Source organism: Pseudomonas fortuita, from assembly GCF_026898135.2.
Taxonomy (GTDB): Bacteria; Pseudomonadota; Gammaproteobacteria; order Pseudomonadales; family Pseudomonadaceae; genus Aquipseudomonas; species Aquipseudomonas fortuita.
In genome coordinates this window covers 57,672-169,618 of the sequence record NZ_CP114035.2, presented here as the reverse complement: position 1 = coordinate 169,618, position 111,947 = coordinate 57,672, and the positions used below count along the sequence as shown (strand labels likewise).

At 61.5% G+C, this 111,947-nt stretch carries 105 protein-coding genes, 2 tRNA genes, 4 rRNA genes and 7 pseudogenes (1 of these 118 only partly in view); 58 read left to right on the top strand and 60 right to left on the bottom strand.

The features are described from left to right. Positions 1 to 33: 33 nt before the first annotated feature. From rrf (OZ911_RS00840) to OZ911_RS00805, 8 genes are all read right to left on the bottom strand, one after another. Positions 34 to 149, bottom strand: a 5S ribosomal RNA gene (rrf, locus tag OZ911_RS00840). Positions 150 to 258: 109 nt separating this feature from the next. Further along, positions 259 to 374: ribosomal RNA gene (rrf, locus tag OZ911_RS00835) — 5S ribosomal RNA — on the bottom strand. 134 nt (positions 375 to 508) lie between these two features. Continuing rightward, positions 509 to 3,400: ribosomal RNA gene (locus OZ911_RS00830) — 23S ribosomal RNA — on the bottom strand. A 244-nt stretch (positions 3,401 to 3,644) separates the two neighbouring features. Beyond that, positions 3,645 to 3,720, bottom strand: a tRNA-Ala gene (locus OZ911_RS00825). A 24-nt stretch (positions 3,721 to 3,744) separates the two neighbouring features. After that, positions 3,745 to 3,821, bottom strand: a tRNA-Ile gene (locus OZ911_RS00820). A gap of 85 nt (positions 3,822 to 3,906) precedes the next feature. Further along, positions 3,907 to 5,443 (bottom strand): 16S ribosomal RNA (locus OZ911_RS00815). The 16S, 23S and 5S rRNA genes sit together here with 2 tRNA genes alongside, the layout of an rRNA operon. A gap of 568 nt (positions 5,444 to 6,011) precedes the next feature. Further along, positions 6,012 to 7,232, bottom strand: a complete 1,221-nt coding sequence (locus tag OZ911_RS00810; protein WP_023047264.1) for a CaiB/BaiF CoA transferase family protein — start codon at positions 7,230 to 7,232, stop codon at positions 6,012 to 6,014. 14 nt (positions 7,233 to 7,246) lie between these two features. Next, positions 7,247 to 8,428 carry an acyl-CoA dehydrogenase gene (locus OZ911_RS00805; protein WP_016484311.1) on the bottom strand — a complete coding sequence of 394 codons (1,182 nt, stop codon included), beginning with the start codon at positions 8,426 to 8,428 and terminating at the stop codon, positions 7,247 to 7,249. 161 nt (positions 8,429 to 8,589) lie between these two features. Here OZ911_RS00805 and OZ911_RS00800 point away from each other — a divergent pair, with 161 nt between their 5' ends. The 10 genes from OZ911_RS00800 (at position 8,590) to OZ911_RS00755 (ending at position 18,394) form a co-directional block, all read left to right on the top strand. Then, the gene (locus OZ911_RS00800) at positions 8,590 to 9,489 is read left to right on the top strand and encodes a LysR family transcriptional regulator (RefSeq protein WP_023047263.1); all 900 of its coding nucleotides are present in this window, start codon (positions 8,590 to 8,592) and stop codon (positions 9,487 to 9,489) included. A gap of 436 nt (positions 9,490 to 9,925) precedes the next feature. Further along, positions 9,926 to 11,047, top strand: a complete 1,122-nt coding sequence (locus OZ911_RS00795; protein WP_070086900.1) for a Re/Si-specific NAD(P)(+) transhydrogenase subunit alpha — start codon at positions 9,926 to 9,928, stop codon at positions 11,045 to 11,047. A gap of 11 nt (positions 11,048 to 11,058) precedes the next feature. Further along, the gene (locus OZ911_RS00790; RefSeq protein ID WP_016484308.1) at positions 11,059 to 11,373 is read left to right on the top strand and encodes an NAD(P) transhydrogenase subunit alpha part 2; all 315 of its coding nucleotides are present in this window, start codon (positions 11,059 to 11,061) and stop codon (positions 11,371 to 11,373) included. A 2-nt stretch (positions 11,374 to 11,375) separates the two neighbouring features. Continuing rightward, positions 11,376 to 12,812 carry an NAD(P)(+) transhydrogenase (Re/Si-specific) subunit beta gene (locus tag OZ911_RS00785; protein ID WP_016484307.1) on the top strand — a complete coding sequence of 479 codons (1,437 nt, stop codon included), beginning with the start codon at positions 11,376 to 11,378 and terminating at the stop codon, positions 12,810 to 12,812. Between the two features lie 186 nt (positions 12,813 to 12,998). Next, positions 12,999 to 14,492, top strand: a complete 1,494-nt coding sequence (scpC, locus tag OZ911_RS00780; RefSeq protein ID WP_016484306.1) for a succinyl-CoA:acetate CoA-transferase ScpC — start codon at positions 12,999 to 13,001, stop codon at positions 14,490 to 14,492. Positions 14,493 to 14,865: 373 nt separating this feature from the next. Continuing rightward, positions 14,866 to 15,081: a DUF1127 domain-containing protein gene (locus OZ911_RS00775; RefSeq protein ID WP_016484305.1), complete on the top strand. Its 216-nt coding sequence runs from the start codon at positions 14,866 to 14,868 to the stop codon at positions 15,079 to 15,081. Positions 15,082 to 15,384: 303 nt separating this feature from the next. Further along, positions 15,385 to 15,702 carry a DUF2388 domain-containing protein gene (locus OZ911_RS00770; protein ID WP_016484304.1) on the top strand — a complete coding sequence of 106 codons (318 nt, stop codon included), beginning with the start codon at positions 15,385 to 15,387 and terminating at the stop codon, positions 15,700 to 15,702. Positions 15,703 to 15,790: 88 nt separating this feature from the next. Then, the gene (locus OZ911_RS00765; RefSeq protein ID WP_016484303.1) at positions 15,791 to 16,084 is read left to right on the top strand and encodes a DUF2388 domain-containing protein; all 294 of its coding nucleotides are present in this window, start codon (positions 15,791 to 15,793) and stop codon (positions 16,082 to 16,084) included. 37 nt (positions 16,085 to 16,121) lie between these two features. Further along, the gene (locus OZ911_RS00760) at positions 16,122 to 16,442 is read left to right on the top strand and encodes a DUF2388 domain-containing protein (RefSeq protein ID WP_016484302.1); all 321 of its coding nucleotides are present in this window, start codon (positions 16,122 to 16,124) and stop codon (positions 16,440 to 16,442) included. Continuing rightward, positions 16,439 to 18,394, top strand: a complete 1,956-nt coding sequence (locus OZ911_RS00755) for a DUF7844 domain-containing protein (RefSeq protein ID WP_023047262.1) — start codon at positions 16,439 to 16,441, stop codon at positions 18,392 to 18,394. Before OZ911_RS00760 ends, OZ911_RS00755 begins: the two co-directional genes overlap by 4 nt. Before the next feature lie 127 nt (positions 18,395 to 18,521). Here OZ911_RS00755 and OZ911_RS00750 read toward each other — a convergent pair whose 3' ends face one another. Further along, positions 18,522 to 18,923, bottom strand: a complete 402-nt coding sequence (locus tag OZ911_RS00750; RefSeq protein WP_016484300.1) for a GFA family protein — start codon at positions 18,921 to 18,923, stop codon at positions 18,522 to 18,524. Positions 18,924 to 19,189: 266 nt separating this feature from the next. Between OZ911_RS00750 and OZ911_RS00745 the strand changes: the two genes are divergently transcribed. From OZ911_RS00745 to OZ911_RS00705, 9 genes are all read left to right on the top strand, one after another. Further along, positions 19,190 to 20,497 carry a CitMHS family transporter gene (locus OZ911_RS00745; protein WP_023047261.1) on the top strand — a complete coding sequence of 436 codons (1,308 nt, stop codon included), beginning with the start codon at positions 19,190 to 19,192 and terminating at the stop codon, positions 20,495 to 20,497. A gap of 68 nt (positions 20,498 to 20,565) precedes the next feature. Then, a complete protein-coding gene (locus OZ911_RS00740) occupies positions 20,566 to 21,336 on the top strand; it encodes a TerC family protein (protein WP_016484298.1) in 771 nt (256 codons plus the stop codon). A gap of 276 nt (positions 21,337 to 21,612) precedes the next feature. Next, positions 21,613 to 23,271 (top strand): Na/Pi cotransporter family protein, encoded by a 1,659-nt coding sequence (locus tag OZ911_RS00735; RefSeq protein ID WP_016484297.1) that lies wholly within the window; start codon positions 21,613 to 21,615, stop codon positions 23,269 to 23,271. A gap of 30 nt (positions 23,272 to 23,301) precedes the next feature. Then, positions 23,302 to 24,708 (top strand): M16 family metallopeptidase, encoded by a 1,407-nt coding sequence (locus tag OZ911_RS00730; protein ID WP_023047260.1) that lies wholly within the window; start codon positions 23,302 to 23,304, stop codon positions 24,706 to 24,708. Positions 24,709 to 24,850: 142 nt separating this feature from the next. Next, positions 24,851 to 25,873, top strand: a complete 1,023-nt coding sequence (locus OZ911_RS00725) for a DUF5924 family protein (RefSeq protein ID WP_016484295.1) — start codon at positions 24,851 to 24,853, stop codon at positions 25,871 to 25,873. Positions 25,874 to 25,986: 113 nt separating this feature from the next. Beyond that, positions 25,987 to 27,120: an ABC transporter permease gene (locus OZ911_RS00720; RefSeq protein ID WP_023047259.1), complete on the top strand. Its 1,134-nt coding sequence runs from the start codon at positions 25,987 to 25,989 to the stop codon at positions 27,118 to 27,120. Then, on the top strand, positions 27,117 to 27,908 hold the full coding sequence (locus OZ911_RS00715) for an ABC transporter ATP-binding protein (RefSeq protein ID WP_016484293.1): 792 nt from the start codon (positions 27,117 to 27,119) through the stop codon (positions 27,906 to 27,908). The genes OZ911_RS00720 and OZ911_RS00715 overlap by 4 nt, the downstream gene beginning before the upstream one ends. A 3-nt stretch (positions 27,909 to 27,911) precedes the next feature. Continuing rightward, positions 27,912 to 28,850, top strand: a complete 939-nt coding sequence (locus OZ911_RS00710) for an MlaD family protein (protein WP_016484292.1) — start codon at positions 27,912 to 27,914, stop codon at positions 28,848 to 28,850. Further along, positions 28,847 to 29,482, top strand: a complete 636-nt coding sequence (locus OZ911_RS00705) for an ABC-type transport auxiliary lipoprotein family protein (RefSeq protein WP_023047258.1) — start codon at positions 28,847 to 28,849, stop codon at positions 29,480 to 29,482. The genes OZ911_RS00710 and OZ911_RS00705 overlap by 4 nt, the downstream gene beginning before the upstream one ends. Here the strand turns inward: OZ911_RS00705 and OZ911_RS00700 are convergent. From OZ911_RS00700 to OZ911_RS00675, 6 genes are all read right to left on the bottom strand, one after another. Then, positions 29,464 to 30,693: a spore maturation protein gene (locus tag OZ911_RS00700; RefSeq protein WP_060519857.1), complete on the bottom strand. Its 1,230-nt coding sequence runs from the start codon at positions 30,691 to 30,693 to the stop codon at positions 29,464 to 29,466. The genes OZ911_RS00705 and OZ911_RS00700 overlap by 19 nt on opposite strands. 237 nt (positions 30,694 to 30,930) lie before the next feature. After that, entirely contained in the window at positions 30,931 to 32,259 is a 1,329-nt protein-coding gene (gene gltP / locus OZ911_RS00695) for a glutamate/aspartate:proton symporter GltP (protein ID WP_016484289.1), read from the bottom strand. Between the two features lie 745 nt (positions 32,260 to 33,004). Beyond that, positions 33,005 to 33,475: an inhibitor of vertebrate lysozyme family protein gene (locus tag OZ911_RS00690; protein WP_016484287.1), complete on the bottom strand. Its 471-nt coding sequence runs from the start codon at positions 33,473 to 33,475 to the stop codon at positions 33,005 to 33,007. Positions 33,476 to 33,477: 2 nt separating this feature from the next. Then, positions 33,478 to 33,639, bottom strand: a complete 162-nt coding sequence (locus OZ911_RS00685; protein ID WP_003252966.1) for a DUF1328 domain-containing protein — start codon at positions 33,637 to 33,639, stop codon at positions 33,478 to 33,480. A gap of 43 nt (positions 33,640 to 33,682) precedes the next feature. Next, entirely contained in the window at positions 33,683 to 33,973 is a 291-nt protein-coding gene (locus OZ911_RS00680; protein ID WP_016484286.1) for a hypothetical protein, read from the bottom strand. 174 nt (positions 33,974 to 34,147) lie between these two features. Then, entirely contained in the window at positions 34,148 to 34,969 is an 822-nt protein-coding gene (locus OZ911_RS00675) for a BON domain-containing protein (protein ID WP_023047257.1), read from the bottom strand. Between the two features lie 210 nt (positions 34,970 to 35,179). On the opposite strand from OZ911_RS00675, the gene algB reads away from it, so the two are divergent. Further along, positions 35,180 to 36,526 (top strand): sigma-54-dependent response regulator transcription factor AlgB, encoded by a 1,347-nt coding sequence (gene algB / locus OZ911_RS00670; RefSeq protein WP_016484284.1) that lies wholly within the window; start codon positions 35,180 to 35,182, stop codon positions 36,524 to 36,526. Next, complete coding sequence (locus OZ911_RS00665) at positions 36,523 to 38,304, top strand: KinB sensor domain-containing domain (RefSeq protein ID WP_016484283.1); 1,782 nt, start codon at positions 36,523 to 36,525, stop codon at positions 38,302 to 38,304. Before algB ends, OZ911_RS00665 begins: the two co-directional genes overlap by 4 nt. Before the next feature lie 14 nt (positions 38,305 to 38,318). Here the strand turns inward: OZ911_RS00665 and OZ911_RS00660 are convergent, their stop codons facing one another. The 7 genes and pseudogenes from OZ911_RS00660 to OZ911_RS00630 form a co-directional block, all read right to left on the bottom strand. Then, positions 38,319 to 39,917 carry an EAL domain-containing protein gene (locus OZ911_RS00660; protein WP_016484282.1) on the bottom strand — a complete coding sequence of 533 codons (1,599 nt, stop codon included), beginning with the start codon at positions 39,915 to 39,917 and terminating at the stop codon, positions 38,319 to 38,321. A 204-nt stretch (positions 39,918 to 40,121) separates the two neighbouring features. Beyond that, on the bottom strand, positions 40,122 to 40,910 hold the full coding sequence (locus tag OZ911_RS00655; RefSeq protein ID WP_023047256.1) for an N-acetylmuramoyl-L-alanine amidase: 789 nt from the start codon (positions 40,908 to 40,910) through the stop codon (positions 40,122 to 40,124). A gap of 79 nt (positions 40,911 to 40,989) precedes the next feature. Further along, positions 40,990 to 42,900, bottom strand: a complete 1,911-nt coding sequence (locus OZ911_RS00650; protein ID WP_023047255.1) for a GGDEF domain-containing protein — start codon at positions 42,898 to 42,900, stop codon at positions 40,990 to 40,992. A gap of 27 nt (positions 42,901 to 42,927) precedes the next feature. Continuing rightward, positions 42,928 to 43,760 (bottom strand): annotated as a pseudogene (locus OZ911_RS00645) (endonuclease/exonuclease/phosphatase family protein). Between the two features lie 34 nt (positions 43,761 to 43,794). Continuing rightward, positions 43,795 to 44,427: a thiol:disulfide interchange protein DsbA gene (dsbA, locus tag OZ911_RS00640; RefSeq protein ID WP_023047254.1), complete on the bottom strand. Its 633-nt coding sequence runs from the start codon at positions 44,425 to 44,427 to the stop codon at positions 43,795 to 43,797. Between the two features lie 151 nt (positions 44,428 to 44,578). Next, entirely contained in the window at positions 44,579 to 45,196 is a 618-nt protein-coding gene (locus OZ911_RS00635) for a c-type cytochrome (protein ID WP_016484277.1), read from the bottom strand. A 31-nt stretch (positions 45,197 to 45,227) separates the two neighbouring features. Then, on the bottom strand, positions 45,228 to 45,530 hold the full coding sequence (locus OZ911_RS00630) for a c-type cytochrome (RefSeq protein ID WP_016484276.1): 303 nt from the start codon (positions 45,528 to 45,530) through the stop codon (positions 45,228 to 45,230). A gap of 201 nt (positions 45,531 to 45,731) precedes the next feature. Between OZ911_RS00630 and yihA the strand changes: the two genes are divergently transcribed. Further along, the gene (gene yihA / locus OZ911_RS00625; RefSeq protein ID WP_016484275.1) at positions 45,732 to 46,364 is read left to right on the top strand and encodes a ribosome biogenesis GTP-binding protein YihA/YsxC; all 633 of its coding nucleotides are present in this window, start codon (positions 45,732 to 45,734) and stop codon (positions 46,362 to 46,364) included. A 399-nt stretch (positions 46,365 to 46,763) separates the two neighbouring features. Here the strand turns inward: yihA and polA are convergent, their stop codons facing one another. Beyond that, a complete protein-coding gene (polA, locus tag OZ911_RS00620) occupies positions 46,764 to 49,511 on the bottom strand; it encodes a DNA polymerase I (protein WP_016484274.1) in 2,748 nt (915 codons plus the stop codon). A 75-nt stretch (positions 49,512 to 49,586) separates the two neighbouring features. Between polA and OZ911_RS00615 the strand changes: the two genes are divergently transcribed. Both OZ911_RS00615 and OZ911_RS00610 read left to right on the top strand, forming a co-directional pair. Then, a complete protein-coding gene (locus OZ911_RS00615; RefSeq protein WP_003252997.1) occupies positions 49,587 to 49,874 on the top strand; it encodes a DUF2782 domain-containing protein in 288 nt (95 codons plus the stop codon). A 69-nt stretch (positions 49,875 to 49,943) separates the two neighbouring features. After that, positions 49,944 to 50,894 (top strand): homoserine kinase, encoded by a 951-nt coding sequence (locus tag OZ911_RS00610; protein WP_016484273.1) that lies wholly within the window; start codon positions 49,944 to 49,946, stop codon positions 50,892 to 50,894. A gap of 111 nt (positions 50,895 to 51,005) precedes the next feature. Here the strand turns inward: OZ911_RS00610 and OZ911_RS00605 are convergent, their stop codons facing one another. Beyond that, complete coding sequence (locus tag OZ911_RS00605; protein WP_070086751.1) at positions 51,006 to 51,962, bottom strand: zinc ABC transporter substrate-binding protein; 957 nt, start codon at positions 51,960 to 51,962, stop codon at positions 51,006 to 51,008. Between the two features lie 18 nt (positions 51,963 to 51,980). Between OZ911_RS00605 and zur the strand changes: the two genes are divergently transcribed. The 4 genes from zur (at position 51,981) to OZ911_RS00585 (ending at position 54,846) form a co-directional block, all read left to right on the top strand. Beyond that, positions 51,981 to 52,466: a zinc uptake transcriptional repressor Zur gene (gene zur, locus OZ911_RS00600; RefSeq protein WP_016484271.1), complete on the top strand. Its 486-nt coding sequence runs from the start codon at positions 51,981 to 51,983 to the stop codon at positions 52,464 to 52,466. Beyond that, positions 52,463 to 53,236, top strand: coding sequence for a zinc ABC transporter ATP-binding protein ZnuC (gene znuC, locus OZ911_RS00595; RefSeq protein ID WP_016484270.1), 774 nt, complete (start codon positions 52,463 to 52,465; stop codon positions 53,234 to 53,236). The genes zur and znuC overlap by 4 nt, the downstream gene beginning before the upstream one ends. Continuing rightward, positions 53,229 to 54,011 (top strand): zinc ABC transporter permease subunit ZnuB, encoded by a 783-nt coding sequence (gene znuB, locus OZ911_RS00590; protein ID WP_016484269.1) that lies wholly within the window; start codon positions 53,229 to 53,231, stop codon positions 54,009 to 54,011. The genes znuC and znuB overlap by 8 nt, the downstream gene beginning before the upstream one ends. Positions 54,012 to 54,138: 127 nt before the next feature. Then, positions 54,139 to 54,846 carry a PA5502 family lipoprotein gene (locus OZ911_RS00585; RefSeq protein WP_016484268.1) on the top strand — a complete coding sequence of 236 codons (708 nt, stop codon included), beginning with the start codon at positions 54,139 to 54,141 and terminating at the stop codon, positions 54,844 to 54,846. A 107-nt stretch (positions 54,847 to 54,953) separates the two neighbouring features. Here the strand turns inward: OZ911_RS00585 and katE are convergent, their stop codons facing one another. Then, on the bottom strand, positions 54,954 to 57,098 hold the full coding sequence (katE, locus tag OZ911_RS00580) for a catalase HPII (RefSeq protein WP_023047103.1): 2,145 nt from the start codon (positions 57,096 to 57,098) through the stop codon (positions 54,954 to 54,956). Between the two features lie 227 nt (positions 57,099 to 57,325). Between katE and OZ911_RS00575 the strand changes: the two genes are divergently transcribed. The 3 genes from OZ911_RS00575 (at position 57,326) to OZ911_RS00565 (ending at position 59,839) form a co-directional block, all read left to right on the top strand. Then, positions 57,326 to 58,333: a methionine ABC transporter ATP-binding protein gene (locus OZ911_RS00575; RefSeq protein WP_023047104.1), complete on the top strand. Its 1,008-nt coding sequence runs from the start codon at positions 57,326 to 57,328 to the stop codon at positions 58,331 to 58,333. Then, entirely contained in the window at positions 58,333 to 59,004 is a 672-nt protein-coding gene (locus OZ911_RS00570) for a methionine ABC transporter permease (RefSeq protein ID WP_012269918.1), read from the top strand. Before OZ911_RS00575 ends, OZ911_RS00570 begins: the two co-directional genes overlap by 1 nt. A gap of 64 nt (positions 59,005 to 59,068) precedes the next feature. Continuing rightward, the gene (locus OZ911_RS00565) at positions 59,069 to 59,839 is read left to right on the top strand and encodes a MetQ/NlpA family ABC transporter substrate-binding protein (RefSeq protein ID WP_268968542.1); all 771 of its coding nucleotides are present in this window, start codon (positions 59,069 to 59,071) and stop codon (positions 59,837 to 59,839) included. A gap of 128 nt (positions 59,840 to 59,967) precedes the next feature. Here the strand turns inward: OZ911_RS00565 and OZ911_RS00560 are convergent. Further along, positions 59,968 to 60,048 (bottom strand): annotated as a pseudogene (locus OZ911_RS00560) (SCO family protein); the annotation flags it as partial. A 1-nt stretch (position 60,049) separates the two neighbouring features. Here OZ911_RS00560 and OZ911_RS00555 point away from each other — a divergent pair. After that, positions 60,050 to 60,175: pseudogene (locus OZ911_RS00555) on the top strand (MetQ/NlpA family ABC transporter substrate-binding protein); the annotation flags it as partial. A gap of 128 nt (positions 60,176 to 60,303) precedes the next feature. Here OZ911_RS00555 and OZ911_RS00550 read toward each other — a convergent pair. Then, positions 60,304 to 60,381 (bottom strand): annotated as a pseudogene (locus tag OZ911_RS00550) (SCO family protein); the annotation flags it as partial. 1 nt (position 60,382) lies between these two features. On the opposite strand from OZ911_RS00550, the pseudogene OZ911_RS00545 reads away from it, so the two are divergent. Beyond that, a pseudogene (locus OZ911_RS00545) lies at positions 60,383 to 60,511 on the top strand (MetQ/NlpA family ABC transporter substrate-binding protein); the annotation flags it as partial. Between the two features lie 129 nt (positions 60,512 to 60,640). Here OZ911_RS00545 and OZ911_RS00540 read toward each other — a convergent pair. Further along, a pseudogene (locus OZ911_RS00540) lies at positions 60,641 to 60,718 on the bottom strand (SCO family protein); the annotation flags it as partial. 1 nt (position 60,719) lies between these two features. On the opposite strand from OZ911_RS00540, the pseudogene OZ911_RS00535 reads away from it, so the two are divergent. Continuing rightward, positions 60,720 to 60,848, top strand: a pseudogene (locus OZ911_RS00535) (MetQ/NlpA family ABC transporter substrate-binding protein); the annotation flags it as partial. Positions 60,849 to 60,977: 129 nt separating this feature from the next. Here OZ911_RS00535 and OZ911_RS00530 read toward each other — a convergent pair. From OZ911_RS00530 to OZ911_RS00510, 5 genes are read right to left on the bottom strand one after another with little or no spacing between them, the layout of a single operon-like run. Beyond that, positions 60,978 to 61,610, bottom strand: coding sequence for an SCO family protein (locus tag OZ911_RS00530; RefSeq protein WP_016484264.1), 633 nt, complete (start codon positions 61,608 to 61,610; stop codon positions 60,978 to 60,980). Continuing rightward, entirely contained in the window at positions 61,607 to 62,500 is an 894-nt protein-coding gene (gene cyoE, locus OZ911_RS00525) for a heme o synthase (RefSeq protein WP_016484263.1), read from the bottom strand. The genes OZ911_RS00530 and cyoE overlap by 4 nt, the downstream gene beginning before the upstream one ends. Continuing rightward, entirely contained in the window at positions 62,485 to 63,564 is a 1,080-nt protein-coding gene (locus OZ911_RS00520) for a COX15/CtaA family protein (protein ID WP_016484262.1), read from the bottom strand. The genes cyoE and OZ911_RS00520 overlap by 16 nt, the downstream gene beginning before the upstream one ends. A gap of 9 nt (positions 63,565 to 63,573) precedes the next feature. Next, a complete protein-coding gene (locus OZ911_RS00515; RefSeq protein ID WP_023047106.1) occupies positions 63,574 to 64,155 on the bottom strand; it encodes a PA_0111/PP_0108 family redox-active disulfide protein in 582 nt (193 codons plus the stop codon). Next, on the bottom strand, positions 64,124 to 64,861 hold the full coding sequence (locus OZ911_RS00510; protein ID WP_031311663.1) for an SURF1 family protein: 738 nt from the start codon (positions 64,859 to 64,861) through the stop codon (positions 64,124 to 64,126). Before OZ911_RS00510 ends, OZ911_RS00515 begins: the two co-directional genes overlap by 32 nt. 51 nt (positions 64,862 to 64,912) lie before the next feature. Here OZ911_RS00510 and OZ911_RS00505 point away from each other — a divergent pair, with 51 nt between their 5' ends. Beyond that, positions 64,913 to 65,116: a twin transmembrane helix small protein gene (locus OZ911_RS00505; protein ID WP_016484259.1), complete on the top strand. Its 204-nt coding sequence runs from the start codon at positions 64,913 to 64,915 to the stop codon at positions 65,114 to 65,116. Between the two features lie 29 nt (positions 65,117 to 65,145). Here the strand turns inward: OZ911_RS00505 and OZ911_RS00500 are convergent, their stop codons facing one another. The 4 genes from OZ911_RS00500 to coxB are packed head-to-tail and all read right to left on the bottom strand — an operon-like array spanning position 65,146 to position 69,387. Further along, a complete protein-coding gene (locus tag OZ911_RS00500) occupies positions 65,146 to 66,033 on the bottom strand; it encodes a cytochrome c oxidase subunit 3 (protein WP_016484258.1) in 888 nt (295 codons plus the stop codon). Positions 66,034 to 66,049: 16 nt separating this feature from the next. After that, positions 66,050 to 66,616, bottom strand: coding sequence for a cytochrome c oxidase assembly protein (locus OZ911_RS00495; protein ID WP_016484257.1), 567 nt, complete (start codon positions 66,614 to 66,616; stop codon positions 66,050 to 66,052). 10 nt (positions 66,617 to 66,626) lie between these two features. Next, complete coding sequence (gene ctaD, locus OZ911_RS00490; RefSeq protein WP_016484256.1) at positions 66,627 to 68,216, bottom strand: cytochrome c oxidase subunit I; 1,590 nt, start codon at positions 68,214 to 68,216, stop codon at positions 66,627 to 66,629. A gap of 43 nt (positions 68,217 to 68,259) precedes the next feature. Continuing rightward, complete coding sequence (gene coxB / locus OZ911_RS00485) at positions 68,260 to 69,387, bottom strand: cytochrome c oxidase subunit II (protein WP_023047107.1); 1,128 nt, start codon at positions 69,385 to 69,387, stop codon at positions 68,260 to 68,262. Between the two features lie 369 nt (positions 69,388 to 69,756). Between coxB and OZ911_RS00480 the strand changes: the two genes are divergently transcribed. After that, positions 69,757 to 70,398 (top strand): hypothetical protein, encoded by a 642-nt coding sequence (locus OZ911_RS00480; RefSeq protein WP_016484254.1) that lies wholly within the window; start codon positions 69,757 to 69,759, stop codon positions 70,396 to 70,398. Positions 70,399 to 70,524: 126 nt separating this feature from the next. Here OZ911_RS00480 and OZ911_RS00475 read toward each other — a convergent pair whose 3' ends face one another. From OZ911_RS00475 to prlC, 5 genes are all read right to left on the bottom strand, one after another. Beyond that, positions 70,525 to 72,057: a SulP family inorganic anion transporter gene (locus OZ911_RS00475; RefSeq protein WP_023047108.1), complete on the bottom strand. Its 1,533-nt coding sequence runs from the start codon at positions 72,055 to 72,057 to the stop codon at positions 70,525 to 70,527. Between the two features lie 191 nt (positions 72,058 to 72,248). Continuing rightward, entirely contained in the window at positions 72,249 to 72,968 is a 720-nt protein-coding gene (locus tag OZ911_RS00470) for a carbonic anhydrase (RefSeq protein WP_016484252.1), read from the bottom strand. Between the two features lie 422 nt (positions 72,969 to 73,390). Next, on the bottom strand, positions 73,391 to 74,449 hold the full coding sequence (locus OZ911_RS00465) for a PA0069 family radical SAM protein (protein WP_016484251.1): 1,059 nt from the start codon (positions 74,447 to 74,449) through the stop codon (positions 73,391 to 73,393). A gap of 80 nt (positions 74,450 to 74,529) precedes the next feature. Then, positions 74,530 to 74,811 (bottom strand): YheV family putative zinc ribbon protein, encoded by a 282-nt coding sequence (locus tag OZ911_RS00460; RefSeq protein ID WP_016484250.1) that lies wholly within the window; start codon positions 74,809 to 74,811, stop codon positions 74,530 to 74,532. Next, positions 74,808 to 76,895: an oligopeptidase A gene (gene prlC / locus OZ911_RS00455; RefSeq protein WP_060519840.1), complete on the bottom strand. Its 2,088-nt coding sequence runs from the start codon at positions 76,893 to 76,895 to the stop codon at positions 74,808 to 74,810. The genes OZ911_RS00460 and prlC overlap by 4 nt, the downstream gene beginning before the upstream one ends. 66 nt (positions 76,896 to 76,961) lie before the next feature. On the opposite strand from prlC, the gene OZ911_RS00450 reads away from it, so the two are divergent. Continuing rightward, entirely contained in the window at positions 76,962 to 77,510 is a 549-nt protein-coding gene (locus OZ911_RS00450; RefSeq protein ID WP_016497395.1) for a gamma carbonic anhydrase family protein, read from the top strand. Between the two features lie 20 nt (positions 77,511 to 77,530). Continuing rightward, complete coding sequence (locus OZ911_RS00445; protein ID WP_016484247.1) at positions 77,531 to 78,181, top strand: HAD family hydrolase; 651 nt, start codon at positions 77,531 to 77,533, stop codon at positions 78,179 to 78,181. Positions 78,182 to 78,215: 34 nt separating this feature from the next. On the opposite strand, the gene OZ911_RS00440 is transcribed toward OZ911_RS00445, so the two are convergent. Then, positions 78,216 to 79,289 carry an aminopeptidase gene (locus tag OZ911_RS00440; protein WP_268968541.1) on the bottom strand — a complete coding sequence of 358 codons (1,074 nt, stop codon included), beginning with the start codon at positions 79,287 to 79,289 and terminating at the stop codon, positions 78,216 to 78,218. 84 nt (positions 79,290 to 79,373) lie between these two features. Between OZ911_RS00440 and OZ911_RS00435 the strand changes: the two genes are divergently transcribed. Together OZ911_RS00435 and OZ911_RS00430 are read left to right on the top strand one after the other, a co-directional pair. Further along, a complete protein-coding gene (locus OZ911_RS00435; RefSeq protein WP_016484245.1) occupies positions 79,374 to 79,787 on the top strand; it encodes a PA0061/PA0062 family lipoprotein in 414 nt (137 codons plus the stop codon). 55 nt (positions 79,788 to 79,842) lie between these two features. Continuing rightward, complete coding sequence (locus tag OZ911_RS00430; RefSeq protein WP_016484244.1) at positions 79,843 to 80,256, top strand: PA0061/PA0062 family lipoprotein; 414 nt, start codon at positions 79,843 to 79,845, stop codon at positions 80,254 to 80,256. A gap of 34 nt (positions 80,257 to 80,290) precedes the next feature. On the opposite strand, the gene OZ911_RS00425 is transcribed toward OZ911_RS00430, so the two are convergent. Together OZ911_RS00425 and OZ911_RS00420 are read right to left on the bottom strand one after the other, a co-directional pair. Further along, positions 80,291 to 80,524 (bottom strand): DUF1161 domain-containing protein, encoded by a 234-nt coding sequence (locus OZ911_RS00425; protein ID WP_023047109.1) that lies wholly within the window; start codon positions 80,522 to 80,524, stop codon positions 80,291 to 80,293. A gap of 73 nt (positions 80,525 to 80,597) precedes the next feature. Further along, the gene (locus OZ911_RS00420; RefSeq protein ID WP_016484242.1) at positions 80,598 to 81,023 is read right to left on the bottom strand and encodes an OsmC family protein; all 426 of its coding nucleotides are present in this window, start codon (positions 81,021 to 81,023) and stop codon (positions 80,598 to 80,600) included. A gap of 154 nt (positions 81,024 to 81,177) precedes the next feature. Here OZ911_RS00420 and OZ911_RS00415 point away from each other — a divergent pair, with 154 nt between their 5' ends. Next, positions 81,178 to 82,182, top strand: coding sequence for an LLM class flavin-dependent oxidoreductase (locus OZ911_RS00415; protein ID WP_016484241.1), 1,005 nt, complete (start codon positions 81,178 to 81,180; stop codon positions 82,180 to 82,182). Positions 82,183 to 82,280: 98 nt separating this feature from the next. Here OZ911_RS00415 and OZ911_RS00410 read toward each other — a convergent pair whose 3' ends face one another. Next, a complete protein-coding gene (locus tag OZ911_RS00410; protein ID WP_016484240.1) occupies positions 82,281 to 82,502 on the bottom strand; it encodes a DUF1161 domain-containing protein in 222 nt (73 codons plus the stop codon). Between the two features lie 100 nt (positions 82,503 to 82,602). After that, positions 82,603 to 82,818: a dodecin gene (locus tag OZ911_RS00405; protein WP_012269893.1), complete on the bottom strand. Its 216-nt coding sequence runs from the start codon at positions 82,816 to 82,818 to the stop codon at positions 82,603 to 82,605. Between the two features lie 148 nt (positions 82,819 to 82,966). Here OZ911_RS00405 and OZ911_RS00400 point away from each other — a divergent pair, with 148 nt between their 5' ends. Further along, positions 82,967 to 83,290, top strand: coding sequence for an ElaB/YgaM/YqjD family protein (locus tag OZ911_RS00400; RefSeq protein ID WP_016484239.1), 324 nt, complete (start codon positions 82,967 to 82,969; stop codon positions 83,288 to 83,290). Here the strand turns inward: OZ911_RS00400 and OZ911_RS00395 are convergent. Continuing rightward, a complete protein-coding gene (locus tag OZ911_RS00395) occupies positions 83,287 to 84,183 on the bottom strand; it encodes a LysR family transcriptional regulator (protein WP_060519829.1) in 897 nt (298 codons plus the stop codon). The two genes, OZ911_RS00400 and OZ911_RS00395, sit on opposite strands and share 4 nt — an antisense overlap. Positions 84,184 to 84,293: 110 nt before the next feature. Here OZ911_RS00395 and trpB point away from each other — a divergent pair, with 110 nt between their 5' ends. Both trpB and trpA read left to right on the top strand, forming a co-directional pair. Then, complete coding sequence (gene trpB / locus OZ911_RS00390; RefSeq protein WP_016484237.1) at positions 84,294 to 85,511, top strand: tryptophan synthase subunit beta; 1,218 nt, start codon at positions 84,294 to 84,296, stop codon at positions 85,509 to 85,511. Next, on the top strand, positions 85,508 to 86,317 hold the full coding sequence (trpA, locus tag OZ911_RS00385; protein WP_016484236.1) for a tryptophan synthase subunit alpha: 810 nt from the start codon (positions 85,508 to 85,510) through the stop codon (positions 86,315 to 86,317). Before trpB ends, trpA begins: the two co-directional genes overlap by 4 nt. Positions 86,318 to 86,428: 111 nt before the next feature. On the opposite strand, the gene OZ911_RS00380 is transcribed toward trpA, so the two are convergent. Then, positions 86,429 to 86,761 (bottom strand): DOPA 4,5-dioxygenase family protein, encoded by a 333-nt coding sequence (locus OZ911_RS00380; RefSeq protein ID WP_016484235.1) that lies wholly within the window; start codon positions 86,759 to 86,761, stop codon positions 86,429 to 86,431. A gap of 52 nt (positions 86,762 to 86,813) precedes the next feature. Between OZ911_RS00380 and OZ911_RS00375 the strand changes: the two genes are divergently transcribed. Further along, the gene (locus OZ911_RS00375; RefSeq protein ID WP_023047111.1) at positions 86,814 to 87,368 is read left to right on the top strand and encodes an NAD(P)-dependent oxidoreductase; all 555 of its coding nucleotides are present in this window, start codon (positions 86,814 to 86,816) and stop codon (positions 87,366 to 87,368) included. A gap of 31 nt (positions 87,369 to 87,399) precedes the next feature. On the opposite strand, the gene OZ911_RS00370 is transcribed toward OZ911_RS00375, so the two are convergent. Beyond that, complete coding sequence (locus OZ911_RS00370; RefSeq protein ID WP_023047112.1) at positions 87,400 to 88,299, bottom strand: choline sulfate utilization transcriptional regulator; 900 nt, start codon at positions 88,297 to 88,299, stop codon at positions 87,400 to 87,402. Between the two features lie 108 nt (positions 88,300 to 88,407). On the opposite strand from OZ911_RS00370, the gene betC reads away from it, so the two are divergent. The 3 genes from betC to OZ911_RS00355 all read left to right on the top strand — a co-directional run bounded on the left by betC (position 88,408) and on the right by OZ911_RS00355 (position 92,555). Continuing rightward, on the top strand, positions 88,408 to 89,925 hold the full coding sequence (gene betC / locus OZ911_RS00365) for a choline-sulfatase (protein WP_031311669.1): 1,518 nt from the start codon (positions 88,408 to 88,410) through the stop codon (positions 89,923 to 89,925). 14 nt (positions 89,926 to 89,939) lie between these two features. Continuing rightward, positions 89,940 to 90,863, top strand: coding sequence for a choline ABC transporter substrate-binding protein (gene choX, locus OZ911_RS00360; RefSeq protein ID WP_023047114.1), 924 nt, complete (start codon positions 89,940 to 89,942; stop codon positions 90,861 to 90,863). Positions 90,864 to 90,989: 126 nt separating this feature from the next. After that, positions 90,990 to 92,555, top strand: a complete 1,566-nt coding sequence (locus OZ911_RS00355) for a SulP family inorganic anion transporter (protein WP_023047115.1) — start codon at positions 90,990 to 90,992, stop codon at positions 92,553 to 92,555. Between the two features lie 130 nt (positions 92,556 to 92,685). Here the strand turns inward: OZ911_RS00355 and aroE are convergent, their stop codons facing one another. Then, on the bottom strand, positions 92,686 to 93,510 hold the full coding sequence (gene aroE / locus OZ911_RS00350) for a shikimate dehydrogenase (RefSeq protein ID WP_016484229.1): 825 nt from the start codon (positions 93,508 to 93,510) through the stop codon (positions 92,686 to 92,688). Positions 93,511 to 93,535: 25 nt separating this feature from the next. Beyond that, the gene (gene hemF / locus OZ911_RS00345; RefSeq protein ID WP_016484228.1) at positions 93,536 to 94,447 is read right to left on the bottom strand and encodes an oxygen-dependent coproporphyrinogen oxidase; all 912 of its coding nucleotides are present in this window, start codon (positions 94,445 to 94,447) and stop codon (positions 93,536 to 93,538) included. A gap of 134 nt (positions 94,448 to 94,581) precedes the next feature. On the opposite strand from hemF, the gene OZ911_RS00340 reads away from it, so the two are divergent. Then, a complete protein-coding gene (locus OZ911_RS00340; protein ID WP_023047734.1) occupies positions 94,582 to 95,559 on the top strand; it encodes an NADPH:quinone reductase in 978 nt (325 codons plus the stop codon). A gap of 354 nt (positions 95,560 to 95,913) precedes the next feature. On the opposite strand, the gene OZ911_RS00335 is transcribed toward OZ911_RS00340, so the two are convergent. The 4 genes from OZ911_RS00335 to dprA all read right to left on the bottom strand — a co-directional run bounded on the left by OZ911_RS00335 (position 95,914) and on the right by dprA (position 99,165). Further along, positions 95,914 to 96,222 (bottom strand): hypothetical protein, encoded by a 309-nt coding sequence (locus OZ911_RS00335; RefSeq protein WP_023047733.1) that lies wholly within the window; start codon positions 96,220 to 96,222, stop codon positions 95,914 to 95,916. 484 nt (positions 96,223 to 96,706) lie between these two features. Further along, entirely contained in the window at positions 96,707 to 97,150 is a 444-nt protein-coding gene (locus tag OZ911_RS00330) for a hypothetical protein (protein ID WP_016489943.1), read from the bottom strand. 317 nt (positions 97,151 to 97,467) lie between these two features. Further along, complete coding sequence (gene tsaC / locus OZ911_RS00325; RefSeq protein ID WP_011953122.1) at positions 97,468 to 98,025, bottom strand: L-threonylcarbamoyladenylate synthase type 1 TsaC; 558 nt, start codon at positions 98,023 to 98,025, stop codon at positions 97,468 to 97,470. 42 nt (positions 98,026 to 98,067) lie between these two features. Next, the gene (dprA, locus tag OZ911_RS00320; RefSeq protein ID WP_023047731.1) at positions 98,068 to 99,165 is read right to left on the bottom strand and encodes a DNA-processing protein DprA; all 1,098 of its coding nucleotides are present in this window, start codon (positions 99,163 to 99,165) and stop codon (positions 98,068 to 98,070) included. A gap of 206 nt (positions 99,166 to 99,371) precedes the next feature. On the opposite strand from dprA, the gene def reads away from it, so the two are divergent. The 5 genes from def to OZ911_RS00295 are packed head-to-tail and all read left to right on the top strand — an operon-like array spanning position 99,372 to position 103,895. After that, on the top strand, positions 99,372 to 99,878 hold the full coding sequence (gene def / locus OZ911_RS00315) for a peptide deformylase (protein ID WP_012269876.1): 507 nt from the start codon (positions 99,372 to 99,374) through the stop codon (positions 99,876 to 99,878). A gap of 60 nt (positions 99,879 to 99,938) precedes the next feature. Further along, on the top strand, positions 99,939 to 100,871 hold the full coding sequence (gene fmt / locus OZ911_RS00310; protein WP_060519815.1) for a methionyl-tRNA formyltransferase: 933 nt from the start codon (positions 99,939 to 99,941) through the stop codon (positions 100,869 to 100,871). Beyond that, positions 100,868 to 102,178, top strand: a complete 1,311-nt coding sequence (gene rsmB, locus OZ911_RS00305; protein ID WP_070086802.1) for a 16S rRNA (cytosine(967)-C(5))-methyltransferase RsmB — start codon at positions 100,868 to 100,870, stop codon at positions 102,176 to 102,178. Before fmt ends, rsmB begins: the two co-directional genes overlap by 4 nt. A 23-nt stretch (positions 102,179 to 102,201) precedes the next feature. Next, complete coding sequence (gene trkA, locus OZ911_RS00300; protein ID WP_016489939.1) at positions 102,202 to 103,575, top strand: Trk system potassium transporter TrkA; 1,374 nt, start codon at positions 102,202 to 102,204, stop codon at positions 103,573 to 103,575. An 11-nt stretch (positions 103,576 to 103,586) separates the two neighbouring features. Continuing rightward, positions 103,587 to 103,895 carry a tetratricopeptide repeat protein gene (locus OZ911_RS00295; protein WP_023048056.1) on the top strand — a complete coding sequence of 103 codons (309 nt, stop codon included), beginning with the start codon at positions 103,587 to 103,589 and terminating at the stop codon, positions 103,893 to 103,895. Positions 103,896 to 104,062: 167 nt separating this feature from the next. Here OZ911_RS00295 and OZ911_RS00290 read toward each other — a convergent pair whose 3' ends face one another. The 3 genes from OZ911_RS00290 to OZ911_RS00280 form a co-directional block, all read right to left on the bottom strand. Next, entirely contained in the window at positions 104,063 to 104,950 is an 888-nt protein-coding gene (locus tag OZ911_RS00290; protein WP_016489937.1) for a lysophospholipid acyltransferase, read from the bottom strand. A 123-nt stretch (positions 104,951 to 105,073) separates the two neighbouring features. Beyond that, complete coding sequence (locus OZ911_RS00285; RefSeq protein WP_016489936.1) at positions 105,074 to 105,577, bottom strand: DUF1152 domain-containing protein; 504 nt, start codon at positions 105,575 to 105,577, stop codon at positions 105,074 to 105,076. Positions 105,578 to 105,657: 80 nt separating this feature from the next. Next, positions 105,658 to 106,227 (bottom strand): DNA-3-methyladenine glycosylase I, encoded by a 570-nt coding sequence (locus tag OZ911_RS00280; RefSeq protein ID WP_023048057.1) that lies wholly within the window; start codon positions 106,225 to 106,227, stop codon positions 105,658 to 105,660. An 83-nt stretch (positions 106,228 to 106,310) separates the two neighbouring features. Between OZ911_RS00280 and glyQ the strand changes: the two genes are divergently transcribed. The 4 genes from glyQ to OZ911_RS00260 are packed head-to-tail and all read left to right on the top strand — an operon-like array spanning position 106,311 to position 110,668. After that, positions 106,311 to 107,258, top strand: a complete 948-nt coding sequence (glyQ, locus tag OZ911_RS00275) for a glycine--tRNA ligase subunit alpha (protein ID WP_012269869.1) — start codon at positions 106,311 to 106,313, stop codon at positions 107,256 to 107,258. Further along, on the top strand, positions 107,255 to 109,306 hold the full coding sequence (gene glyS, locus OZ911_RS00270; RefSeq protein ID WP_023048058.1) for a glycine--tRNA ligase subunit beta: 2,052 nt from the start codon (positions 107,255 to 107,257) through the stop codon (positions 109,304 to 109,306). Before glyQ ends, glyS begins: the two co-directional genes overlap by 4 nt. A 3-nt stretch (positions 109,307 to 109,309) precedes the next feature. After that, positions 109,310 to 109,837 carry a D-glycero-beta-D-manno-heptose 1,7-bisphosphate 7-phosphatase gene (gene gmhB / locus OZ911_RS00265; protein ID WP_023048059.1) on the top strand — a complete coding sequence of 176 codons (528 nt, stop codon included), beginning with the start codon at positions 109,310 to 109,312 and terminating at the stop codon, positions 109,835 to 109,837. Positions 109,838 to 109,882: 45 nt separating this feature from the next. Next, positions 109,883 to 110,668, top strand: coding sequence for a lysophospholipid acyltransferase family protein (locus OZ911_RS00260; protein ID WP_016489932.1), 786 nt, complete (start codon positions 109,883 to 109,885; stop codon positions 110,666 to 110,668). A gap of 177 nt (positions 110,669 to 110,845) precedes the next feature. Here OZ911_RS00260 and OZ911_RS00255 read toward each other — a convergent pair whose 3' ends face one another. Further along, a protein-coding gene (locus OZ911_RS00255) for an MFS transporter (protein WP_016489931.1) crosses the window boundary here: on the bottom strand, positions 110,846 to 111,947 show its 3' portion. It continues 518 nt past the right edge of the window; the window shows 1,102 of its 1,620 coding nt (coding positions 519-1,620); its start codon lies beyond the right edge, outside the window; it ends in the stop codon at positions 110,846 to 110,848.

Genomic DNA, 111,947 nt, shown 5'->3' with positions numbered 1-111,947 from the left:
GTCTGCATTGCAGACAGGGGCTTTGGGTTTGAATCTTGACGATGACCTACTCTCACATGGGGAAACCCCACACTACCATCGGCGATGCATCGTTTCACTGCTGAGTTCGGGATGGGATCAGGTGGTTCCAATGCTCTATGGTCGTCAAGAAATTCTGTGTGCTGGCCCGTCACTCGGACGTGCCTGCGAATCTCTGTAGTTCCTACTTAAAGACAAAACCCCTACCTGCATGCGCAGATAGGGGTTTTGCAAAATGAATCTTGACGATGACCTACTCTCACATGGGGAAACCCCACACTACCATCGGCGATGCATCGTTTCACTGCTGAGTTCGGGATGGGATCAGGTGGTTCCAATGCTCTATGGTCGTCAAGAAATTCTGTAGCCAGAATGTCCAGATGGACAGCCCAGCGAATTCGGATATGTGATGTTTGTGGTTTTTTGCGAACTTTCGGTTCGTATCATCTTCACCACCGCAATCTGCGTCAGCAAATTGCTTGGGTGTTATATGGTCAAGCCTCACGGGCAATTAGTATTGGTTAGCTCAACGCCTCACAGCGCTTACACACCCAACCTATCAACGTCGTAGTCTTCGACGGCCCTTTAGGGGATTCAAGATCCCAGTGAGATCTCATCTTGAGGCAAGTTTCCCGCTTAGATGCTTTCAGCGGTTATCTCTTCCGAACATAGCTACCCGGCAATGCCACTGGCGTGACAACCGGAACACCAGAGGTTCGTCCACTCCGGTCCTCTCGTACTAGGAGCAGCCCCTCTCAAATCTCAAACGTCCACGGCAGATAGGGACCGAACTGTCTCACGACGTTCTAAACCCAGCTCGCGTACCACTTTAAATGGCGAACAGCCATACCCTTGGGACCGGCTTCAGCCCCAGGATGTGATGAGCCGACATCGAGGTGCCAAACACCGCCGTCGATATGAACTCTTGGGCGGTATCAGCCTGTTATCCCCGGAGTACCTTTTATCCGTTGAGCGATGGCCCTTCCATACAGAACCACCGGATCACTAAGACCTACTTTCGTACCTGCTCGACGTGTGTGTCTCGCAGTCAAGCGCGCTTTTGCCTTTATACTCTACGACCGATTTCCGACCGGTCTGAGCGCACCTTCGTACTCCTCCGTTACTCTTTGGGAGGAGACCGCCCCAGTCAAACTACCCACCATACACTGTCCTCGATCCGGATAACGGACCTGAGTTAGAACCTCAAAGTTGCCAGGGTGGTATTTCAAGGATGGCTCCATGAGAACTGGCGTCCCCACTTCAAAGCCTCCCACCTATCCTACACAAGCAAATTCAAAGTCCAGTGCAAAGCTATAGTAAAGGTTCACGGGGTCTTTCCGTCTAGCCGCGGATACACTGCATCTTCACAGCGATTTCAATTTCACTGAGTCTCGGGTGGAGACAGCGCCGCCATCGTTACGCCATTCGTGCAGGTCGGAACTTACCCGACAAGGAATTTCGCTACCTTAGGACCGTTATAGTTACGGCCGCCGTTTACCGGGGCTTCGATCAAGAGCTTCGCTTGCGCTAACCCCATCAATTAACCTTCCGGCACCGGGCAGGCGTCACACCCTATACGTCCACTTTCGTGTTTGCAGAGTGCTGTGTTTTTAATAAACAGTCGCAGCGGCCTGGTATCTTCGACCGGCATGGGCTTACGGAGCAAGTCCTTGACCCTCGCCGGCGCACCTTCTCCCGAAGTTACGGTGCCATTTTGCCTAGTTCCTTCACCCGAGTTCTCTCAAGCGCCTTGGTATTCTCTACCTAACCACCTGTGTCGGTTTGGGGTACGGTTCCCAGTTATCTGAAGCTTAGGAGCTTTTCTTGGAAGCATGGTATCAACCACTTCGTCGCCTAATGGCAACTCGTCATCAGCTCTCGGCCTTGAAATCCCGGATTTGCCTAAGATTTCAGCCTACCACCTTAAACCTGGACAACCAACGCCAGGCTGGCCTAACCTTCTCCGTCCCTCCATCGCAATAACTGGAAGTACAGGAATATTAACCTGTTTTCCATCGACTACGCTTTTCAGCCTCGCCTTAGGGACCGACTAACCCTGCGTCGATTAACGTTGCGCAGGAAACCTTGGTCTTTCGGCGTGCGAGTTTTTCACTCGCATTGTCGTTACTCATGTCAGCATTCGCACTTCTGATACCTCCAGCAAGCTTCTCAACTCACCTTCACAGGCTTACAGAACGCTCCTCTACCGCATCACCAAAAGGTGATACCCGTAGCTTCGGTGCATGGTTTGAGCCCCGTTACATCTTCCGCGCAGGCCGACTCGACTAGTGAGCTATTACGCTTTCTTTAAAGGGTGGCTGCTTCTAAGCCAACCTCCTAGCTGTCTAAGCCTTCCCACATCGTTTCCCACTTAACCATGACTTTGGGACCTTAGCTGACGGTCTGGGTTGTTTCCCTTTTCACGACGGACGTTAGCACCCGCCGTGTGTCTCCCATGCTCGGCACTTGTAGGTATTCGGAGTTTGCATCGGTTTGGTAAGTCGGGATGACCCCCTAGCCGAAACAGTGCTCTACCCCCTACAGTGATACATGAGGCGCTACCTAAATAGCTTTCGAGGAGAACCAGCTATCTCCGAGCTTGATTAGCCTTTCACTCCGATCCACAGGTCATCCGCTAACTTTTCAACGGTAGTCGGTTCGGTCCTCCAGTCAGTGTTACCTAACCTTCAACCTGCCCATGGATAGATCGCCCGGTTTCGGGTCTATACCCAGCGACTAAACGCCCTATTAAGACTCGCTTTCGCTACGCCTCCCCTATTCGGTTAAGCTCGCCACTGAATATAAGTCGCTGACCCATTATACAAAAGGTACGCAGTCACCTAACAAGTAGGCTCCCACTGCTTGTACGCATACGGTTTCAGGATCTATTTCACTCCCCTCTCCGGGGTTCTTTTCGCCTTTCCCTCACGGTACTAGTTCACTATCGGTCAGTCAGTAGTATTTAGCCTTGGAGGATGGTCCCCCCATATTCAGACAAAGTTTCTCGTGCTCCGTCCTACTCGATTTCATTGATAAGAGATTTTCGTGTACGGGGCTATCACCCACTATGGCCGCACTTTCCAGAGCGTTCCACTAATCTCAAACCAACTTAAGGGCTGGTCCCCGTTCGCTCGCCACTACTAAGGGAATCTCGGTTGATTTCTTTTCCTCAGGGTACTTAGATGTTTCAGTTCCCCTGGTTCGCCTCTTGCACCTATGTATTCAGTACAAGATAACCAGCTTATGCTGGCTGGGTTCCCCCATTCAGAGATCTCTGGATCACAGTCTGTTTGCCGACTCCCCAAAGCTTTTCGCAGGCTACCACGTCTTTCATCGCCTCTGACTGCCAAGGCATCCACCGTATGCGCTTCTTCACTTGACCATATAACCCCAAGCAATCTGGTTATACTGTGAAGACGACATTCGCCGAAAATTCGCACGTCGCTCTTTCGAGCAGAACTCACAAATTTTACCTTAGCCTGATCCACCAGCAGTGAAACTGGTGTTCAGTCTATTTCTATCACATATCCGAATTTTTAAAGAACGATCTGACAAAAGTCAGAAATCAACATTCATTCACGAATGTTCATTTCTAAGTTCTGACTAGCTACTGCGTACGGCGAAAGTGGTGGAGCCAAGCGGGATCGAACCGCTGACCTCCTGCGTGCAAGGCAGGCGCTCTCCCAGCTGAGCTATGGCCCCGTATTCTACGGCTAAACCATGTAATGGTAGGTCTGGGCAGATTTGAACTGCCGACCTCACCCTTATCAGGGGTGCGCTCTAACCAACTGAGCTACAGACCTATAACAGGGTCGCTTTACAGCATCGTCTTTTACAATGAATCAAGCAATTCGTGTGGGAGCTCATCAGCAGGCTGATGTCGTCGATTAAGGAGGTGATCCAGCCGCAGGTTCCCCTACGGCTACCTTGTTACGACTTCACCCCAGTCATGAATCACACCGTGGTAACCGTCCTCCCGAGGGTTAGACTAGCTACTTCTGGTGCAACCCACTCCCATGGTGTGACGGGCGGTGTGTACAAGGCCCGGGAACGTATTCACCGCGACATTCTGATTCGCGATTACTAGCGATTCCGACTTCACGCAGTCGAGTTGCAGACTGCGATCCGGACTACGATCGGTTTTGTGAGATTAGCTCCACCTCGCGGCTTGGCAACCCTCTGTACCGACCATTGTAGCACGTGTGTAGCCCAGGCCGTAAGGGCCATGATGACTTGACGTCATCCCCACCTTCCTCCGGTTTGTCACCGGCAGTCTCCTTAGAGTGCCCACCATAACGTGCTGGTAACTAAGGACAAGGGTTGCGCTCGTTACGGGACTTAACCCAACATCTCACGACACGAGCTGACGACAGCCATGCAGCACCTGTGTCAGAGTTCCCGAAGGCACCAATCCATCTCTGGAAAGTTCTCTGCATGTCAAGGCCTGGTAAGGTTCTTCGCGTTGCTTCGAATTAAACCACATGCTCCACCGCTTGTGCGGGCCCCCGTCAATTCATTTGAGTTTTAACCTTGCGGCCGTACTCCCCAGGCGGTCAACTTAATGCGTTAGCTGCGCCACTAAAATCTCAAGGATTCCAACGGCTAGTTGACATCGTTTACGGCGTGGACTACCAGGGTATCTAATCCTGTTTGCTCCCCACGCTTTCGCACCTCAGTGTCAGTATCAGTCCAGGTGGTCGCCTTCGCCACTGGTGTTCCTTCCTATATCTACGCATTTCACCGCTACACAGGAAATTCCACCACCCTCTACCGTACTCTAGCTTGCCAGTTTTGGATGCAGTTCCCAGGTTGAGCCCGGGGCTTTCACATCCAACTTAACAAACCACCTACGCGCGCTTTACGCCCAGTAATTCCGATTAACGCTTGCACCCTCTGTATTACCGCGGCTGCTGGCACAGAGTTAGCCGGTGCTTATTCTGTCGGTAACGTCAAAACACTAACGTATTAGGTTAATGCCCTTCCTCCCAACTTAAAGTGCTTTACAATCCGAAGACCTTCTTCACACACGCGGCATGGCTGGATCAGGCTTTCGCCCATTGTCCAATATTCCCCACTGCTGCCTCCCGTAGGAGTCTGGACCGTGTCTCAGTTCCAGTGTGACTGATCATCCTCTCAGACCAGTTACGGATCGTCGCCTTGGTGAGCCATTACCTCACCAACTAGCTAATCCGACCTAGGCTCATCTGATAGCGCAAGGCCCGAAGGTCCCCTGCTTTCTCCCGTAGGACGTATGCGGTATTAGCGTTCCTTTCGAAACGTTGTCCCCCACTACCAGGCAGATTCCTAGGCATTACTCACCCGTCCGCCGCTGAATCGAAGAGCAAGCTCTTCTCATCCGCTCGACTTGCATGTGTTAGGCCTGCCGCCAGCGTTCAATCTGAGCCATGATCAAACTCTTCAGTTCAATACTGCTTGGGTTTTTAAGAAACCCTAAACTTGGCTCAGCAATCTCAAATGACTATGTGATTTCTCGCATGGTCACTTGTGATGCTGATAATCTTTTTGACTATCAGTCCATACTCACAAGCACCCACACGAATTGCTTGATTCGATTTGTTAAAGAGCGTTTGGTTAAGAGCTTTTCGTCTCAACCGAGGCGCGCATTCTACGCTTTCCTCAGAGCCTGTCAAGCGTTTATTTTGAAGTTTTTTGCGAGAAACTCGTTTAGCTTCAAACACTTGGCTCGCTGCGATCTCTCGTAGCGGGAGGCGAATCATACAGCGTTTAGAAGCGCTGTCAACCACCATTTCAACCGCTTGCGATCATTCGATCGTAGCCCTTTCAACGCCACCTTAACTACCTAACTCATTGAATCTCAAGGAGTTTGTCGTTCCGATGTCGCTGGAAGTGGGGCGCATTATAAGGGGATTCGAAAGGGCGTCAACCATTAATTTCAAGAAACCGTAATATCGCTGAAAAGCAAAGCAGGGAGGCCTGGCGGCCTCCCTGCTTTTATATAGCACCCGCCGCTTCTACAGCACGCCGGCCTCCCGCAAGCGCTGCACCTCACCTGCCTCCAGCCCCAGCACTTCCCCCAGTACCGCCTCGGTATGCTCACCCAGCAGCGGCGGCGCCCGTCGGTACTCCACCGGCGTCTCCGACAACCGTATAGGGCTGGCTACCTGCGGCACGCTACCCGCCAATGGATGCGGAATGTTCACCGCCAACCCACGCGCCAGCACCTGTGGGTCCTGAAACATCTGAGCCAGGTCATTGATAGGCCCGCACGGCACCCCAGCAGCCTCCAGCTGGGCAACCCATTCGGCGGTTGTCTTGAATACTGTGGCCTGGCGGATCAGTGGAATCAGCTCGGCCCTGTTGGCCACCCGCTGCTTATTGGTCAGGAAGCGTGGATCGTCCGCCCATTGTGGCTGCCCGGCCACTTCTGCGAATTTGCGGAACTGGCTGTCGTTGCCCACGGTAAGAATGAAGTCGCCATCCGCCGTCGGGAAGTCCTGGTAGGGCACTATATTGGGATGCGCATTGCCCAGGCGCCGAGGCGGTTTGCCCGTGGTCAGGTAATTCATGGCCTGGTTCGCCAGGCAGGCTACCTGTACATCGAGCAACGCCATGTCGACATGCTGGCCCACCCCGGTCTGCGCCCGATGGGCAAGGGCGGCAAGCATGGCCACCGTTGAGTACAGCCCGGTAAGGATGTCGGTAAGCGCCACACCCACTTTGACCGGCCCCGCGCCTTCCTCACCCTCCGGGCGGCCGGTCAGGCTCATCAGCCCACCCAGCCCCTGGATCATGAAGTCATAACCCGCACGCTTGGCATACGGGCCGGTCTGGCCGAAACCGGTAATGGAGCAATAGATAAGCTGCGGGTTGATCGCCTTCAGGCTCTGGTAGTCCAGCCCATAGGCCGCCAAACCACCCACCTTGAAGTTCTCGATGACAATATCGGACTTCGCCGCCAACTCACGCACCAAGCGCTGCCCTTCAGGCCGGGTGAAGTCGATGGTCACCGAACGCTTGTTACGGTTGGCCGACAGGTAGTAAGCCGCCTCGCTGGTGTTTTCACCCTCGGCATCCTTGAGGAAAGGCGGCCCCCACGCGCGGGTATCGTCACCAATGCCCGGGCGCTCCACCTTTATAACGTCAGCGCCCAGGTCAGCGAGAATCTGGCCAGACCATGGGCCGGCCAACACGCGCGAAAGGTCCAGCACCCGCAGATGTGATAGCGCGCCCATGGGCTGGTTCCTTATTAATAGAAGGCCTGGATACCGGTCTGCGCACGCCCCAGGATCAGTGCATGCACGTCGTGAGTACCTTCATAGGTGTTGACCACCTCCAGGTTTACCAGATGACGGGCCACGCCAAACTCATCGGAAATGCCGTTGCCACCCAGCATGTCGCGCGCCATGCGAGCGATATCCAGCGCCTTGCCGCAGGAATTGCGCTTCATGATCGAGGTAATTTCCACAGCAGCGGTACCTTCATCCTTCATGCGCCCCAGGCGCAGGCAGCCTTGCAGCGCCAGGGTGATTTCGGTCTGCATGTCGGCCAGCTTTTTCTGGATCAGCTGGTTGGCAGCCAGGGGGCGGCCGAACTGCTGACGGTCCAAGGTGTACTGACGCGCGGTGTGCCAGCACGCCTCGGCCGCACCCAACGCCCCCCACGAGATGCCGTAACGGGCAGAGTTGAGACAGGTGAACGGGCCTTTGAGGCCGCGCACATCCGGGAAGATGTTCTCTTCTGGCACGAACACATTGTCCATGACAACTTCACCGGTGATCGAGGCACGCAGGCCGACCTTGCCATGAATGGCCGGGGCACTGAGGCCCTGCCAGCCCTTTTCCAGGACAAAGCCGCGGATATCCCCTGCATCGTCCTTGGCCCACACCACGAACACATCAGCGATCGGGCTGTTGGTGATCCACATCTTGCTGCCGGTCAGACGGTAGCCGCCGTCGACCTTCCTGGCACGGGTGATCATCGAGCCAGGGTCGGAGCCGTGGTTGGGCTCGGTCAGACCAAAACAACCGATCCACTCGCCACTGGCCAGCTTGGGCAAGTACTTCTGCTTTTGGGCCTCGGTACCAAATTCATTGATGGGCACCATCACCAGCGACGACTGCACGCTCATCATCGAACGGTAGCCCGAGTCGATACGCTCGACCTCTCGGGCAATCAGCCCATAGCACACGTAGTTCAGGCCACTGCCACCGTACTGTTCGGGAATGGTGGCACCCAGCAGGCCGACTTCACCCATCTCCCGGAAGATCGCCGGGTCGGTCTGCTCGTGGCGGAAAGCCTCGAGCACACGCGGGGCAAGCTTGTCCTGGGCGAACTGATAAGCGCTGTCACGCACCATGCGCTCTTCTTCAGTGAGCTGTTGATCCAGCAGCAGTGGGTCGATCCAGTGGAAGCTTGCTTTACCGGCCATGAGCGAAATCCTCGTAATAGGGGGCAGTTTCTTGTGCGTTTGAGCCTAGGCCCGATCGGCCGCCGGGACAAACGAGGATTGCGCACCAATTAGTGATAATTTGTCACTTCGTAAATCGGCAAAACACCACAAAGACAGCCTTACGAGTGAGGTTGACGTACATGCGCCGCAAGATCCCCAGTACCACCGCTCTGATTTGCTTCGAGGCGGCGGCACGCAACGAGAGCTTTACCAAGGCCGCCCAGGAACTCGCCCTGACACAGGGTGCCGTTTGCCGGCAGATCGGCGGCCTCGAGGCTTTTCTGAATGTGGAACTGTTCCGCCGTTCCCGCCGCGGCGTGAAGCTGACCGAGGCCGGCCTGTCCTACAGTCGTCAGGTTGCCGCTCAACTGGACGCGGTAGAGCGCGACACCCTGTCGGTGATGGGTCAGCAGGGCGCCAGCGTGATCGAGCTGGCCGTAGTGCCTACCTTTGGTACCCAATGGCTGCTTCCGCGCCTCAAGGACTTCCAGCAACGCCACCCAGAGGTGACGGTCAACCTCACCAACCGCACCCGGCCATTCCTGTTCGCCGACACCCCCTTCGATGCCGCAATCTATTTCGGTGATGCCGACTGGTCCGGCACCCAGTCGCACCGGCTGATGGGGGAGAACCCGGTCCCCGTCTGCAGCCCGGCATTGCTGGCCGGGCAGGGCATACTCGAAGCACAGCGCATCGCCCAACTGCCACTGCTGCAGCAAAGCACGCGCCCCTACGCCTGGCGGCAGTGGTTCGGCAGCCTAGGGATGAATGTGCCACGCGACATGACAGGCCCGCGTTATGAACTATTCTCGATGCTCGCCCAGGCGGCCATACATGAAATGGGGGTCGCACTGATCCCACCGTTCCTGATCCAGCGCGAGTTGGGGGAGGGTAGGCTGGTGGTCGCTAACAGGCATGCCCTGATCAGCGACAAGGCCTACTATCTGATGATTCCGGATCGCAAGGTAGAGTCAGCTTCGCTGCGCGCCTTCCGAGACTGGCTGGTGAGCCAGGCCTGGGCCTACACCGCAACAGCTTGATGAAGTGCGACAAATTGACCCTGTAGTCAATTATTTTAAACACCTACAGATATATGTATTTGTCGCATATCCATAAACTGTTATGCCCGCCTGGAAATACCCTTTAACCCTGCTAACCACGCGGCTTTGCGGGTGATTTTGCGACATTCACCGTGCCGTAAGCGTATCAACCCAAATATTTTTGATTTTTTCTCCTAATCTGCCAATAGCCCATGCTTGACGGGCTGGAGCCTTACCGCTGCGACAAGCGGTCACAGGGTGACTTGTAGTTTTAACTTCGTTTCGCTCCATAACCGGTTGAAGGCCCCCGGGTTCGTCTGCAAAATGCTTCGCCCGCCCGGGAATCGGCGGGTCGGCGCTCCACAGCCGCCCCAGCGCACCATCCGAAGTGTGCTGGCTCATACAAAGACAAAAGGTCACCGCAGGAGAAATAGTCGTGCACATTGGTGTTCCTCTCGAGACGCAGACCGGTGAGACAAGGGTCGCTGCGACCCCGGAAACCATCAAGAAACTGATTGGCCAAGGCCATCAGGTCACCGTCCAACGGGGGGCAGGGCTCAACGCCAGCATTCCGGACAGTGCCTATGAGGCCGCAGGCGCTTCCCTAGGGAGCGCAGCCGATGCATACGGCGCCCAATTGGTACTCAAAGTGGTCGCACCCAACGACCAGGAGCTGGCCCTGATCAACAGTGGCAGCCTCCTGGCGGGCATGCTCAACCCCTTCAACAGCGAACTGATCGCCAAGATGGCCGAACGCGGCATCACCGCTTTCGCCCTGGAAGCCGCTCCCCGCACCTCGCGGGCGCAGAGCCTCGACGTGCTGTCGTCACAGGCCAACATCGCGGGTTACAAAGCTGTGTTGCTGGCGGCCCATCACTACCCACGCTTCATGCCCATGCTGATGACCGCTGCAGGCACCGTGAAGGCCGCGCGCGTGCTGATCCTGGGGGCGGGCGTTGCCGGCCTGCAGGCCATCGCCACCGCCAAGCGCCTGGGTGCGGTGATCGAAGCGTCCGACGTACGCCCGGCAGTGAAGGAGCAAATCGAGTCGCTGGGTGCCAAGTTCATCGACGTGCCTTACGAGACCGATGAGGAGCGCGAGTGCGCCGAAGGCGTCGGCGGTTACGCCAGACCGATGCCAGCCAGCTGGATGCAACGCCAGGCCCAAGCCGTGCACGAGCGAGCCAGGCAGGCGGACATCGTCATTACCACCGCACTGATCCCCGGCCGCAAGGCTCCGATCCTGCTCAGTGCCGAGACCGTGGCGCAGATGAAGCCCGGCTCGGTGGTCATCGACCTCGCCGCAGCCCAGGGTGGCAACTGCCCACTCACCGTTGCTGATCAGGTAGTACGGGAGAATGGCGTGACCATCGTCGGCCCGACCAACCTGCCGGCCCAGCTGGGTGCCGATGCCTCGGCGCTGTATGCGCGCAACCTGCTGGACTTCATGAAACTGCTGTTCGACAAGGACGGCGCACTGGTCATCAACCTCGAAGACGACATCGTCGCGGCCTGCCTCATGTGCCGTGATGGTCAAGTCGTCCGCAAGAACGGCTAAGGAGCACGACAATGGAAGACATGCTGATTTCCCATGGCATCTACAACCTGATCATCTTCGTGCTGGCCATCTATGTGGGCTACCACGTGGTGTGGAACGTCACCCCGGCGTTGCACACGCCGCTGATGGCCGTGACCAATGCCATCTCTGCCATCGTAATCGTCGGCGCCATGCTTGCTGCCGCGCTGACTGTGACCCCAGCCGGCAAGCTCATGGGCACTCTCGCCGTAGCCCTGGCTGCGGTCAATGTGTTCGGTGGCTTCCTGGTCACCCGCCGCATGCTTGAGATGTTCAAGAAGAAAGCCAAGAACGAGGGGCAGAAGTAAGCATGAGCATGAATCTGGTAACACTTCTGTACCTGGTCGCTTCGGTGTGCTTCATTCAGGCGCTCAAGGGCCTGTCGCACCCAACCACCTCACGGCGCGGCAACCTGTTCGGCATGATCGGCATGGGCATCGCCATGCTCACCACGGTTGGCCTCATCTATAAGCTGGGCGCCGAGCTGGCCACCGCCGGTATTGGCTATGTCATCGTCGGCCTGCTGGTCGGTGGTACCGCGGGTTCGATCATGGCCAAGCGCGTCGAGATGACCAAGATGCCGGAACTGGTCGCCTTCATGCACAGCATGATCGGCCTGGCTGCGGTGTTCATTGCCATCGCTGCCGTGCTGGAGCCGCAGTCGATGGGCATCGTTGCCGCGATCACCGACCCGATCCCCACCGGTAACCGCCTGGAGCTGTTCCTGGGCGCAGCCATCGGCGCCATTACCTTCTCCGGCTCGGTTATCGCCTTCGGCAAATTGTCGGGCAAGTACAAGTTCCGCCTGTTCCAGGGCGCACCGGTACAGTTCCCCGGCCAGCACAAGCTGAACCTGATCCTGGGTCTGACCACCATCGCCCTGGGCCTGCTGTTCACCTTCACTGGTCATTACAGCGCCTTCACCCTGATGCTGGCCCTGGCCTTCGTCATGGGCGTGCTGATCATCATCCCGATCGGCGGCGCCGACATGCCCGTGGTGGTGTCGATGCTCAACAGCTATTCGGGCTGGGCGGCGGCCGGTATCGGCTTCTCCCTGAACAATTCGATGCTGATCATCGCAGGCTCCCTGGTGGGTTCGTCCGGTGCCATCCTCTCGTACATCATGTGCAAGGCGATGAACCGGTCGTTCTTCAACGTCATCCTTGGGGGCTTTGGCGGCGATACCGATGCCGGCGCGGCGCAAGGCTCGAAAGAGCAGCGCCCCGTGAAGTCCGGTTCGGCCGACGATGCCACCTTCTTGCTCAGCAACGCCGACAGCGTGATCATCGTCCCGGGTTACGGCTTGGCGGTGGCCCGTGCCCAGCACGCGCTGAAGGAGCTGACCGAGAAGCTGACCCACAACGGCGTAACCGTGAAGTACGCCATCCACCCCGTGGCGGGCCGCATGCCCGGGCACATGAACGTGCTGCTGGCCGAGGCCGAAGTACCGTACGATCAGGTGTTCGAGATGGACGACATCAACGCCGAATTCGGCCAGGCCGACGTGGTGCTGGTGCTGGGCGCCAACGACGTGGTCAACCCGGCGGCGAAGAACGACCCCAAATCGCCAATTGCCGGTATGCCAATCCTCGAAGCGTTCAAAGCCAAGACCATCATCGTCAACAAGCGCTCCATGGCCAGCGGCTATGCCGGCCTGGACAACGAACTGTTCTACCTGGACAAGACCATGATGGTGTTTGGTGACGCCAAGAAAGTCATCGAGGACATGGTGAAGGCCGTGGAGTGAAAACCACGGCTGCAAACCAACTGATATAAAGGAAGCCCCGGTCAGATTCTGCCGGGGCTTTCCTTTTATTGATCCGGATCAACGGCTCGACTTCAAGGCTTCTCATACGACCATGGTCGTGGGACGGCAATGGGCGAAATCTCTAGACTGCGCTGCAGTAGTTTCAGTAGCCCGAGATAACAATCCATGTACCGTGATCGTATCCGCTTGTCCTCCCTGCACAGCAAGGTAATGAGTGCGGCTGATGCCGCTGGTCTGATCGAGGACGGCATGACCGTCGGCATGAGCGGTTTCACCCGCGCCGGCGAAGCCAAGGCCGTACCGCATGCCCTGGCCGAACGTGCCAAGCAGTCGCCACTGAAAATCAGCCTGATGACCGGCGCCAGCCTGGGCAACGACCTGGACAAGCAGCTGACCGAGGCCGGTGTGCTGGCTCGCCGCATGCCGTTCCAGGTTGACAGCACCCTGCGCAAGGCCATCAACGACGGCCAGGTGATGTTCATCGACCAGCACCTGTCGGAAACTGTCGAACAACTGCGCAACCAGCAGCTAAAGCTTCCGGACATTGCGGTGATCGAGGCCGTGGCCATCACCGAGCAAGGCCACATCGTGCCAACCACGTCGGTAGGCAACTCGGCCAGTTTCGCGATCTTTGCCAAGCAGGTGATTGTCGAGATCAACCTCTCGCACAACCCCAACCTCGAAGGCCTGCACGATATCTATATCCCGACCTACCGCCCGACCCGCACGCCAATCCCACTGGTCAAGGTCGACGACCGCATCGGCAGCACCGCCATCCCGATCGACCCGGCCAAGATTGTCGGCATTGTCATCAGCAACCAGCCGGACTCCCCGTCCACCGTACTGCCGCCGGATGACGAAACCCAAGGCATCGCCGACCACCTGATCAACTTCCTCAAGCAAGAAGTTGAAGCTGGCCGCATGACTAACAAGCTCGGCCCACTGCAAGCCGGTATTGGCAGCATCGCCAACGCGGTGATGTGCGGCCTGATCGAGTCGCCGTTCGAAGACCTGACCATGTACTCCGAAGTACTGCAGGACTCCACCTTCGACCTGATCGACGCCGGCAAGCTGAGCTTCGCGTCGGGCAGCTCGATCACCTTGTCCGGCCGCCGCAATGCCGACGTTTTCGGCAACCTGGAGCGATACAAGGACAAGCTGGTGCTGCGCCCGCAAGAAATCTCCAACCACCCGGAAGTGGTACGTCGTCTGGGGATCATTGGGATCAACACCGCACTGGAGTTCGATATCTACGGCAACGTCAACTCCACCCACGTGTGCGGCACCCGGATGATGAACGGCATCGGCGGCTCGGGTGACTTCGCCCGCAACGCCCACCTGGCCGTATTCGTCACCAAGTCGATTGCCAAGGGCGGCGCGATTTCCAGCGTGGTGCCGATGGTCAGCCATGTAGACCACACCGAGCATGACGTAGACATCCTGGTCACCGAGCAAGGCCTGGCCGACCTGCGTGGCCTGGCGCCTCGCGAGCGGGCACGGGCGATCATCGACAACTGTGTGCACCCGGACTACCGCGCTGCGCTGAACGATTACTTCGAGCGTGCGTGCCAGCGTGGCGGCCATACCCCGCACATCCTGCGCGAAGCGCTGAGCTGGCACGAAAATCTGGAAGAAACTGGTCGTATGCTGGCTAGCTGACCCAAATACCGGACGGAACAGCAGCCCTGCTTCTGCTGTTCCGGCCTCTTCGCGGGCAAACCCGCAAAAGGGCCATGACAGTCAAATCCTTCTACTCGTACACCCATTCACTGCGACCAAATAAAACTGTACTACTGTACTGGTTGCCTTGCCTCGCTATACCTGTAAACGCCGCTATCCAACGTTAAAACGCACCACCAAAGTGCGGACCGGTACAGTTACGCCATTTTCGAGTGCAACAGTAGGGTTACACAGTTAACTGAGCCATCGTCTTACTACAGAACTGTATCTACTGTTATGGACAGCAGAGGAGGATCATTGGCATCAGTTAAATCACTACCTAATCCCGCCATAAGCGGAAGGATGAAGCATCATGGAACGTACCCTCAGTTCCGGTCTGGTTTTTGAAAGCAACGCCCAGCAATCCAACACCTCGATGCCGCTGCGCGCGCTGTCTACCCTGCTGCTGTGGCAGCGCCGTATGGCCAGCCGCCGTCAACTGGCTCGCCTGGACAGCCGTCTGCTGGCCGACGCCGGTATCAGCGAGTCGCAGCGTTACGAAGAGCTGAGCAAGCCTTTCTGGCGCTAAGCACCGGCTTGCCGGCTTAGGCCGGCACCGCGAATTCCCAAACCCGTTGCAGGTGACTGCGACGGGTTTTTTTATGTCCAGGCCGCGCGGCAGAGCGCTTCAAGGTCAATAGGTACAGTTTTTATAAACACAAAACAAGCCAGCACAGTTTACTGGCGTGCCGTTCATTAACTTCCACAAACAACGGCGCGTGATACGCTTGGCTTAACAGTCTGTTGAAAGCCGCTGTTAAACGTACCGTGACGAGCTGTGTCAGCGTCCGATAAGCACCACCACCCGACCCTAGTCCAGGAGTCCACCATCATGTCCCGTAAATACCTGATTGGCGCCGCCCTGATGCTGAGCCTGGCCGGCACCGCAAACGCCACCAGCTTCGTTGTCACCACCGACGCCGTTGTCGGCGCGGTGGCCGCATCCACCGATGCCACTTCCGACGTCACCTCTTCGTTCAAAGACGACAAGATCGTGCAGGCCGCCCGTGACGACGCCGCCAGCTTCGTTGGCAGCCAGGGCGACATCCGTGGGGCCAAGCTGGAAAGCGCTTTTTTGCACATCCGTTCGCAGATGCCTGACCTGCAAGCCAGCGACGCGCAATTGGCCCAGGCTATCCTGGCGCTCTGACCCCGAATAAGCCGTGCAACTGCGCTGCTCAGCACCTGCCCAGTTACACGCGCTTCTGTCACCCACGTTCCCAGCCGTTGTAGAGCCCATGCGTTATCTGTTGCCACTGCTGTTCTCTGTTGCAGGTATGGCCAGTGCCCATGCCATGGATACCACCACGCAAGGCATGGTCATCACTGGCTATGTCACCAGCCAGGTCACCAGCGCACCGTTCGATCGCAAGCTGGTTCGCCAGGCGCGCGATGATGCTGCTGCCTTCGTTGCCAGCGACGGCCAGATCCGCGGTGTTCGGCTGGAAGCCGCGCTGGAATCATTACGCCACAATTGTTCACAGCACGCCGTCGGCGACCTGGAACTGGCGCAGGCAATTCTCGTCCAATAGCTACATCTGACTCCCTGTATTTTTTCGGAGATGCTCCATGCGTAAACCGCTGATTGCCGCTAGCCTCGGCATGTTGCTGCTGGCCGACCTGGCCCATGCACAGACCTTGGTGGCCACCAGCAACATCATCGTGCGTGCCTTTGGCCGCTCGATCGACTTCACCTCAGACACCACCACCTCGATTCGCGACTCCAAAGTAGTCCGCGAAGCGCACGATGACGCCGCCAGCTTCGTCGCCAGCAATGGCGACATTCGCGGTGTCCAGCTTGAGGCCGCCTTCAACACTCTGCGCGAGCGTGTGCCAGAAGCACGTGGCGCCAGCGACCAGGTACTGGCTGAAGCCATCCTCGCGCTGTGAACCGCATGCGTACCTGGCTGCTCGGCTGCGCCCTGACGCTGCTCGGTACGCCCGCATTGGCCGACCTGCAGCTCCAGCTGCAGGCATCGGGCCTCGACCCACAACAAACCCAAGCCACCCAGGCACTGCTTGACGAGGCCATGGGCAAACTGCCCCCTCGCTTCAAGCAGCAGCTGGACCGCCGCGTGCGGGTGAGCTGGAGCGACACCCTGCCGGCCGATGCCTACGGCCAGGCATCGCTGGTGTCCACCCTTGAGCTCAACCGTCGCCTGCTGCCCAGCCTCACCGACGGCAGCGCCGCAACCGAGCGTACCAATCGCCCACACGGCACAGTGCGTGAAGAACTGCTGGCCACCGTGTTGCATGAGCTCACCCATATCTACGACCGTGCCCGCCTGTGGCCCGCTGCCGAGAATTCGCTGATTGCCCGCTGCAAGCGCCAGCAAGGCACGCTGGGCAAGATCGGCCTGCCAGAAGCGTGCCGCGGCCAAGCCGAGCGCCGCTTCACCCTTAGCGACGACCCGCGCCTGCTCGACCTGGCTGGCTGGCAGCAGTACGTGGGCCGACGCGGCGAGCGCGAACAGCACAACGGCCAGTTCGTGCGCAGCCCCGACAGTTATGAACTGAGCAGCCCCAAGGAGTACATCGCGGTCAACATGGAGTATTTTCTCCTCGACCCGAGCTACGGTTGTCGCCGCCCGGCGCTGAACCAGTATCTGCGCGAGCACTTCGGTTGGGCCCCCCAACAGGACACTTGCGTCAAGGGCCTGCCGTTCATCAACGCTGGCAGCGACTTCGCTCGCCAGCCGTTGGGTGAAATCGATCCCGAGCGGGTCTATGAAGTGGACTACCTGCTGGCCGAAGCCAACCAGAACCTGGTCAGCCGTTGGGGCCACAGCATGCTGCGCCTGGTGATCTGCAAGCCCGGCCGCCCACGCGGGCCGGACTGCCGCCTTGACCTCGACCAGAGCCTGGTGCTGTCGTACCGCGCCTTCGTCAACGATGTGCAGCTGTCCAGCTGGGACGGCCTGGTCGGTGTCTACCCCTCGCGATTGTTCGTACTGCCGCTGGGGCAGGTGATCGATGAGTACACCAAGACCGAACTGCGTAGCCTGGCCTCGGTACCCTTGAGGCTCAGCCGCGAAGAAGTCGAGAGCCTGGTGCGTCAGGCAGCCGAGATGCACTGGAGCTATGACGGCAACTATTGGTTCCTGTCCAACAACTGTGCGGTGGAGTCGTTGAAACTGCTGCGCAGCGGCACCGCCAACCCACGCCTGAACGACCTCGACAGCATCATGCCCAACGGTTTGCTGGCCGTGCTCAAGGGCAGGGGGCTGGCCGATACCAGCGTGCTGGACAACCCGCGCGAGGCATTACGCCTTGGCTACCGCTTCGATTCCTACCGAGACCGCTACCAGGCGATGTTCGAGGTACTGAGGAAGCAGCTGCCGATCAAGCAGGCCCTGGTGGAAGACTGGCTGGCCCTGGATGCCGAGCAACGCCGCCCCTGGTTCGCCAAAGCCGACCTGCGCACCAGCGCTGCGTTGCTGCTGCTGGAACAGGCCAGCCTGCGCCGGCAGTTGCTGCTGGCCCAGGACGAGGTCAAGCAGCGCTACCTGAATGCAGCGGCGCTGAAAGATGGCAGCATCAACAAAGCTGACGCCACCCTCAAGCAGATGCTCGCGAACAGCGGTTTCCTCAGCCGCCCTGCAGAATTGCTCGATGCCAAAGGCTACGGGCTGCCACAACCCGAGGAGCGTAAGCACCTTGAGCAGGTGAGCAGCGAACGCCAGGCACAGCTGTTGCGCTTGAGTACCAGCCTGGACAAAGAGGTGAGGGCATTGCTGGAGCCATCGCGCGCCAAGGAAATTGCCGCCGTCGAGGCCAATGTGAAACAGATCGGTGAGCATTTGCGGGCGCTGCATAAAGCTGCGGGTGGCCTGCAATTGTAAGGAAGGCTGTACCGGCCCTATCGCCGGCAAGCCAGCTCCCACACATTCTGCACAGGCCTTGAGTACTGCGCAGTACCTGTAGAAGCTGGCTTGCCGGCGATAGGGCCTGCAGCACCAGCACAATTGCTTACTGGCTTTCGCCATCCTCTTCTGGCAAAGCTTCATCCAGATGCAACCAGGGCAGCCGGCTACCCACCCAGATATGCCGGGTGGCCCGCACCCGCTCCGGGTGATCCAGCGTCGCCACCGTCACGTCAACCGTCTCAGGGCTGTGCGTAGTCACCAGCGCCACATGCGCCCCGCAATGCCCGCAGAAGTACCGGTTGCAACTGGCCGGCGCCACATAGCAGTTGGGTTCGCCCGCCAGCCACTTGAACCCCGAACCGGGCAGGGTGAGCCAGGTGACCACCAGCCCGCCGCTTACCCGGCGGCAGATCGTACAATGGCAGTGGGCAACGTCTGTCAGGTCACCCTCCAATCGGTAACGCAAGGCGCCGCAATGACAGCCCCCTTCGGTCACATTCTGCATCACCTACCTCTCGTCGCCTTTGCTTCAGCGAAAGCTGGCTGAAAGCTTGCCCTCATAGGATAGCCCCCACTACCGGCACAAGACCGGTCAGCCAGGGCGCCGGTAAATACCGCGCCCGGCCCAATCAACAACAACAATGGTGATTCTGATGTATTCCTGTGCCCGCCTTCCTGCAGTACCTCTCCGCATGCTCCCCGCGCAGCGCCTGACGCGCTGATCCGCCCGAATCGACTTTCCTTTCGCCGCGCCACGCCTGGAGTATTGCCATGCTGACCTTCCTCGGCTTTGCCATGGTCATCACCTTCATGTACCTGATCATGACCAAGCGCCTGTCGGCCTTGATCGCGTTGATTCTGGTACCCATCCTGTTTGCCCTGTTCGGGGGCTTTTCTGCCAAGATCGGCCCCATGATGCTCGAAGGCATCAGCAAGCTCGCACCTACCGGCGTGATGCTGATGTTCGCCATCCTGTACTTCGCCCTGATGATCGACTCTGGCCTGTTCGACCCGGCCGTGCGCAAGATCCTGAAGCTGGTGAAGGGCGACCCGCTCAAAGTCTCTGTCGGCACTGCCGTGCTGGCCTTGGTGGTCTCCCTCGACGGTGACGGCGCCACGACCTACATGATCTGCTGCGCCGCCATGCTGCCCATGTACAGCCGCCTGGGGATGAGCCCGCGGATCATGGCCGGCCTCATCATTCTCGCCGGCGGGGTCATGAACATGACCCCGTGGGGTGGCCCCACTGCCCGCGCCGCCAGCGCCCTGCACGTCGACCCGTCGGACATCTTCGTGCCAATGATCCCGGCCATGCTGTTCGGCGTGCTGGCGATCCTGGCCATTGCCTACATGTACGGCAAACGGGAACGTGCCCGCCTGGGCGAGCTGCACCTGCCGACCGATGACATCGACCACAGCGAAATCACCGTTTCGCAATTTCCGGAAGCACGTCGGCCCAAACTGCTGTACTTCAACGGTGCGCTGACCGCCGCCCTGATGGTCGCGCTGATCGCCGGTGTGCTGCCGCTGCCAGTGCTGTTCATGATCGCCTTCAGCATCGCCATGATCGTCAACTACCCGTGCCTGCAACAGCAGAAGGACCGTATAGCCGCCCACGCTGGCAGCGTGCTGGCCGTGACCGGGCTGATCTTCGCCGCCGGCATCTTCACCGGCATCCTGTCGGGTACCGGCATGGTCGACGCCATGTCCAAGAGCCTGCTGGCAGTCATCCCAGAAGCGCTGGGCCCATACCTGGCGGTAATCACCGCGATCGTGAGCATGCCGTTCACCTTCTTCATGTCCAACGATGCCTTCTACTACGGCGTACTGCCCGTGCTGGCCGAAGCCGCCAGCCACTACGGCATCACCCCAGTGGAAATGGCCCGTGCGTCGATCGTCGGGCAGCCGGTACACCTGCTCAGCCCGCTGGTACCCTCCACGTACCTGCTGGTGGCCCTGGCCGGTATCGAGTTCGGCGATCATCAGCGCTTCACGCTCAAGTGGGCAGTGCTGGTATGCCTGTGCATAATGCTCGCCGCACTGCTGATGGGGATTTTCCCGCTGTTCAGTAGTCTTTAATACTGACGTATCACCTACGCGACGCGTCCCACCGGGGCGCGTCGCCATTACCGCTCGAAGGAAACTACATGGAATGGCTGACCAGCCCGGAAATCTGGGTTGCCTTTTTTACCCTTACCGCGCTTGAGATCGTCCTCGGTATCGACAACATCATCATGATCTCGATCCTGGTCAGCCGCATGCCCAAGCACATGCAGCCGCGCACCCGGATCTTTGGCCTGGCCCTGGCCATGGTTACCCGCATCATGCTGCTGCTGTCGATTACCTGGGTCATGCGCCTTACTGCCGACCTGTTCGTGGTGTTCGGCCAGGGCATCTCCGGACGTGATCTGATCCTGTTCTTCGGTGGCCTGTTCCTGCTGTGGAAAAGCTCGCAAGAGATTTACCACGGCCTGGAAGGCGAGGACGAAAGCCCGGATGAGCCAAAAGGCGCAGGTGGCAAGTTCTTCTACACCATTATCCAGATCGCCATCATCGACATCGTGTTCTCGCTGGACTCGGTAATCACCGCAGTGGGCATGGTTTCCCACGTACCGGTGATGATCGCCGCCATCGTCGTAGCCGTGCTGGTGATGATGCTGTGCGCCGGTGCGATCAGCAATTTCATCGACAAACACCCGTCGCTGAAAATGCTCGCACTGTCGTTCCTGATCGTGGTCGGTACCGTGCTGATCGCCGAGGCTTTCGAGGTGCACGTACCGAAGGGTTATGTCTACTTCGCCATGGCCTTCTCGCTGGCAGTGGAAGCTATCAACATCCGCATGCGCACTGCCTCGGCCCGCAAGAAAGGCACAGAACAGGAGCCGGTGAAACTGCGCAAGGACATCCCGGGTCAATAAAACCAGGGAGTGCAGGAAAACCAAAGGGCCCTTCGTTCGGGGCCCTTTTTCATGCCCGCTTTCTGAACACGATCCCTGTGGGAGCGGGCTTCACCCCGCAAAAAAGCGCGCACAGGCAATCATTCATTTCCATGTGTTTCAAATAAATGACTGCCATGCGAAGCTGGCGACAGCTGCGCAAAACAACTAAAGCTTTGAGTGAGCACCGAAAATTCTTCAAACGCTCACGTTTCTTTTTCTGGGCCCTATGGGCCAGTGCAACAGGGGGCCTTCGCCATGTTGACCCTGCTCAACCTGCTTTCGGCCGTGACGCTGCTGGTCTGGGGCACCCACATCGTGCGTACCGGCATCCTTCGGGTATTCGGTTCGAACCTGCGGCGCATCATCAGCCAGAACATGGACAAGCGTCCGTTGGCTTTCATAGCCGGTATTCTGGTCACCGCCATGGTGCAAAGCAGTAACGCCACCGCCATGTTGGTCACGTCTTTCGTCGGCCAGGGCCTGATGGCCATGACCCCGGCCCTGGCGATCATGCTGGGTGCCGATGTGGGTACCGCGTTGATGGCCCGGGTATTGACCTTCGACCTGTCGTGGCTGTCACCGCTGCTGATTTTCCTGGGCGTTATTTTCTTCCTCTCGCGCAAGCAGACGCGCGCTGGCCAATTAGGTCGGGTAGGTATCGGCCTTGGCCTGATCATTCTGGCACTGGAGCTGATCGTGCAGGCAGCTGCGCCTATCACCCATGCACAAGGCGTAAAAGTGCTGTTTGCTTCGCTGACCGGCGACATCATGCTGGACGCCTTGGTAGGCGCCATGTTCGCCATGATTTCCTATTCCAGCCTGGCCGCCGTGCTGCTCACTGCGACATTGGCCGGCGCCGAAGTCATCAGCCTGCCGGTGGCCATCGGCCTGGTGGTCGGCGCAAACATCGGCAGTGGCTTGCTGGCCTTCATCAGCACCAGCATGCAGAACACCGCCGGGCGCCGGGTAGCTTTGGGCAGCCTGCTGTACAAGCTGTTCGGCCTGGTGCTGATCATCCCGGTGCTGCACCCACTGGTGGAGTGGATGGACTCGCTCAGCTTCAGCCCCCAAGAGCTGGTCATCGGCTTTCACCTGCTCTACAACACGCTGCGCTGCCTGCTGATGCTACCCACAGTCAAACTCATGGGCCGGCTGTGCAACACACTGCTGCCTGAGCGCGAAACCGGTAACGGGCAAGTGCGCCCACGCCATCTGGACGCTTCGGCACTGGAAACGCCCAGCCTGGCCTTGGCCAACGCCGCCCGCGAAACCCTGCGCCTGGGCGATATCGTCGACAGCCTGCTCGAAGCCATGCTCGGCGCCCTGCGCGGAACCCAGACCGCCCTGCCACAGCAGGTTCGCGCCTTGGCCGAAGACGCCGAAGCCCTGTACAGCGCGATCAAACTGTACCTGGCGCAGATGTCCCGCGAAGACCTTAGCGAGCAGGACAACCGCCGCTGGGCGGAGATCATCGAACTGGCAATCAACCTCAAGCTGGCCTGCGACCTGATCGAGCGCATGTTGCGCAAGGTCCAGCAGCAAAAAACCAGCCAGCGCCGGGAGTTTTCCCAGACAGGCCTGGAGGAGCTGACCGGCCTGCAGGAGCAATTACTGGCCAACCTGCGCCTGGGCCTGTCGGTATTTCTCAGCGCCGACCCGGAAAGCGCCCGCTTGCTGCTGCGGGAAAAACGCCGTTTTCGCGCCCAGGAACGGCGCTTGGCGCACGCCCATGTCAGCCGCTTGCAGCGTAAGGTGGTGCAAAGCATCGAGACCAGTTCGCTACACTTGGAACTGATTGCCGACATGAAACGGTTGAACTCTTTGTTCTGCAGCAGTGCCTATGTGGTACTAGGCGGCTCGGACACCGGCGGCCTGATGCTCGACAGCGTACCGGACGAAGCCCGTCTGCCCTGATTCTGCCTACAAAAGGACCCTCGCTCGCCCATGCGTTGCCTGATGTTCGTTTGCCTGCTGATCTGCAGCCTGCCCTCATTGGCCCTCGACCGCTCGCGAGTCGAGGGCTACCTGCTGCCCAATGGCCTGCAGATCATCCTGAAAAACGGCTACGAACGTGACCACGTGGCAATCCGCCTGGTGGTCGGGGTGGGCCTGGACGACTTCGATTGCGAGCAGAAAGAACTGCCGCACCTGCTTGAGCACCTGCTGTTCAGCGGCATTGACGAAACGGGCGAGGGCGGCCTGGAAGAGCGCCTGCAAGCGCTGGGTGGCGAGTGGAACGCCTACACCAGCAGCGCCGACACCACCTTTGTCATCGAAGCCCCGGCGCGCAACCAGCGCAAGGTCCTCGACCTGCTGCTGGCGGTTATCCGCGATACCCGCATCGACGCCAAAGCCCTGACCACTGCCAAGCGCATCATCGAGCGCGAAGATGGCGGCCATTATGGCCACCTGCAGCGCTGGCTCGACCGCCAGGACATCGGCCACCCTGCCAGCGACCAGCTGGCCACCGAGCTGGGCCTGAAATGCCCGGAGCGCTCCAATATCGACGACATGACCCTGGAGCAGGTGCAAGCCTTGCGTGATCGCTGGTACGCCGCCAACAACATGACCCTGATCATGGTCGGTGGCCTTGACCGCCTGTTACCGGCCTATCTTGAGCGCACCTTTGGCGAGCTACCCGCCACTGAACCGGAAGAGCGCCGCAACCTTGAAAGCATCACCCAACAGGCGGAGCAGCGTCGCGACCTGACCCGCGGCTGGCTGGGCGATGGCGTCAAGCTGCACTGGCTGTTCATCGAACCGGTGCTGGACAACGACCACCAGTCCACCCTCGACCTGCTGTCACGCTACCTGGACTGGGCGCTGTACGACCAGCTGCGCCTGCGCAACGGGCTGTCCTACGGACCCACGGTGCAGCGTGAGAGCTTTGGCGACACCGGCCTGCTCAGCCTCAACGCCGACCTGGAGCGCGATGACATCGACAAGGCAGTGAAGGTGATGCAGGCCCTGTTCGAACACCTTCGCAAGGAAGGCCTCGACCCGGACACCTTCGCCCGCATCAAGGACGCCAGCGTGGCCAAGGAAAGCTGGAGCACCCAGGGCAACAGTGCCCTGGCCGACTACTACTGGGGAGCGCTGAACGACTATACCGACGGGCGTTTTGCGAACCCGGTGCGCAAGTTGCGCCAGGTCAGCCTTGAACAGGCCAATGAGGCGCTGAAAGAACTGCTCAAGGAAGATGGCTATGTGCGCATCGAGAAGCCGTTGCTTGGCTATGACGAGCTTTACGGCTTGATCGCCTTGCTTGTGGGGGTGGTCCTGGCAGCAGGGTTGCTGCGCTGGCGGCGGCATGGGCCTGAACGGCCGAGTGGTGCTACACGGCAGCGGTGAATCGGCGGTATCCTTTTGCCAGTACCGCCTCCTTCGCGGGCACGCCCGCTCCCACAGGGACTGCATCGCCGAACCCTGTGGGAGCGGGCATGCCCGCGAAGGGGCCCGGACAGCCAACTCATCCTTTCTGTTGTAGCCCCTAATGCCCCAAATTCCCCATATCGTCCAGCGCATCATCGAACTGCTCAAACGCTACCCCGGCATCATCGCGCTCGGCGGTTTTCTCTCCGGTATAGGCAGCTTCATCCTGGTCGACAGGCAAGCCGGCCTGGCCAGCTGGGTTGCCGTGCTCATGCTGGTCAGTTGGGTCTGGCTGATGCTGGAAAACACCCTCACCGGCTTGTTCGCGCGTACTTTCAACCGCGAAATCCCGCAGCCGCTGTTGCGCTACGCGACGCAGATGATCCACCAGGAAACGCTGTTCTTCGTGCTGCCGTTCTTCTTCATCACCACCACCTGGAACAGCGGCCAGCTGGTGTTCACCGGTTTGCTCGGTGCCGCAGGCCTGATTTCGATCATCGATCCGCTGTACTACAAATGGCTGGCACCACGGCGCTGGCTGTTCCTGGCGCTGCATACCCTGACGCTGTTCGCCGCCCTGCTGACCGCGCTGCCGATCATCCTGCACCTGACCACCGCGCAGAGTTTCAAGCTGGCCCTGATCGCGGCCATGGCGCTGTCTTTCCCCAGCCTGGCCAGCAGCTTCCCGATCAACAACTGGCGCCGCGCCGTGGCGCTGGTGCTGGTCACCCTGTCGGTCGGTGCCGGGGGCTGGCTGCTGCGCTCCTGGGTACCGCCAGCAACCCTGTGGATGACCGAGGTGGCGGTGAGTACCGAAGTGCTGAACCGCCAGCCCGGCGAGTCGCTGGACGAAATTGCCGCCAGCCGCATACGCAGCAGCGGCCTGTACGCCTACACCGCCATCAACGCACCACGCGGCCTGAACGAGCGGATCTACCATGTGTGGCAAAAGGACGGCAAAGAGGTGGACCGCATCGCCCTGGACATCCATGGCGGGCGCAAGGAAGGCTACCGGGCCTGGACCCACAAGCAGAACTTCCCGCCAAACCCGGTGGGCAAGTGGCAGGTGAGGGTGCTGACCGAAGATGGCCAGGTGATTGGGGTACTGCGTTTCAAGGTGGTCGACGACACGCCAGCGCAGTAAATGAAAGGGGCGCTATGCGCCCCCGGGGCATCAACACACAGCACATAATCACCTAACAGCCCATGCCGGCTGCGCTATGATCAGCCCTTAAGCCTTAGCGCCGAGTCAATTGCATGGAGCCTATGACCCCACCCAGCGCCACCCTGGATGCCAGCAGCCAACCGGCCTGCCTGCGCATAACCGGTGACTGGACACTGGCGCACTACGCCAGCCTCAGGCGCGAGAGCGAGCAGCTACGCGCGCACTACACTGCTGACGCCGTCGCCGACCTCAGCCAGCTGGGCCGCCTGGACACCGCCGGGGCCTCGCTGCTGGCCGAGCTGCTCGGCTCAGAACGCCTGTCACACTGTGCCGAGGACCTGCCCGAAGCCAGCCGCGCACTGCTCAAGAACGTCTACTGCTCGGTCCAGGACTACTGCATCCCGGTCAAGGAGCCCGAGCGCAACGTCCTGCTGATGCTGCTGGAACGCATCGGCCGTGCCGTCGGCACACTGTGGCAAGACTCCATGCAGTTGCTCGGTTTCATCGGTGTCATCCTCGAGACCCTGCTACGCCGCGCCCTGACACCGCACCGCTGGCGCCTCACGCCGGTTGTGGCACATATCGAACAGACCGGGCTGGACGCGGCCCCCATCGTCGCCTTGCTGACCTTCCTGGTGGGCGCGGTGGTGGCCTTCCTCGGTGCCACGGTACTGGCCGCATTCGGCGCGACCATTTTCACCGTGGACCTGGTGGCGTTCTCGTTCCTGCGCGAGTTCGCCGTGCTGCTGACCGCCATCCTCATGGCCGGCCGCACCGCCAGCGCTTTCACCGCGCAGATCGGCTCGATGAAGGCCAACGAGGAAATCGACGCCATCCGTACCCTGGGCCTGAACCCGATGGAGCTGCTGGTGGTGCCACGGGTACTGGCACTGCTGATTTCACTGCCCTTGCTCACCTTCATCGCGATGATCTGCGGCATTGTCGGCGGTGCAGTGGTATGCGCCCTGTCGCTGGGCATCTCGCCGGCGATGTTCCTCTCGCTGCTGCAAACCGATATAGGCGTGCAGCACTTCCTGGTGGGCTTGGCCAAGGCGCCGTTCTTCGCCTTCCTGATCGCCGCCATCGGCTGCCTCGAAGGCTTCAAGGTCAGCGGCAGCGCCGAATCGGTGGGCGCACACACCACCTCTGCGGTGGTGCAGTCGATTTTTGTGGTCATCGTCCTGGACGCCGTGGCCGCCCTGTTCTTCATGGAGATGGGCTGGTGAATGCTCGGGAAAAAGTGATCGAAGCCCGCGGCATCTGCAACCGTTTCGGCCGCCAGGTTGTGCATGAAAACCTCGACCTGGACCTTTACCGTGGCGAAATCCTGGCCGTGGTCGGTGGTTCGGGCAGCGGCAAGTCGGTACTGCTGCGCAGCATCATTGGCCTGCGCCGGCCCAATGAAGGGCTGATCAAGGTGTTCGGCCAGGACCTTGCGGGCCTGCGCGAAGAACAGCGCTCACTGGTCGAACGGCGCTTCGGCGTGCTGTTCCAGAAGGGCGCACTGTTCTCTTCGCTGACCGTCACCGAAAACGTGGCCTTGCCGTTGATCGAACACGCCGGGCTGTCCCGCGCCGATGCCGAGCACCTGGCCGGCGTCAAGCTGGCCTTGGCCGGGTTGCCAATCTCGGCCGCCGACAAGTACCCGTCCTCGCTGTCAGGGGGCATGATCAAGCGTGCAGCGCTGGCTCGCGCCTTGGCACTGGACCCGGACATCCTGTTCCTTGACGAGCCCACCGCCGGCCTGGACCCGATCGGCGCCGCCGCATTCGACCAGCTGATCCTGACGCTGCGTGATGCGCTGGGCCTGTCGGTGTTCCTCATCACCCACGACCTCGACACCCTGTACACCATTACCGACCGCATCGCGGTGCTGTCGCAAAAAAAGGTCCTGGTGGCCGGCCCGCTGGCCGAGGTCGAGCAGACCAACGACGCCTGGATTCAAGAATACTTTCACGGCCCACGCGGGCGCGCAGCCGAGCAGGCTGCCACCCGTGCCAGGCAGGAGCGCTGAGCAATGGAAACCCGAGCCCATCATGTCCTTATCGGCCTGGTCACCGTCCTGGTGGTGGCTGGTGCCATGCTGTTCGGCCTATGGCTGACCAAGTCCAGTGTCGATGACGCCTTCAAGGATTACGAAGTGGTGTTCAACGAAGCCGTTTCCGGCCTGTCGCGCGGCAGCCCGGTGCAGTACAACGGTATCAAGGTGGGTGATGTATCTACCCTGCGGCTGGACCCGAAGGACCCGCGTCGGGTACTGGCCCGGGTGCGCCTGAGCGGCGACACCCCAGTGAAAGAAGACACCCAGGCCAAGCTGACCCTGGCCGGCGTGACAGGCAACTCGTTCATCCAGCTGAGCGGCGGCACTCCGCACAGCCCTGAACTGAAGGGCAAGGACGGCAAGCTGCCAGTGATCATTGCCTCGCCGTCGCCGATCTCGCGCCTGCTCAATGACAGCAGCGATCTCGTCACCAACGTCAACCTGCTGCTGCACAACGCCAACCAGATGTTCTCGGAAGACAACATCGGCCACCTCAGCAACACCCTGGCCAACCTCGACAAGACCACCGGCGCCTTTGCCGGGCAGCACGGTGGCATCGCCGAGGCCATCGAACAGCTGGTGCAGGTGGGCAAGCAGGCCAGCGCGACCCTGGCCGAAACCCAGGCGCTGATGCGCAACGCCAACGGCCTGCTCGGCAGCCAAGGCAAACAGGCGATCGGCAGCGCCGAGCAGGCCATGCAGTCACTGGCTGAAAGTACGGCAACCATCAACAACCTGCTCAAGAACAACAGCGAGGCCCTCGGCGACGGCGCACAAGGCCTGAACCAGCTAACCCCAGCCATTCGCGAGCTGCGCGAAACCCTCAACGCGCTCAAAGGCATTTCCCGGCAACTGGAGGCCGACCCGAGCGGCTACCTGCTCGGCCGCGACAACAACAAGGAGTTCCAGCCATGAAACCGTCGTTGCGCCTGCTGGCCCTGGCGGCCTCGCTGAGCCTGGCCAGTGCCTGCTCGATCCTGCCCCAGAGCGAGCCCGTCGACCTCTACCGCCTGCCGGTGAACCAGCCCAGCCGCACAGCGGCGCCGCTGGACTGGTCATTGCGCCTGAACAAGCCGCTGGCCAGTGAGGTGTTGGCTGGCCCGCGCATTGCCGTCATTCCCCAAGGCGATGTGGTCAGCAGTTACAAGGGCGCGCGCTGGAGCGATGCGGCCCCGGTACTGCTACGCAACCGCCTGCTCGATGGTTTCCAGCGTGACGGCCAGGTGCAGCGCTTGAGTGCCGACGACAGCAACCTGCAGGCCGACTACGAGCTGGCTGGCGAGTTGCAGGCGTTTCAGAGTGAGTACCGCCCGGGCGGGGCGGTGGAAGTGGTGATCCGCTACGATGCCCGCCTGGTTCAGGGGCGCAACCAGCGCATCCTGGCCAGCAAGCGCTTCGAGATTCGCCAGCCCCTTGCCGACAAACAGGTGTCAGCGGTGGTCGCCGGCTTTGGTCAGGCCAGCGACCAGCTGGTGGGGCAGGTGGTGAACTGGACGATTGCCCAGGCCAACCAGGATCAGTTGAAGGTTCAGGCGAAGAACCAGTAGCAGACGAAGATCGCCGCGATCACCCCGGACAACTCGGCCAGCAGTGCGCAGCCTACCGCATGGCGCACGCGCTGGATGCCCACGGCGCCAAAGTACACGGCCAGTACGTAGAAGGTGGTTTCGGTGCTGCCCTGAACCGTTGCCGCCACCAAGGCCGGGAAACTGTCCACGCCTTGGGTCTGCATGGTCTCGATCAGCATGGCCCGTGCTGCGCTGCCAGAGAACGGCTTGACCAGCGCGGTGGGCAAGCCCTCGACAAAGCGGGTGTCCAGGCCCATCCAGTTCACCGCATGACGGATACCGTCCAGGGCCAGCTCCAGGGCACCAGAGGCGCGCAGCACACCCACCGCCACCAGCATCGCCACCAGGTAGGGCAGCAGGTTCTTGGCCACATCGAAGCCTTCCTTCGCGCCTTCGACAAAGGCTTCATACACCTTCACCCGCTTCAGGGCACCTATCACCAGGAACAGCATGATCACGCCAAACAGCGTGAGGTTGCCCAGGATAGACGACAGGCTGGCCAGCGCGGCCGCCGACAAAGTGCCGAGAAAGGCCATGAACCCTCCCAGCAGCAAGGCGCCGGGGATGAAGTAGGCAAGTACCACCGGGTCCCACAGGCGCAAACGCTGCATCACTGCCACCGACAGCAGGCCGACCAGGGTCGAGACGCTGGTCGCCAGCAGGATGGGCAGAAACACCATGGTCGGGTCTGGCGCGCCCTGCTGGGCCCGGTACATGAAGATAGTGACTGGCAGCAGCGTCAGCGACGAGGCGTTGAGCACCAGGAACAGGATCTGCGCGTTACTCGCGGTGGTGCTGCTGGGGTTCAGCTCCTGCAGCGCGCGCATGGCCTTGAGCCCAATCGGCGTGGCGGCGTTGTCCAGGCCCAGACCGTTGGCGGCGAAGTTCATGGTTATCAGGCCAAGAGCCGGGTGGCCGGGCGGCACCTCCGGCATCAGGCGGGCAAACAGCGGGCCCAGCACCTTGGCCAGCCATTCGACGATACCGGCCTTTTCGGCGATCTTCAGAAAGCCCAGCCACAGGGTCAGTGTGCCGAACAGCAGCACCATCACCTCGACCGACAGCTTGGCCATGGCGAAGATGCTTTCGACCATTGCCGCGAAGATGCCAGCGTTCCCGCCTACCAGCCATTGGGCCAGGGCGGACACCGCCGCCACCAGGAAAAAGCCAAGCCAAAGGCCGTTGAGCATCCGCGTGTACCCCCTGAAAAATGCCCGAATGATAGCGTATCGCAGCCCCTGACTGGCGATCGCAGGCGAGGGCTGCGCCCTCGTATCGCGACACAAGGCCGCTCCCACAAAGATCGGTGAACGCCCGCCCTTGTGGGAGCGGCCTTGCGTCGCGATAGGGCCGCAACGCGGCCCAAGATCTCACAGACAACAAAAAGCCCCGACAGGTCGGGGCTCTTTATCAAACAGCGGTAAGGCTCAGCGCTTGGCGGTTTCGCCAGCGACTACAGCTTCCTTTTTGTCGGCCATCAGCGAGGCGTAGTACTGCTCGCCTTTGGCCGCATCGTACATGCCTTCCCAGCGCGCGATGACCAGTGCAGCCAAGGCGTTGCCCACCACGTTCAGTGCAGTACGGGCCATGTCCATGATGCGGTCGACACCTGCGATGAAGGCCAGGCCTTCCAGCGGGATGCCTACGCTGCCCAGGGTGGCCAGCAGGACCACGAACGATACGCCCGGCACGCCGGCGATACCTTTGGAGGTGACCATCAGGGTCAGCACCAGCAGCAACTGCTGGCTCCACGACAGGTCGATACCGTACAGCTGGGCAATAAAGATGGCCGCAATGCTCTGGTACAGGGTCGAACCGTCAAGGTTGAAGGAGTAGCCGGTCGGTACCACGAACGAACAGATCGACTTCGGTGCGCCGTACTTCTCCATCTTCTCGATCACACGCGGCAGCACGGTTTCGGAGCTGGAGGTGGAGTAGGCCAGGATCAGCTCATCTTTCATGATGCGCATGATCTTGATCACCGAGAAGCCGAACACGCGGGCTACCAGGCCCAGCACCATGAAGGCGAAGAAGGCGATGGCGAAGTACACCAGCAGCACCAGCTTGGCCAGCGGCAGCAGCGAGCTGAAGCCGAAGTTGGCCACGGTCACGGCGATCAGGGCGAACACGCCGATCGGGGCGTAGTTCATGATCATGTGGGTGACCTTGAACATGGTTTCCGATACAGCCTGGAAGGTGCGTACCAGCGGGTCACGCAGTTCTGCCTGCAGGCTAGAAAGGCCCAGGCCGAACATTACCGAGAAGAAGATGATCGGCAGCATTTCGCCACGCATCAGCGCTGCGAAGATGTTCGATGGAATCAGGTTGAGCAGGGTTTCGATGAACGCGTGCTCATGCTGCACCTCAGCCGCAGTGGCCTGGTACTTGGAGATGTCCACGGTACCCAGGGTGCTCATGTCGATGCCGGCGCCCGGGTGGAACAGGTTGGCGAGCACCAGACCCACGACGATGGCGATGGTGGTCACCACTTCGAAGTAGATGATGGTCTTCAGGCCGATACTGCCCAGTTTCTTCGCGTCGCCAACCCCGGCGATACCCACGATCAGCGACGAGATCACGATCGGGACGACGATCATCTTGATCAGGCGAATGAAGATGTCACCGGCGGGCTGGAGAACGTTGCTGATCCACCATGCCTTTTCCGCGCTGAAGTGGTTCAGCAGCGCGCCGATTGCAACGCCCAGGACCAGACCGATGACGATCTGCCAGGCGAGGCTCAGTTTTGCCTTCTTCATGTCTTTACCCTTTGTTCTAGTGGTCATGGCACCGGACGAAAACGCCCGTGACAAAGCCATAGGCCAGGTCACGGGCAGCAAATCTTCCTTCCGGCGACTTCATGTAAGGACAGCGCAGGCGAGCGACAGGGCGCTCGTGCCAGCGAAAAAGGCGGCAACTATTGCGATGGCAAAGGGGGAAATCTAATGCCGGAAACGCATACCCCATGCCGTTTACGCATATCGATTTGCACTAAAACAGAGCGTCGGCAAGTGCTTGATTTATAACGTTCGGAATCCCGAACAAGTCCAAACCGCCATATTTCGGCAGATTTGACGGTATGCAAAGCACATGAAAGATGGCCTGTTCGACAATCCGAATGGCGGAAATGACACTTGAAGAAGCGCCATCGAGGTCGAAAAAAAGTTGATGTACGGTCGAGACAAAATGTGTCTTGAGGGAAAAAACGCGCAAGGGAAGGGACGTTTCCTACATGGCTCCTCGGAAGTCAGGTCTGCAAGGTGTCCCTGTGACACCGCCGACCTGATACTTCCGATTCCGCCTTTCCTGACCCGGCCCATTGCTGGAGGCACTCCCTGTACCCCTAGGCCACTCCGGTTCTCTAGCAACCAGAACAGCCCGGCCCCCTGGTCATGTGCTGCCCCTCCTCGGGGCGGCGCATCATAGAAGGCTGAACTATAGAAAGGTTCAGCTTCTATTACGTGACAGTCGATAACCTTTCACCGCAATACCGGCAAAAAATGCTCAGTACCAGTTAGGGTCACGTTTGAGCTGCTCCTGCAGCATCGCCTTCATGCCGTCATCGGGTTTGCCCAGCCAGCGATACTGCGCATGGCGAGTGGGCGATTTGTCGCTGGGCAAACCCTCGGGTACCTCCACGAGCATCCCGTAGGCATCATCCTTGTCCCAGCTGAAGGCCACGATCAGCCGCTTGTAGGTACAGTTGTCCTGTTTTTCACACAGGGGGCCGACCAAGTATTTGTCGCCGTCTTCGGTAACGGCAGACATCTGCTGCTGGGCACTACCGGTCAGATTGACTACCCAATCGGGCAGTCGTTCCTCGCCCTTGATCGTGTCCTGCCAGGTATCCCGATACTCCGGGTCCGAGCCGAGCAACTGGTCGACCCGGACCTGGCCGTCATTGGCCGCCATGGCCGCCGCGCTGCCGCCCAGCAACAGGGCGGCGGCAAGGGCCGAACAAAGCTTCCTGCTCATCTTCAACCTCGTCCACGTCCAAAGAAGAAGGAGGCTACGAACAACACCAGGAAGACAATGAACAGGATCTTGGCGATACCCGTCGCAGCGCCCGCTATACCACCGAAGCCCAGTACGGCAGCGACAATGGCGATGATGAGGAAAGTGATAGCCCAGCTCAGCATGGTAGTTCTCCTTTCTTTTTGCGGAATCGATCGGGTCGGCAGGTCAGAAAACCCAGCGGTCCCGGGGTACGACATTTTCCAGGGTGGCCGGTGAGGCAGTGGCCTGGCCCGCTGGCAGGCGGTCAGCCGCCTGGACCAGGGTGTTGGCACGGGTTGCCTGAATTTGCGTCAACAGGGCAGTTTGAGCTGCCACCTGGTCAGCCAGACGCGCTGTCTGCCAGCTGTAATAGAAGAGGCCAGCAGCCAAGGTCAGCAGCAGCGCCATGCCAAGCGTGAGCATCTGGCGCAAAGGCAGTGCGGCGATCTGTGAGCGGTTGACGGATTGGCGGTTCATGCCGGCTCCTCCTGCTGTAATTTTTGTTCAAACCTGAACAGGTAATTGCAGCCTGCATGCCAGCCTTTTGATTTAATTAAAATCCTTATAAATCAATAACTTACATAATCATCGAGTGAACCGCGAGGACGTATCCTGCACGATGTCGCCTGCAGGGTCGTGCGAATTGCACGATCATCCCTCAACCTTGGTCGCCACCTTGAGCAGGTCGGCATCTACCCCGCGTACGCCGATGATCTGCCGGGCGATCTCCACGGCGATGGTTTTCTGCTCAGCGCTGACCACCTCACCCGACAGCCTGACCATCCCCGATTCGCTGGCCACCTTCAGGTTCAGGCCATCGAGGTTGCGGCTGAAGCGGTAGCTGCTCTGGATCTTGTCGATGATCCAGCTGTCACTCGGCTGCGGCCCGGTTGGCGCCCCCACCGGCGTTTCCCGCGCCTTGGCCATGGCGGCGGTATCGAGGCTGATCAGGTTATTGACCAAGTGCACGCCGTCGGTGGTACGCGCCACCACGCCTGCCAGCTCCTTGGCTTCGGCACTGTCGACCCTGCCGCGCAACGTCACCACGCCGTCGCTGCTCTGTACTTCTATAGGTGCTTTTTCGGTGGTGCGGCTCCACAACAGCCGGGCGCGGATCACCGCCGCCAGGGTGGCGTCCTCCAGGCGCTGGGCGTAGGCACGCTGCTCCAGCGGGCGCTCGACCAGTTGGGCATTGACCTGCAACTGGTTCTCAACGTGTTCGATGCCCCGGGTGGCCCGGGCCACATCTTCGGCCAGCTGCCGCTCGACCTCGCTCTCCACCTCACCGGAAAGCCGCGCCTGCTTGCCGTCCACTTCAACCTTTATACGGAATGGGTCGAGCATGCGGTTCAGTGTCAGGGCGGTTTGCAGGGCACCTTCCAGGCGCGCGTCCTGCACCGGGTCGGCCACGGCCGGGGTGAAAATTGGCAGCAGGGTGGCTGCCAAAACGGCAGTACGCAGGGAAAAGGGCATGGCTGTTCCTCCTTCGTAGGCAAAATCTGAAAAACATCGCAACCAATGTGCCAGTGCGTGCCTCTAAGTAAATCATTGGCAAATAGCGGTTTTTACGTATCGTTTGGCCGTTGGCTAGCATGCAAAGGACAGAATCCTTCAGAATTGACCATGCAACTTGCCCGATTTTTCCCACACTAAATAAAGATCTATCCCTAAGGAGCACAGGAAATGGAATCAGCCCAGGACAACCAAGGCCGCATTCTGCTGGTGGATGACGAGTCCGCGATCCTGCGCACCTTCCGCTACTGCCTGGAAGACGAGGGATACAGCGTGGCCACGGCCAACAGCGCCGCCCAGGCCGAAACCTTGCTGCAGCGACAGGTATTCGACCTGTGCTTCCTCGATTTACGCCTCGGTGAAGACAACGGCCTCGATGTGCTGGCGCAGATGCGTATCCAGGCCCCGTGGATGCGCGTGGTGATCGTTACCGCGCACTCGGCGATCGACACTGCGGTAGACGCGATTCAGGCCGGCGCTGCCGACTACCTGGTCAAACCGTGCAGCCCCGACCAGTTGCGCCTGGCCACGGCCAAGCAACTGGAGGTGCGCCAGCTTTCAGCGCGCCTGGAAGCCCTGGAAGGTGAAGTCCGCAAACCCAAGGACGGCCTCGACTCCCATAGCCCCGCCATGATGGCGGTGCTTGAAACCGCCCGCCAGGTCGCCACCACCGACGCCAACATCCTCATCCTGGGCGAGTCCGGCACCGGTAAGGGCGAGCTGGCACGGGCGATCCATGGCTGGAGCAAGCGTGCACGCAAAGCCTGCGTGACCATCAACTGCCCGTCGCTTAACGCCGAGCTGATGGAAAGCGAGCTGTTCGGCCATACCCGTGGCGCCTTCACCGGCGCGAGCGAAAGCACCTTGGGGCGGGTCAGCCAGGCAGATGGTGGCACGCTGTTCCTCGACGAGATCGGCGATTTCCCGCTGACCTTGCAGCCCAAACTGCTGCGCTTCATCCAGGACAAGGAATACGAACGCGTAGGCGACCCGGTCACCCGACGTGCAGATGTGCGTATTCTGGCCGCTACCAACCTGAACCTCGAAGAGATGGTGCGCGAAAGCCGCTTCCGTGAAGACCTGCTGTACCGCCTGAACGTCATCACACTGCACCTGCCACCGCTGCGCGAGCGCAGTGAGGACATCCTCACCCTGGCGGACCGCTTCCTGGCCCGCTTCGTCAAGGAATACTCCCGCCCCGCTCGCGGGTTCAGTGACGAGGCACGCTCGGCCCTGCTCAACTACCGATGGCCTGGCAACATTCGCGAACTGCGCAACGTGGTGGAACGGGCCAGCATCATTTGCCCGCAGGAACGCGTGGAAATCAGCCATCTGGGCATGGGCGAACAACCCGCCAGCAATGCCCCGCGCGTGGGCGCCGCCCTGAGCCTGGATGAGCTGGAGCGCGCCCATATCGGCGCCGTGCTGGCCGCCAGCGACACCCTGGACCAAGCCGCCAAGACCTTGGGCATCGATGCTTCAACCCTGTACCGCAAGCGCAAGCAGTACAACCTATGAAGTGGCCACCCATGAAGCTGCGCACGCGGCTTTTCCTCAGCATCTCGGCGCTGGTGACCGTGGCATTGCTAGGGCTCCTGCTGGGCCTGGTCAGCGTGCTGCAGATGGCCACAGTGCAACAGCAGCTGGTGCGTGAAACCACCCATGCCCTGGAAGTGGGCCTGAAGTTGCGCCAGAACCTGGGCGAACAGCTGACCCTGATCCTGGATGAAGACACCGCCCCGGAAAGCCTGCGGCTGCTACAGGAAAACTTCCAGGCCCTGCTCAATCAAGGGCTGGAGCAAGGCGGTGAACGCACCGGTTTCAGCAAGGCCAGCAGCAATTACCAGGCCTTCCTCCAGGCCTATCGCGACAGCGCCGCACCCGCTCGCAGCATGGGTCTCGATCAGCCGTTGGGGGCCGCATTCAACCAGGTCCGCAGCGACCTGATCGATTCCCACAAGCAGGCATTGGACCTGATTACCCGTAGCGAGGAACGCACCCGTGACCGAGCCTTGCTGGTCAGCGGTGTACTGGGCCTGATGGGCCTGGTGGTGCTGGTACTGGGCTTCATCACCGCGCACAACATCGCCCGGCGTTTCGGCCAGCCGATCGAAGCCTTGGCCAAGGCGGCCGACCAGCTGGGCAAAGGCAATTTCGACGTCACCTTGCCGGTCACTCAGGCGTCCGAGCTCAACCAGCTGACCCGTCGCTTTGGCCTGATGGCCGATGCCTTGCGCAAGCACCAGGCCACCAACGTTGACGAACTGCTGGCTGGTCAGCAACGTCTACAGGCCGTGCTCGACAGCATTGACGACGGTCTGCTGATCATCGACCGCCAAGGCCGCCTCGAGCACCTCAACCCGGTAGCGCAGCGCCAGCTGGGCTGGAACGACAGCCGCGTCGGCAGCAGCCTCGCAGAAGCCTTGCAGCGCCCCGAGCTTGAGCAACAGCTGCGCCAGGTGCTACGCGGAGGCAACCTCGACCGCCCACCTGACGATTTGAACATGGAGGTTGATGAAGAATCACGCCTGCTCACCTACAGCCTGACCCCGGTCAGCCACCCGCAGGGGCCAATCCTGGGTGCGGTGATGGTGCTGCACGATGTGACCGAGCAAAGGGCCTTCGAGCGGGTGCGCAGCGAGTTCGTGCTGCGCGCCTCCCACGAACTGCGTACCCCGGTGACTGGCATGCACATGGCCTTCGGCCTGTTGCGCGAGCGGGTAAAATTCCCGCCCGAGGCGCGCGAGAACGACCTGTTGGAAACCATCGGCGAAGAAATGCAGCGCCTGACCCAGCTGATCAACGACCTGCTGAACTTCTCGCGCTACCAGAGCGGGCTGCAGAAGCTGGACCTGGCCCCATGCTCCCTCGACGAGCTGCTTGAGCGGGCGCGACTGCGGTTTGCGGAGCAGGCAGCGCACAAGCAGATCGAATTGACCATGGAACTGGAAGCGCCGCTGCCGCGCATCCAGGCCGATGCCGCCCAGCTGGACCGCGTGCTGGACAACCTGCTGCACAACGCCGTCCGCCATACTGCCAACGGCGGGCGTATCCGCCTGCATGCCCGGCGGCATGCGGAACGGGTCATCATCAGTGTCGAGGACAACGGCGAGGGCATCGCCTATGGGCAGCAGGGGCGCATCTTCGAACCCTTCGTGCAGGTAGGTCGCAAGAAAGGCGGCGCTGGGCTGGGGCTGGCATTGTGCAAGGAGATCGTCCAGCTGCACGGCGGTCGCATGGGTGTATTTTCCCGACCGGGGCAGGGGACCCAGTTCTACATGGCGTTGCCGGTCTGAATGCGGTAACGCGCCTATACCCGCCGCGGGAGGTGCCCGCGGGTCACCAGCTCGGCAAATTGCCGGGCGTTCAGAGGCCGGGCAAACAGCCAGCCCTGGCCATAGTTGACCCCCTCGCTGTTCAGCAGCACCGCCTGGTCCTCGAACTCGATCCCTTCGGCGATCACCCGCAGGTGCAGGTCATGGGCCATGCGGATGATATGGGGGGCAACGCCGCTGCTGGCGGCATCATGGCCCAGGGCATCGATGAACGCCTTGTCGATTTTCAGGCAGTCCACCGGCAAGGTCTGCAGGTAGGCCAGGCTGCAATAACCCGTACCAAAATCGTCGATCAGCACCTGATGCCCCACGGCGCGCAGCGCCTGCAGGTTGTCACGGGCTACCACCACATCGATCAGGCCACGCTCGGTCACCTCAAAGGCAATCTGGCTGGGCGCCACTCGATGCAAGGCCAACAGGCGGGCCGCCACCCGACCAATACGCGGCACCATCACATCGCATGCCGCCAGGTTTATCGATATGTACAGTTTGGGGTGCGAGCGCAGTAGCTGCCCAAGCTGTTCAAGCACCCGTTGCAGGACAAAATCGGTGATCTGGCGAATCTGCCCGGTGTTCTCCGCCAGCGGAATAAACAAGTCCGGGCTGGTCAGGGTGCCGTCCGGTCGACGCCAGCGCACCAGCGCCTCGGCACCCACGCAACGCCGGCTGTCGAGCTCGATGATTGGCTGATAGAGCACCTGCAGCTCGCCACGGCGCAAGGCATTCTGCAACTCCGAGCTCATCGACCGTCGTTGCAGGATCAACTGGAGTACCAGCCAACCGATGCAGCAGGCCGCCAGCACGCTACCGGGGAACAGCAACCAGAGCATGCCGTTCATCCTCAGCGGCAGGCTCGCCCTCGGGGCTATCAGCACCAGCTGGTAATCCGGCGACTTGGTCGGCATTCGGTAGATCAGCCGATCACTGAGTTCCAGCAATGACTTGTGGCCGTTCGACCATGCGGAGGGCGGTGGCCATACCTGGGGCGGGCCGAGTACCGGAATGGCCCGGGCACCGTTGTCCAGCACCACCACCAGGCTGCCGCCCGGGGGCAGATCGACCACGTCGGTCAGGTGCCCGCGCGAGGTGGAGACCACGAACTTGCCCCGGCCCAGCATGAGTGCAGCCAGGTTCTCGTTGGGTTCGGTGGTGGTGTTCAACCAGTAGCTGTAGGTCGGCCCCTGAATGTCGGGTGCCCGCAGAGGTTCGAACGCCCGCTCATCGCCACGGTTGGAGCAGGCGACATCACCGTCCACATAAGCCGCTTCATAAATGAACCGCGAGCTCAGGCCCACTTGTTGCAACGCCGCCAGCATCGCCGGGCTGCAGCCACGCAAGGGCTGCGCCTGCAACAGGTCGACCCCTTCACGCAACTGGCCAAACACTTGTTCGAGGCGGTCGAGAAATCGCTCGCCCTGGGCGTTCATCTGCTCGCTCTCGCTTTGCTTCATCTGTTGCAGGGCAATGCCAATGCTGGCAGAGAGCAACAGGGCGGCGCTGGCCAGCGCTGCCAAGGAGGCCAGCATCCAGGGACGGTAAAAAATTTGGCGCAGCAGGGTGATGATGGCTGACATCAAAGGCATCCAGTTGATAACTAAGGTATAGCAACTGAATCGAGAATCACCCTCACCGTTTGGCGCTTATCCGCAGTTTACGCAGGCCGTTGCAGGAGCGGCCTTGTCGCGAACGGGCTGCAAAGCCCCCGGGATCTCAGCTTTTGCCTGGTCACCGGGGCCGCTTTGGGGCCCGTTCGCGACACAAGGCCGCTCCTGCAGGGCTCAGCGCATGCGGTTAAGCACCTGCAGCATCGCTGCCGTCTGCGCATCCGGCATGCCGTCGAAGCGCTGAGGGCGGAAGCGCATCTGGAACGCGGCAATCACATGCCGGGTGGCCACATCCAGCACCCCGGTCTGCTCGATTTGATAGCCAAACCGCACCAGCTCCTGCTGGTACCAGCCAATGCCTGGCGGGTTGACGCTGAAGTAGGCCTGCTGCCGCGCCACAGCGTTGGCATCCGGCCAGATACCCAGCCCGGCATCAGCCAGGCGCTTCCACGGGAACAGCGGCCCCGGGTCCAGCTTGCGCAACGGGGCAATATCGCTGTGGCCGATGATGTGCCGCGGCTCGATGTTGTTGCGTTTGACAATGTCCTTGAGCAGCGCGATCAGCGATTGCACCTGCGCTTCGCTGTAAGGGTGCCAGACCCGGCCGTTCGGTGTGTCGGTAAACCCCGGATTGACGATCTCGATCCCAATGGACGAGGAGTTCAGCCAGGTGCGCCCCTGCCACTGGCTGTCACCGGCATGCCAGGCACGGCTGTTCTCATCCACCAGTTGATACACCGTCGCCGGGCCGTCGCCGATCAGGTAATGGCTGCTGACCTCACCATGGGTAAGCAACGCCAGGGAGCGCTCCAGCGAAGCATTGGTGTAATGCAGGACAACGAACTGGATGCGGTTGTCCTGGTTGGCCGAGGGGTGGCTGCGGTCAATGCGCAGGCCCGTCGAGCAACCGGCGATAGACAACAGCAGAAAGGGGATCAGCGTTTTTTTTAGCGTAGAAAGCACGTCAGTGGCCTCAGCGAATCAGCGCTACAGTATAACGTGCTCCCCATGGCCGCGCTTACCGTGGGTCAGTGTTTGCAGGCTAGCCCTGTTCGACCAGGTTGCGGCCCTGCTCCTTGGCCCGGTACAGCGCCGCATCGGCGCGCTTGAGTACCTGGTCGGCGCGCTCCCCGGAGCGAAAAGCAGCCAGGCCGATGGAGGTGGTAATGACCACCCGCTCGCCCTTGAAGTGGAACGGGCAGGCTTCCACCGTGGCCCGCATGACTTCCGCCACTTGGGCAGCGGCAGCCGGCGACCTTTGAGGGAGCAGCAGGACGAATTCCTCACCACCGAAACGGGCGATGAAGTCACGACCCTGCAGGCGCTTGCGTAACTGGTCCGCAACAATCTTCAGTACCTTGTCACCCGCCAGGTGCCCATAACTGTCGTTGATGCGTTTGAAGTGATCCAGGTCGAGGATAGCCATGGCCAGATGGCCGCCGTTCTCTTGCCATTCGACCATTTCGCGCTCTACCCGCTCACTCCAGGCCGCGCGGTTGGGCAGGCCGGTCAGGGGGTCAAGCAGGGCTTTCTGGCGCTGCTCTTCCAGGTGCTCGCGGTAACCGAGCGCTTCGTGCTCCATGTTTGCCACCCGCTCGGACAGGCCTTGCAGGCGCCCCGCCAGCTCTTGCTCGCGGCGATCCCGTTCGTGCTTGTGCTCGTCCATGGTGACCAGCAGGCCTTCCAGGCGGTTTTCCAGGATGTGCTTGAGGCTATCGACGTCAGCGGCGCCCTGCACACTGGTTTGCAACCCATCGACATGCTCACGCAACTGGGTATCCAGCTCGCGAGCGGCAAAGCTGTTGTCGGCGTGGCCGGCGCTGGCCTCGTGCAGGTGGCTCTGGAACCCTTCCAGGCGCTCATTGAGCTGTTGCAGATAAGTTTCGAATTCGTGCTGGCCACTGTCAGTGATCGCCAGCATGAGCACGGCAAGGTCATCCAGCACCGGGATCAGCTCGTACCAGTTCAGGCCACGGGCAACTCGCTCGCGCATTTCCAGCGCCTGAGCCTTGTGCCGTTCGGGCAGGCTCAGGTCATCGAGCAGGCCGATCAGGGTCTTTTCGATGTGCGCCGCAACCTGGCTGTACGGCGGTTCAACCGCGTAGGGCAGGGCATAGGGGCCGTCTTCGCCGAAGGTTTCTTCGAGCGTGGGTGCCGGCTGTGCTTCTGCCAGAGGTTCCCTGACGTCAGCCCCCAGGTCGGGCGCATCATCCTGCGGCAGCTGGGCGGCTGATGTTTCAATTGTTTCAATCAGCGCCGGGCCAGACACCTCCAGATCCGGTTCGGGCAACCCGATCGCTTCGGCGGCCGAAGCGGAAAGCGGTTGCAGCGCATCCACATCGTCACGCTGCGGGGCTTCGGTACTGGCCTGTACAGCCTGGGGCGCCTCAGCAACAGGCATCGGCACAGGCTCGCCTTGTGGGTCGTCCTCACGGCTGCCAAACAACCGTTGCAAAAAGCCGGGCCGGGCTTCGTCCGCCTGTTTGCCAAGGGCCGACAGTGCAAGCCCCTGCAGGCCGCTCAGCTCGCCCAAAAGCGGCGGCAGATCGCGGGACTGGGCAACCCCACCATCGAGTTTTTTTGCCAGCTTTTTCAACGGCCGCGAGATATCGCTGGGCAGCGGTAAGCCTTGCAGCTGGCCGACCAGCGCGGCCAACGCATCGCTGACCTGATTCATGCGGGTTTCCCGGCGCTGTTCGGAGTCCAGCACCGCTTTTTCCAGGCGCGGAATCAACCCGGCGAGGCCAGCATCCATGTTGTCGCTGCGAATAACCTCGCGCATCTCCTTCATGCACGCGTCCACCACCTTGTCACTGCCTTCGGCAGCCAGGGTGCTGCGCACCAGACCACGACGCAGCAGGTCGAGACGGGCGTCCCAGCGGCGTTCGAGCTTTTCTTGCTGCTCGATGCTTTTAAGGTATTTTTCTTTCCAGCGCTCAGCGTCTTCAGTCATGCCGGGGTCCGCAAACGGTGATGGCAATTAGCTCAAGGCCGGCAGCGTATCCACAGTCAATGCATCAGGCAATCGAATCTCGACAGCAACGGGAAGGTGGTCGGAAATTGGCCGCGCCAACACCTCGACACGCTCCAGCGTGAGGCTTGGGCTGAGCAGGATATGGTCCAGGCAACGCTGCGGACGCCAGCTGGGGAAGGTTGCCTCGACTTGCGGGGCAATCAGGCCCAGATCGCGCAACGGCGAGTGCTCCAGCAGGTCGGCGGCATGGGTATTCATGTCGCCCATCAGCACCTGGTGGCGGTAACCGCCAATCAGCTCGCGGATGTAACCCAGTTGCAGGGCGCGGGTCTTGGCTCCTAGCGCCAGGTGCATCATCACCACGATCAGGGCGTCTTCACCTTCACCAAAACGCACCAGGATCGCCCCACGGCCGGCCGGGCCGGGCAACGGGTGATCTTCGAGCAGTTGCGGCTTCAGCCGGCTGAGAACGCCATTGCTGTGCTGGGCAAAACGCCCAAGGTTGCGGTTGAGCTGCTGATACCAATAAGGGAAGGCCCCCAGTTGGGCAAGGTGTTCGACCTGGTTGACGTAGCCCGAGCGCATGCTGCCACCGTCGGCTTCCTGCAAGGCCACCAGGTCGAAGTCGGCCAGCAATTCACCAATCTTCTGCAGGTTGCCGGCACGCCCGTTGTGCGGCAGCAAGTGCTGCCAGCTGCGGGTCAGGTAATGCCGGTAGCGCTCGGTGCTGATGCCGACCTGAATGTTGAAACTGAGCAGCCGCAGTCGACCATCCTCGGGCAGGCCGGAGGCCTGCAGGTGATGCTCGTTGACCTGCGGCTGGTGCAGGCCAATGCCACGCGTGGTTCTGAAGCGGGGCATGGGTTACGCCGCCTACTTGGCGGCGCGCTCCTTGGCGATCAGTTGGTCGGCGACGTCCAGCACCTCTTTCGGCCCGCCTGCGGTACCCAGGTCGAAGCGGTACTTGCCGTTGACGACCATGCTCGGTACGCCGGTGATTTCATACTTCTTCGCCAGTTCCTTGGCCTGGTTGACCTGGCCCTTGATGGCGAACGAGTTGAAGGTGGCCAGGAACTTGTCCTTGTCCACACCTTGGGTGGCGAGGAAGTCAGCCATGTCCTGCGGGTCGGTCAGGCGCTTTTTCTGGTTCTGGATGGCGTCGAACACCGCGGCGTGCACCTTGTGCTCGACGCCCATGGCTTCGAGGGTCAGGAACATCTGGCCATGAGCGTCCCATGGGCCGCCAAACATGGCCGGTACGCGCTTGAAGTTGACATCCTGTGGCAGTTTTTCAACCCAGGGGTTGATGACCGGCTCGAAGTGGTAGCAATGTGGGCAGCCGTACCAGAACAGCTCGACCACTTCGATCTTGCCAGGCACGGAAACCTGAACAGGGTTGCTCAGCTCGAAGTATTCCTTGCCAGCAACAGGCTCGGCGGCCTGGACGGCAGTCATACCCAATACGCTGGCAGCGACCAGCGCGGCGCTGAGAATCAGTTTACGCATGCTTTACTCCTGAGCAGTCATAGGTCGCCACGACCCTACCTGCACTGAGACAGGCCGGGAAGGGATCGAGTTCTGTAGTGTAACGGCTGCGGACTGAAAAAAGGGCGGCCCGGCCGCCCTTTCATCATTGGCCTACAACATTAACCGAAAGTTAATGCAGGCCCTGGATGTAGCTGGCCAACGCCTCGATGTCGTGGTTGCTCAGCTTGCCGGCAATGGTGCGCATGGTCATGGCATCACCATCGTTGGTGCGGTTGCCTTCGCGGAAGTCCGTGAGCTGCTTGGTCACGTACTGCGAGTGCTGGCCGCTCAGGTGCGGGAAGCCGGCCAAAGCAATACCTGCGCCGTTGGGGGAGTGGCAACCGGTGCAGGCAGGCATGCCTTTCTCCAGGTCGCCGCCATTGAACAGCGCACGGCCACGTTCGACCAGCTTGGGATCGGCGGCACCCACGCTGCCTTTCTGGCTGGAGAAATAGGCGGCGATGTCGGCAAGGTCCTGGTCGTTGAACGCGGCCAGCATGCCGGTCATCTCCAGCACCGTGCGCTTGCCCGACTTGATATCGTGCAGTTGTTTTTCAAGGTAACGCTGGCCTTGGCCGGCCAGTTTAGGGAAGTTCGGTGCCAGGCTATTGCCGTCGGGGTTGTGGCAGGCGCCACAGACGGCCGTCTTGGCCTGACCGGCGGCGGCATCGCCCTTGACAGTTTGCGCAGCAGTGGCCGCACCTGCGACACCCAGGGTCAACAGCAGACTCACGACTAGTTTGTTCATCAGCTAATCCAACACGGCTAAGGGTGAAATGTTATGTATCGGGACTGCCGCTCATCCAAAGGATGACCAAACGGTAGTCCTCGGCACTGCAGTCCATGCACAATCCACGCGGCGGCATAGCCTTGAAACCCTGGGTCACGTGCTTCACCAGTACATCCATGCCTTGCGCCAGCCTTGGCTCCCATGCTGCCCGGTCACCCTGTCTGGGTGCCTGTGGCAACTGCCCGGTGTGACAGGCCGCACACGTGCGGTTGTACAACACCTCGGGATCCTGTGTAGCCTGTGCGCTGAAAACCGGCAGGAACATACCGACAGCAAGCAGCCATTTCGCCATGCGGAACGACCTTCAGGGTTGGGGGCCGCGCTGCGTTCTGATGCGCGAGCTATTGTTCGACACCCCATGCCCGTTCTCCTTCGCTGGGAGAATGAGCACACAAAAACTGGGGCATTATATACTTCCGCCATCCAAACGGAAACGACACCGCTTGCCAGGCTCGGGCCTTCAGAGTCAGGCAACACCCACATCGGATATCCCATGCAAGTCAAGAACCCCATCCTCGGCCTCTGCCAGAAAGCCACATTCGCCCTCAGCGCTGCCAAGGTCGAACAATGCCCGGACGACCAGGGTTACGAGGTGGCTTTTGCCGGCCGCTCCAATGCCGGCAAATCCAGCGCCCTCAACACCCTGACCCATGCCAGCCTGGCGCGCACCTCGAAAACCCCCGGGCGCACCCAACTGCTGAATTTCTTCAGTCTGGACGATGAACGGCGTTTGGTCGACCTGCCGGGCTACGGTTATGCAAAAGTGCCGATCCCGCTCAAGCAACACTGGCAAAAACACCTGGAAGCCTACCTGGGCAGCCGTGAGTGCCTGCGCGGCGTGATTCTGATGATGGACGTGCGCCACCCGATGACCGACTTCGACAAAATGATGCTCGACTGGGCCAAGGCCAGCCATATGCCCATGCATATTCTGCTGACCAAGGCCGACAAGCTGACCCACGGCGCGGGCAAGAACACCCTGCTGAAAGTGCAGTCGGAAATCCGCAAGGGCTGGGGCGATGGCGTGACCATCCAGCTGTTTTCGGCACCCAAGCGCCTGGGCGTGGAAGACGCCTACCGCGTGCTGGCGGGCTGGATGGAGCTGGAAGACAAGCCTGCTGTTTGAGGGCCCTATCGCCGGCAAGCCAGCTCCCACAGGTTCAACACAGGCCTCAAGGGAAGTGATACCCCTGTGGGAGCTGGCTTGCCGGCGATGAGGCCGGTACGGTCGACCCAAATTCCGGGCAAAAAAAACCCCGGACTTCGTATGGGGAGGGGGAAGTTCGGGGTCCAAGTCCGGACCGCTAGGGCGGGGTCCAGATATCTGCCAACACTTAACACAACATAGGAGCATCGAAGGGCTTCACCAGCCATTCAGTTACTCTGAGTTCCGCTTCACCGGTTTAGTTCCGAAGCCCTGAAAACTATTTGCGATAGTTTCATGAAACTTCCATACCGACGGCACTGAGCAGTGCCAGGATCCGCGTCACTACGCCGCAGATCCTACACAGCTTTCCGCGCTCAATCAGTGAGCTTCGTCCCAATTCGCACCAATTCCTGCCTCCACCAGCAGCGGCACATCCAGTTGTGCGGCCTGGCTCATGTGCTGGCGAATTTCATCTTTCACCTGCTGCACCAGGTCCTCACGCACCTCCAGGACCAATTCGTCGTGTACCTGCAGGATCACCCGGGCATCCAGCCCGCTCTCGCTCAGCCAGTTATCCACATTGACCATGGCCCGCTTGATGATATCGGCGGCAGTGCCCTGCATCGGCGCGTTGATCGCCGTACGCTCCGCGCCTTTGCGCAGGGCCGGGTTCTTGGCGTTGATGTCTGGCAGGTACAGGCGGCGGCCGAACAGGGTTTCGACAAATCCTTGCTCGGCGGCCTGGGCACGGGTGCGCTCCATGTAGGCCAGCACGCCCGGATAGCGGGCGAAGTAGCGGTCGATGTAGTCCTGCGACTGCTTGCGGTCGACACCGATCTGCTTGGCCAGCCCAAAGGCGCTCATCCCGTAGATAAGGCCGAAGTTGATGGCCTTGGCTTTACGGCGCTGGTCGGTGGTGACGTCTTCCAGGGCCACACCGAACACTTCCGCCGCCGTTGCCCGGTGCACATCGAGGTCGTTGCGGAAGGCGTGCAGCAGGCCTTCGTCCTTGGCCAGATGAGCCATGATGCGCAGTTCGATCTGCGAATAGTCCGCCGCCAGCAGTTTGTAACCCGGGCTGGCAATGAACGCCTGGCGAATACGCCGGCCTTCGGCGGTACGAATCGGGATGTTCTGCAGGTTCGGGTCGCTCGACGACAGCCGGCCGGTGGCTGCCACTGCCTGCTGATAGGAGGTATGGATACGCCCGGTGCGGGGGTTGATCTGGCCCGGCAGCTTGTCGGTGTAGGTGCTCTTGAGCTTGCTCAGGCTGCGGTACTGCATCAGTACCTCAGGCAGTGGATAACCGAGCAAGGCCAGCTCATCGAGCACGGCTTCGGCAGTGGATGGCTGGCCCTTGGCGGTCTTGCTCAGCACCGGCATGCCTAGCTTGTCGTAAAGGATCGCGCCCAGCTGCTTGGGTGAACCGAGGTTGAACTCTTCACCGGCCAGCGCGTAGGCGCGCTGCTCCAGTTCGGCCATCTTCACGCCCAGTTCACCGCTTTGCACATGCAGCAGCGCAGCATCGACCAGCGCTCCCTGGCGTTCGATCTTGGCCAGCACCGGCACCAGCGGCATCTCGATGTCCATCAGCACCGGCTGCAGGCTAGGCGTCTGTGCCAGGCGCGCCTGCAACGCCTGGTGCAGGCGCAGGGTAATGTCGGCGTCTTCGGCAGCGTAGGGGCCGGCCTTGTCCAGGTGGATCTGGTTGAAGGTCAGCTGCTTGGCGCCCTTGCCGGCGATGTCCTCGAAGGCAATGGTGGTGTGGTCGAGGTACTTCTGCGCCAGGCTATCCATGTCATGACGGGTGGCGGTGGAGTTCAGCACGTACGACTCGAGCATGGTGTCGTAGGCCACGCCACGCATTTCGATGGCGGGTGAGCCATTGGCGAGGATGTTGATGTCGTACTTGGCGTTCTGCCCGACCTTGGCCTTGGCCGGGTCTTCCAGCAACGGTTTCAGTGCCAGCAATACGGCCTCACGGTCCAGCTGGGCCGGTGCACCTTCATAGTCGTGGGCCAACGGCACATAAGCCGCCTCATGGGGCGCGACAGCGAAAGACAGGCCAACCAGCTGCGCCTTCTGGGCGTCAAGGCCGGTAGTTTCGGTATCGAAGGCGAACAGCGGCGCCTGGCGCAGCTTTTCCAGCCAGGCTTCAAAACGGGCTTGGTCAAGAATGGTTTCATACTGCGGCTCGACCTTGGCTGCCGGCTCTTCGACCGGCGCAACGTCATCGCCAGCCCTTGCGGCATCACGCTGCACCTCGGCAACCCAGCTCTTGAACTCCATCTCGGTGTACAACGCCAGCAACGCCTCACGATCAGGCTCACCGCAGACCAACGCCTCGACCTCGACATCCAGTGGCACGTCTACCTTGATGGTAGCCAGCTCGTAGGACAGGAACGCCGCATCGCGGTGTTCCTCCAGCTTGGCCGGCAGGGTCTTGGCACCGCGAATGGCCAGTGCCGGCACCTTGTCCAGATTGGCGTACAGGTCGCTGAGGCCGCCGCCAATACCGGTCAGCAGGCCCACAGCGGTTTTTTCGCCAACGCCGGGTACGCCGGGGATGTTGTCGACCTTGTCGCCCATCAGCGCCAGGAAGTCGATGATATGTTCCGGGCCGACGCCAAATTTCTCGTGCACGCCAGCCACGTCCAGCACGCTACCGGTCATGGTGTTGACCAAGGTAATGTGCCCGTCCACCAGCTGCGCCATGTCCTTGTCGCCGGTCGAGATGATCACCGGGCGGCCCTGGGCGGCGCTGCTGCGCGCCAGGGTGCCAATCACGTCATCAGCTTCGACACCCTCGACGCACAGCAGCGGGTAGCCAAGTGCCCGCACGCTGGCATGCAGCGGCTCGACCTGCACCCGCAGGTCGTCAGGCATGCTTGGGCGGTTTGCCTTGTACTCTGCGAACATGGCATCGCGGAATGTGCCGCCCTTGGCGTCGAATACCACCGCGAACAAGCTGTCCGGGTACTGCTTGCGCAGGCTCTTGAGCATGTTCAGCACACCCTTCACCGCACCGGTCGGCATGCCCTTGGACGTGGTCAGCGGCGGCAGCGCGTGGAAGGCGCGGTACAGGTAGGAGGAACCGTCCACCAGGACGAGGGGGGCTTGGCTCATGAGCAGAATCAACCTTTTCGACGGGTCCGGCGCTAGAATAGCCAGAATCATTGACGACAAAGGGACTAGGTTATCATGCGTACACTCAATCGCCTGTTACTGCTCGGCCTGTTGGCAACCACGCCAGTCGTCACCCTGGCGGCGGACGACGCCCCCTCGGCCGATCCCGAGGTGACCATTCGCACGGAAGGCGACAAAACCATCCAGGAGTACCGGCAGAACGGGTTCCTGTATGCGATCAAGATCACGCCGAAAAACGGCAAGCCTTATTTTCTGGTGCGCGCTGATGGCACTGATGCCAATTTCATTCGATCCGACCAGCCGGACATGCTGATTCCGTCCTGGAAGATTTTCGAGTGGTAATCTGACGCGCACCGTTCACATCAACCCGGCACTTCCCGGCGGAAGTGCCCGTATGGGCAAATTTTCATCATGTCAGTCTTCACCCCCGTGACCCGGCCTGAGCTGGAAACCTTTCTGGCACCGTATGAGCTGGGCCGTCTGCTCGACTTCCAGGGCATTGCCGCCGGCACCGAGAACAGCAATTTCTTCGTCAGCCTCGAACAGGGGGAGTTCGTCCTGACGCTGATCGAGCGTGGGCCAAGCGAAGACATGCCGTTCTTCATAGAACTGCTAGACACCCTGCACGACGCTGACATGCCGGTGCCCTATGCCGTTCGTGACCGCGACGGCAACGGCCTGCGCGAGCTGTGTGGCAAGCCGGCGTTGCTGCAGCCACGGCTGTCGGGCAAGCACATCAAGGCGCCCAACAACCAGCACTGCGCCCAGGTCGGCGAGCTGCTGGCGCACATTCACCTGGCCACCCGCGAGCACATCATCGAGCGCAAGACCGACCGTGGCCTGGACTGGATGCTGGCTTCGGGTGCCGAGTTGTTGCCACGCCTGTCCGCCGAGCAAGCCGCACTGCTGCAGCCGGCACTGCAAGAGATCAGCGCGCACAAGGCGCAGATCCTGGCTTTGCCGCGGTCCAACCTGCATGCCGATCTGTTCCGCGACAACGTGATGTTCGAAGGCACCCACCTGACCGGTGTGATCGACTTCTACAACGCCTGCTCCGGGCCGATGCTGTATGACATCGCCATCACCGTGAACGACTGGTGCCTGGACGAGCAGGGCGCAGTGGATGTACCGCGTGCCCAGGCACTGCTGGCAGCCTATGCGGCGCTGCGGCCGTTCACTGCCGCCGAAGCCGAGCTGTGGCCGGAAATGTTGCGCGTGGGCTGCGTGCGGTTCTGGCTGTCGCGCCTGATTGCGGCAGAATCGTTCGCCGGGATGGATGTGATGATCCATGACCCGAGCGAGTTCGAAGTGCGCCTGGCGCAGCGCCAGCAAGTGGCCTTGCACCTGCCATTCGCCCTCTAGACCGCGTCTGCTTCTTCGCGGGCACGCCCGCTCCCACAGGGATAACACAACCCTGAAAGTTATCGTTGTTTCTGTGGGAGCGGGCATGCCCGCGAAGAGGCAGGTACAGGCTTAGAGCTGTTCCAGGCACCCCGCCAGCTCACCACCCAGCTTCTCAAGCAAGCGCTCATACCCTTTGCCATCCACCGGGTCGGTACCGCCGAGTGCATCCAGCTCGGCCAGACGCACCGGCAGCCCGGCAGTCAGGGTCTCGGCCAGGCGCGGTCGCAATGGCGGTTCGCTGAACACGCACGTCTTGCCCACTTCCTGCAGGCGCTTGCGCATGGCCGCTACATGTTGCGCCCCAGGCTGCACCTCGGACGCCACGCTGAACACGCCGGCGTGCTTCAAGCCATACTCAGCTTCGAAATAATCGAACGCTTCGTGGAACACGAAGTACGGCTTGTCGGCAATACCGGCCACCCGCGCCTTGATACGCTCATCCAAAGCATCCAGGCGTTCGTCGAAGGCCTTGAGGTTGTTTTGGTAGCGGGCAGCATTAGCCGGGTCGACCTGGGCCAGGTCAGACGCCATTTTTGCCGCGATTACCCGCGCGTTGACCGACGATAGCCACAAATGAGCATCCAGGCTGCCCGGGCGGTGATCGTGGTCATGATCGTCGTGATCCTCTTCCTCATGGGAATGGCTGTCCTCACCAAAGTGGCGCAGCTTCATGCCGGTCAGCGACTGCACAGCCACCGTCGCCTTGCTACGGCTCGCCAGTACCCGAGGCAGGAAATTCTCCATGTCCGGGCCGATCCAGTACAGCAGGTCGGCATCACCTACCCGCCGCACATCGGAGGGGCGCAATGCATAGTGGTGCGGCGAGGCACCTGGCGGCAGCAATACGTCAGGGCTGCCTACGCCATCCTGCACGGCGGCGGCAATCTGCTGCAGGGGCTTGATACTGGTGAGCACACGCACATCGGCGTGAGCGGAAAATGCGATGAAAGCGACAAACAGAGCTAGGAATCGGGACACGGTGGATACTCGAGTCGTCAGAAACAGGTAACATAATAACGTCTCCATCCAGAACCGTCGCTGCCCATGTCCATCACGCCGCTGGCCAACCGTCCTCACGATCACTCCCATTGCGTACACAGCGCACTGGCTGAAGCCGACGCCTTGTGCACCCGCCAAGGCCTGCGCCTGACCGCGCTACGCCGCCGTGTGCTGGAGCTGGTGTGGCAAAGCCACAAGCCGCTGGGCGCCTATGACATTCTCGCCGTGCTCAGCGAGCAGGACGGCCGCCGTGCCGCCCCGCCCACGGTATACCGCGCGCTGGATTTCCTGCTGGAAAACGGCCTGGTCCACCGCATCGCCTCGCTCAACGCCTTCATCGGCTGCAGCCACCCCGAGCACGTGCACCAGGGCCAGTTCCTTATTTGCCGGGCCTGCCATGTGGCCATCGAGCTGGAGCAGAGCAGCATCAGCGAGGCCATCATCAGCAGCGCCAAAGGCGTGGGCTTTGCGGTCGAGACCCAGACCGTGGAAGTGGTCGGCCTGTGCGGCAGCTGCCGGAGCGCGGCATGAGCGATGCCCTGATCCGTCTTGAGCAGGTCGGCGTCACCTATGGCGGCGAGGCGGTGCTCGACAGCATCGACCTGTCGGTCGCCCCCGGCCAGATCGTCACCCTGATCGGCCCCAACGGGGCGGGCAAGACGACCTTGGTCCGTGCCGTACTCGGGCTGCTCAAGCCGCACCGCGGCAAGGTATGGCGCAAGCCGAAGCTGCGCATTGGCTACATGCCGCAAAAGATTCAGGTCGATGCCACGCTGCCGCTGTCGGTGCTGCGCTTTTTGCGCCTGGTGCCCGGCGTAGACCGTGCAGCAGCCTTGTCGGCGCTACAGGAGGTAGGCGCCGAACAGGTCATCGACAACCCGATCCAGACCATTTCCGGCGGCGAGATGCAACGCGTGCTGCTGGCCCGCGCCCTGCTGCGCGAACCCCAGTTGCTGGTGCTCGACGAGCCGGTGCAGGGCGTGGATGTGGTCGGCCAGACCGAGCTGTACAACCTCATCACCCGCCTGCGTGATCGTCATGGTTGCGGCGTGCTGATGGTGTCCCACGACCTGCACCTGGTAATGAGCGCCACCGACCAGGTGGTATGCCTGAACCGTCACGTGTGCTGCTCGGGTCACCCCGAGCAAGTCAGCGGCGACCCGGCGTTCGTCGAGCTGTTCGGCCAGACCGCGCCAAGCCTGGCCATTTACCACCATCACCACGACCACAGCCACGACCTGCACGGTTCGGTGGTCGCCCCTGGCACCCATGTTCACGGAGAGCACTGCAAGCATGGCTGATTTTCTTCTCTACGCCCTGCTTGCCGGTTTGTCCCTGGCGCTGGTGGCTGGCCCGCTGGGCTCCTTCGTGGTGTGGCGACGCATGGCCTATTTTGGCGACACGCTGTCCCACGCGGCCCTGCTCGGCGTGGCCCTGGGGTTCGCCCTGGATGTCAGCCCGACGCTGGCAGTTACTATCGGCTGCCTGTTGCTGGCGATCCTGCTGGTCACCTTGCAGCAACGCCAACCGCTGGCCTCCGATACCCTGCTCGGCATTCTCGCCCCCAGCACCCTGTCGCTGGGCCTGGTGGTACTGAGTTTCATGCACGACGTGCGCATCGACCTTATGGCCTACCTGTTCGGCGACCTGCTGGCCATCAGCACCACCGACCTGGCCTGGATCCTCGGCGGCAGTGCGCTGGTGTTGCTGCTACTCGCCGCGCTGTGGCGGCCGCTGCTGGCGGTTACCGTGCACGAAGAACTGGCCATGGTCGAAGGCCTGCCGGTGGCCGGCTTGCGCCTGGCATTGATGCTGCTGATTGCGGTGGTGATTGCCGTGGCCATGAAGATCGTCGGTGTGCTGCTGATCACCTCGCTACTGATCATCCCTGCTGCTGCGGCGCAGCGACACGCCCGCTCCCCCGAGCAGATGGCCCTGGGCGCCAGCTTGCTGGGCGTCACCGCCGTCTGCGGTGGCCTGGCCATGTCCTGGTTCAAGGATACCCCCGCTGGCCCGTCGATCGTGGTCTGCGCGGCGGTGCTATTCTTGCTGAGCCTGGCCCTGCCGAAACGCTGAAAGACAGGGCGTGTGCAGGCACGCCTTGCAACCTTTTGCCGGGTAAAGGGTCTGTAAGACCTGTTTTCGAGCGTGCGCACCTGGGTGTAGACTTGCTCGCTTTTTGCGCAAATAGAGAGTCGCAGGAATGAAGCCGTTCGCCTCCCGTTATCTGCTTGTTGCCGCGTTTTCCCTGTTCCTGGGTGCCTGCTCCAGCGCGCCGGTCGAACAGGCCACCGCACCTGCCCAAGCCGATGCCTGGCAGCAGTTGCAACAAAACATCGCCAGCAACGAACTGGCCACCGCCGAAGACCAGCTTGCAGCCCTGCAGGCTCAGTCGCCCGACGACGCACGCCTGGAGCAATACCAGCGTCAGTTGGCCGAAGCCTACCTGCAACGCAGCCAGATCGTCTTGCAAAAGGGCGATGTGAACGCAGCGGCTACCGCCCTGGCCCGCGCCCGAGCTCTGATGCCACAAGCCCCGGCCGTGACCGGGGGCGACCCCCTGACCCAGGCACGCAAGGCCGAGCTGGAAAAAGCGGAGGCTGCCTTGAAAGCCGCCGAATCCAAGCCCCAGGCACGCCTCATTGACCCAACGGCGCCAAGCACGGTGGTGGCCTTGAAGACCACTGACAGCCGTGCCATGCGCCGCCAGCTCGATGACATTGCCGCCGATGTGGTGAGCTATGACTGCGAAGTGGTGTTTCAGGTGCCGCGTACCGACGATGCGCCGTGGCTGAAGACCTTGCTGGAGAAACGCGTGCGCAAGATCGACAGCGGGTTCGAGCTGAAGCAGAAGCATGAAATCCAGCGCTCGCTGCCGGCGCAGGTGGTTCTGGTTCCGCACCAGCATTGAGAATCTGGGGGCGCTGTGCTCCCCATCGCGACACAAGGCCGCCCCTACAGGGAACTGCTATCCCTGTAGGGGCGGCCTTGTGTCGCGATGGGGTGTCGAAGCAGCCCTTAGGCCGGCACAGCCTCCGCGGCAGCTTCACGCTCCCACACCCTATGCCCCTCGACCGCTTTGACGAAAGCGTCCAGCGTCTTCTGGTCATCGCCCAGCAACAGCCCCTTGTCTTCCTTGAGGCCCAGTGCGTCCACCAGCACCTTGCCTTCTTTGGCAAAGCCGATCGCCTTCAGGTGCTTGTAGGCCTCGAGCAGGAAGTGCTTGGCCAACCCACTCGCCCCCAGCGCATCCAGCGCGGCCTTGCCGGCCGGTACCAATACCCCGTCGAACATGATCGAAGGCATGCCCTCCATCGACGCATCCACTGGCAGTGCCTTGCCGTCAGCAGCCTTGACCGGTGCCGAGGTTGGGCCAAGCAGCATGATGCGTGCGCTATGCGCCTCAAGCGCCTTGACCAGCCGGTCGACACTGCCGGCATCCACGCCATCGGCCAGCAGCACGGCTATCTTGCGCCCCTTGATGCCCACAACCCCCGGGTGGTTCATCTGGCTCAGCGCGGGGGACTCGGCCAGTTTGCTGCCCTTCACCTGAACGGTGCCCGCCTTGGGTGCCGGCAACCCCAGGTTGGCGGCCACGGCGGCGGCCAGCTTGAGGTCGATGTTGGCTAGAATTTCGTTCACCTCACGGGAACGAATGGCCTCGCGCTCCACCTTGCCCAGTTCGAAGCTGTAGGCCTTGATGATGTGCTGTTGCTCTGTCGGGCTCATGCTCTGGAAGAACAACCGCGCCTGCGAGAAGTGGTCGCCAAACGACTCGCTGCGCTGGCGAATCTTGTGCGCATCAACGCGTTCCTGGTAGCTCTCGAAGCCGCCATCCTGCGCCGCAGGTGGCGTTTCCTTCGGCCAGCCGCCGTCGATGGAGTTCGGCTCATACGAGGCACGGCCCCTGTGCACGATGTGCTGGTGCAACGCGTCACGCTGGTTGTTGTGGTTGGGCGCCACCGGGCGGTTGATCGGGATCTGGTGGAAATTCGGCCCACCCAGCCGGCTCAGTTGCGTGTCGGTATAGGAGAACAGCCGGCCCTGCAGCAAGGGGTCATTGGTGAAGTCGATACCCGGCACGATATGGCCAGGGCAGAAGGCAACCTGCTCGACCTCGGCAAAGAAATTGTCCGGGTTGCGGTTCAGGACCATCTTGCCCAGCGGGGTAACCGGTACCAGTTCTTCGGGAATGATCTTGGTCGGGTCCAGCAGGTCGAAGTCGAATTTGTGTTCGTCAGCCTCAGGCACAATCTGCACGCCCAGTTCCCATTCCGGGTAGTCACCGGTTTCAATGGCTTCCCACAGGTCACGGCGCTGGAAGTCTGTATCCTTGCCCGCCAGTTTCTGGGCTTCGTCCCACAGCAGCGAATGCACGCCCTGGCTCGGCTTCCAGTGAAACTTGACGAAGCTGGCCACGCCCTCGGCATTGATCAGCCGGAAGGTGTGCACGCCAAAGCCTTCCATCATGCGCAGGCTGCGCGGGATGGCGCGGTCAGACATGGCCCACATGACCATGTGGGCCGATTCCGGTACCAGCGAGACAAAATCCCAGAAAGTGTCATGCGCCGAGCCGCCGGTAGGTATTTCGTTGTGTGGCTCCGGCTTAACCGCGTGAACAAAATCGGGGAACTTGATGGCATCCTGGATGAAAAACACCGGCATGTTGTTGCCAACCAGGTCGAAATTACCCTCGTCGGTATAGAACTTGACTGCAAAGCCCCGCACATCTCGCACCGTGTCGCCAGAACCACGTGGGCCCTGAACCGTGGAAAAGCGCACAAAAACCGGGGTGATCTTTTCCGGATCCTGCAGGAAACCGGCCTTGGTCAGTTCCGCGTGATTGCCATAGCTCTGGAAGAACCCGTGTGCACCGGTACCGCGTGCGTGCACGATGCGCTCGGGGATCCGCTCATGGTCGAAGTGGGTGATCTTCTCGCGCATGATGAAGTCTTCAAGCAGCGAAGGCCCGCGGTCACCCGCCTTCAGGGTGTTCTGATTGTCCGCAATACGTACGCCTTGGTTGGTGCGCAGCGCATGCCCGGTCGCATCACTGCGGTCGGCCTCCAGGCTTTGCAGCTTGGCATTGGTATTGGCCCGGTCAGGGGTCTGGGTGCCGGCGGCTTCACTCTGCTTGGGCGCGTCCGTTTTCTTGCTGGGCATGATCGGCTCTCCTCATCAGTCTTAAGGCTTGCCCGTTCAGGGCTTGTCCAAGTAGTGACTGGAGGGCGTGGCCGAGCGTTCAATCAGGATTACCAGTTGTCGCGATATGCCCGAAGGATTGGTGCATTACGAAATAAATGCTAAGAACAGCTATTGGAAAAGGCTAAAATGCGCGACCCCAGCTAACCGCTGACCCAAATTTCAATGCGCCCCACAAGGTTCGCTACGTGATCGAGTTCCAACAGGTACATAAAACCTACCGCGTTGCCGGTAGGGAAATCCCCGCACTGAATCCGACCAGCCTGACCATCGAAGATGGCCAGGTGTTCGGCCTGATCGGCCATTCCGGCGCCGGCAAAAGCACCATGCTGCGCCTGATCAACCGCCTGGAAGAACCCTCCGGCGGCAAGATCATCGTCGACGGCGAAGACGTCACCGCGTTCAACGCCAGCCAGCTGCGCGGCTTCCGCCAGCAGATCGGGATGATTTTCCAGCACTTCAACCTGCTGGCTTCCAAGACAGTCGCCGACAACGTCGCCCTGCCGCTCACTCTGGCCGGCGAGCTGTCGCGCAGCGAAATCGACAAGCGCGTTACCGAGCTGCTGGCCCGCGTGGGCCTGTCGGACCACGCCAGAAAGTACCCGGCGCAGCTGTCCGGCGGCCAAAAGCAGCGTGTCGGCATCGCCCGCGCCCTGTCCACCAACCCGAAGATCCTGCTGTGCGACGAGGCCACCAGTGCCCTCGACCCGCAAACCACGGCCTCGGTCCTGCAACTGCTGGCCGAAATCAACCGTGAGCTGAAGCTGACCATCGTGCTGATCACCCACGAGATGGACGTGATCCGCCGTGTCTGCGACTGCGTGGCCGTGATGGACGCCGGCCAGATCGTCGAGCAAGGCTCGGTGGCCGATGTGTTCCTGCACCCGCAGCACCCCACCACCAAGCGCTTCGTCCAGGAAGACGAGCAGGTCGACGAAGGCGAGCAACGCGACGACTTTGCCCACGTGCCGGGCCGCATCGTGCGCCTGACCTTCCAGGGCGACGCCACCTACGCCCCACTGCTGGGCACCGTGGCCCGCGAAACCGGTGTGGACTACAGCATCCTCGCCGGGCGTATCGACCGCATCAAGGATGTCCCCTATGGCCAGCTCACCCTCGCCCTGATCGGCGGTGACATGGAAGCGGCGTTCGCCCGCTTCAAGGCAGCTGACGTACATATGGAGGTACTGCGTTGATGGACGCCCTGAATTTCTTTGCCAACGTCGACTGGGCCGAAATCTGGCTGGCCACCATCGACACCATGATCATGCTGTTCGGCTCGCTGTTCTTCACCGTGCTGCTGGGCCTGCCACTGGGTGTGCTGCTGTTCCTCTGCGGGCCGAAGCAAATGTTCGAACAGAAGGGCGTATATGCGCTGCTTTCGCTGGTGGTCAACATCCTGCGCTCGCTGCCGTTCATCATCCTGCTGATCGTGATGATCCCGTTCACCGTGCTGATCACCGGCACCTCGCTGGGCGTTGCCGGCGCCATCCCGCCGCTGGTGGTGGGTGCAACGCCGTTCTTCGCGCGCCTGGTGGAAACCGCCCTGCGTGAAGTGGACCGCGGCATCATCGAAGCTACCCAGTCGATGGGCGCTACCACCCGCCAGATCATCACCAGCGCGCTGCTGCCGGAGGCCCGCCCGGGTATCTTCGCGGCCATTACCGTCACCGCCATCACCCTCGTTTCGTACACCGCCATGGCCGGTGTGGTGGGTGCCGGTGGCCTGGGCGACCTGGCTATCCGCTTCGGTTACCAGCGTTTCCAGACCGACGTGATGGTCGTGACCGTGGTACTGCTGCTGGTACTGGTTCAAGTACTGCAGAGCGTGGGCGACAAACTGGTCGTGCATTTTTCCCGTAAGTAACCCCAATGGGGTCGGCCTGGCCGACCCGTTCGGGGGCCGTCGCGGCCCTCACAAGGAGTGATCAATGAAGAAGCTGCTTGCTGTTGCTGCCGCTGTTGCGGCCTTCTCGGCCCACGCCGATACCCTGACCGTTGCCGCCACCCCGGTGCCGCATGCCGAAATCCTCAACTTCGTCAAACCGCAACTCGACAAAGAAGGCGTTGATCTGAAGGTCAAGGAATTCACCGACTACGTCCAGCCGAACGTACAGGTTGCCGAAAAGCGCCTGGACGCCAACTTCTTCCAGCACCAGCCGTACCTGGATGAGTTCAACAAGGCCAAGGGCACCCAACTGGTCAGCGTGGCCGGCGTGCACATCGAGCCGCTGGGGGTGTATTCGACCAAGATCAAGAAGCTGGACGAGCTGTCCTCCGGCGCCACCGTGGTCATCCCCAACGACGCCACCAACGGCGGCCGCGCCCTGCTGCTGCTGGACAAGGCCGGTGTGATCAAGCTCAAGGACAACAAGAACATCCTGTCCACCGTGAAGGATGTTGCCGAAAACCCGAAAAGCATCAAGTTCCGTGAGCTGGAAGCCGCCACCATCCCGCGTGTGCTGACCCAAGTCGATGCCGCCTTGATCAACACCAACTACGCGCTGGAAGCCAAGCTGAACCCGGAAAAAGACGCCCTGGCCATCGAAGGCAGCGACTCGCCGTACGTGAACATCCTGGTTGCCCGCCCGGACAACAAGGACTCGGAAGACATGAAAAAACTGGCGGCTGCGCTGCACTCGCCAGAGGTGAAGCAGTTCATCATCGAGAAGTACAAGGGCGCTGTGGTTCCGGCGTTCTGATCCAACATCCCCGGGGCCGCTTTGCGGCCCTTTCGCGGCACAAGGCCGCTCCCACCAAGTAAGGCGTACGCCGATCCATGTGGGAGCGGCCTTGCGCCGCGAAAGGCCTGCGCAGCAGGCCCTAAATCTCAATCCCGCTTCACAAGCCCAGGCAACTGCGCCACCAGCTTCTGGTTGTTGAACGGCGCACGAATGAATCCACGCTGACGCCTGGCTGCCCGCCCGGACAACTAGGACTCGGACGACATGAAGAAACTGGCGGCTGCGCTGCACTCGCCAGAGGTGAAGCAGTTCATCATCGAGAAGTACAAGGGCGCTGTTGTTCCGGCGTTCTGATCCAACATCCCCGGGGCCGCTTTGCGGCCCTTTCGCGGCACAAGGCCGCTCCCACCAAGTAAGGCGTACGCCGATCCATGTGGGAGCGGCCTTGTGCCGCGAAAGGCCTGTGCAGCAGGCCCTAAATCTCAATCCCGCTTCACAAGCCCAGGCAACTGCGCCACCAGCTTCTGGTTGTTGAAGGGCGCCCGAATGAACCCACGCTGACTCCTGGTTGCCCGCCCGGACAACAAGGACTCGGAAGACATGAAAAAACTGGCGGCTGCACTGCACTCGCCAGAGGTGAAGCAGTTCATCATCGAGAAGTACAAGGGCGCTGTGGTTCCGGCGTTCTGATCCAACATCCCCGGGGCCGCTTTGCGGCCCTTTCGCGGCACAAGGCCGCTCCCATAAAGTAAGGCGTACGCCGATCCATGTGGGGAGCGGCCTTGCGCCGCGAAAGGCCTGTGCAGCAGGCCCTAAATCTCAATCCCGCTTCACAAGCCCAGGCAACTGCGCCACCAGCTTCTGGTTGTTGAAGGGCGCCCGAATGAACCCACGCTGACTCCTGGTTGCCCGCCCGGACAACAAGGACTCGGAAGACATGAAAAAACTGGCGGCTGCACTGCACTCGCCAGAGGTGAAGCAGTTCATCATCGAGAAGTACAAGGGCGCTGTGGTTCCGGCGTTCTGATCCAACATCCCCGGGGCCGCTTTGCGGCCCTTTCGCGGCACAAGGCCGCTCCCATAAAGTAAGGCGTACGCCGATCCATGTGGGGAGCGGCCTTGCGCCGCGAAAGGCCTGTGCAGCAGGCCCTAAATCTCAATCCCGCTTCACAAGCCCAGGCAACTGCGCCACCAGCTTCTGGTTGTTGAAGGGCGCCCGAATGAACCCACGCTGACGCCCATCCGGCCCGACAACCGCCAGGTTGCCGCTGTGGTCCACGGTGTACCCCGGCTTGCTGGTATCGGCCGGGATGAACGGAATGCTCAAGGCATTGGCCAGCTTCTGGGTATCTTCGATCGACCCCGCCACCCCGACAAAGTCCTTGTCGAAATAGCCCAGGTACTGCTTCAGCTGGTTCGGCGTATCGCGGTTCGGGTCCACGCTCACCAGCACCACCTGCAGCCGGTCGACGGCTTCCTTGGGCAGCTCGCTCTTCACTTGGCGCAACTGGGCCAGAGTGGTCGGGCAGATGTCCGGGCAGTAGGTGTAGCCGAAGAACAACAGCGACCATTTGCCTTTCAGGTCATCCAGCTGCACGGGCTGGCCGTCCTGGTTGGTCATGGTCACGTCGGCCACGCTGCGGCTCTGCGGCAGCAGGATGATGCCGGCATCGATCAGCTCGGCGGGGTTGGCCTGGTCGCGGCCATTGAGCACCTTGTTGACGGTAAGGCCCAGGATCAACGCGACCAGGGCGACGAGGATGAAGACGGTTTTCTGGGTTCGGGTCATAGGTTCAGCAACAAGTAGTGGTCGAGGAGCAACGCGATGAACAGCGCGAACAGGTAGCCAATAGAGTACTTGAAGGTACCGATCGCCGCGTGCGGCCGGCTGCCACGGTACAGCACCCAGGCCCATTGCAGGAAGCGCAGGCCCAACGCCAGGGCAGAGGCCAGGTACAGCAAACCGCTCATGTGGATGGCATACGGCAGCAGGCTCACCGCCAGCAGTATCAGGGTGTACAGCAGGATATGCAGCTTGGTGTAGCGCTCCCCGTGGGTCACCGGCAGCATCGGGATATCGGCCTTGGCGTATTCTTCCTTGCGGTGAATGGCCAGCGCCCAGAAGTGCGGCGGGGTCCAGGCGAAGATGATCAGCACCAGCAGCAAGGGTTCAGCGCTGACATGGCCGCTTACCGCCACCCAGCCGAGCAGCGGCGGGGCGGCGCCGGCCAGGCCGCCAATGACGATGTTCTGTGGCGTGGCCCGTTTGAGAAAGCCGGTGTAGAGCACCGCATAACCCAGCAGCGAAGCCAGGGTCAGCCAGGCAGTGAGGGCGTTGGTGAACACCAGCAGCAGGGCCATGCCCAGCAGCGCCAGCGCCAGAGCGAACAGCAACGCCGGTAGCGGTTCGACCCGGCCTTGGGCCAGCGGCCGCTTGTGGGTACGGGCCATCAGCGCATCGATGCGCCGGTCCACCACATGGTTGACCACCGCCGCAGCGCCAGCGCACAGGCCGATGCCCAGGTTGCCGAACAGCAGCACGCTCCAGCCGACACCCGCCCGCGTGGCCAGGAACATGCCTGCCAGCGAGGTGATCAGCATCAGAACCACCACCTTGGGCTTGGTCAGCTCCAGGTAATCGCGCCAACTGGCCCGCCGTGCGCTCAGAAGCGTCGCCACGAATCGTTCCTCATGTGATGGGAGATGCCCACACCGGCCACCGGCCGCAGGCGCCAGCCTTGGCCGACGCCCACGCGAACCTTGTCGACCACTCGAATGCGGTAGTTCACCAGCACCATGCTCAGCAGCAACAGCGCCCCGCCGGCATTGTGCGCAACAGCTACCGCCAGCGGCAGGTGAAACACCACGTTGCTGATACCCAGGCCCACTTGCAGGGCCAGCGCCAGCATTACCAGCCGCGCCAGGCCGGGGAGGCCACAGCGGTGCAGCTTCCAGCTGAGCATCAGCAGCACGCAAGTCACCAGTAGCGCGCCCAGGCGGTGGCTGATGTGGATGGCCGTGCGGGCATCACTGTCCAGTTGCCCGCCCAGGTAATTGGGGCCGACGTGCTGCGTCAGGTGGAAGCCATTGCTGAAGTCCGCCGCCGGCCACCACTGGCCGTGACAGGTAGGCAGGTCGATGCAGGCGACTGCTGCGTAGTTGGCACTGACCCAGCCCCCCAAAGCGATCTGGCCGATCACCACCAACAAGGCCAGCGCAGCGATCCGCCGCAGGCTCAACGGCAGTTTCGGCAAAGGCGCAAAGGCACGGGACAGGCGCAAGGACAACAGGAACAACAAGCTCAAGGTAGTAAAGCCACCCAGCAAATGCGCCGTGACCACCTGCGGCCACAGCTTCAGGGTAACCGTCCACATGCCGAAGGCTGCCTGGGCCAGCACCACACCCAGCAGCAGCACCGGCAGGCGATACGGTTGGCCATCGCGGGCATGCCGACGCAGCGCCTGGAAGGCGAGCAGGGCAATCACCATGGCCAAGGTACCTGCGAAATACCGATGGACCATCTCGGCCCAGCCCTTGGCCTCTTCCACCGGGTGATCGGGGAAGTGCAGCTCGGCATGGGCGAGCTGGGCCTCGCTCTTGGGTACGCTGATGAAGCCATAGCAACCCGGCCAGTCAGGGCAGCCAAGGCCGGCATGGGTCAGGCGGGTATAGGCACCGAGCAGGACAACCAGCAGTGCCAGCAGGGTGGCGAACACAGCGATGCGGAATCCAGGTCTGGCCATGGCAGGCTCCTAGCCGATGTTGGACAGCTTGAGCAGGTGGCGCAGGTCATCCAGCACATGCTTGCCGTTGGCCTTGCCGTCGTAACGCAGCACCAGGTTGCCGTGGGGGTCGACGATCCACAGTTGCGGGCCAGGCTCGCCCACCTTCTGCAAATAGCGCGGGGCATCCAGCGGGTAGCGTTGCAGCTGCGGGTACTCGCGGCCCAGCAGCGCCTGGTAGTCGGCGCTCAGCGGCTGGGCTGTGGCCAGTGCATGGCTGGCACGGCTGGCGTCGCGGCCCAGGCCCACCTGGATCTGCCGGGCGAGGTACACCAGGCGCTGGCAGTCCTCGGCACAGGCTTCGGGGGCGCTGACCAGCAATTGCCAACGCTCGTCCTCGCCTGACACGCCGATATCAGTACGGCTCTCACCGTTGCCGATCATATCGCCGTGGTAGCTGCGGCCCTCCGGCACCCAGAACTTCAGCTTGTACATGCTGGTGGCCAAAATCATCGGCCCGAGCACTACCAGCAGGATCAGCAAAAGCTGCAAACGCCCGCGGGCTCTGGGTTTGCTACGTTCAGGCACGTCCAGTGGAGTGGCGGTGGCCATGGCGTTTCTCCTTGTTGTGGTGCCAGCCGAAATAGAGGTAAAGCAGAACCAGTGCACCCGCCAGGGCAAACCACTGCACGGCGTAGCCCAGGTGTTTTTCCGGGCCCATGGCGACAACCGGCCAGTCCAGGCGATAGGCCGCCGGGCCGGGCTCCAGGCGCAACTCATGGGCATAGCCTTCGCGGGCTAGCTGCGGCCATAGCTGCGCGGCATCAACGGCGGTGAGCAGGTGCGGCCATTGGCCGCCTTCAGGGTCGGGATGCAGCTGGAACGTGCTGCCGGGCGACACATACACCGAAGCGTCCAGTGCCAAGGCCTGTGGAGGGGTATTGAAATGCACCGGCACGCGGCGGTCTGGCCATGGCAGCCAGCCGCGGTTGATCAGCAGCCACTGGCCACTGGCCTGGTCATGGAAGGGTTGCAGCAGTTCGACACCGGCCTGGCCATCGCGCATGCGGTTGTCCAGCAGCACGCTGTGCTCGGCATCGAAGCGGCCGTACAGGTGCACGCGGCGGAAGGCGTTGTCGTCGTTTGATGCGAGCTGGGCCGTGGCGATCGGCGCTTCGACCCGCCGTTCGGCATAAGTGGCCAGCAGCACGCGCTTTTCCTCGGCCCGGCCGAGTTGCCAGCAGCCAAGCGCGATCAGCCCTGGCAGCAGTGCAAGCACCACCAGGGTCGGAATCCAGCCTGGGCGAAACCGCCTCACGGGCGCCTCGCTATACTTATCCACATCACCGCATCCCCCCGGAGTAGCGCCATGCTCAAGGCCGCGATTGTCCTGATGCTGTTGGCCACGATTGCCAGCCTGTTCAGTGGCCTGGTGTTTCTGGTCAAGGACGACGAAAACTCGACGCGTCTGCTGAAGGCTCTGACCGTGCGGGTGACCCTGGCGGCCCTGACAATTGCCCTGGTCGCCTGGGGTTTGCTCAGCGGTCAGCTGGTTTCACACGCCCCCTTCTGAAACTGCACTCGTTTTGCCGGCGATTGGCCCTACAGCACATACACAAAAATGAACAACCCCACCCACACCACGTCGACGAAGTGCCAATACCAGCTGGCTGCCTCGAAGCCGAAGTGTTTCTCGGGGTTGAAATGCCCGCGCAAGATGCGCACGAACATCACGATCAGGATGATCGTGCCCAAGGTCACGTGGGCACCGTGGAACCCGGTGAGCATGAAGAACGTCGCGCCATAGATCCCCGACCCCAGCGTCAGCCCCAGCTTGGTATAGGCTTCGTGATACTCGAAGGCTTGCAATGCAATGAAGCTGAGCCCCAGCAGGATGGTCAGGGCCATCCAGAATTTCAGCGGACCACGGTGGTCACGGCGCAGGGCGTGGTGGGCGATGGTGATGGTCACACTGGAACTGACCAGCAAGATCGTGTTGATCAGTGGCAGGTGCCACGGGTCGATTACTTCTTTGGGCGGCGGGAACAGTTTCGGATCCGGCGTGTGCAGCAGCGGCCAGGTGAACTCGAAAGTCGGCCACAGCATGTGTGCAACCCCTTTGGCGCCTTCACCTCCCAGCCACGGCCCGGCAAGCACGCGCACGTAGAACAGCGCACCGAAGAAGGCCAGGAAGAACATGACTTCAGAGAAGATGAACCAGCTCATCCCCCAGCGGAACGAGCGGTCCAGCTGCGGGCTGTACAACCCGGCGCGGCTCTCCTTGACCACCGCCCCAAACCAGCCGAACAGCATGTAGGCCAGGAACAAAGCGCCCACGAAGAAAATCAGCGGCCCGTGCGATTCCGGGTGGCCGGCCTTCATGTCGTTGAACCAGGTGCCCAGGCCAAACACCGTGATGAACATGCCGATGGTGGCGATGATGGGCCACTTGCTCTGCGCCGGAACGTAGTAGTGCTGATGACTTGCCATTGCTGTTCTCCTTCCCTTAACGGGCGCCCTGGACGTCCTGGGCCGCAACATGCGCGACCGGCGGGTGGCGAGCGGTGATGTCGAACAAGGTGTAGGCCAGTGTCAGGTGCTTCACGCTGGCCGGCAGGTCGCGGTCGACGATGAAGCGCACCGGCATCTCGATGCGTTCGCCGGGCTGCAGCACCTGCTGGGTAAAACAGAAGCACTCGGTCTTGTGGAAGTACGCCGCGGCCTCGGCCGGGGTGATGCTGGGTATGGCTTGCGCGCTCATCGGCCGATCGGTCGGATTGTGCGCAACGAATATCATCTGGTTCACCGCACCCGGGTTGACCTCCAGCTGGTCGGCAGTGGAATAGAAATCCCAGACCATGTCACTGGCATTGGTCGACATGAACTGCACCCGCACCGAACGCGACGGGTCGCTAACCTGGCTGCCCTCGTATTGCCCACCGGTCTTGCCGTTGATGCCAAAGGCCTTGCACATCACGTCGTAGATCGGCACCAGGGCGAAGCCGAAGGCGAACATCACCACCGTCAGCATCAACAGGCGCGTTACCAGGCGTTTCAGCGACAGGCCGTTCATGACAGGTTTCCTATTTCACTTCCGGTGGGGTCTGGAAGGTGTGGTAAGGCGCAGGGGAGGGGATCGACCACTCCAGGCCCTCGGCGCCATCCCAGGGTTTGGCCGGTGCCGGCGCGCCACCGCGAATGCACTTGATGACAATGAACAGGAAGAAGATTTGCGTGGCGCCGAACATGAAGGCACCGATCGACGACACCATATTGAAGTCGGCGAACTGCAGGTTGTAGTCGGGGATGCGACGCGGCATGCCGGCCAGCCCTACGAAGTGCATCGGGAAGAAGGCCATGTTCATGCCGATGAACGACAGCCAGAAGTGCAACTTGCCGAGGGTTTCGTCGTACATGTGGCCGGTCCATTTCGGTAGCCAGTAGTAAGCCGAGGCAAAGATGCCAAAAATCGCCCCGGGTACCAGCACGTAGTGGAAGTGCGCCACCACGAAGTAGGTGTCGTGGTACTGGAAGTCCGCCGGGGCGATCGCCAGCATCAGCCCGGAGAAACCGCCGATGGTGAACAGGATGACGAAGGCGATGGCGAACAGCATCGGCGTCTCGAAGGTGAGCGAGCCTTCCCACATTGTGCTGACCCAGTTGAACACCTTCACCCCTGTGGGCACGGCAATCAGCATGGTGGCGTACATGAAGAACAGCTCGCCCACTACCGGGATGCCGACCACGAACATGTGGTGGGCCCAGACGATGAACGACAGAAAGGCAATTGCGCCGGTGGCGTACACCATCGAGGTGTAGCCGAACAGCGGCTTGCGCGAGAACGCCGGGATGATCGAGCTGACCGCGCCGAACGCCGGCAGGATCATGATGTACACCTCGGGGTGGCCGAAGAACCAGAACACGTGCTGGAACAGCACCGGGTCACCGCCACCGGCCGCGCTGAAGAAACTGGTGCCGAAGTGAATGTCCATCAGCATCATGGTCACCACGCCGGCCAGCACCGGCATCACCGCGATCAACAGAAAGGCCGTGATCAGCCAGGTCCAGACAAACAGCGGCATCTTCATCAGGGTCATGCCTGGCGCACGCAGATTGAGGATGGTGGCAATCACGTTGATCGCGCCCATGATCGAGCTGATGCCCATCAGGTGGATGGCGAAAATGAAGAAGGTGACGCTGGCGGGTGCATAGGTGGTGGACAGCGGGGCGTAGAAGGTCCAGCCGAAGTTCGGCCCGCCACCCGGGCTGAACAGGGTCGAAACCAGCAGCAGGAACGCCGCCGGCAGCAGCCAGAAGCTGAAGTTGTTCATCCGCGGCAAGGCCATGTCGGGCGCCCCGATCATCAACGGGATCATCCAGTTGGCCAGGCCGACGAAAGCCGGCATCACTGCACCGAACACCATGATCAGGCCATGCATGGTGGTCATCTGGTTGAAGAACGCCGGCTCCACGATCTGCAAGCCTGGCTGGAACAGTTCGGCCCGGATGACCATGGCGAACGAGCCACCCAGCAGGAACATGATGAAGCTGAACCACAGGTACATCGTGCCGATGTCTTTATGGTTGGTGGTCAGCACCCAGCGCATCAGGCCCTTGGCCGGGCCGTGCGCATGGTCATGGCCGTGGGCTTGGTCGTCGATCACTGCACTCATGTCCTGTCTCCTGCAACCCATTGGTTGCCGCGAGTAACCCGGTTCACTTGGCTTCTGCCTGCTTCAGCGCCAGCACGTCCTTCGGCGTGACCATGTCGCCTTTGTTGTTACCCCAGGCATTGCGCTCGTAGGTGACCACAGCAGCGATGTCGACTTCCGACAGTTGCTTGCCAAAGGCGGCCATGGCCGTGCCGGGCTTGCCGTGGAAGACAATGCTCAGGTGGCCTTCCTTCGGCCCGGTGGCAATCTTCGAGCCCTTGAGCGCCGGGAACATCGGCGGCAGGCCCTGGCCTTCGGGCTGGTGACAGGCCACGCAGGTGGTGTGGTAGACCTTGTCGCCACGCGCCACCAGCTCTTCCAGGGTCCATTCCTTGCTGGTCAGCTCCTTGAGCTTGGCGGCTTCAGCCTTGCGCTCGCCCAGCCAGGTGTCGTAGTCGGCCTTGGACTTGACCTCGACCACCACCGGCATGAAGCCGTGGTCCTTGCCGCACAACTCGGTGCACTGGCCACGGTAGATGCCGGGCTTCTCGATACGGGTCCAGGCTTCATTGACGAAGCCGGGGATGGCGTCACGCTTGACCGCAAAAGCCGGCACCCACCAGGAGTGGATGACATCCGCGGCGGTCACCAGGAAGCGCACCTTGGCACCCACCGGCAGCACCAGCGGCTGGTCGACTTCAAGCAGGTAATGCTCGTCCTTGGGGGCCTTGTTGTGAATCTGATCGGCAGGGGTGGCGAGGTTGCTGAAGAACTCCACGTCCTGACCCAGGTATTTGTAGTGCCACTTCCACTGGTAGCCGGTGACCTGGATGTCGATGTCCGACTCGCTGGCGTCGTAGATGTCGATCAGGGTCTTGGTGGCCGGAATGGCCATCACCACCAGAATCAGGAAGGGCACCACGGTCCAGAGGATTTCCACCCAAGTGTGCTCGTGGAAATGCGCAGCCTGCTGGCCAGTGGAGCGGCGGTGGACGACCATCGACCAGAACATCGCGCCAAACACCACGATGCCAATGATCACGCAGATCCAGAAGATGGTCATGTGCAGGTCGAAGACGGCGTTGGAAACTTCCGTCGCCCCCGGGTGCATGTTCACGGTCCAGGCGGCATTGGCCTGACCAAAAACCGACCACAACAGGAGGCCCATCCAGACATGTGGATGTCGCATCATTGCGGGTTCCCCTTCTAATTCTTGTTGTCCCGGAGGCGTGGCCTGCGGCAAGAGGGAACGGCGGTCAAGACTGCCTGGCTTCGACGACCGAGCCCCTGCTAAAAGCAGTCGGGCCTCATCAACGAATCACGTTCAACGGGAGTATAGACAGCGACCAATGGCACGCAATGAAGCGTGTGAAATGAACTTCACGAAATGGCTGAATGGCCTGAAAGCCGCGTGCTTGATGGGGAATGGCGTAATAATGGCACGGCTATATGCCTGATAGCGCACACGTTTGCGCGACTTATAACAAATACGTCTTAGGTATTCTGTATACCGAGCTAATTTAGTGTCTTCCGTTTGAAACGTAATGTCCCTGGAGTTGTCATGAACATCGCTGCTGTACGCGAGCAGGTAAGCCAAGCCCATCAACATGAAGGCCAGACCGGCCAATTGAAAGAGCGTCTCGAGCTGCAACTGCCCCACCTGCATCCCTCGATCCAACTGCCTGAGCAGGACGCCCAGGGTACTTTGGCGCGCTTCGTCAGCGCCTACATCGATCAGGTTCCGGAACTGCTGGAGGCCGCCCACGCGGTCGCCCGCGAAGCCGGGATCGAATCGCAGATCAAACCCGTACTGAAAATTGCCGAAGCCTACTTCCTGCAGCCGCCCAGCGTGATGCAAGGGCATGTCGGCCTGGACTGCTTGCTGGATGAGGCCTACCTGGCGCACCGCCTGGTGGAAGAGGTGAATGACTTGTACATCCGCCACTTCCAGCAGCCATTGATCCCGGTCGACACCACTGTCGCCAACCTGATTGCCCACCAGTTGATTGGCGAAAGCTTTGCCAACCAGCTGGATGAAGTGGTGCACCACTCGGTTGACGAAATGCTCAATGACGAAAGCTTTGCGGTGGAGTCGGTGGAGGCGTACCGCGAGAAGCTGAGCAGCCCGGCAACCGGCGAGGCGTGGAAGCGCTGGCCTTGCCTGTCGCGCCAGCTGGGTGTGGAGCTGGGTCAACCAGCCTGATATTCCAGTAACGGCCTCTTCGCGGGCTCGCCCGCTGCCACAGGTACTGCACAGCATTGAGTGTCTGCGCGGTCCCTGTGGCAGCGGGTTCACCCGCGAAGAGGCCAGTTCAGGCGATAGAAGTTTTCAGGCCCCAACCCCCGCCGTAGTCCGCAACCGCCCCTCGATCCGCCGCTTCAGGCGCCGCTGCTCTATCAGCAACCGTGACCCATTGGCCGAATTGCTGCGGCTCCAGTCCTCCAGCAACTCAAGGCACGAGTGATCGATATAGCTCAGGTTACCCAACGGCACATGCAGCGTAGTGCCCGCCGGTACCGTATCCAGCACCTGGGTCAGCGCCGGCACCTTGAGGAACGTCGCCGCGCCACTGAGGCGCAGTTCCATGTGCCCGGCCTTCTCCAGGCTCACCAGGTTGATCTTCAGCCGCGCCGCCTTGAACGCCAGCTTCAGCAGGGTCAGGGCAAAGCCCAGCAGCACGCCGGTCAGCAGGTCGGTGAAGATGATCGCCAGGGCTGTCGCCGCATAGGTGAACATCGGCATGCGGCCATAACGGCCCAGGCCACGAAACGCCTTGAAATCAACCAACTTCACCCCGGTAAACACCAGCACACCCGCCAGGCTCGCCACCGGAATCTGCTGCAGTACGCTGCTCAACACCACCACGAAGGCCAACAGCCACAGCCCGTGGAAGATTGCCGATGCCCGTGTCTGCGCGCCCGCCTGCACATTGGCCGAACTGCGCACGATCACGCCCGTCATCGGCAGCGCTCCGAGCACGCCACAGAGCATGTTGCCGATACCTTGGGCCGACAGCTCACGGTCGAAGTCCGAACGCTGGCCGCTGTGCATCCGGTCCACCGCCGCAGCCGACAGCAAGGTTTCGGCGCTGGCGATGAAGGCCAGGGCAAAGGCGGCAACCAGCAGGGTAGGGTCGGCCAGTTGCATCAGGTCACCCGGGCGGATCCAGTCGACGGCCTCGGACAGGTCTGCCGGCACCTGCACCCGGTTTACCGGCAAGGCCAGCCACATACTGATGACGGTCATGGCTGCAACACCCAACAGGGCCCCAGGGACGAAGCGCAGCCGCTGGGGCCGCAGGCGCTCCCAGCCCCACATGATAGCGATGGTACCCAGGCCGAGCGCACCCGCCATCCAGCCGGAGCCTGAGCGTTCCTGTGGCAGGGCTGCGGCCACGGTGGACGGGAATTCCAGCAGGTTCTGCAGCCCCGAAGGCTGCGGCGCTGTATCGAACATCACATGTATCTGCGACAACACGATCAGCACGCCGATGCCCGCCAACATGCCGTACACCACCGCTGGCGCAGTGACGCGAAACCAGCAACCCAGACGCAGGCGCCCAGCCAGCAACTGCAGCAGCCCCGCCAGCAACAAGATCGGCCCGAGCATGGCAACGCCATGCTGGCGCACCAGCTCGAACACCAGTACCGCCAAGCCGGCGGCCGGGCCACTGACCTGCAATGGCGAACCGGCGAGGAAACCCACCACAACCCCGCCGATAATGCCGGTAATCAGGCCCTTGGCCGGCGGCATGCCCGATGCAATCGCGATACCCATGCACAATGGCAGGGCCACCAGAAAGACCACCACCGACGCCAGCAACTCACGCGGCAGGGCCGCTTTCAACTGTGTAATGTTCACCGTGTTTCTCCTTTCTTTGTCACACGGTCATTCCTCTGACCGTGGGCACGTTTGCCCCTGACTAGCGCGCAAGCGCGGGCCGCCAGCGGGCTTGCCGGCAGGGCAGTCAGGGAATTCAAGGCAGCCGAAGGCCGCGCCACACCCCAGCAGGGTGCAGCCGGCTATCAAGGTTCTAGCGGTGGATGGGTCGCTTAGTAGCGGCCTCTCGGAGTAGCGCAGGGGACCGGCTCGCCAGCAGCCAGGGGCAGGAAGCTGTCGCTGATGGCGTCGTAGGCTTCGATCTTGCTGGTTTCGATGTCGTAAACCCAGCCATGAATGAACAGCTCACCGGCTGCAAGGCGCGAGGCAACCGAAGGGTGGGTGCGCAGGTGATGCAACTGGGCGATCACGTTTTCCTTGGTCAGCACCTGCATGGTTTCGTGTTCGGTACCGCACGAGCAGTTGTTCTCGACCACGGTACGTGCCACTTCGGCATGGCGCAGCCAGGCAGAAACAGTCGGCATCTTGGTCAGCGATTGCGGGTTGAGTACCGCACGCATGGCGCCACAGTCGGAGTGGCCACAGACGATGATGTGGTGCACTTTCAGCGCAAGCACGGCGTATTCGATGGCGCTGGAAACGCCGCCGTTCATCTGGCCGTAGGGCGGTACCACGTTACCCACGTTACGGGTTACGAACAGGTCGCCGGGCGAGCTCTGGGTGATCAACTCGGGGACGATGCGCGAGTCGGCGCAGGTGATGAACATGGCACGCGGCGTTTGCGCAGTGGCGAGCTTCTTGAACAGCTCTTGCTGCTCGGGGAAGACGTCATGGTGAAAGCGCAGGAAGCCGTCGACGATGTGCTTCAGGGCGGCATCGGCGCCCTCGGCGGGTACATCCGGAACGACCTTGGATGGGTCCTTGACGGGCATGATTCATCCTCTTGACGGTGTGGTGGTAAATCCATTTTACCGGGGAAAGATTATGGCTATGCAGGGTTTTAGATGACACGCACGGGCCATAGATCACAGTCGGTGTGGACTGATTGCCTACGCTAGCGGGGAAAACTTAACTGAAACTTAATTCGGAGGCTCTAGAACGGGTGTTCCAGATGTAAAAGGCGGGAGCTGGATAATAGCAAAAAAACATCAACTGCCAATATGTATTAGCGCAATTATTAACTCGGATTAGTTGTATTGAGGGCTGGCAATAGGCCCCATTTGGGAACCTGAGACCTCCAAGGTACCTGTGGGAGCGGGCATGCCCGCGAAAAGGGCAACTCGGTATATGGCACCGGCTGCGCCGGTGTTCGCGGGCACGCCCGCTCCCACAAAAACCGTGATCTGTTCAAAGATCAAAATAGGGGCATCTGCCCACCGGGCGGGCAGAAGGCAGAGCAATCCAGCGTCTGCGCCTCGCGCCCTTCAAAATCCAGCCGCTTCATGGCTTTGGCAAAGCGCTGAGCCAACAACTCGGCAAATACCCCTTCCCCGCGCATGCGCGCACCAAACCGGCTGTCATACAGCTCGCCGCCCCGGCTCTGGCGGATCAGGCTCAACACATGGGCCGCCCGTTGCGGATAATGGTCCTGCAGCCACTGCTCGAACAGCGGCGCCACCTCCAGTGGCAGGCGCAGCATCATGTAGGCCGCGCTCTGTGCGCCAGCTTCCTTGGCAGCCTCCAGCAAGCGCTCCAGCTCACTGTCGTTGATCATCGGAATCATCGGCGAACACAGCACCCCCACTGGCACACCCGCCTCGCGTAGCACGCGGATGGCCCTCAACCGGGCATTGGGTGACGCCGCCCGCGGTTCCAGTACCCGCTTGAGGTCGTCGTCCAGCGTCGTCAGGCTGATCATCACTCGCGCCAGTCGTTGCCGGGCCATTTCGGCCAGCAGGTCGAGGTCACGCAACACCAGCGAGCCCTTGGTCACGATGGTCACCGGGTGACGAAAACGCAGCAACACTTCGAGCAGGCGCCGTGTCAGCAACTGGTCCCGCTCGATCGGCTGGTACGGGTCGGTATTGGAGCCCAGGTTGATCGGCGCGCACACGTAGCCCGGTTTGCTCAACTGCTGCGCGAGTATCTCGGCGGCATTGGTCTTGGCGATCAGCTTGGTTTCGAAGTCCAGGCCGGGGGAGAGGTCCCAATAGGCATGGGAAGGCCGGGCATAGCAGTAGATGCAGCCATGCTCGCAGCCGCGGTAAGGGTTGATGGAGCGGTCAAAGGGCAGGTCGGGCGATGTATTGCGGGTGATGACCGATTTCGCTGTCTCGCTGCGCACTTCGGTGCCTTGGGTCTGCGGCACTTCCTGATACCAGCCGTCGTCCTCGACCACCGAATGGTTGGGGGCAAAGCGGTTATGCGGATTGTGCGCCGTGCCACGGCCCTTTAATGGTGCTGGAGGATTCATGGCTAACCCCTATACTGTATTTACATACAGTATCGCGACTACCATGAATCCACCAGCGCCTCTGATCCGACAGCCAGTGCTTACTCTGTCGGTTTCTTCAGCTTCGGATTAGGGAAGAACTGCACCGTCTGTACTTTGGCCGGCGCCGCCTTGGGTGCCAGGTGGTTAACCCGGGTACCGAGCTCCTTGGGCACCGACAAGCCCTGCTCGTTGAGGGTGTCGGTGAACCCGCAGGCGACGCACTCGCGGTGCGGTACGTCGTCTTCGCTCCACATCATCAGCTTGTCAGGCTCGCTGCATGCGGGGCATACCGCCCCGGCAATGAAGCGCTTCTTGGTCTTGTTCACAGCTACCTCGCTCACGCCGCAGCGCCTTCGGTAAGGCCGCTGTGCCGCAGCAGCGCATCAATGGAAGGCTCACGGCCACGGAAGTCGACAAACAGCACCATCGGCTCGCGCGAACCGCCACGGGCCAGGATAGCCTCGCGGAAGGCGCGGCCGGTCTCGGCATTCAGCACACCTTCTTCCTCGAAGCGCGAGAAGGCGTCAGCCGACAGCACTTCAGCCCACTTGTAGCTGTAGTAGCCCGCCGCATAACCGCCAGCAAAGATGTGCGCGAAGCTATTGGGGAAGCGGTTGTACGCCGGTGGGCGCATGACCGACACCTCGTCGCGCACGCCTTCGAGCACCTGCAGCACGCTGCGGCCGTCGCCATGGCTGGCGTGTAGCTCGAAGTCGAACAGCGAGAATTCAAGCTGGCGCACCATCATCATGCCCGACTGGAAGTTCTTCGCCGCCAGCATTTTGTCCAGCAGGTCCTGAGGCAAGGCCGCGCCGGTTTCGTAATGGCCGGAGATCAGTGCCAGGCCTTCTGGCTCCCAGCACCAGTTTTCCATGAACTGGCTCGGCAGCTCGACCGCGTCCCAGGCCACGCCGTTGATACCCGAAACACCGGCATGCTCGATGCGGGTCAGCAGGTGGTGCAGGCCGTGGCCGAATTCGTGGAACAGGGTGGTGACTTCATCATGGGTCAGCAGTGCCGGCTTGCCGGGTGCGGCCGGAGTGAAGTTGCACACCAGGTTGGCCACCGGGCTCTGCAGTTCGCCACCGGCAGTACGACGACGGTCGCGGGCGCCATCCATCCAGGCCCCGCCGCGCTTGTTGGCGCGGGCGTAAAGGTCGAAGAAGAAGCGGCCGACATGCTGGCCGTTTTCCTTGATCTCGAACAGGCGTACGTCCGGGTGCCAGCTGTCGAAGCCCTTGAGTTCGGCGATTTCGATGCCGTACAGGCGCTGCACAATGCTGAACAGGCCACCCAGCACCTTATCGATCGGGAAATAGGCACGCAGGGCTTCCTGCGACACGCTGTAGCGCTGCTCGCGCAGCTTCTCGCCAAAGTAGCCGGCGTCCCAGCTGGCCAGTTCAGGGCAGCCTTGCTCAGCGGCGTAGGCCTTGAGCTGCTCCAGGTCCTGGGCTGCAAAAGGCTTGGAACGCTTGGCCAGGTCACGCAGGAAGCTCAGCACCTGGTCGCTGGACTCAGCCATTTTGGTGGCCAGGCTCAGCTCGGCGTAGTTCTTGTAGCCCAGCAGTTCGGCCAGCTCCTGGCGCAGGTCAAGGATTTGCTGCATGACCGGGCCGTTGTCGAACTGGCCGGCATTCGGGCCCTGGTCCGAGGCGCGGGTGCAGTAGGCGGCGTACACCTCTTCGCGCAGGGCGCGGTCGCTGGCGTAGGTCATCACGGCGTAGTAGCTGGGGAATTCCAGGGTAATCAGCCAGCCTTCAAGGCCCTTGGCCTGGGCCGCAGCGGCCATCTGCGCCTTGGCCGAGTCGGTCAGGCCGGCCAGCGCGGCTTCGTCGGTAACGTGCTTGGTCCAGGCCTGGGTAGCGTCGAGCAGCTGGTTGGAGAAGCGGCTGCCCAGCTCGCTGAGCTTGCTTTGCACTTCGGCATAGCGCTGCTGCTTGTCCGCCGGCAGGTCGATACCCGACAGGCGGAAGTCACGCAGCGCATGCTCGAGGATAGTTTTTTGCGCCACGTCGAAACCGGCGGCTTCAGGGCTGTTGATCAACGCCTGGTAGGCGTCGAACAGCGCACGGTTCTGGCCCAGTTCGGTAGAGTAGGCGCTCAGCGCTGGCAGGCACGACTCGTAAGCCTCGCGCAGCTCTGCGCTATTGCACACTGCGTTGAGGTGGCTGACCGGGCTCCAGGCAGCGCCCAGGCGGTCGTTCAGTTCGTCTATCGCCAGCACCAGGCCAGCCCAGGTAGGGGCCTTGCCCTGCTTTTCGAGGATCTCGGCAATGGCTTTACGGTTGTCGGCCAGGATCGCTTCGATCGCCGGCAACACGTGTTCGGCACGGATTTGCGAGAAGGGCGGCAGATCGTGGGATTGCAAAAGCGGGTTGTTCGCAGTCACGGTTTGGATACCTTGGCAGAAGAAACACTGCCCCATCTTAATTACAATCGACGCCGACCGCAGCAGGCAGCCTGCCTATCGGCACAGATGAGAGACGCTATCATGGCCATCCGAAGCTTCCAGCAACACACTCCGAAAGTGGGACTCCGTGCCTTCGTCGACCGTTCGGCGGTGGTGCTGGGCGACGTGGAGATTGGTGAAGACAGCTCGATCTGGCCCATGACCGTGGTGCGCGGCGACATGCACCGCATCCGCATCGGTGCGCGCACCAGCGTGCAGGACGCCAGCGTGCTGCACATCACCCACGCCGGCCCGTTCAACCCGGACGGCTTCCCGCTGATCATCGGTGACGAAGTGACCATTGGCCATAAGGTGATGCTGCATGGCTGCACCCTGGGCAACCGCATCCTGGTCGGCATGGGCAGCACCATCATGGATGGCGCCATCGTTGAAGACGAAGTGATCATCGGTGCAGGCAGCCTGGTACCGCCGGGCAAACGCCTGGTCAGTGGTTACCTGTACATGGGCAGCCCGGTGAAACAGGCCAGGTTGCTGAACGACAAAGAGCGCGCGTTCTTCTCCTACAGCGCCGGCAACTACGTGAAGCTCAAGGACCAGCACCTGGCCGAAGGCTACGACCAACCGGAATAAACCCGACTAACGAGACGAACATGCAACAGCAAAACATCCTCTTCGACCTCGACGGCACCCTGACCGACCCACGCCTGGGCATCACCCGCTCGATCCAGTATGCCCTGGCCAAGCTGGGCATCGACGAGCCGGACCTGACCCGCCTCGAGCACTTCATCGGCCCACCCCTGCTGCAGGCCTTCATGCAGTTCTACAGCTTCGACGAAGCAAAGGCTTGGGACGCGGTGAACTTCTACCGGGAGCGTTTCCGCGTCACCGGCCTTTACGAGAACCTGGTGTTCCAAGGTGTGCCTGAGTTGCTTGAAGCCCTTAACGGGCAGGGCCGCACGCTGTATATCGCCACTTCCAAACCGTGGGAATTCGCCCGCGAAATCGCCCGGCATTTCGCTTTCGACCAACACTTCAAGGTGATCTACGGCAGTGAACTGGACGGCACGCGTACCAACAAGGTCGAGCTGATTCGCCATCTGCTGGATGAAGAAGGACTGGACCCGGCGCAGACCCTGATGATCGGCGACCGCAAACATGACCTGATTGGCGCGCGCAGCAATGGCTTACAGGCGGTGGCGGTGGGGTATGGGTTTGGTAGCCGGGAAGAACTGATGGCAGAAGAGCCGGCCTACCACTTTGCGACCTTGGCCGAGATGCATCAGGCATTCATCAAGGCTTGAGTGCCCTAGGGGGCCGCGTTGCGGCCCCAAAATCTCACAGGCTAACCACCAGACGCTGCAGCGCCGCTTTCCTTTCTTCAATCGGCAACCGCCCCAACTGCTCGACCCGCTGGTAAAACCGAAGCCAGTCCCCACCCACCTCACGAAACACCGCCGCAAACGCCGGCACCCACTGGTCATAAAGCCCGAACGGCAACAACTTGGCATTACTCATCGGCCCATACATCCAGGCGTCATAGCGCTTGTCGCCGCCCCACTGGCCATCACGCATCTGCCGGTACTCACGCCTCAAACGCTCAAACTCGGCCTGCTTGGCCAGCCGCTTGTGTGCATCGTCCAGCGGCCCGGCATAAATCGCCTGCAACCGCTCGCGGCTGGCCAGCACCAGGCGGATGAACTGGTCACGCTGGCGCCCCTGGTTTTCGCCAATGGCAGCCAGCCCTCGCGCCGCACGCCATTGGCGTGTGCCTTCCTGCTCTACGAACGAGGCAAACGATTCGTTGAACTCGGTATCGTCTTGCACATAAAAGCGCTGGTGGGCCAGCTCATGAAAAATTAACGTCGCCAGGCGTTCATCACCCCAACCCACCATCGATGACAAGATCGGGTCGTCGAACCAGCCCAGGGTCGAATAAGCCTCCACGCCACCGACATACACATCCAGGCCGTCTTGGCGCATCAACGCCGCCGCCCCGCGTGCTGCACCTTGCTGGTAGTAACCGCGATAAGCCACGCACCCGGCAATCGGGAAACAGTGCGTCACCGGCTGCAGCGACAGTTCGGGCGTGGCGAACACATTCCACACCACATAAGGCCGGGCTATGTCGGCATACACCCGATAGCTACGGTTATCCGGCAGTTTCAACTGCTCGCTGGCGAAAACCCGCGCCTGTTCAGCGTGCGCAAGACGCGAGCGTAATTGCGGTGACGTGGCCGGGTCGGCCACCACCTGCGCAACAGGCTGACGCGCACGCAGCAACTGAAACTGCCCCTCGGCCAGCTGCCCATAGTAGGCGACGCTGCTGCAACCGTTCAGCAGGATCGCCCCCAGCAGGGGAACCAAACGGGTGAAAACGCGGTCGAGTGCCCCAGGGCCTGAGCGCTGCATAAAAAAAAGTCGAAGCATCCGGGCTGTATGACTCGCTCAAGGCCAATTCGCTCCAAGACTATCTCGCCAAGGGGGAGTTTCGCCATGCGTGCATTGCTGGTCGCCGGTTCACTGTTGCTGATATCCGCCTGTTCCACGTTGCCAGCCCCGGACCCGAACCAGGCCTGGATCGACCTCACCCCCTACGACAACACTTCGCTGGACGCCGTGCAGGTCGATGAACGTGACTGGGCCGACAGCCGCTATTTCGAAGTACAGCCCGGCAGCCACGAGCTGACCGTGCGCTATCAGTTCCCGGTCACTCCCAGCAATATCGGCCCGGTCGACGAGCCGTTGTGGCGCGATTGCCAGGTCAAACTCACCTTCAAGGACTTCGGCGCCGGCCAGCGCTATCAGCTGCACGCTGGCAGTATCGGCTTCCGTCCCTGGATCAAGCTCTACGACGACCAGCAAAAAATGGTCGGCCAAGGCTTACCGGCAGGCTGCCAACGCACCTGAACCGTACAAACGGCGCTATGCTTGTAACGTGTAAATCGCAAGTGGGAGTTTTGCCATGCGCCAGCCCATGATGCTGATCGCCCTCAGTGCACTGGGGGCTTGCGCCAGCCCCTTGCCACCCGTCGACCCCAAACAGGCCTGGGTCGATCTGTACACCATGACCCCTGGCCGGGTGATCATGGCCGACCGCCTCGATGGCAAGCGCCTGGAGGACGGCCGTTACTTCCAGGTAACGCCGGGCAAGCACGAACTGGTGGTGCGCTTTGATTACGAAATCTATTCAGGCGGCATCATGTCTGAACCCAGGGACCGAACCTGCTACCTGACCGTGCGCTTTGACGACTTCAAGGCCGGCGAGCGTTACCGCCTGGAAGCGCGGGCGCCGGTGATGGAACCGCAGGTGCTGCTGTATGACGCGAGCCGCAAGGTACTGGTGAACGAGCCTAGCAACGTGTTCTGCATTCCGTGAGTCGGGGCTGCTTTGCAGCCCCACAATCCCGAATCTACTGATCATTCTTCTGGTAAATGATCTTCTTCGTGCCGCCATCGCAAGTACCGACGACCATGTTCTGGTCCTTGACCTCACTGTTGGGCACGATCTCCAGGGTGTAGGACGGCACACCCTGAGCCTGGATCTTGGCCTCGATCTCAGCCTTGAGCTCCTCGCACGGCTTGACTGCCGCCAACGTGGATGCGGCGACCAGGGAAGCCAACACGGCGATTGCTACGCGAATCATGGAACGGCTCCTGAAAAGGCAGCGTGCTGCCGACGCTGTTTAGACTACAGCAAACCGCTGCCGTTGCGCCGCTTCAGCCCACGAGCGCCGCATCCAGGCTGATTTTGGCGTTCAGCACCTTGGACACCGGGCACCCTTCCTTGGCCTTTTTGGCAATGTCCAGGAACTGCGCCTCGCTGGCCCCAGGCACCTTGGCCCTGAGCACCAGATGCACGGCCGTAATGGCAAAACCGTCAGGCTGCTTGTCGAGTGTCACCTCGGCAGCGGTGTCGATCCGGTCCGCTGTCAGCCCTGCTTCCCCAAGCATCATCGACAACGCCATCGAGAAACAGCCGGCATGCGCCGCGCCAATCAGCTCCTCCGGGTTGGTTCCAGGTGTACCCTCGAAACGGGTGTTGAAGCCATACGGGTTCTGCTTGAGCGCCCCGCTTTCGGTAGAGAGCAGGCCCTTGCCATCTTTCAAGCCACCTTGCCAGATCGCCGATGCTGTCTTTTTCATACTGCCTCCTGGTCATTCGGTTATGTGGTTATGGATTCAGAGGCCAGCGGCTTACGGCAAGTTCAGACCAATCGCACAGCAAACATTGAATCCCCCGAATATGCCCATACAGAGTTACAAAGGCCTCTGGCCAACCACCTTTACGGAGGCTCCCATGACGCAGCTGCGTGACCTGAAAATATCCACCCTCGACCTGGTGCCCGTGCGCGCCGATGCAGGCCCGGCGCAATCGCTGCGCAACTCGCTGGACCTGGCGCAACACGTCGAGCGTTTTGGCTACAACCGCTTCTGGGTGGCCGAGCACCACAACATGGACGGCATCGCCAGTTCAGCGACTTCGGTGCTGATCGGCTACCTGGCCGGGGGTACTTCGACCATTCGCGTGGGCTCGGGCGGGGTGATGCTGCCCAACCACGCACCGCTGGTGATCGCCGAGCAATTCGGCACCCTGGCCAGCTTGTACCCGGGGCGTATCGACCTGGGCCTGGGCCGTGCGCCGGGTTCAGACCAGATGACGGCTTATGCTTTGCGCCGCGACCGTGCTGGCGGCCCGGACGACTTCCCGGACGATGTCGAGGAGCTGTCGCGCTACCTCGGCCCACGTACCGACGATCAAAAAGTGATCGCCGTGCCGGGGCACGACACTGACGTGCCAATGTGGCTGCTGGGTTCCAGCCTGTTCAGCGCCCAGCTGGCAGGCATGCGCGGCATGCCCTATGCCTTCGCTTCGCACTTTGCGCCGCGCTACATGCACGAGGCCATTCGCGTGTACCGCAATCATTTCAAGCCATCGACCACACTGGACAAGCCGTATGTGATGCTGGGCATCCCCATGGTGGTGGCAGAAACCGACGAAAGGGCCGAATACCTGGCCACCTCGGTGTACCAGCGCATCCTGGCGCTGATTCGCGGCCAGAGCCTGATGCAGAAGCCGCCGGTAGAAAGCATGGATGGGCTGTGGTTGCCCCATGAGCGGGATACGGTTGGCAGTTTCCTCGGCCTGGCGATGATCGGCAGCCCGCAGAAGGTAAGGGCCAAGGTGGAGGTGCTGCTGGAGCAGACCGGGGCGGACGAGCTGATCTTTACCTGTGACCTGTATGAGCATGCGGACCGGATCCGGTCCTATGAGCTGTTGGCGCAGGCCCTCAAGACCGCCTGACCTTCTTCGCGGGCTCGCCCGCTCCCACAGGACTGCACGGGTGCCTGACCCTGTGTATTACCTGGGGGAGCGGGCGAGCCCGCGAAAAAGCAAACGCATCAACCGCGACGGTACACAATCTCTTTGGTACCCGCCTCGCAGCTGCCAATCACCTTGCCGGCCGGCTCGCCCTTGTTGACGATCTCCAGCTTGTAGCCAGTAACCCCTTTGGCATCGAGCTTGGCGGCAATCTCCGCCTTCAGTTCCTCGCACGGCTTGCCCGCCGCCAGCGCACCACCGGCCAGTGTCATCAGGCCAAGCGCCAGAATCAGTTTATTCATCGATCGCTTTCCTTGTGCAGATGAAATCAGAAAAGGCGCCGCCAAGGCGCCTCTCTTCTAAATACCCCATCAAGCCGGGATCATCCAGTCCCGCAATGTTTCAGCTATTGGCGATACGGAAGCCCACCTTCAACGTGACCTGGAAGTGCGCCGCCTTGTTGTCGCGGATATGCCCACGGGTATCCACCACTTCGAACCATTCCAGGTGCTTGATGCTCTTGCCGGCTTCAGCCAGGGCATTGTTGATTGCGTCTTCGATACTGGTTGGCGAGGAGCCCACCAGCTCGATCTTCTTGTACGTGTGATGGTCAGTCATGTTCACGCTCCTTGGTAACGGTGAAATTCAGCCTAGCAGCGTAGGCCCGGTTTACCTGCGAGCCGTCCGCCAAGGTGAAAGTTCGATCGCACTTTCGCGCAAGCCAAGGGTCGCAACCTTACAGCCCATACTGCAAAGGAGAGTCAACATGCACCGCAACTCGCTGCGTAAATCATCCCTGGAAAGCATGGAAGCAGAGATCGAGAGCCTTCTGAAAAGCCTGGAAAACCTCAAGCATGACGCATCGGAAGAGTCCCAGAAGTCGGTGAAGGCAATCCGCAGCAATGCCGAAAGCGCGCTGAAACATTCGCGTAGCTTGCTCAGCGATGCCTATGAGGAGGTAAAGACCCGCACTCGCCAGACCGGGATCGCCACCCGTGAGTACGCACAGGAGCACCCGGTTACCACAGCGGGCGTGGCGATTGGCGCCCTGGGTCTGCTGGCGGCCTACCTGCTGACCCGTCGCAACTAAGCCGCCTGCCGTTCCAATTCGCGGCGCAGCCACTGCGCCAACTGCTCGGCGCGCCCATCTGCGGCGCGCCGGGGCACCCACAAGGCCAGCGCTGCGCGGGTAGGGGAAAAGCCCCATGGCGCGCTGAGGCGCCCGGCCCGCAAGTCATCAGCCACCAGTGGTTGTGGCGCGATGGCCACCCCAAGGCCAGCAACCGCAGCCTCCAGCAAATAGTACAAATGCTCGAATGCCTGGCCATACTGCAACCCGGCCGGGTCCAATCCCTGTTGCCCTGCCCATGTCGGCCATGCTTGTGGCCGCGAGGTGGTATGCAACAGGGCCTCGTCCAGCAGGGCTTTGGCGGGCGCATCTCGCAAGCGATCGAAGCCGGCAAAATGCGGGCTAAGTACCGGCCCGATACGCTCCTCAGCCAGCACATGCACCTGCATGTCCGCCGGCCACGGGGGTTCAGCGTACACCAGCAATGCATCGAGCCCTGGACGACGTGGGTCGAGATCACCTTCACCGGCGGACAAGTGCAGGCGCAGCTCAGGCAAATCCGCCTTCAGGCGACCAAGCCTTGGGATAAACCAACGCGCCAGCAGGCTCCCCGAGCAGCCCAGCACAAATGGCGCCTCGCTGACATCGCGGCTGAGTTCAGTACACACGCTGCGCAACCGGTCGAAGGCCTCACCGCTGGCATCGCGCAGACGCACACCGGCATCTGTGAGTTTGATGCCACGCCCGTCCTTGACGAAAAGCGCCACCCCCAGGTGCTCCTCCAGCACCTTGATCTGCCGACTGACAGCGCCATGGGTAACATGCAGCGCTTCAGCCGCCTGGCTGACGCTGTTAAGCCTGGCGGTAGCCTCGAAGGCGCGCAGAGCATTCAGGGGAGGGAGATCGTGGGCCATTTTACCTGTGAGTTTTTCTGACAAGTTTGCGCAATCTTATCGGTTTTCAGCCGGACGTGCCGTGGTTACAGTAAAGCCCATCACTCATTCATTACGCCCTGGAGCGCCCCATGACCCAGTCCCAATACCGCCCCGGCCCCGACGCCAATGGCCTGTTCGGCTCGTTCGGCGGCCGCTACGTGGCCGAAACCCTGATGCCACTGGTGCTGGACCTGGCCCGCGAATATGAAGCGGCCAAGGCAGACCCCAAGTTTCTCGAAGAGCTGGCCTACTTCCAGCGTGACTACATCGGCCGCCCCAACCCGCTGTACTTCGCCGAGCGCCTGACCGAGCACTGTGGCGGTGCAAAGATCTTCTTCAAGCGTGAAGAGCTCAACCACACCGGCGCGCACAAGGTGAACAACTGCATCGGCCAGGTGCTGCTGGCCAAGCGCATGGGCAAAAAGCGCCTGATCGCCGAAACCGGCGCCGGCATGCACGGCGTGGCCACCGCCACCGTCGCTGCCCGCTTCGGCCTGCCGTGCGTGATCTACATGGGCGCTACCGACATCGAGCGCCAGCAGGCCAACGTGTTCCGCATGAAACTGCTGGGCGCCGAAATCGTCCCGGTCACGGCCGGTACCGGCACCCTGAAAGACGCCATGAACGAAGCCCTGCGCGACTGGGTCACCAACGTCGAAGACACCTTCTACCTGATCGGCACTGTCGCTGGCCCTCACCCGTACCCGGCCATGGTCCGCGACTTCCAGTCGATCATCGGCAAAGAAACCCGCGCCCAGCTGCAAGAGAAGGAAGGCCGCCTGCCAGACAGCCTGGTTGCCTGCGTGGGTGGTGGTTCCAACGCCATGGGCCTGTTCCATGAGTTCCTCGAAGAACCAAGCGTACAGATCATCGGCGTCGAAGCCGGTGGCCACGGCGTGCACACCGACAAGCACGCCGCCAGCCTGAACGGCGGCGTGCCGGGTGTACTGCACGGCAACCGCACCTACCTGCTGCAAGACTCGGACGGCCAGATCACTGACGCCCACTCGATTTCTGCAGGCCTGGACTACCCGGGTATCGGCCCTGAACACGCCTACCTGCACGAAGTGAAACGTGTCGAATACGTCAGCATCACCGATGACGAAGCGCTGGATGCGTTCCACGCCAGCTGCCGCCTGGAAGGCATCATTCCAGCTCTGGAAAGCTCCCACGCCTTGGCCGAAGCCATCAAGCGCGCGCCGAAGCTGCCCAAGGACCACCTGATGGTGGTGTGCCTGTCGGGCCGCGGCGACAAAGACATGCAAACCGTCATGAGCCACATGGCCGCCCAGGAGAAACAGGCATGAGCCGTCTTGAACAACGCTTCGCCGAACTTAAGGCCGAAGGCCGTTCGGCACTGGTCACCTTCGTCACCGCGGGTGACCCGGGCTACGACGCCTCGCTGCAGATCCTCAAGGGCCTGCCAGCAGCCGGCGCCGATGTGATCGAACTGGGCATGCCGTTCACCGACCCGATGGCCGACGGCGTGGCCATCCAGCTGGCCACCTTGCGCGCGCTGGAAGCTGGCCAGACCTTGGCCAAAACCCTGCAGATGGTGCGCGAGTTCCGTGTGGATAACCACACCACGCCAATCGTGCTGATGGGCTACTACAACCCGATCCACCGCTTTGGTGTGGACACGTTCGTGGCAGAAGCCAAGGAAGCGGGCGTCGATGGCCTGATCATCGTCGACCTGCCGCCAGAGCACGACGCCGAACTGGCCACCCCGGCCCAGGCTGCAGGCATCGACTTCATTCGCCTGACCACCCCGACCACCGACGATGCGCGCCTGCCGCGCGTGCTGGAGCGCAGCTCCGGGTTCGTCTATTACGTGTCGGTGGCCGGTGTGACCGGTGCCGGCTCAGCGACCACCGAGCACGTGACCGAGGCCATTGCCCGCCTGCGCCGGCATACCGATCTGCCAATCAGCGTGGGTTTCGGCATTCGTACCCCGGAGCAAGCTGCGAACATCGCCCGTCTGGCGGATGGTGTAGTGGTGGGCTCGGCGCTGGTCGACAAGATTGCCCAGGCCAAAAGTGCCGATCAGGCGGTGACTGATGTATTGAGCCTGTGCTCGGCACTGGCTGAAGGCGTGCGCTCAGCTCGCAATTGATCGCGAGGGCTCCGCCCTCGTTCGCGGCACAAGGCCGCTCCTACAGGGTATTGCGATCGCCTTGTAGGAGCGGCCTTGTGCCGCGAAGAGGCCGGCACAGGCAATACACATCTACCCACCAAATATCGACAGCTTCAATGGCCGCACGGCCCCCATCCAGATCGCATGATCCCGGTGGTCCGCCAGTTCATCCCCGGTTTCGGGGTGCATGAATACCACCAAACCCTTGCGGTACAGCGCCAACCAAGGCAAAACCACCCCCACCACTTCAGGCCCGAACGCCAGCTGGCAGCTCCAGTCCGGATGCGGCCCCACCGGCTTTTGATGCATGCGCCCCATGGTCACGGGAAACAGCCGCGTCGCCTCCTCGCACAGCTCCCGCGCCTGCTCCATGGTCGCTGCGTCGTAATAAACGTGGGCGTGGTAACCCTTGATCCTCTGCACGATAACTCCTGATTGCGGTCCAACCATCACCACCTGCAAAGGAAGTGATGCAGTGAAAAACGCCGAAACCCCAGTATTCAAACTGGTCCTGTTCGGGCCTGAAAGCAGCCTGGGCAAAGCCATGATGGCCGAGCTGCTGTCGCGCCAGCACGAAGTCACCGCCGTGGTCGATGACCTCAACCGCCATACCGCACGCCCGGGCCTGCACTTCAAGATAGGCGGGCTGGACGATGCCGACCAGGCAGAGCAGGGCGCGGCAGGCGGCTCGGCGGTAATTGCCCTGTTGTCGGCGCTGGCGCCAGGTGACTTGCCGGGGCAAGCACGCCTGAGCGAGGCGCTGGTGGCGGGGCTTGAGCGTACGACTATACGCCGGCTGTTGCTGGTGGGCGATTTCGCTGTGCTGGATGAGCCGGCCAAGTACAGTGAGGTAGAGCGGGCATATGTGGACCAGGTGGTTGATCGGTTGCAGCGCAGTGCTTTGCACTGGACCTTGATCAATATGCCGCAGGCGTTGCCCGATGAGGGGTGGGCACGCGTGGCGGCGGGGATGGCGGATATGCTGGAACTGGACCTGCACCGGGGCGAGCATCTGAACTTTGTGGTCTAGATCGTCGGGGCTGCTGCGCAGCACCAAAATCTCAAAGGCTGCGCTCATCCTCCAGCCACCCCACAAACCGCTCGATCAGCGCCCCACGCCGCTTGCGCGGCGGCAGCACCGCGTAATAACCGCGCTGCGAGCGCAAACTCCCCTGCAGCGGCCGGCACAGCAACCCTTGCTCCACCAACCCATCCACCAGGTGCCCCCAACCGATCGCCACCCCTTGCCCGGCAATCGCTGCCTGAATCAGCAACGTATAGTTATCGAACCGCAACTGCCCCGCAGGCGGTGGGCTGGCCACGCCAAACCCGCGAAAAACGCCGGCCCAGTCAAACCAGCGGCTGGCCTGCTCGCCCTTCAAATGCAGCAAGGGCAATCGTTGCAAACCCACGGCTGACAAGGGTTTGCCATCGGTCAGCCGGGGGCTGCACACCGGGAACACTTCCTCATCGAACAGCCAGCGGCTTTCACCCTGATGAAAGCGCCCATCACCAAACAGCACCGCCACATCCACGTCCGGGCGCAACATCCCCTGGCTGCGTTCACCGGTCACCAGGCTCACATCCACCTGTGGATAAGCCTCGTGAAAGCGTTGCAGCCTTGGCATCAGCCAGAACGCGGCAAAGGCAAAGTCGGTGGCCACCTGCAGCACTTCGCGCTGACCGCGCCCGCTGGCCTGGGAAATGCCGTCATCCATGGCTTGCAGGCCCTGGTGTACCTGTTCAAACAACAGCTGGCCGGCCTCGGTGAGCTCGATGCCCCGATAAATACGGTCGAATAGGCGCGTGCCCAGCTGGGCTTCCAGGCGTTTCACCTGCTGGCTTACTGCCGGTTGCGTGGTGCCCAGCTCCAGCGCCGCAGCTGTAAACCCCCGCAGGCGGGCCGCGGCTTCGAACACACGCAAGGTATCCAGCGACAGCTCGGCAAGGTGCTCAAACATAAGCTCAGCTAATCCCAGTTATTGCCCGGCATGGGCTTTACCCATGTTATCCGCAGTCGCATCTTGGAAGGAAAGCAAATCGCATAACCCTCAACGATGGAAGCCACCATGACGCGCCCGAATATCCTGTTCATCATGGCCGACCAGATGGCCGCACCCTTGATGCCCATCTACGCCCCTTCGCCCGTCCAGATGCCGCACCTGAGCCGCCTGGCCGAGCAGGCGGTGGTGTTCGATTCAGCCTACTGCAACAGCCCGCTGTGCGCGCCGTCACGCTTCACCCTGGTCAGCGGCCAGCTGCCCAGCCGCATCGGCGCCTACGACAATGCCGCCGATTTCCCCGCCGATATACCGACCTATGCGCACTACCTGCGCCGTCTGGGCTACCGCACTGCGCTGTCAGGCAAGATGCACTTTTGCGGCCCGGACCAGCTGCATGGCTACGAAGAGCGCCTGACCAGCGACATCTACCCGGCCGACTATGGCTGGGCAGTGAACTGGGACGAACCGGATGTGCGCCCAAGCTGGTACCACAATATGTCCTCGGTGCTGCAGGCCGGCCCGTGCGTGCGTACCAACCAGCTGGATTTCGACGAGGAGGTGGTGTTCAAGGCACGCCAGTACCTGTACGACCATGTGCGCGAAAACGACGGTCGGCCGTTCTGCCTGACCGTTTCGATGACTCACCCGCACGATCCGTACACCATTCCAAAACGCTACTGGGACCGGTACGAGGGTGTGGATATCCCCATGCCCCGTGCAGAGTTGAGCCAGACAGAGCTCGACCCGCATTCGCAGCGCCTGCTGAAAGTCTACGACCTGTGGAACAAGCCGCTGCCTGTGGACAAGATCCGCGATGCCCGCCGCGCCTACTTCGGCGCCTGCAGTTACATTGACGACAACATCGGTCAGCTGCTGCAAACCCTGGATGAGTGCAACCTGGCCGACGAAACCCTGATCGTGTTCTCAGGCGACCACGGCGACATGCTTGGCGAGCGTGGCCTCTGGTACAAGATGCACTGGTTCGAGATGTCGGCGCGGGTACCGCTGCTGATCCATGCGCCCAAGCACTTTGCGGCGGCTCGGGTCAGTGCCTCGGTATCGACCTGCGACCTGCTGCCAACCTTGGTAGAACTGGCTGGCGGCATTGTGGATAACAACCTGCACCTGGACGGCCGCTCACTGCTTGGCCACCTCCAAGGGCAGGGCGGCCACGATGAAGTGATCGGCGAATACATGGCCGAAGGCACCGTCGGCCCGCTGATGATGATCCGCCGCGGGCCTTACAAGTTCGTGTACAGCGAAGACGACCCATGTCTACTCTATGACCTGAGCCGCGACCCGCACGAGCGGGAGAACCTCGCCGGCAGCCCGGACCACCAGGCGCTGCTGCAGGCATTTGCCGATGAAGCACGACAGCGTTGGGATATCCCCAGCCTGCGCCAGCAGGTACTCGCCAGCCAGCGGCGCCGCCGCCTGGTGGCCGAGGCGCTGGCTATCGGCACGCTGAAAAGCTGGGACCACCAACCGCTGGTGGACGCCAGCCAACAGTACATGCGCAACCACATCGATCTCGACGACCTCGAGCGCAAGGCACGTTATCCACAGCCCGCACCCCTGGATTGAAAAGAGAGGCCGCCATGCACAAGTTCTCCGCCGCCGTGTTCGCCCTGGCCCTGGGCGCCGCCACGGCCCACGCCGCCGACAGCGACGCGCAATGCAGTACCGTAAAAATGGCCGACCCCGGCTGGAGCGATATCGCCACAACCAATGCCGTGGCGCGGCTGTTACTGGAAAGCCTGGGCTACCAGGTGAAAATCGACAGCCTGGCCGTGCCGATCATCTACGGCGGCCTCAAGGACGGCCGTGTCGACGCCTTCCTCGGCAGCTGGATGCCCGCGCATCAAGGCTTCCATGACAAGTTCATCGCCAACGGCGATGTGCAGCAGCTGTCGCGCAACCTGGAGGGAACCGAGTTCACCCTGGCGGTGCCCGATTACGTGTGGAATGCCGGGGTAAAGGATTTTGCCGACCTGCAGAAGCATGCCGACCAGTTCGACAAGAAGCTGTACGGGATCGGCTCCGGCGCACCGGCCAACCTGTCGCTGAAGGCAATCATCGACAAGAATGAATTCAACCTTGGCCAGTGGAAACTGGTGGAGTCCAGCGAGCAGGCGATGCTGGCCCAGGTCGACCGGGCGGCGAAGAAACAGCAGTTCATCACCTTCCTTGGCTGGACCCCGCACCCGATGAACGTGAAGCTGAAAATGCATTACCTGACCGGTGGGGAAAAGTGGTTCGGCACCAAGGGCGAAGTGTACACGCTGACCCGCAAAGGTTATCCACAAGCGTGCCCGAATGCGGCGAAGCTGCTGGGCAACCTGAAATTTACCCTGGACATGGAAAACGCCATCATGGCCGAGGTTGTGGATAACAAGATCAGCTTTGATGACGCGGCCAGGGCTTGGATTAAAACGCATCCCGAGTTGCTGGAAGGGTGGTTGGCTGGGGTGACTACCAAGGCCGATGGCAATGCCCTGGAGGCCGTGAAAGCCAAACTGTAGTTTCAGACACGACGCGCCCCCTGTGGGAGCGGGTTCACCCGCGAATGCTGCATTGCATGTACCGACGCATTCGCGGGTAAACCCGCCCCACAGGGGACAGTGGACCTTTGGAAATGTGAATATCTCATGCATCGCATCATTCACCTGCTGCCCTTCCTCACCTGGCTCCCGCGCCAATCGGGCCGCAGCCTGCGCCAGGACCTGCTGGTCGGCCTGAGCGGTGCCATCCTCGCCCTGCCACAATCCATCGCCTACGCCCTGATTGCCGGCCTGCCCGCCGAATACGGCCTGTACGCCGCCATCGTGCCGGTGCTGATCGCCTGCCTGTGGGGCTCGTCCTGGCACCTGATCTGCGGCCCCACCGCCGCCATTTCCATCGTGCTCTACGCCAGCATCAGCCCGCTGGCCGTGGCCGGCAGCGCCGATTACATCACCCTGGTACTGTTGCTGACCTTGCTCGGCGGCATCTTCCAGTTGCTGCTCGGGCTTATGCGCTTTGGCGCGCTGGTCAATTTCGTCTCCCACTCGGTAGTGCTCGGCTTCACGCTGGGGGCTGCCATCGTCATTGCCTTGGGCCAATTGCCCAACCTGCTGGGCATGGACCTGCCCAGCCAGGCCACGGCACTGAAAACCGTACAGGACCTGGCCAGCCATGCAGGGGAGGTCGACCTGCCTTCCTTTATTCTGGGCCTGGCCACTGTCGTGATCGGCGTAGCCTTCAAACTGTGGCGCCCACGCTGGCCGAGCCTGTTGATAAGCCTGATGCTGGTCAGCCTGCTGGCTTGGCTGTTGCCGGGCTACTTTGGCCATGTGCAAAGGGTGGCGGCGTTTACCGGGCAACTCCCACCCTTCAGCCCGCTGCCTTTGCTGGATCTGGAACTGATGCTGCGCCTGCTGCCCAGCGCCGTGGCGGTAGGCATGCTGGGGCTGGTCACCAGCCTGTCGATTGCCCGCTCGTTGTCGGCACGTTCAGAACAACTGATCGACCCCGACCAGGAAATCCGCGCACAGGGCCTGTCGAACATCGCCGGTGCATTTTTCTCCGGTTACCTGTCTGCCGGTTCCTTCACCCGCTCAGGCCTGAGTTATGAGGCAGGTGCCCGCTCGCCCATGGCTGGGGTGTTCTCGGCGCTGTGGGTGGCGTTGTTTGCCGTTACCGGCGCCGGCCTGATCGCGCACCTGCCGATACCCGCCATGGCTGGCAGCATTCTGCTGATCTGCTGGGGGTTGGTGGACCATCGGGCGATTCGCGCGCTGTTTCGGGTCAGCCGCTCGGAGTTTCTGGTGATGGCGCTGACGGCGGCGGCGACATTGTTGCTGGAGTTGCAGACGGCCATCTATGCAGGCGTGCTGGCTTCGCTGTTCTTTTACCTCAAGCGCACGTCACGGCCACGGGTGCAGCTAAGCCGGGAAGGGGACGCGGATGTGTTGCGGGTGGGCGGGTCGATTTTCTTTGGTGCGGCGCATTACCTGCAGGTGCGCTTGCAGCGCTGCCAGGGGCCGCATGTAGTGATCGATGCCCGGCAGGTGAATTTTATCGATTACTCGGGTGTGGATATGTTGCACCGCGAAGCGCGGCGGTTGCGGAGATTGGGCGGGAGTTTGACCCTGCACCGGGCCAGGCCGCAGGTGATCGAGGAATTGCAGAAGCTGGAAGGGGTGGAGTTGTGTCCGATCCGGTTTGAGGAGTGACGCTGAGATCCTGGGGCTGCTGCGCAGCCCATTCGCGGCACAAGGCCGCTCCTACAGAGGATCGGCGTACGCAGTACTTTGTGGGAGCGGCCTTGTGCCGCGAATGGGCCGCAAAGCGGCCCCGGCAATTTCAGCCCCGAGCCAGTTGCCGGCGCAGCTCCGCCAACACCGGCGCCGTATCCGGTCGCACCCCACGCCAGATAAAGAACGCTTCAGCCGCCTGCTCAGCCAGCATCCCCAACCCATCGAGGACCTTGGCCGCACCCAGCCGGGTAGCCCACGCGCAAAACGGCGTCGGCTCCTTGCCATACATCATGTCGTAGCAAACCGTGCGCCCCGCCTCGACCAGGCTGTCGGCAATCGGCGGCATTTCTCCGGCCAGGCTCGCCGAAGTGGCGTTGATAATCACATCCACCGGCTCCTGCAACCAGGCAAACCCGCTGGCCACCACCGGCCCCAGCTCATCGAACTCACGCGCCAGCTGCTCGGCTTTCTCCACAGTGCGGTTGGCAACCACAAGGGACTGCGGGTTGTGCGCCAGAATAGGCTCCAGCACGCCTCGCACGGCGCCACCGGCACCGAGGATGAGAATGCGCTTGCCAGCCAGTTCGACCCCGGCATTTACCGTCAGGTCGCGCACCAGGCCAGCGCCATCGGTGTTGTCGCCTTGCAGGGTGCCATCAGCCAGCTTGCTTAGCGTGTTCACTGCGCCAGCGCGCTGGGCACGCGGGGTCAGGCTGTCGCACAGGCGGTAGGCCTCTTCCTTGAATGGTACGGTGACGTTGCCGCCGCTGCCTTGCTTGAAGAAGCCGCGCGCGCAATCGCTGAACTCGTCCAGCGGCGCCAGCAGGGTGGCGTATTCCAGGTCCTGGCCGGTCTGCTCGGCAAACAGGCGGTGGATCAGCGGCGACTTGCTGTGGCCGATGGGGTTACCAAAAACGACATACTGGTCCATGACGGCTCCTTGGTTATCCACAGGCTTACTGGCCGAGCCAGTCGCGGTCTTGCAGGAAGTACTCGGTCAGGCGTGCTTCTTCGCTGCCGGGTGCGGCCTTCCAGTCATAGCCCCAGCGCACCTGAGGCGGCAGCGACATGAGGATGGACTCGGTGCGGCCACCGGATTGCAGGCCGAACAAAGTGCCACGGTCGTAGACCAGGTTGAACTCCACGTAGCGGCCGCGGCGGTATTCCTGGAACTCACGCTGCTGCGGGGTATAGGGCGTGTCCTTGCGGCGCTGTACGATCGGCAGGTAGGCGTTGATGTAAGCATCGCCGATGGCACGGATGAAGGCGAAGCAAGTGTCGAAGTCCCACTCGTTCAGGTCATCGAAGAACAGGCCGCCGATGCCGCGTGGCTCGCCACGGTGCTTGAGGTGGAAGTAGCGGTCGCACCAGGCCTTGTAACGCGGGTACACGTCGGCGCCGAACGGTGCGCAGGCCTGTTCGGCCACGCGGTGCCAGTGAATGCAGTCTTCTTCGTTGCCATAGTATGGGGTCAGGTCGAAGCCGCCGCCGAACCACCATACGGCCTCTTCACCTTCCTTTTCGGCGATGAAGAACCGCACATTGGCGTGGGAAGTGGGCACATGCGGGTTGTGCGGGTGGATCACCAGCGACACTCCCAGGGCCTCGAAGCCCCGGCCCGCCAGTTCAGGCCGGTGGGCGCTGGCCGAGGGGGGCAGACCGGTACCAAACACATGGGAGAAGTTGACCCCGCCTTTCTCGATCAGCTTGCCGTCGCCAATCACCCGCGTGCGGCCCCCGCCACCGGCTTCGCGCACCCAGGCATCCTCGACGAAACGGGCGCCGCCGTCTTCTGTTTCGAGGGCAGAGCAGATGCGGTCTTGCAGGTCGAGCAGGTAGGCTTTCACGGCCTCGGTGCGGCTAGTCATCGGGTCACCAGGAACGGGCAGGGAAGAATTCGCGCGTAGCATACCACCGCCAGCGCGCGCGCCGCAGTTGACGGCGATCACGCAAAGGCGTCCGATAGAAGGCCTTTTCCCGATCCCGACTACAGGAGTGCGAGATGGCCAAGCGTATCCAGTTCAGCCAGCATGGCGGCCCGGAAGTGCTGCAGTTTGTGGAATTCGAACCCACCCCGCCCGGGCCGCAGCAGGTGCGCGTGCGTAACCACGCCATCGGCCTGAACTTCATCGACACGTACTTTCGCAGCGGGCTGTATGCTCCGCCGTCCCTGCCTTCTGGCCTGGGTACTGAGGCGGCCGGCGTGGTCGAGGCTGTGGGCGAGGGTGTCACACGCCTGAAGGTGGGTGACCGCGTGGCCCATGCCGGCGGCCCGCTGGGTGCCTACAGCGAAGTACATACGCTGCCGGAGGCCAACCTGGTCAAGTTGCCCGACAACATCAGCTTCGAGCAGGCCGCAGCGGTGATGCTCAAGGGTTTGACCGTGCAGTACCTGCTGAAGCAGACCTATGAGGTGAAGGCGGGTGATGTAATCCTGTTCCACGCCGCAGCGGGTGGCGTCGGTTCGCTGGCCTGCCAGTGGGCCAAGGCCCTGGGCGCCAAGCTGATCGGCACCGTGAGTTCTGCCGAGAAGGCCGAGCGGGCCAAGGCGCTGGGGGCATGGGAAACCATCGACTACAGCCACGAAGATGTGGCCAAGCGGGTACTGGAACTGACCGACGGCAAAAAATGCCCGGTGGTGTATGACGGGGTAGGCGCCGATACCTGGCTCACCTCGCTGGACTGCCTGCAGCCACGCGGGTTGATGGTGAGCTTTGGCAATGCCTCGGGCGCGGTGAGCGGGGTGAACCTGGGGATCCTGGCGCAGAAAGGCTCGCTGTACGTCACCCGGCCGACCTTGGCGACCTATGCCAATAATGCCGAGAACACCCAGGCCATGGCCGATGACCTGTTTGCGATGATTGCAAGTGGCAAGCTGGTTGTGGATATCCAGCAGCGGTATCCATTGAGCGAGGCGGCCAAGGCGCAGGCAGAGCTGTCGGCGCGCAGGACTGTGGGGTCGACTGTTTTGTTGCCTTGAGAAAAGCGGGGAATTGCGTCAGGGCGGCCAGGCGCACGCCTTGAGAGTTTCAGCGCCTGTGACATCGAGCGCCGCCCGCGCGGCGCTTCGCGGGGCAAGCCCGCTCCCACATTTGTTTCGGGCCAATTATTCCTGTGTCAGGTGGGTTGCAGCTTTGGTGCATGGCTGCAGATCGAGGAACCGCAGTTGCGCAACCCTCGATATCAAATGGAACAAACAAAGCGGGCAGCGGTGACTTCCCAGGAGGGATTGGCCCGAAACAAATGTGGGAGCGGGCTTGCCCCGCGAAGCGCCGCGCGGGCGGCGCTCGATGTCACAGGCGCTGAAACCCTCAAGGCAGGCACCTGTCAGCCCTCACACCTTCTTTTGCGGCTGCGGTGTCGACTCGATGCCATCGAGTATCGCCTCAATCACACCCTCCGCCATTTCAATCGCATGCAGGTTCGACCAGAACATGCCACGGCCCTCTTCGCGCATGTAGTCCAGGGCTTTGTAGCCGGTTTCGTAGGCGCTGCGCAGGTACAGGGCTACGTGGACCAGAGCGTCCTCGGCGGAAATGTTCGGGTTGACGGTGAAGAGCGGGTCATGGCCGGCGTCGCAGCGGCCGAAGGGGCGGGTGGAGGTGCATGGAAGGGGTGGATCGGGGACTATTTTCTTGCTCATGGGAATTCACCTGATCAGGGCGGCCGCTCAATCCGTTACCACACGAAATGGGTGGCAGCTGCACGCGGGGTGGTAAACCGGACGAATCCCAAACCCGGCAGGCTCGAAAGCCTCCCGCGCACAGCCGCCATGGCTGCCATTCAGAATTCGCACATCCGGGTTACCACACCCGATCGCCAAGTTATTCGGCGACGGTTTAAGCCTAAGGGCAGAGGTTCCCACTGAGAAGGTGATGGCAGAGGACGCGGCTCGTAGGATATTTCCGAAGTGGCCAACTGGACAGCCATTTTGGCAAAAATCAGAAAACCCTGATCCAGTAAAAGCCAACATGAAGCGCATGCACAGCGCGCTAGAAAAAGGTCCCGGCTTGACCGTAAAGATTCGGAAGGGTAGCCTTTGTGCTTGTGGATGTACTGGTGCGCCGGTTGAGTTTCAAGTTATCCGGGCGAGTGCATCCCCACCCTTTAGGCCGCTTAAGCGGCCTTTATTTTTTGGGCTTGTTTCTATCCCCTTTAGGGATGATGGAATAGAGCTCTGCCTTGGGCTTGCGGGCCGTCAGTTCAAAAATCGCCTCATCAAGGACCTCATTGCCATAGCCATCATTGCGGCCAATCGTGCTGCGAAGGGCCGTCATGTGCGTGGCGCCTTTCCAGATCGATGTCACCGCCAATGCTGCCTCAATCTGCAGAACCATGTCATCGATGGTGTAACCATCCCGTAATACCCGGCTCCTGTAGGCATGGCTACCAATAAAGACGATGCCTGGGTCCTCCAGCAGCGGCAAATCCTGCCCTTCTTTCTGCCTATTGATCGCTTCGAACTGATCGGCGGTGAATCTACCGATTTCCACCGCTCTGACCCGATGGTTGGACGCAAGCTGCTCGAGATTCGCCCTTATCAGGTATTCGGCATTTTCGAATAGCGGCATTTGTCCCAGTGCTCCCGCCGAATGACGACGGCCTTTGCTAGCGCAAAGATCGAGCGCCGCCCATGCGACGCCTGGCCATCAAGCTAGAGGGAGGGGGTTCTGCAGGGAAGGTGACGACTGACGACGCGGGCAGTAGGAATTTTCCCGAACTACGTGCCGGCCAACCATTCGAGACAAAATCAGAAAAATCTGCAGGGGTTTGCCGCCCAATCGCCGGCAAGCCAGCTCCCACACCGAGCGCACCGGCTTCAAGCCATGTGCAGTACCTGTGGGAGCTGGCTTGCCGGCGATCGAGGGCGAAGCCCTCGCCAGCGGTATCAGCCCGGGCGCACAACCTCGCCGGTTGCCAGGTTGCGAATCACACTCGGGTTCTTCCGCCCGCCCAGCGCCCCGCCAAGCACCAGGTCCAGCTGGCCGTGGAAGTACTGCTCCACCCGCAACCGGGTCTTCGCCGCCGGGCGCCCGCCGGGGTTGCACGAGGTGGAAATCAGTGGCCCCACCAGTGCGCACAGTTCACGCACCACCGGGTGGTCACTGACGCGCAGCGCCACCGTGTCATGCTGCCCGGTCACCCACTCGGGCAGCAGGTCCTGGTGCGGCACCAGCCAGGTATTCGGCCCCGGCCAGGTGCTGCCCATGCGGTCGATCCAGTCTTCGGGAAAGTCCTCGAACAAAAAGTCGAACTGGCGGATGTTGTCAGCGATCAGAATCAACCCTTTATCCACAGGCCGCGATTTCAGCGCCAGCAGGCGATACACCGCGTCCTCGTTCCACGGGTCGCAGCCCAGGCCCCAGACCGCTTCCGTCGGGTAGGCGATAACTGCGCCCGCCCGGATCTCACGTGCGGCTTGTTGCACACGAAAACTGCTCACCATTGCTGCTTCTCCGCCTGAATACCTTGCTTATGCGCAGTGTACTTAGCCCGCGCGGGCAAACCAACGCCCCGCTTCATTGCTGACCCGGCCTTCCAGCTCCAGCTCGGTCAGCTGCGCCAACACTTCGGCCAGCGGCAGCTCGCTGCAGTGTGCGAGGCTTTCGCTGGTTTGAGGCGCTGCATGCAGCAGGGCAAGCAGGGGATGGTCGAACCTGTCCACAACTGCAGGCGGCAGGTTCTGCCAACCCTTCAGGCTTTCCAGGATCTGCTCCACACTTTCCACCAGCAGCGCCCCGTCACGGATCAGCTGGTGACAGCCCTTGGCCCCCGGGTGGTGAATGGAACCCGGAATGGCATACACCTCACGGCCTTGCTCGGCCGCCAGGCGCGCCGTGATGAGCGAGCCACTGGCCAAGCTGGCCTCGACCACCAGCACGCCCAGCGACAAGCCGCTGATGATGCGGTTGCGCCGTGGGAAGTTGCCGGGCAGTGGCCCGGCGTCCAGCGGATACTCGGAAACCAGCGCACTGCCGTTGTCGATCATCGCCTGCGCAAGCTCTTGATGGCGCTGTGGATAAAGTTTTTGCAGCCCCGTGCCGAGCACGGCAATCGTGCACCCACCAGCCTGCAACGCAGCCCGATGAGCGGCACCGTCGACGCCTACCGCCAGCCCGCTGGTAATGGTGAAACCTGCCTGCGCAAGGTAGCGGGAAAATGCCCGGGCTGTGTCGAGCGCCGGGGGTGTGGCACGTCTGCTGCCCACGATGGCCAACTGAGGGCGGTCGAGCAAGGCCGGGTCGCCAGCAACAAAAAGCAGCGGCGGGGCATCGTCGATTTCTGCCAGCAAGGCTGGGTAGCCAGGGCCGTCCCACATCAGCAAATGCTGGCCGGGGCGCTCTAACCAGGCCATTGCGGCCAGCGCGCCATCGCGGACCTCGGCACTGCGCCGGGCATCGATGGTGGCTTGGGGGATGCCCAACGCTCGCCAGGCCGAACCGGGAGCGCTAAGCGCGCTAGAGGCGCTGCCGAACGCATCCAGCAAGGTGCGAAAACGTCGCAGTCCTGTCTCGGGCAGGCGATGCAGGCGTAATCGCGCCTCCAGTTCGGCAGGCGGGCAGAGCGACGAATGGTAACTGGGCATGGGGATCGTCCTTGATCGAAACAGGGCCATCTACGTGGCACAACCTGTGGATAACTCTGTGAGTAACACTTTGAAAACCTGTCCATTGGCTGGGGGCTATCAAGCCCATAGACACCCTAGACGAGCTTGCCAGGTGCCGAAATCCCCGTTTCCCTTTATTATGTGTGCTCAGTTTTCAACCGAACGCACAGTGACTGCCTGACCTTATGGCCATCTTGAACATTCTCGAATTCCCGGACCCGCGCCTGCGCACTATCGCCAAACCGGTGACGGAGTTCGACGACGCCCTGCGTCAGCTGATCGACGACATGTTTGAAACCATGTACGAAGCCCCTGGTATCGGCCTGGCCGCCACCCAGGTCAACGTGCACCTGCAGGTCGTGGTCATGGACCTCAGCGAAGACCGCAGCGAGCCGCGCGTCTTTATCAACCCCACGGTCGAAGAGCTGACCCACGACATGGGCCAGTACCAGGAAGGCTGCCTGTCGGTGCCTGGCTTCTATGAGAACGTCGACCGCCCGCTGCGTGTACGGGTCAAGGCCCAGGACCGCGACGGCAAGCCGTTCGAGCTGGAATGCGAAGGCCTGCTGGCGGTGTGCGTGCAGCACGAATTCGATCACCTCAACGGCAAGCTGTTCGTTGACTACCTGTCGCAGCTCAAACGCGACCGGATCAAGAAGAAGCTGGAAAAGCAGCACCGCCAGCAAGCCTGATCCCCCCCTTCCTGAAGGCTTGCTCCGGCAAGCCTTTTTCTATTTTGAAGCGAGAACTCCATGCGCATCGTCTTTGCAGGCACTCCAGAGTTTGCCGCCGAACACCTCAAGGCCCTGCTCGACAGCCCGTACGAGATCGTGGCCGTCTACACCCAGCCCGACCGCCCGGCCGGTCGTGGCCAGAAGCTGATGCCAAGTGCGGTCAAGGCACTGGCCGTCGCCCATGACATCCCGGTGTTCCAGCCGCAGACCCTGCGCAACGCCGATGCCCAGGCCGAACTGGCCGCGCTGCAGCCGGACCTGATGGTGGTGGTCGCCTACGGCCTGATCCTGCCGCAGGCAGTGCTGGATATCCCGCGCCTGGGCTGCATCAACAGCCACGCCTCCCTGCTGCCACGCTGGCGCGGTGCGGCGCCGATCCAGCGCGCCGTGGAAGCCGGCGACGCCGAGAGCGGGGTAACCGTGATGCGCATGGAAGCTGGCCTGGACACCGGCCCAATGCTGCTCAAGGTGGTCACCCCGATCAGCGCCGACGACACCGGCGGCACCTTGCATGATCGCCTGGCCGAAATGGGCCCGCCCGCAGTCGTTCAGGCCATCGCTGGCCTCGCCGACGGTTCGCTGCAAGGTGAAACGCAAGACGATGCCCTGGCCACCTACGCCCACAAGCTGAACAAGGACGAGGCGCGCATTGACTGGACCCGCCCGGCCGTCGAGCTGGAGCGCCTGATCCGCGCCTTCAACCCGTGGCCGGTGTGCCACAGCACCCTCGATGGCGAAAGCGTGAAGGTGCTGGCCGCCAACTTGTCCACAGGCAAGGGCGCCCCGGGCGAAATCCTGTCCGCCAGCAAGGACGGCCTGGTCGTTGCGTGCGGCGACCAGGCGCTGAGCCTGACCCGCCTGCAATTGCCCGGCGGCAAGGCGCTGAACTTCAGCGACCTGTTCAACAGCCGCCGCGAGAAGTTCGCCGCTGGCAAGGTGCTGGGCCAATGAACCCACGTCTCGGCGCTGCCCGTGCCCTTGCCGCTGTACTCAGTGGCAAGGCCTCGCTGAACAGCTCGCTGCCAGCACAACTGGACAAGGTCGATGAACGCGACCGTGGCCTGACCCAGGACTTGGCGTTCGGCACCGCACGCTGGCAGCCACGCCTCGACCTGCTGGCCGCGCAACTGCTGCAAAAGCCTTTCAAGGCCGCCGACGCCGATGTGCAGGCGCTGCTGCTGGTCGGCCTTTACCAGTTGTTCTACACCCGCATTCCGGCCCACGCCGCCATCGGCGAAACCGTGGGGTGTGCCGACAAGCTGAAAAAGCCGTGGGCCAAGGGCCTGCTCAATGCCGTGCTGCGCCGCGCCCAGCGCGAAGGCGAAGCACTGCTCGCCGGCATGGAGCGCGACCCAGTGGTACGCACCGCCCACCCGCGCTGGCTGCAGAAGGCACTGAAAGCCTTCTGGCCGGAGCAGTGGGAAGCCATTTGCGCCGCCAACAACGCCCACCCGCCGATGATTCTGCGGGTCAACCGCCGTCACCACAGCCGCGATGCGTACCTTGCACTGCTGGCCGACGCGGGCATTGACGCCAGCGCCTGCCAGTACAGCCGTGACGGCATCGTGCTGGCCGAGGCCTGCGACGTGCGCGGCCTGCCCGGCTTCGCCGAAGGCTGGGTGAGCGTGCAGGACGAAGCCGCGCAGCTGTCTGCCGACTTGCTCGAACTGGCCCCCGGCCAGCGCGTACTGGACGCCTGCTGCGCCCCAGGGGGCAAAACCTGCCACTTGCTGGAGGCCGAAGCCGGCCTGGCGCAGATGGTGGCCATCGACCTTGAAGCCAAGCGCCTGACCCGCGTGCGCGAGAACCTCGACCGCCTGCAACTGGACGCCGAGCTGATCGCCTGCGATGCCCGCGACACCGCCAGCTGGTGGGACGGCAAGCCGTTCCAGCGCATCCTGCTCGACGCGCCGTGTTCGGCCACCGGCGTAATCCGCCGTCACCCGGACATCAAGCTGACCCGCCAGGCCGACGACATCCCGGCCCTGGCAACACTGCAAGGCGAGCTTCTCGACGCCCTGTGGCCGACCCTGGAAGTAGGCGGCATGCTGCTGTACGCCACCTGCTCCAGCCTGCCGACCGAGAATACCGACGTGATCGGCGCATTCCTGGCCCGCACCCCGGGCGCCCGTGAACTGGACCTGGCCACCGAGGCCGGCCTGCGCCAGCCCCACGGCCGCCAGTTGCTGGCCCAGGAGGGCGGCCACGACGGCTTCTACTATGCCAAGCTGATCAAGATCGCCGCCTCACGCGGATAAGACCAAACGGTAGGGAGTAGCGGATGAAGATCATCATCCTCGGCGCAGGGCAGGTAGGCGGTACGCTGGCAGAGCACCTGGCCAGCGAAGCCAACGACATCACCGTGGTCGACACCGATGGCGAGCGCTTGCGCGACCTCGGTGACCGCCTGGACATCCGTACCGTGCAGGGCCGCGGTTCGCTGCCGACGGTGCTGCGCCAGGCCGGTGCCGACGACGCCGACATGCTGGTGGCAGTGACCAACAGCGACGAAACCAACATGGTCGCCTGTCAGGTGGCCTATTCGCTGTTCCACACCCCGACCAAGATCGCCCGGGTGCGTGAATCGTCCTACCTGACACGCGAAGAGTTGTTCGACAACGACCATATCCCGGTCGACGTGCTGATCAGCCCAGAGCAAGTGGTGACCAACTACATCAAGCGCCTGATCGAACACCCAGGCTCACTGCAGGTGATCGACTTCGCCGAAGGCAAGGCCCAGCTTGTGGCGGTGAAGGCTTACTACGGCGGCCCACTGGTCGGCCAGCAGTTGCGCCAGATCCGCGCGCACATGCCCAACGTCGACACCCGCGTGGCGGCGATCTTCCGCCGCGACCGGCCAATCACCCCACGTGGCGACACGGTGATCGAAGCTGACGACGAAGTGTTCTTCATCGCCGCCAAGAAGGACATCCGCGCCGTGATGGGCGAGCTGCGCCGCATCGACGAAACCAATAAACGCATTGTGATCGCCGGCGGTGGGCAGATCGGCGAACGCCTGGCCGAAGCCATCGAGAGCCGCTACCAGGTGAAGATCATCGAGATGAACCCGGCCCGCTGCCGGCACCTCTCCGATACCCTGGAAAGCACTGTGGTGCTGCAGGGCAGCGCCTCGGACAAGGACTTGATGCTCGAAGAGAACATCGCCGACGCCGACATCTTCCTGGCCCTGACCAACGATGACGAAGCCAACATCATGTCGTCGCTGCTGGCCAAGCGCCTGGGCGCGGGCAAGGTAATGACCATCATCAACAACCCGGCCTATGTCGACCTGGTGCAGGGCGGTGATATCGACATCGCCATCAGCCCGCAGCTGGCCACCATCGGCACCCTGCTTGCGCACGTGCGCCGGGGTGACATTGTCAGCGTGCACTCGCTGCGCCGTGGTGCGGCCGAGGCCATCGAGGCGGTGGCGCACGGGGATTCGAAGTCGAGCAAGGTTGTGGGCAAGGCCATCGAAGACATCGCCCTGCCACCGGGTACCACCATCGGCGCCATCATCCGCGACGAAGAGGTGATGATCGCCCACGACGACACCGTGATCGCGTCGGGTGACCATGTGATCCTGTTCGTTGTGGATAAAAAACACATTCGGGATGTGGAGAAGCTGTTCCACGTTGGCTTGAGTTTCTTCTAGGAGAAGAGGGCATGCGCGAATCGCTGGAGAAGATGCTGGCCAAGGGTGTGGATAACCCATTGCTGCGGTTCGGGCTGGGGAAGGCCTGGCTGGATGAAGGCAATGGCGCTGAAGCGGCGGTGCACCTGGCACGGTGTGTGGAGCAGGATCCCAAGTACTCCGCAGCGTGGAAGTTACTGGGCAAAGCGCATCAGTTGCAGGGTGACCTGGCGGCAGCGCGCAGGGCCTGGGAAGACGGGATCGTGGCGGCGCAGGCCCATGGGGACAAGCAGGCCGAGAAGGAGATGGCCGTATTCCTGAAGAAGCTCAACAAGGCCTGAGATTGCCGGGGCTGCTTTGCAGCCCATTCGCGGGGCAAGCCCGCTCCCACAGAGATAGCGTGGGCTGCGCTGAACATCGCGACACAAGGCCGCTCGTTCAGGTGACCGCGATCCCATGTGGGAGCGGGCTTGTCCCGCGAAAGGGGCGCAAAGCGCCCCCAGAAATCTCAGTACCAGCGCGGCTCGCCAGCCGGGCGCTTCTTGAAGCGTTTCATGCTCCACATGTACTGGCTGGGGTACTCGCGCACATAGCGCTCGACCACCTTGCTCATCGCCGCCGCCGATTCGGTCACATCGGTGCTGTACATCGCTTCCGGCGCTGCCTCCAGAATCACCCGAAAGCCCGAACCATCCGGCAGCCGCAGCGCATGCAGGAACACACCCACCGCCTTGCCACCCGCCAACATGTTCGGCACGAACTTGCTGGTCAGCGCCTGGGTGCCCAGGAACGGCACAAACACCCCTGCCGATTCGGCCGGCTCCGGGTCGGCAGGAATACCCACCTGGCCACCGCGGCGCACTTCCTTGATCACGCTGAGAATGCCTTCCTTGGTCGACGGCGCCACGCGGTTGCCCATCTGCACACGCTGCTCGCGCAACAGGTCATCCACCGCTTTGAGCTTCGGCGGGCGATAGAAGATGATCGGTTTGCACTGGTTACAGTAAAAGTGGTTCAGCACTTCCCAGTTGCCCAGGTGGCTGGTGATCCCCACCACGCCCTTGCCCGAGGCCAGAGCCTGCTCAAGCACTTCCAGGCCGTGCACTTCCTTGACCAGCTCCAGCGAACGCTGCGGCGGCCAGATCCAGGCACAGGCACTTTCGACAAAGGATTTGCCAATATCCCGCAGCGCCTGGCCAACCAGCTGCTCACGGGCAACCGGGTCCATCTCCGGGAAACACTTGGCCAGGTTGATCCGCACCACGTTGCGCGAACCATTGGGCACTTTCCACATCAGCCAACCGATACCCGCGCCGACGCGCTGTACAGCGCCCCAGGGCAGCTTGGCAAACAGGCGCAGCACCCCGACCATCAGGGCGCCCTTGAACTTTTCCACAGGCGAATTCCTTATTTCAGCAAGGCGCGCATTGTAACTGGTCGACTGCAGCGCAGTAGCGTATTGGTCCGAAGCAGTTTGCTAAAGGCGTCCCGTCGGTGTCCGTAACCTCCTGGCCACAAATCACTTACCCAGCGCAGCAGGGGCTTTCAACAACATTTTCTCAAAATGTCCATTGTCGAAAATCTCGCTTAATCGCGAATACAATGAACCAACTTGACGAAGCGTCAGGTCATCAACACCCGCGTCCTCAAGCAGATCGATGAAGACCTCTATGGGGTCAACCTGCTTTTTTGTCTCCTGCAATGACCGGATTGTCTCAACGTATGTTTGCCCGTAAACACGATCGCCTTCAGGGCTGTAGAGTCCCATCTCATAGCCACGCGCAAGAACATCTGTTGAGAGAAGGCGAGCAGCATCCGTAATGAGTTCGGAAATGCGATCACTTCCTTTCAATACAGTGATGTTCGAACGATTAATCGCTCTACGCTTGATACCAAGATCTGAACGAACTTTGCGCCCATCTTTCCTGTACAGGCGTAGCTCACAGCCTACCGGCATGCCGTGAGCACGCAAAAAACGCTGCGAAAAGTCTTGCCAGGTGCCCGATTTCATCTTGGCAGCCATGATGCTCCCCTCTTAGGTAGACGAGAGAGGAATTTAAACCACCCCCACCAAAATGTACATAAACATGGGTGGGTATATTTTTAAAATATCGTACCTGTTGAATCGCTTAGCGTGGAATAGCGATCGCAATCGGTGGTGTGGTCCATGACCATGCCGGTGGCCTGCATGAAGGCGTAGCAGATGGTCGGGCCGACAAAGGTGAAGCCGGCTTTCTGCAGGGCCTTGCTCATGGCCTTGGCTTCGTCGGTAATAGCCGGCACGTCGCCGCGCCCGTTGAAGTGGTTGATCTTCGGCTCGCCGCCAACGAACGACCACAGCCATTCGGCCGGGTTATCCACAGCCCGCCAGGCCTGGGCATTGCGCCGCGCAGCCTTGAGCTTGAGGCGGTTGCGGATGATACCCGCATCCTGCATCAGTTCTTCGATACGCTCGTCGCTCATGGCGGCCAGCTTTTCCGGGTCGAAGCCGTACATCACCTCGCGATAACGCTCGCGTTTGCGCAAAACGGTTATCCACGAAAGCCCGGCCTGGAACCCTTCGAGCAAAAGCATCTCGAAGAGCAACGCCGGGTCACGCTGTGGCGTTCCCCATTCCTGGTCATGGTAGGCCTGGTACAACGGATCGTCGGTACACCAAAAGCAGCGTGGCATAAGGCTCCAATGAGTAGAGGGCGAGGCGAATCAGGTTATACTCCCGCTCTTTACATCCGCATCCCCAGATACAGGTGAATTTCGTGAGCCAGCCTACGCCAGCCGTGCGTACCTTCCAAGACCTGATCCTCGCCCTGCAGAACTACTGGGCAGCTCAAGGTTGTGTGGTGCTTCAGCCCTACGATATGGAAGTAGGCGCCGGCACTTTCCATACCGCCACGTTCCTGCGCGCCGTCGGCCCAGAAACCTGGAACGCCGCCTACGTGCAGCCTAGCCGTCGCCCTGCCGACGGGCGGTATGGCGAAAACCCAAACCGCCTGCAGCACTACTACCAGTTCCAGGTCGTGCTCAAGCCCAACCCGGCCAACTTCCAGGAGCTGTACCTCGGCTCGCTGAAAGCCATCGGCCTGGATCCGCTGGTGCACGACATCCGCTTCGTCGAAGACAACTGGGAATCGCCGACCCTCGGCGCCTGGGGTCTGGGCTGGGAAATCTGGCTCAACGGGATGGAAGTCACCCAGTTCACCTACTTCCAGCAGGTAGGCGGTATCGAGTGCTACCCGGTCACCGGTGAAATCACCTACGGCCTGGAGCGCCTGGCCATGTACATCCAGGGCGTCGACTCGGTGTACGACCTGGTGTGGGCCGACGGCCCGTTTGGCAAAGTCACCTATGGCGACGTGTTCCACCAGAACGAGGTGGAGCAGTCGACCTACAACTTCGAGCACGCCAATGTCGACAAGCTGTTCGAACTGTTCGACTTCTACGAAAGCGAAGCCAACCGCCTGATCAAGCTGGATCTGCCGTTGCCGACCTATGAAATGGTCCTGAAGGCCTCGCACACCTTCAACCTGCTGGACGCCCGCCGCGCCATCTCGGTAACCGAGCGCCAGCGTTACATCTTGCGTGTACGTACCCTGGCCCGGGACGTGGCGCAAAGCTATCTGCAAGCCCGCGCACGCCTGGGCTTCCCGATGGCCACCCCTGAATTGCGTGACGAAGTGTTGGCTAAGCTGGAGGCTGCACAATGAGTGCTCAAGATTTCCTGGTAGAACTGGGCACCGAAGAGCTGCCACCCAAGGCCCTCGCCACCCTCGGCGACGCCTTCCTGGCCGGCATCGAGAAAGGCCTGCAGGCCGCTGGCCTGAACTACACCGGCAAGCAGGTGTACGCCGCGCCGCGCCGCCTGGCCGTGCTGATCCGCCAGCTGGACGTGCAGCAGCCTGACCGCAGCATCAATATCGACGGCCCGCCCCTGCAGGCTGCTTTCAAAGACGGCGAGCCGACCCAGGCTGCTCTTGGCTTTGCCAAGAAATGCGGTGTAGATCTGTCGGAAATCGACCAGAGCGGCGCCAAGCTGCGCTTCTCCCAGCATATCCCAGGCAAGGCCACCGCCGGCTTGCTGCCAACCATCGTCGAAGATTCGCTCAACGACCTGCCGATTCCCAAGCGCATGCGCTGGGCGGCCAGCCGTGAAGAGTTCGTACGCCCGACGCAATGGCTGGTGATGCTGCTGGGCGACCAGGTGGTCGACTGCACCATCCTGTCGCAGAAAGCCGGCCGTGAATCCCGTGGCCACCGCTTCCACCACCCGGAAAACGTCGTCATCACCACCCCGGCCAACTACGTCGAAGACCTGCGCAAAGCCTACGTGCTGGCCGACTTCGCCGAGCGCCGCGAGCTGATCAGCAAGCGTACCGCCGAGCTGGCCATGCAGCAGGAAGGCACCGCCATCGTGCCGCCTGCGCTGCTGGACGAAGTGACTGCCCTGGTCGAGTGGCCAGTGCCGCTGGTGTGCTCGTTCGAGGAGCGTTTCCTTGAAGTGCCACAGGAAGCCCTGATCACCACCATGCAGGACAACCAGAAGTACTTCTGCCTGCTGGACAGCGAAGGCAAGCTGCTGCCGCGCTTCATCACCGTGGCCAACGTCGAGAGCCGCGACCCGAAGCAGATCGTGCAAGGCAACGAGAAGGTCGTGCGCCCACGCCTGACCGACGCCGAGTTCTTCTTCAAGCAGGACAAGAAGCAGCCGCTGGAAACCTTCAACGAGCGCCTGAAAAACGTGGTGTTCCAGGCGCAGCTGGGCACTGTGTACGACAAGGCCGAGCGTGTTTCCAAACTGGCTGCGTTCATTGCCCCGCTGATCGGCGGCGACGCCCAGCGCGCCGGCCGTGCCGGCCTGCTGTCCAAGTGCGACCTGGCCACCGAGATGGTCGGCGAGTTCCCCGAAATGCAGGGTGTTGCCGGTTACTACTACGCGCTCAACGACGGTGAGCCGCAGGACGTCGCCCTGGCTTTGAACGAGCAGTACATGCCGCGCGGTGCTGGCGCCGAGCTGCCGCAGACCCTCACCGGTGCTGCCGTGGCCATCGCCGACAAACTCGACACCCTCGTTGGCATCTTCGGCATCGGCATGCTGCCTACCGGGAGCAAGGACCCGTACGCCCTGCGCCGTGCTGCCTTGGGCGTGCTGCGCATTCTGATCGAGAAGCAGCTCGACCTGAACCTGACCGGTGCGGTCGAGTTCGCAGTCAAGCAGTTCGGCGCCAAGGTCAAGGCCGCTGGCCTGGCCGAACAGGTACTGGAATTCATCTTCGACCGCCTGCGTGCGCGTTACGAAGACGAAGGCATCGACGTGGCCACCTACCTGTCGGTGCGTGCCCTGCAGCCAGGCTCGGCCCTGGACTTCGACCAGCGTGTGCAAGCTGTGCAGGCCTTCCGCAAGCTGCCGGAAGCCGAAGCCCTGGCCGCGGTGAACAAGCGTGTATCGAACTTGCTGAGCAAGGCCGAAGGTGCCATCGCCGAACAGGTCGAGCCAAAGTACTTCGACAACGCCAACGAGTTCTCCCTGTACTCGGCCATCCAGCAGGCCGACCAGGCCGTGCAGCCGATGGCTGCTGCACGCCAGTACAGTGAATCGCTGGCCCGCCTGGCGGCCCTGCGTGACCCGGTCGACGCCTTCTTCGAAGCGGTGATGGTCAACGCTGAAGATGCCAAGGTACGCGCCAACCGTTATGCCCTGCTCAGCCGCCTGCGCGGCCTGTTCCTGGGCGTGGCCGACATTTCGCTGCTGGGGTAAGCCTTGAAACTGCTGATTCTCGACCGTGACGGGGTCATCAACCATGACTCCGACGCCTACATCAAGACGCTGGAAGAATGGGTGCCGATCCCTGGCTCGGTCGAGGCCATCGCGCAGTTGAGCAAAGCGGGCTGGACGGTGGCCGTGGCCACCAACCAGTCCGGCATTGCCCGTGGCTATTACACACTGGCAACCCTGGAAGCCATGCACGCACGCCTGCGCGAGCTGGTGGCGGAGCAGGGGGGCGAGGTGGGCCATATCGTGTATTGCCCGCACGGGCCGGACGATGGCTGCGATTGCCGCAAGCCAAAGCCTGGCATGCTGGTGGCGATTGCCGAGCATTACCGGGTCGCCCTGCAAGGCGTCTGGTTCGTCGGCGACAGCAAAGGTGACCTGGAGGCCGCCCTGGCCGTCGGTGCACAACCCGTGTTGGTAAAAACTGGCAAGGGCGAGCGGACCCTGGAAAAAGGTGTCCCTGAAACTACACTGATTTTCGACGATCTGGCAGCTATCGCCAGAGAACTAATTTAAACAGTGCGCCTTCGGGCGCATTTTCTCAGGCGGGCATGCCCCGCAATGGTACAAGCCACTATGTCGATCCTGCAGGCGATCAGAATCTTTCTTTTTTACCTGCTGCTGGGCACCAGTTCACTGCTGTGGTGCTCGCTGAGCTTCTTCATCGCGCCGTTCCTGTCGTTCCCCAAGCGCTACAGGTTCATCAACGTGTATTGGTGTCGCTGCGCGCTGTTCCTGGTGCGCACCATTCTCGGCATCGACTACAAGGTCACCGGCGCCGAAAACGTGCCGAAAGAGCCCTGTGTGATCCTGTCCAACCACCAAAGCACTTGGGAAACCTTCTTCCTTTCCCAGTACTTTTCGCCGCTGAGCCAAGTGCTCAAGCGCGAGCTGCTGTACGTGCCGTTTTTCGGCTGGGCCATGGCCATGCTGCGGCCGATCGCGATCAACCGCGACAACCCAAAGGAAGCGTTGCGCCAGGTGGCGAGCAAAGGCGACGAGCTGCTCAAGCAGAAGACTTGGGTGCTGATCTTCCCGGAAGGCACCCGCGTGCCCTTCGGCACCGTGGGCAAGTTCTCCCGCGGCGGTACTGCGCTGGCCGTGAATGCCGGGCTGCCGGTGCTGCCGATTGCCCACAATGCCGGCAAGTTCTGGCCGAAGACAGGTTGGGGCAAGCGTGCCGGTACCATCGAAGTGGTGATTGGCGAGCCGATGTACGCCAATGGCACCGGGCCACGTGCCATCGCCGAACTCAATGACCGCGCAGCGGCGTGGAACGAAGCGACTCAACGGGCCTTGGGTTCGCTGCCGCCAGCTGATGAAAAACCCCAACAGCAGATGGCCTGATCATCTGTGGATAACTTGTGAGCAGTTTTTCGATCAAATGCTTGAAATGATCGCTAAGTACTTGAATTAGAAGTTTATTTCTACTTATGAATTTTTTCTGAAAAGCGTGCATAAGTTTTTCCGCGGCATAAAAAAACCGGCTTTTACAGCCGGTTTTTTTATGCCGGATGAACAGGGTCAGACCTTGTCGAGATCCACATCCTTGGTTTCTTTAAGGCAGAAAATCCCCACCACCAGGCTGATCCCGGTCACCAGCACCGGGTACCACAATCCGTAGAAGATATCCCCGGTATACACCACCAGCGCGAACGATACCGTTGGCAGGAAACCGCCGAACCAGCCATTACCAATATGGTAGGGCAGGGACATTGAGGTGTAGCGGATACGGGTCGGGAACAGCTCGACCATTACCGCTGCCAGCGGGCCATAGGTCATGGTCGCGATCAGGATCATCGCCACGATCAGCACCACCACCATTACCTGGTTGACCTGCCCTGGGTCGGCCTTGGCCGGGTAGCCCGCCTGCTCCACTGCGCTGCGCATGGCCGCTTCGTCGTAGCCATTGATGGTCTTTTCACCAATATTGACTACCACATCGCTGCCGGCCACGTTCACTGAGCTATACGGCAGGCCCTGCTTCACCAGGAATGTCTTGACCTTGTCGCACGGGCTGTCAAAACGAGCCTTGCCCACCGGGTCGAACTGGAAGGTGCAATTTTGTGGGTCGGCCGTAACCACGATAGGCGCCTGCCGGCTGGCTGCGTCGATCTGAGGGTTGGCGTAATGGCTTAGCGCCTTGAACAGCGGGAAGTACAGCACCGTGGCCAACAGCAGGCCGAGCATCAGGATCGGCTTGCGGCCAATACGGTCCGACAGCCAACCGAAAAACACGAAGAACGGCGCACCGATCACCACACTGATGATCAGCAGCGTGTTGGCCTGGGCAGGGTCCATCTTCAGCATTTGGGTCATGAAGAACAACACATAGAACTGCGCCGTATAGAAGGTCACGGCTTGCCCGGCGTTGATGCTGAACAAGGCGGTCAGCACCACTTTCAGGTTAGGCCAAGAGGTGAACGACTCACGAATAGGCGACTTGCTGACCTTGCCCTGGGCCTTCATTTTCACGAAGGCCGGCGACTCGTGCATGCTCATGCGGATCCAGGTGGAGATGGCCAGCAGCACGATCGACAACAGGAACGGCAGGCGCCAGCCCCACGTTTCGAACTGGTCGCCACTGATGTAGCGGCTGCCCAGCACCACCAGCAGCGACAACAAC

Bases quoted from the DNA above. Each gene is read 5' to 3' on its own strand.
- OZ911_RS00810 (WP_023047264.1), bottom strand. From the start codon at position 7,232: ATGGGCGCGCTATCACATCTGCGGGTGCTGGACCTTTCGCGCGTGTTG.
- OZ911_RS00805 (WP_016484311.1), bottom strand. From the start codon at position 8,428: ATGGCCGGTAAAGCAAGCTTCCACTGGATCGACCCACTGCTGCTGGAT.
- OZ911_RS00800 (WP_023047263.1), top strand. From the start codon at position 8,590: ATGCGCCGCAAGATCCCCAGTACCACCGCTCTGATTTGCTTCGAGGCG.
- OZ911_RS00790 (WP_016484308.1), top strand. From the start codon at position 11,059: ATGGAAGACATGCTGATTTCCCATGGCATCTACAACCTGATCATCTTC.
- OZ911_RS00785 (WP_016484307.1), top strand. From the start codon at position 11,376: ATGAGCATGAATCTGGTAACACTTCTGTACCTGGTCGCTTCGGTGTGC.
- scpC (WP_016484306.1), top strand. From the start codon at position 12,999: ATGTACCGTGATCGTATCCGCTTGTCCTCCCTGCACAGCAAGGTAATG.
- OZ911_RS00775 (WP_016484305.1), top strand. From the start codon at position 14,866: ATGGAACGTACCCTCAGTTCCGGTCTGGTTTTTGAAAGCAACGCCCAG.
- OZ911_RS00770 (WP_016484304.1), top strand. From the start codon at position 15,385: ATGTCCCGTAAATACCTGATTGGCGCCGCCCTGATGCTGAGCCTGGCC.
- OZ911_RS00765 (WP_016484303.1), top strand. From the start codon at position 15,791: ATGCGTTATCTGTTGCCACTGCTGTTCTCTGTTGCAGGTATGGCCAGT.
- OZ911_RS00760 (WP_016484302.1), top strand. From the start codon at position 16,122: ATGCGTAAACCGCTGATTGCCGCTAGCCTCGGCATGTTGCTGCTGGCC.
- OZ911_RS00750 (WP_016484300.1), bottom strand. From the start codon at position 18,923: ATGCAGAATGTGACCGAAGGGGGCTGTCATTGCGGCGCCTTGCGTTAC.
- OZ911_RS00745 (WP_023047261.1), top strand. From the start codon at position 19,190: ATGCTGACCTTCCTCGGCTTTGCCATGGTCATCACCTTCATGTACCTG.
- OZ911_RS00740 (WP_016484298.1), top strand. From the start codon at position 20,566: ATGGAATGGCTGACCAGCCCGGAAATCTGGGTTGCCTTTTTTACCCTT.
- OZ911_RS00735 (WP_016484297.1), top strand. From the start codon at position 21,613: ATGTTGACCCTGCTCAACCTGCTTTCGGCCGTGACGCTGCTGGTCTGG.
- OZ911_RS00730 (WP_023047260.1), top strand. From the start codon at position 23,302: ATGCGTTGCCTGATGTTCGTTTGCCTGCTGATCTGCAGCCTGCCCTCA.
- OZ911_RS00725 (WP_016484295.1), top strand. From the start codon at position 24,851: ATGCCCCAAATTCCCCATATCGTCCAGCGCATCATCGAACTGCTCAAA.
- OZ911_RS00720 (WP_023047259.1), top strand. From the start codon at position 25,987: ATGGAGCCTATGACCCCACCCAGCGCCACCCTGGATGCCAGCAGCCAA.
- OZ911_RS00710 (WP_016484292.1), top strand. From the start codon at position 27,912: ATGGAAACCCGAGCCCATCATGTCCTTATCGGCCTGGTCACCGTCCTG.
- OZ911_RS00705 (WP_023047258.1), top strand. From the start codon at position 28,847: ATGAAACCGTCGTTGCGCCTGCTGGCCCTGGCGGCCTCGCTGAGCCTG.
- OZ911_RS00700 (WP_060519857.1), bottom strand. From the start codon at position 30,693: ATGCTCAACGGCCTTTGGCTTGGCTTTTTCCTGGTGGCGGCGGTGTCC.
- gltP (WP_016484289.1), bottom strand. From the start codon at position 32,259: ATGAAGAAGGCAAAACTGAGCCTCGCCTGGCAGATCGTCATCGGTCTG.
- OZ911_RS00690 (WP_016484287.1), bottom strand. From the start codon at position 33,475: ATGAGCAGGAAGCTTTGTTCGGCCCTTGCCGCCGCCCTGTTGCTGGGC.
- OZ911_RS00685 (WP_003252966.1), bottom strand. From the start codon at position 33,639: ATGCTGAGCTGGGCTATCACTTTCCTCATCATCGCCATTGTCGCTGCC.
- OZ911_RS00680 (WP_016484286.1), bottom strand. From the start codon at position 33,973: ATGAACCGCCAATCCGTCAACCGCTCACAGATCGCCGCACTGCCTTTG.
- OZ911_RS00675 (WP_023047257.1), bottom strand. From the start codon at position 34,969: ATGCCCTTTTCCCTGCGTACTGCCGTTTTGGCAGCCACCCTGCTGCCA.
- algB (WP_016484284.1), top strand. From the start codon at position 35,180: ATGGAATCAGCCCAGGACAACCAAGGCCGCATTCTGCTGGTGGATGAC.
- OZ911_RS00665 (WP_016484283.1), top strand. From the start codon at position 36,523: ATGAAGTGGCCACCCATGAAGCTGCGCACGCGGCTTTTCCTCAGCATC.
- OZ911_RS00660 (WP_016484282.1), bottom strand. From the start codon at position 39,917: ATGTCAGCCATCATCACCCTGCTGCGCCAAATTTTTTACCGTCCCTGG.
- OZ911_RS00650 (WP_023047255.1), bottom strand. From the start codon at position 42,900: ATGACTGAAGACGCTGAGCGCTGGAAAGAAAAATACCTTAAAAGCATC.
- dsbA (WP_023047254.1), bottom strand. From the start codon at position 44,427: ATGCGTAAACTGATTCTCAGCGCCGCGCTGGTCGCTGCCAGCGTATTG.
- OZ911_RS00635 (WP_016484277.1), bottom strand. From the start codon at position 45,196: ATGAACAAACTAGTCGTGAGTCTGCTGTTGACCCTGGGTGTCGCAGGT.
- OZ911_RS00630 (WP_016484276.1), bottom strand. From the start codon at position 45,530: ATGGCGAAATGGCTGCTTGCTGTCGGTATGTTCCTGCCGGTTTTCAGC.
- yihA (WP_016484275.1), top strand. From the start codon at position 45,732: ATGCAAGTCAAGAACCCCATCCTCGGCCTCTGCCAGAAAGCCACATTC.
- polA (WP_016484274.1), bottom strand. From the start codon at position 49,511: ATGAGCCAAGCCCCCCTCGTCCTGGTGGACGGTTCCTCCTACCTGTAC.
- OZ911_RS00615 (WP_003252997.1), top strand. From the start codon at position 49,587: ATGCGTACACTCAATCGCCTGTTACTGCTCGGCCTGTTGGCAACCACG.
- OZ911_RS00610 (WP_016484273.1), top strand. From the start codon at position 49,944: ATGTCAGTCTTCACCCCCGTGACCCGGCCTGAGCTGGAAACCTTTCTG.
- OZ911_RS00605 (WP_070086751.1), bottom strand. From the start codon at position 51,962: ATGGAGACGTTATTATGTTACCTGTTTCTGACGACTCGAGTATCCACC.
- zur (WP_016484271.1), top strand. From the start codon at position 51,981: ATGTCCATCACGCCGCTGGCCAACCGTCCTCACGATCACTCCCATTGC.
- znuC (WP_016484270.1), top strand. From the start codon at position 52,463: ATGAGCGATGCCCTGATCCGTCTTGAGCAGGTCGGCGTCACCTATGGC.
- znuB (WP_016484269.1), top strand. From the start codon at position 53,229: ATGGCTGATTTTCTTCTCTACGCCCTGCTTGCCGGTTTGTCCCTGGCG.
- OZ911_RS00585 (WP_016484268.1), top strand. From the start codon at position 54,139: ATGAAGCCGTTCGCCTCCCGTTATCTGCTTGTTGCCGCGTTTTCCCTG.
- katE (WP_023047103.1), bottom strand. From the start codon at position 57,098: ATGCCCAGCAAGAAAACGGACGCGCCCAAGCAGAGTGAAGCCGCCGGC.
- OZ911_RS00570 (WP_012269918.1), top strand. From the start codon at position 58,333: ATGGACGCCCTGAATTTCTTTGCCAACGTCGACTGGGCCGAAATCTGG.
- OZ911_RS00565 (WP_268968542.1), top strand. From the start codon at position 59,069: ATGAAGAAGCTGCTTGCTGTTGCTGCCGCTGTTGCGGCCTTCTCGGCC.
- OZ911_RS00530 (WP_016484264.1), bottom strand. From the start codon at position 61,610: ATGACCCGAACCCAGAAAACCGTCTTCATCCTCGTCGCCCTGGTCGCG.
- OZ911_RS00520 (WP_016484262.1), bottom strand. From the start codon at position 63,564: ATGGCCAGACCTGGATTCCGCATCGCTGTGTTCGCCACCCTGCTGGCA.
- OZ911_RS00515 (WP_023047106.1), bottom strand. From the start codon at position 64,155: ATGGCCACCGCCACTCCACTGGACGTGCCTGAACGTAGCAAACCCAGA.
- OZ911_RS00505 (WP_016484259.1), top strand. From the start codon at position 64,913: ATGCTCAAGGCCGCGATTGTCCTGATGCTGTTGGCCACGATTGCCAGC.
- OZ911_RS00500 (WP_016484258.1), bottom strand. From the start codon at position 66,033: ATGGCAAGTCATCAGCACTACTACGTTCCGGCGCAGAGCAAGTGGCCC.
- OZ911_RS00495 (WP_016484257.1), bottom strand. From the start codon at position 66,616: ATGAACGGCCTGTCGCTGAAACGCCTGGTAACGCGCCTGTTGATGCTG.
- ctaD (WP_016484256.1), bottom strand. From the start codon at position 68,216: ATGAGTGCAGTGATCGACGACCAAGCCCACGGCCATGACCATGCGCAC.
- coxB (WP_023047107.1), bottom strand. From the start codon at position 69,387: ATGATGCGACATCCACATGTCTGGATGGGCCTCCTGTTGTGGTCGGTT.
- OZ911_RS00480 (WP_016484254.1), top strand. From the start codon at position 69,757: ATGAACATCGCTGCTGTACGCGAGCAGGTAAGCCAAGCCCATCAACAT.
- OZ911_RS00470 (WP_016484252.1), bottom strand. From the start codon at position 72,968: ATGCCCGTCAAGGACCCATCCAAGGTCGTTCCGGATGTACCCGCCGAG.
- OZ911_RS00465 (WP_016484251.1), bottom strand. From the start codon at position 74,449: ATGAATCCTCCAGCACCATTAAAGGGCCGTGGCACGGCGCACAATCCG.
- prlC (WP_060519840.1), bottom strand. From the start codon at position 76,895: ATGGGGCAGTGTTTCTTCTGCCAAGGTATCCAAACCGTGACTGCGAAC.
- OZ911_RS00450 (WP_016497395.1), top strand. From the start codon at position 76,962: ATGGCCATCCGAAGCTTCCAGCAACACACTCCGAAAGTGGGACTCCGT.
- OZ911_RS00445 (WP_016484247.1), top strand. From the start codon at position 77,531: ATGCAACAGCAAAACATCCTCTTCGACCTCGACGGCACCCTGACCGAC.
- OZ911_RS00440 (WP_268968541.1), bottom strand. From the start codon at position 79,289: ATGCAGCGCTCAGGCCCTGGGGCACTCGACCGCGTTTTCACCCGTTTG.
- OZ911_RS00435 (WP_016484245.1), top strand. From the start codon at position 79,374: ATGCGTGCATTGCTGGTCGCCGGTTCACTGTTGCTGATATCCGCCTGT.
- OZ911_RS00430 (WP_016484244.1), top strand. From the start codon at position 79,843: ATGCGCCAGCCCATGATGCTGATCGCCCTCAGTGCACTGGGGGCTTGC.
- OZ911_RS00425 (WP_023047109.1), bottom strand. From the start codon at position 80,524: ATGATTCGCGTAGCAATCGCCGTGTTGGCTTCCCTGGTCGCCGCATCC.
- OZ911_RS00420 (WP_016484242.1), bottom strand. From the start codon at position 81,023: ATGAAAAAGACAGCATCGGCGATCTGGCAAGGTGGCTTGAAAGATGGC.
- OZ911_RS00415 (WP_016484241.1), top strand. From the start codon at position 81,178: ATGACGCAGCTGCGTGACCTGAAAATATCCACCCTCGACCTGGTGCCC.
- OZ911_RS00410 (WP_016484240.1), bottom strand. From the start codon at position 82,502: ATGAATAAACTGATTCTGGCGCTTGGCCTGATGACACTGGCCGGTGGT.
- OZ911_RS00405 (WP_012269893.1), bottom strand. From the start codon at position 82,818: ATGACTGACCATCACACGTACAAGAAGATCGAGCTGGTGGGCTCCTCG.
- OZ911_RS00400 (WP_016484239.1), top strand. From the start codon at position 82,967: ATGCACCGCAACTCGCTGCGTAAATCATCCCTGGAAAGCATGGAAGCA.
- OZ911_RS00395 (WP_060519829.1), bottom strand. From the start codon at position 84,183: ATGGCCCACGATCTCCCTCCCCTGAATGCTCTGCGCGCCTTCGAGGCT.
- trpB (WP_016484237.1), top strand. From the start codon at position 84,294: ATGACCCAGTCCCAATACCGCCCCGGCCCCGACGCCAATGGCCTGTTC.
- trpA (WP_016484236.1), top strand. From the start codon at position 85,508: ATGAGCCGTCTTGAACAACGCTTCGCCGAACTTAAGGCCGAAGGCCGT.
- OZ911_RS00370 (WP_023047112.1), bottom strand. From the start codon at position 88,299: ATGTTTGAGCACCTTGCCGAGCTGTCGCTGGATACCTTGCGTGTGTTC.
- betC (WP_031311669.1), top strand. From the start codon at position 88,408: ATGACGCGCCCGAATATCCTGTTCATCATGGCCGACCAGATGGCCGCA.
- choX (WP_023047114.1), top strand. From the start codon at position 89,940: ATGCACAAGTTCTCCGCCGCCGTGTTCGCCCTGGCCCTGGGCGCCGCC.
- OZ911_RS00355 (WP_023047115.1), top strand. From the start codon at position 90,990: ATGCATCGCATCATTCACCTGCTGCCCTTCCTCACCTGGCTCCCGCGC.
- aroE (WP_016484229.1), bottom strand. From the start codon at position 93,510: ATGGACCAGTATGTCGTTTTTGGTAACCCCATCGGCCACAGCAAGTCG.
- hemF (WP_016484228.1), bottom strand. From the start codon at position 94,447: ATGACTAGCCGCACCGAGGCCGTGAAAGCCTACCTGCTCGACCTGCAA.
- OZ911_RS00340 (WP_023047734.1), top strand. From the start codon at position 94,582: ATGGCCAAGCGTATCCAGTTCAGCCAGCATGGCGGCCCGGAAGTGCTG.
- OZ911_RS00335 (WP_023047733.1), bottom strand. From the start codon at position 96,222: ATGAGCAAGAAAATAGTCCCCGATCCACCCCTTCCATGCACCTCCACC.
- OZ911_RS00330 (WP_016489943.1), bottom strand. From the start codon at position 97,150: ATGCCGCTATTCGAAAATGCCGAATACCTGATAAGGGCGAATCTCGAG.
- tsaC (WP_011953122.1), bottom strand. From the start codon at position 98,025: ATGGTGAGCAGTTTTCGTGTGCAACAAGCCGCACGTGAGATCCGGGCG.
- dprA (WP_023047731.1), bottom strand. From the start codon at position 99,165: ATGCCCAGTTACCATTCGTCGCTCTGCCCGCCTGCCGAACTGGAGGCG.
- def (WP_012269876.1), top strand. From the start codon at position 99,372: ATGGCCATCTTGAACATTCTCGAATTCCCGGACCCGCGCCTGCGCACT.
- fmt (WP_060519815.1), top strand. From the start codon at position 99,939: ATGCGCATCGTCTTTGCAGGCACTCCAGAGTTTGCCGCCGAACACCTC.
- rsmB (WP_070086802.1), top strand. From the start codon at position 100,868: ATGAACCCACGTCTCGGCGCTGCCCGTGCCCTTGCCGCTGTACTCAGT.
- trkA (WP_016489939.1), top strand. From the start codon at position 102,202: ATGAAGATCATCATCCTCGGCGCAGGGCAGGTAGGCGGTACGCTGGCA.
- OZ911_RS00295 (WP_023048056.1), top strand. From the start codon at position 103,587: ATGCGCGAATCGCTGGAGAAGATGCTGGCCAAGGGTGTGGATAACCCA.
- OZ911_RS00285 (WP_016489936.1), bottom strand. From the start codon at position 105,577: ATGGCTGCCAAGATGAAATCGGGCACCTGGCAAGACTTTTCGCAGCGT.
- OZ911_RS00280 (WP_023048057.1), bottom strand. From the start codon at position 106,227: ATGCCACGCTGCTTTTGGTGTACCGACGATCCGTTGTACCAGGCCTAC.
- glyS (WP_023048058.1), top strand. From the start codon at position 107,255: ATGAGTGCTCAAGATTTCCTGGTAGAACTGGGCACCGAAGAGCTGCCA.
- OZ911_RS00260 (WP_016489932.1), top strand. From the start codon at position 109,883: ATGGTACAAGCCACTATGTCGATCCTGCAGGCGATCAGAATCTTTCTT.